This is a genomic window from Streptomyces glaucosporus, assembly GCF_039533345.1.
Taxonomy (GTDB): Bacteria; Actinomycetota; Actinomycetes; order Streptomycetales; family Streptomycetaceae; genus Streptomyces; species Streptomyces glaucosporus.
Map to the genome: position 1 here is coordinate 1 of NZ_BAAATJ010000020.1, position 112868 is coordinate 112868.

Below are 112868 nucleotides of genomic sequence, written 5' to 3' on the forward strand. Positions count from 1 at the left end.
CGCCGCCGCCCCGTGCGGCGGGGCGCCGGCGCGGCGGGCGCGGGACGGTGGCGCGGCCGAGCCGGTTCCTCGCCCGGGGCGTGTTCGCCGCGCAGCGCCGCCCGGCGGCGCCTCATGGAGTTCAGACGCGCAGCAGGGCCTTGATGGCGCGGCGTTCGTCCATGGCCCGGTAGGCCTCGGCGGCCCGGTCGAGGGGCAGGTCGAGGTCGAAGACCTTGCCGGGGTCGATGGTCCGGTTCCAGACCAGGCCGATCAGCCGCGGCAGGTACTGGCGTACCGGGGCGGGTCCGCCGTGGAGGTGGACGTGGGAGAAGAACAGCTCCTGGCCGTCCAGCGCGACGTCGTGGGAGACGCCGACGTAGCCGACGTGCCCGCCGGGGCGGGCGGAGCGGATGGGGGTGTGACCCGGATACGCGTCAAAGGGGCAATGAGTTGATCTTGAAGCCGTGAGCGTCCGGCCCGTCACCCGTTCGGCTCAACGTCGTCGGTGGTGATGTTGACCATCGTCTTGGGGCCTGGGGTGGGTTGTGACCTCGATCGAGCGGACCGCGTATCCGCGGTTCAAACGGCTGATCACCGCGCATGAGCTGCATCTGCTCTCGCCGGCTCGTGACGAGCTGAAGTGGGCGGCCGGGGCGACGGACGGGGATGAGCATCTGCCGGCCTTGTTGCTGACGCTGAAGTCGTATCAGCGCATGGGGTGCTTTTCGGTGCTGGAGGACGTGCCGGAGCAGGTGGTGGAGTTCGTGCGGCGGCAGGTGGAGCTGCCGGAGGGCACGCTGCCGGTGTACCGGGCGAAGCGGACCGCCAAGCACCACCGGGGCCTGGTCCGCAAGCGGGTCGGCGTGGCGTACGACCAGGGGGAGGCCCGGCGGATCGCCGAGGCGTCGATCCGCAGGGAGGCCGCGCCGGATCCCCACGACGCGGCGCGTGCGGAAAGCGCTCCTCGCGGCGTCCCGGCAGGCATGGGGCATCTCCGCCGGGTCGGACCGCTCGATGCCGGGCGCGGTGGGCAGTGCCCCGGCCTCCGGGCCGGCGGACCGCGGCGCCGGCTGGTACCTGCGGCGCTACCCCGGTGACCCGGTGGTGGGAACCGCCTTCCGCTCCGTACTGGGCCTCTGCGCACCCGTCACCAGCCTGTTCGCCCCCTCCGCGGCCCGTGCCGTCCTCCTCCGGCCGCCCATGCCGACGCCGGCCGAGCCGCCGACGTCACCGGAGGAACCCGGGGCCTGAGGAAGTGCGGCAGCTGATGGTCTGTCCGGCTGTCCGGCTGGGTGGGCGGTCGCAGCCTTCTGGGCCTGGCGGGGGACGGTCTGGGCTTGTCGAGGTGCCCGTGCACCGTGAAACGGGGCACGCCGAATCTGCCGGGGATCTGCTGGACGGTCTTCTCCCGCTCGTCGTCGTAGAGCCGCTGGACGAGCACGGGCTGGTCCGCGGTGAGCTCGGCCTGCGCCCGCCGTCTGTTCCGGCGGCGGATCCAACGCGTTCGGCGCGGGATTCCATCTCCACGCTCACGTCACTCCGCCCGGTGGGCAGAACCCACGCCGAACCCTACGGTTCACCCGGGGTCGCCCAGCTGATCAGAGAGGCTGGCGAGGCGCCGCGAGTACGTCCCTGAGCACCTTCTCGAGCGTGACGCGGGCCAGTTCGTGTCTCAGGGTCTCCTCGATGTCCTGGTAGATGCCCCGCATTGCCGGCTGGATGCCGTGCCCCACCACGCATCCCTGGTCCGGGGTGGTGCGGTGCATCGCGAACAGCGGGCCGGGTTCCACTGCCTCGTACACGTCGAGCAGGGTGATCGACCCCAGCTCGCGCGCCAGCGACCAGCCCGCGCCCGCGCCCCGCCGGGACTCCACGAGCCCGGCCCTGCGCAGCTCGCCGAGCAGCCGCCTGATCACCACGGGGTTGGTGTTCGCGCTGGCTGCGATCTTCTCGGAGGTGGCGACCTCGTGGCCCTGGCGCTGGTAGAGACCGATCCAGGCCAGCGCATGGGCGGCAATGGTCAGCCTGCTGTTGGCGCTCATGATCCCTCCTCCGGTCGCAACGCTCCATGTTACGACAGTGCAGTCGCAACAGTGAAGGTTGCGACAATCCGTCGTAACGGTTACCGTTACGACGGCCGGGAAGGGTCAATCAAAGACAAGCGCGGATCGTGAGCGTGTTGCGAACTCAAAGGAGAACAGGAATGGAAAGTAACGAAAAGACCGTTCGCGAGGCTTACCGGCTCGCGGAAGGGAACGTTCTCGACGGTGACGGTTTCCTGACCTTGTTCACCGAGGACGGGTCGTTCAACGACATGTCGACCTCGCAGAGTTTCCGCGGAGAGCAGATTCCTCAGGTGATCGCGGGCCTCGCCCGCTCGTTCCCCGATGTACACCGTGAGCTGCTCGAGGTACATGCGTTCGGTGATGTCGTCGCCGTCGAGTTGCGAATCCAGGGCACGCATCTCGGAGGGTTTCCGACTCCAGCCGGCGAAATCCCACCGACCGGGAACCGGATCGACGTGCCGGCGGCGGACCTCTGGTACCTCCGTGACGGAAAGATCGAAAGGTTCAATTGCTACAACTCGATGAGCGTGTGGCTTGATCAAATCGGGGTCCACCCTGACTTCAAGTCCGCAGTCGAAGCCACCGGGACAGCAGCCACGACGGCGTAACCCTGCCGGTCAGCGCCGAGTATGCGACAAGACACTCCCTTCTTCGGGCCGCATACCCGGCGCTGCTTCCTGAACAAAGTTGTTGTTCGCACCCAACCGCCGACACGACCCGGCACGGCAGGCCGACTCATCGAGTATCAGCAGCCCTGGCCGGCAGGCAGGGCAACGACCCACATCGAGTGACGTTCTCCGGGCCCGCCTCCACGGGACACACGGCTGCGACGAGACCCCACCCCAAAGATCACCGAGGTACGCGGGGCCGGACCGTCCTCCCCCATGCCGCCAAGCCCTGCGCATCCGACGCTGACCGTGGACGAGTTCCACGCGTGCGCGGACCGTGGAGGGCTCGGCCTGCCATGAGTCCGTGACGATCACGAGAACCGGCGCGGAGGCCGGCGTAAGAGACGGCACCACCCGCGCCCCTTGCTCCGCCCCTGGGCAGGACGACGACTCCCGGCTCGACGCCTTGCGGGCCACCCCACCGCCCACGGCCTGGTCCTGGAGATGCTCGCCGGGCCCCTGCCCGGCATCCACGGCCCCACCGGCCCCGGCAAGCTGCTGTTCGCATTCTTCGCGGCGATGGCGGAGACCGAACGGGGGAACATCCGGGAGTCGACGCTGGAGGGGCTCGACACCGCGGCCCGCAAGGGCAAGCACAGCGGCCGACCCCCGGTCATCACCGCCGACATGCTCCACACCGTGCACCGCCGCCGCGCGGGCGGGCGGCGAGTCCGCCGAGCAGATCCAGCCCGACCTGATCACCCCCACCGGCAAGCGCAAGGGACAGAACCCCTCCGTCGCCAGCATCCACCGGGCGCTCGCCGGACACGCCAAGCGCGAGGCGTACCCCGAAGCCGTCGAGGCCGCGCACGCCGACTTCGCCGCCCTGAAGGCCAGGGACGTTCCCGCCCCGCGTACGGCGGACCGGCCGGAGCCCACCCGGTACCTCGCGGTCCTCCAGTTCGAAGAGGGCGGCCCGGCCGTCACCGGCGAGTGGACCGACGACGCTCCCGCCCTGCGCACGTACCGCGGCTGGGCCGGGCTGTACGGCAGCCAGGACAGCGTGGTCATCCGCCTCATCGACCATCACCGGCATCACGTACCGGACCCACCGCTTCGCCACCGCGGCCCCGCCCTTCACATCGCGTAGTCGGCGGCACGCTAACGGGACTGTGCCCACCCAGGGGAGCAAAGGCCAAGAGCATCACCCTCGTACGAGGCTGTGGTCTCTCCGGGGCACTCAGGCTGCCCGTCAGGGCTTCAAGATCAACTCATTGCCCCTTTGACGCGTATCTGGGTCACACCCCGGATGGCCTGCCACATCGACTCCTGGGTGCCGACCGCCTCACTCACCGAGTGGGCGCCCAGCCCGTCCGTGAGTTCCCTGATCCGGGCCACGCCCTCGTCGCCGCGCTCGGTGACGATGCCGGTCGCCCCGTACTCCAGGGCGAGTTTCTGCCGCGGTTCGTGACGGCTCATGGCGGCTCATGGCGATGATCCGCTCCGCGCCGAGCTGTGCGGCCGCGAGCACGGCGAGCCGTCCACCCGGAGCGACGCCTTCCGCACCCGCTGGGGCGCCCATGACGTCCGCCACCACGGCACCGGCGTGAAGCGGTTCCACCACCCGGTGGTCGGCGACCTCACCCTCGCCTACGAGGGCCTGGAGATGGCCGCCGAACCGGGCCTGACCCTCACCGTCTGCACCGCCGAACCCGGCTCGCCCTCCGAGGAGGGGCTGCGCCCGCTCGCGTCCTGGGCCGCCGACCGGGGGATCGGCTCCCCGTCGCGGCCCCTCACGGCCGGCTGACGGCCCGCTCGCGCGGGCCGGGCCGGGCACCCGTACGATCACGGCGTGAATCTCGGCGACGGAGAGCCCGACGAGCCCGACGACAGGGAGTGCGCGCGCCGCTGGCTCGTCGCGCAGGGTGCGTGGCAGGACGCCGACGGGGTCTGGAGCGATCCGGACGTCCTCGGCCGGCGGCCGGACCAGCGCGTCTTCGCGCAGGCTTGGGCGGGCATCGCGATGGAGACGCCCGAGCTCGGCGACGCCGGGGCCATCCGTGTGGTCCTGGGCCTGATGGACCTGTTCGGCGAACCGTCGCTGACCGGGGAGTTCGCCGTGTTCGTCGACGCGTACGACGAGACCCGCGAGAGGCTCTGGGAGGCGTACCGGCCGCGGCTGGAGGCCGTCGGGGAGCCGGTGGGGGTGGTCGACTCGCTGCGGTACTGGTTCCTGGACGGCTTCCACGCCGGGGACGCCTTCCACGGCGTGCTGGGCAGGGACGTTCCCGGCCTGGTGGAGCGGCTCCGCCCCGGGGCGCCGGGGCGCGACCCGCTCCTGCGCCGGGCGCGCCGGGTCCTGGCCGTCTCCGGCCCGGTTCCGTGGGAGGCGAAGCGGGCGGCGTACGAGGCCGCGGCCGCCGTCCCGGACCTCCGCGACGTGCTGGAGTCGGACCCGGCCGCCGCCGGTCCGCGACGCCGCCCGGTGTGACCGGTCACACCGGGCGGACCCCCGGCCGGCCCCCGTCCGGAAGAGCCGGCTCGGCGCAGGAAGAAGGCCGCCTCCGGCGGTGACGGCACGGTGCCGTCACCGCCGGAGCGGCCGGGCGGTGGTGCGGCCGCCGGTCAGGCCGTCCGCTGCCGCCGGGCGGCCATCACCGCGTAGACGACGACCCCCGCGAACAGGAACAGCACGCCCTGGTACACCGCCGTGTACCCGGCGCCCGCGACCAGCCAGAGGGAGAAGGCCGCCGCGACGGCCGCGACCGCGGCGTCCCGTACCAGGCGCGCCCGGTCGACCTTCTCGCGCCGCCCCGACAGGAGGTGGAAGATCTGCGCGGCGGTGGCCAGCAGGTAGGGCACGGTCGCGGTGAACGTGGTGACCAGGACCAGGATCTCGAAGACCTTCGCCGAACCCGACGTGTAGTTGTAGACGGTGAGCAGCGAGGCGAGGACGACGGTGACGCCGACGCCGACGGTGGGGACGCCCCGCCGCCTGCGCGCGAAGGCGGCGGGGAACAGGCCGTCCCGCGCCGCGGCGTACGGGGTCTGCGCGCTCAGCAGCGTCCACCCGTTGAGGCAGCCGGTCATCGACACCAGCGCGGCGAGCGCGACGGCCCAGCCGCCCCAGCTGCCGCCGAACATGGCGTTCACGGCGTCGGAGAAGGGCGCGGTGGACTCCACCAGACGGTCGTGGGCGACCGTGCCGAAGACGGCCAGCGTGCCCAGCAGGTAGACGAGCGCCGCGCCGACGGTGCCGATGACGGTGGCGCGTCCCACGTTGCGCCGGGCGTCCCTGACCTCGCCCGCGCTGACGGCGGCGGATTCCACGCCCAGGTAGGAGAAGAGGAGGATGGCGGCGGAGGCGGACACCGCTCCGATCGCGCTGCCGCCGCCCGCCTGGAACGGGCCGAGGTTGTCCGGGTCGAAGAAGAACAGTCCGCCGACCGCGACGAGCAGCAGCGGCGCGAACTTCAGCACGGTGGAGACGAGCTGGACGGCGCCCACGTAGCGGGTGCCCGCGAAGTTGGCGAGCGCCGGCAGCCACTGCAGGACGAGCGCGGCCAGGCACGCGGTCCAGCGGTGGTCGCCGACCGGGATCAGCACGTCGAGGTAACCGACGGCGGCGACGGCGAGCGCCGCGTTCGACACCCAGGTGGTGATCCAGTACGCCCAGGCCGCGAGGAAGCCGGCGAAGTCGCCGAAGGCCTCGCGGGCGTAGACGTAGGGCCCGCCGGTGCTCGGGTTGCGTTCGGCGAGTCTGCCGAAGACCAGGGCGAGGGCGATGGCGCCGACGGTCAGGATGCCGAAGGCGACCAGGCTGATCGTGCCGTAGGGGGCGACGGAGGCCGGGAGCAGGAAGATGCCGCCGCCGATGATGTTGCCCATGACCAGGGCGGTGGCCACGGGCAGCCCGAAGCGGCGGGCGTGCCTGCCGTGGCTGCCGGTGGGGTCTTCGGCGGGTACGGGGGCGGTGGTGGGGGCCGCGGGGATCTCCTGCGGGGCCGGAGCCGACTGCGGGACGGTTCCGGTGACGTGCATGGGGTGGTGCGCCTCTCTTCGAACTGATGCCCGGGATCGCCGGGGCCGCGCCCATGGTCGGACATAACCCCACAGTCCTCCAAATGGCTCGTTTTTGTCTCGCACGGCCCGTCCGGTGCCGTAAAAAGTGAGCTGCCGCAGGACCGGAACCGTGAATCGTCCACCGGCGCCGGGGGGCGGGCCGCCGGACGGCGGGCGGGCCCGGCGGTTCGCTGAGGGGCAGGGGAACGCGGCACGGGGCGGAGGGGGGCCGCCGGGGATCGGTGGCCGGACCGTGTCCGGTACATGGCCACGGGACGCCGGTCCGTGACATCTTCGAGGGGCATGCCCGTACCGTTCGCGTCCCCGGCAGGTCATGACCACGACATCCGGCCCCTGGCAGGGGCACGACTTCGCAGTGCTGCTTCCCGTCCTGACCGCCGGCACGACGGCTGTACTGGGGCTCGGCGCGTACCTCTGCTCACGGTTCACGCGCCGGGCCCTCCGGCAGTACACCCCGCCCGCCGTGTGGCGGGACGCGTCCCTGGCGGCGTCCGCCGCGGCACTCGCCCTCTACCTGTGGGGGTGCCTCCACGTCCTGTTCCTCGAGGACCAGGAGCAGGCCCGCGCGTGCGAACGGGAACGCCCCGAAGGGACGCCGTCCCTGATGGGCCGCAGAGGCGACTTCGTTCCGCTGCGGCTCGTGTGCGAGGCGTCGGACGGCCGCGACTACTCCGTCGTCATCCCCGACTACGTCAACCCGTCCGTCGCCGTCCTGCTGCTGCTCGCCCTCGCCTGCGCCCTCACCTCCGCCGTCCTCCGCCGCAGGACGTGACGCGGCTCCGCCGTTCGCCCGCCCTCCCGGCGCCGTCCCGCACCACGGGATGTGAGACTGCAGGACATGCTCATACAGTCCCTCACCGCGATCGGCGTGCTCGCCGTGCTGACCATGGTGCCCGGGCCGGACATGGCCATCGTGACGAAGCGGGCGGTCTCCTCCGGGTGGCAGGACGGGCTGCGGACGGTCGGCGGCATCACCGGGGGGCTGCTCGTCTGGGGCGTTCTCACCGTCGCGGGCCTCGCCGCGCTCCTGGCCGCCTCCGCCGCCGCGTACACCGCGGTCAAGCTGGCGGGGGCCGTCTACCTGATCCTCCTCGGCGTCCAGGCACTGGTCCACAGCCGGCGAGGCGGGGCCCAGGACGTGGGCGCCCTCCCCGACGCCCCTGCCGGCAATCCCTGGCGGACCGGCCTGGTCGGCAACGTGCTCAACCCCAAGATCGCCGTCTTCTACACCGGCCTGCTGCCGACACTGGCCCCGTCCGGGCTCTCCCCCCACACCGGCATGGCACTGCTGGTCCTCGTCCACGCGGCGCTGACCGCCGTGTGGCTCGGCGGCTACGTGATGCTGCTGGCCAGGGCCCGCGCCTTCTTCCAGAGGCCCGCCGTGCGCCGGGCCATGGACCGCGTCACCGGCGTCGTCCTGATCGGGTTCGGTCTGAAGGTCGCCGCGGCACAGCCCTGAGCGCCGGCTCCGCCGATCACCCCGGCACGTCCGGCGGGCCGCGCGCCCGGGGGCGGGGACGGCACGGCCGCCGGCCGGTTTTCCGGAGGGATGTCGTCCGCGCCCGTGTCGCCATCAGAATGGCGTCGGGCCGCGCGTGGAGGTGGGGATGGCCGCATCGGACGCGGACGCCGTGACGCTGGTTCACCGCCGCAAGTCCCCCATGCCGGGCGTGCGCAAGACGCTCCGTGGTCTGACGCCCCTGGTCGTCGCGGTCGTCAGCCTGGTGGTCCTGTTGCGCGCCGACGGCGAAGGCCCGCTGCGGACCGTGGCCGGGGGGCTGCTGGCGGCATCCGGAGCGGTGCTGATCTGCTGGGGTGCGTGGTGGCTGGTCGACGGCATCACCGACCTGCTCGCCTGGCGAGTGCTTCAGCACGGGCCCCGGAACGCCATGCGGCTGAGCGCCTGGGGCGTCGAGTACGACCCGTCGTGGCGGGGCGGCGGGTTCCGGATGTCGGTGCCCTGGTCCGAGGTGACCGGCGCCGAGTTCCGCCCGGGACTGGGCTCGACCCCGATCTTCTGCGTCGCCGCGGACGGCCGGCATCCGGCCCCGCCGGACGGCGGCCCGCTGCGGCATCCGCGGCCCTCGCAGCCGAGCGACCGCGCCCTGGCACGGGCCGACGCGCAGGAGCCCGCCCCGGACACCGATCGCGCGATGCTGGCGAACGCCCACCTCTTCGGCACGCCGATGGTGGTCGACCTGAAGCTTTGCGAGGGCCTGGACGTCGACGAGCTCGACCGCCTGCTCCAGCGGTGGACGGACGGGCGCTGCCGCTGCCTGCCCCCGGACTGGGTCCGCCGGAAGTGGGCCCAGGGCACGGGGTGAGTCCGGCCCGCCGTACGCCACACCGGCGAAGCCGCCGTGGCCCTTCCCCCAGCCGTGCCGCGACCGCGGCCTCCGGACTGCTGCTCGGCTGGGCGACGTACAGCCCGCACGGCACGACACCCCTGCTGGAGCGGGCGGCCAACTCGTCGTCCACCTGGATCGTCTGGGCCGCCGCGGCCGGCGCGCTGATCCCCTCCCGGCCGCTCGCCGTCCGGAGCGGGGCTCTGATGATGCTCGCCACCTGCGGCGGCTGCTACGCGGCATCCGCGCTCGGGAACACCTTCGGCGCCGGGGGCTCGGGACCGCCGCCGTGTGGGTGGCGGCGGGGCCGGCCGGAGGGCCGCTGCTGGGATGGGCCGGACGGACGGTACGGCGCGGACGGGGGACGTCCGGGCGGTGGCCGGGGCCGTCATCGCGACGGTGGCGCCGGGAGAAGGGCTCCGGCTGGGCCTGGAACTCCGCCACTGGGGAGAGGCGACCGTCTTCCTGGCCGTCGGTGCGCTGCTCACCGCTCCCCTGACAGCCGGTCCGGCGCGCGCCCGGGCGCCCCGCCACTGGTTGTGCGCCGTACTCGCTCCCGTGGGCGGTCTCGCCTTCCGCCTCGTCGAACCGGCCGTCCTCGACGGCCTGCTCGGGTCGGCGTCGGTACAGCCCCGCCCACTTCCATGCGGCGGGACAGCAGGCATCCGGTCAGCGCGGCGGCGAGGCCGGCCAACCCGGCGACCGCGAAGCCGCCCGCCGGTACGGAGGCGTCGATCGCCACCCCGGCGAGCGGGGATCCGAGCGCGAATCCCGCGCTCTGCGCCGAGGACTGCAGACCTGTCGCCTCGCCCCGCACGCCGGCCGGCGCCAGTCGGCTCACCGCGTCGGCCACCGCGGAAAGGGTCGGCGCGGCGAGGAACCCGGTGCCGACAACGGCCACGCACAACCAGGGCCAGTCGTGGGCGAGCCCGGCGGGAATCGTCACGATCCCGAGCGAGCCGAGCAGCAGCCATGTGGGCAGCGGCCGGGACAGGGAGCCGTACACCAGCCCGCCGACGACGGAGGCCACGCCGAGCGCGACCACGACCAAGGCGGCCCAGGACACCTGGCCCGCCTCTTCGAGGGTGGCGACGATGGCGAGATCGACACCGCCGAGCAGCGTCGTGGTGCCGAACGCCATCGTCAGCACGGCGATCATGCCCACACCCAGCCACTCCCGGCGCGGGGGCCGTCCGGCCGCACCGGCGTCCGCCTCGTCCCCGGCACGCAGCGGCGGGTCGAGCAGGGCGATCCCGGTTCCACCGGCCACGATCGCGGCGCCGACCCCCCACACCACCACATCGGGGGACGCCGTCGCGGCGCACAGGATCACGATCGCCGGACCCGTCATGTACGACAGCTCGCCCTGCACCGACTCCAGCGCGAACGCGGCCCGGCGCTGTTCCGACGTCGTCATCGCGGCGATCGCCTGCCTGGTCACCGGCTGGGCCGGCACCATCAGCAGACCCGCCGCGAAGGCGGCGCCCACCAGGGCCCCGTACCGCAGGATCGGCACGCTCAGCCAGAACACGGCCTGCGCCACGACGGTCACCAGCAGCGCCGGGCGCAGGCCCCGTCGGTCGATCACGCTGCCGAGCAGCGGTCCGCCCAGTGCCGACCCGGCGGTGAGAGCCGCCGCGACACCGCCGGCCGCCGCGTAGTTCATGTCCAGGCCCAGCACGGCATACGTCATCAGTGCCATCACGTCGGCCGTGATCGCGGTACGGGCGAGAAAGGAGACGCCCAGCAGCGATGGCATCCCCGGGACGGCGAGCACCTGTCGGTATCCGGTCACTCACATGATGCTGGATCGTCCGCCGGGCCATAGGTAGTGGCCAATCCGCTGTCGCCGACATAATGAATCCTTATGGCCGGGGATCTCGAAATCGCCTTGCTGCGGTCCTTCGTCGCCATCGTGCGGGCGGGCAGCATCAGCCGTGCCGCGACCGCGCTCGGACATACCCAGCCCGCTCTCAGCCAGCAGGTGCGCAGGCTGGAGAGGGCCGTCGGCCGTCCACTGCTCCACCGGTCAGCATCCGGTGTCTCGCCGACCCGGGCGGGCGAGGAACTCCTGCCGTACGCCGAGCGCATCCTCTCGCTCTCCGCGCAGGCACTCGCCGAGACCGGGCGCACGCTCACCGGCCGCTGCGGTGTCGGGCTGCTCGAAGACCTCGCCGCGTCCCGGCTTCCGCAGGTCCTCGCCGACCTGGCCCGGCTGCACCCCGGCGCGGTCCTGGAGGTGCTCAGCCTGCCCGACGCCGCGATGCGGGAGGCCTACGACGCGGGCCGTGTCCACCTCGTGCTCAACGAGGTGCCGGCCGTGCCCGGACCGCCGCGCTGGACCGTACGCCGCCCGCTGGTCTGGGCGGTCGGCCAGGGCGTGGACGTGGCGGCCGATCCGCTGCCGGTGGTGCTGTTCTCCAACACGTGCTCCTGGCGTACGTCGGTGCTGGAAACCCTGGAACGCGCCGACCGGCCCTGGCGGGTGGTCTTCGAAAGCAACAGCCTGGCCGGTGTGCTCGCCGCGCTGCGGGCCGGGCTCGGCGTCGCGGCGCTCATGCCCGCGAACCTCGAACCGGCCATGGCCTGCCAGGCCGCGGACGCCCTCCCCGCCCTGCCGGACGTCGAGCTCGGCCTCGCACGGCACCCGCGGTCCGAGGGCGATCCGCTGGTCGACGCCGTCGAGACCGCGCTGCGGCGCACGGTGTGAGTGCCGCGGCCGGACCGGAGTGCGCCGGGGCGGGCCGACGCGGGCGGGCCTGCGCACGAAGCCCGGAGGTCAGGGGTCGCGGGGTCACCAGGCCGGACTCGTGGGCGAAGACCACGGGCTGGGCCCGGTCACGGGCACGGAGTTTGGTCACGGCCCGGTTGACGTGGGTCTTCGCGGTCAGCGGGCTGATCACCGTCCGGGCCGCGATCTCGTCGTCGGACAGGCCCCGTGCGACCGGGGCGACGGCCTCGCGCTCGCGGCCGGTCAGCTCCTCCAGCCCCGCGACGGCGCCGGCGGGGGGCGGCCTCCGCCACCGCGACGGCGCGGTGCCCCGCCCGTACGGCCGTGTGGACCGCGAACGGGTACGCGACGGCAGGCACGCCGGACCCGGCCGCCCGTTGCCCACCGCGCACAGCCCGGTGACGGCCAGAAGGGGAACCGGAGCCCGCCGTCCGGCTGCCAGCGCCGGGCCGCCGGACGCCAGCGGCGCGCAGCCGAGCAGATCGGGGCCCTCGGCGGAGCGCTGCCCGGACAGCCCGGTGACCAGCAGCGCCGCCGCCACGCCGACGGCGATCGCCCAGTCCCCGGCACCGGCACGAACGCCGAACCGTCCTTCGCCCATGCGCACCCCAGCCGGACGCCGACGCGGGCGGATCCCGCTCGTGGACGATCGGGCGGCCACCGCGTCCGCGGTACCTCCGCGGTTCCTGCCGCGTCCGCGGTAGCCGGACGCGGCGTGGGCGGCGGGCCGGATTCCCGCCGAGGCCGGGTGCCGGGGGAAGCGGCGTCCGGCCGCCGTGATGTCCGGCGAGGCCGTGGTGCGCGGCACCGAGGCCGTGCTGGCGGACGTACGCCGCTGCCGGCCGGCCGCCTTCCGGCACGCTCCGCGCCCGCGGCGTGGGGAGCGCGGAGCGTACCGCGCGGCGACGGGACCGCGCGCCGGGCGGCGCCGCCCTCTGCCGCTGCCGTGCCGCGATCCCGGCCGACTTCAATCCGCCCGGGCCGCCCGCCGCCGGGGCCCCCGCCCGGTCGTTCCGCGGTCGCCGCGCGGGTCAGCCCGCGGAGGCGGGGCCCGGCGGCAGGTGGACGGTCATGATCAGGTGGCAGGTCCCGGTGCCCGCACCGCGGTAGGTGTGGGAGGTGTCGCCGTCGAAGGTGGCGGTCTGGCCGGCTTCGACGGTGTGCTCGGCACCGTCGACGACCAGGGTCATCCGGCCGGAGGTGACGCTGACGGTCTCCACGACCCCGGCCTGGTGGGGGTGGCTGGGGTACTCCTCGCCCGGCTCCAGCCGCCAGCGCCAGACCTCGACGGGGGCCGGTCCCGAGGTCGTCAGCATGAGCCGGGCCTCGCTGCCCCGTTCTCCCGTCCACAGCGGGGCGACGGCGTCGGCGGCCACGACGCGGACGCGGCCCTCGGGCGGCCCCTGCATCAGGGCGGACACCGAGATGCCGAGGGTGTCGGCCAACCGGACCAGGGTGGCCAGGTTGGGGTTGCCCTGGGCTTTCTCCAGTCCCACCAGGGCACCCTTGCTGACTTGGGCGCGCCGGCTGAGTTCCTCCAGGGACAGGCCCGCGCGGGTGCGGGCCGCCCGGACGTTGTGCGCGACCGTCCGCAGGGCCGCGGCTGTCTCGGCCACCTGATCACCATCCTCACAGAAGGATCATTCGAATGCACCGTCCGGTCGTTTGATTGACGGCGTCCGGTCGTTCTGTTGTACGGTTTGGTCGTTCCACTGAATGCTAAGGGATCGTGCCGTGATCGCTCTGCTGCTGGCCCTGGGCAGCTCACTCGCCTACGGGTGCGCCGACTTCCTCGGCGGCCTCGGCGCCCGGCAGGCCCACGTCCTGCGGACCGTGATGGTCGCGGCTCCGGCCAGCCTCGCGGTCGAGCTGCTGCTGTGGCCGCTGCTCGGTGCCTCGTTCGGCGCCGGGGCCCTGGGCTGGGGTGCCGCCTCCGGAGTCGCCTCGGCCGCCGCGTTCGCCCTGCTCTACCGCACCCTGGCGATCGGTCCGATGAACGTGCTGTCGCCCGTGACCGCCCTGGTGTCCGCCGTACTGCCGGTGGGGGTGGGGCTGGTGCAGGGCGAGCACCTGGGTCCGGCCGGGCTGCTGGGCCTGCCGCTCGCGCTGGTGGCGGTGGTACTGGTCAGCGCCGGGCACGGCGCCGGGTCGGCGCGCCCCTCCCGTACCGCCCTGCTGTCGGCCTTCGGCGCGGGCGCCGCCATCGCCCTCCAGCTCGTCTTCCTCCACCAGGCGCCGTCCGACAGCGGGGTGGCCCCGCTGATCGTGGGCCGGGCGGTCTCCTCGGCCGTCACCCTGGCCGCGGCCGGGCTGATGCACCGCAGACTGGGACCGGAGCGGCCCGCGTACGCGGTGTCGGCCACCGCGGGCGTGCTGGACTCGGTGGCGAACCTGCTGTTCCTGCTCGCCGTCCGCAGCGGGGACCTCGCCGTCGTCGCCGTGATCACCGCCCTCTACCCGGCCGGCACGGTCCTGCTCGCCCGCGGCGTGCTCGCCGAACGCGTCCACCGCGGGCAGCTCGTCGGCCTGGGCACCGCCGCCGTCGCCGTCAGTCTCCTCGCCCTCGCCTGAACCGCAGCCCGACCCCACCGGAACGACCCGTCGGAACACCCGCCGGACCAACCACCGGAGCAAGGAGAGCAGCATGCTGGTCCACCCCTGGGACGCCGCTCTGGACGACGCCGAATGGCAGGCCTGGATCGCCGAAGGCCACGACTTCGGGCAGCTCTGCGTCAACGGCCTGCCCGGCCACCCGCCCACCGTCGTCCCCACCCACTTCGCCCGCGACGACCGCGACCTCCTGATCCACCTCGCCCGGCCCAACCCGGTGTGGGGGGCGATCGAGCACGACCCGAACGTCGTCCTCACCGTCATCGGCGACCACGCCTTCGTCCCCGGCCCCTGGCGCGCCCCGGCCGGCACCCCGCCCACCGACGGCGTGCCCACCAGCTACTACGCGGCGGTGCGGTTCACCTGCCGTGCCCACGTCGTCGACGATCCCGAGGCCAAGGCCGAACTCCTGCGCCGTCAACTCGCCCACTTCCAGCCCGCGGGCGATCATGCCCTCGTTGTCGTCGGCCGGCCCCCCTACGGCCGGATGCTGTCCGGCATCCGCGGCCTGCGCCTGGAAGTCGCCGGCGTGGTCGCCAAGTTCAAGTACGACGACCACAAGCCCGTCGAGCACCGCGCCGCCGTCGCCGACCGTCTCACCGCACGCGGCCAGGGTCTCGACGCGTCCGCCGCACGCCGGCAGCGGCAGCGCCTGGACCGCATCGGCCCCTGGAAGCCCTGACCCGCCCGCACGCGCCCCGCCCCCGCACCCGCCCACGCAGGAAACGGAATCCCGCCCATGACCGCCTTCCGCATCGCCCCCGCCGTCGCGGACGCCTTCCCCGGCACGCTCATCGCCCTCGTCACCGCCACCGGCCTGCGCGGCCACGAGGACTGGCCCGGCACCGCCGCCGCGCTGGAGGACCTGGAGCAGCGGCTCGCCGACGGCACCTGGCAGCCCGCCGACGAGACCGACCCGCGCATCGGGGCCTGGCATGCCGCCTACCGCTCCTTCGGCACCAATCCCCGGCGCGTCCGCCCCAGCGTCGACGCGCTCGGCCGCCGCCTCGCCAAGAAGGGCGCCCTGCCGCGCATCAACCCGGCCGTCGACTCCTACAACGCCGTCTCCGTCCGCCACGGCCTGCCCGCCGGAGCCTTCGACCTGGACCGCGTCACCGGCGACGTCGACATCCGCCACGCGGACGGCACCGAGACCTTCACCCCGCTCGGCGAACCCGGCACCACCGAGAACCCCAGGCCCGGCGAGGTCGTCTACGCGGACGCCGCCGGCGTCCTGACCCGCCACTGGAACCACCGCGACGCCCACCGCACCCGTGTCACCGAGGACTCCACCCGCGTCGCCTTCGTCCTCGAAACCCTCCGGGCCGCCCACGACGGCCCCCTCCTCAGGGCGGCGGCGGAGGAACTGCGGGGCCTGCTCGCCCCGCACGCCGAACGGACCGGCGTGCACTACCTCGGCCCGGAACACCCCCGGGCCTCCGTCTGAGGCCTCCGCATCCCTCCACCGGCTCGAACGAGCCGGCCGTCCGGATCGCGGGCCCAGGAGCCCGCGGACCGGACGTGCGCGGCGCGCCGCCGCTCGCACGGCTCCGGCGGGAGGGCCGCCCGCCCGGGGTGGGCGGCGAAAGCCAAGAGCGAAAAAGCGGAGACCGAAAAACAAAGGCAGGGAACTCACGCGTTCCCTGCCACTCTCAACGTATAGCGCACAGGGGGGCTTGCCACAAGCCCCGATCCGTGCCGGAGAATCGCCCGGCAAGCCAGAACTTGCTGAAATGGGGGATTCTCTTAATGCGCGTGGTTTTGTCGACTTACGGGTCGCGCGGGGACGTCGAACCGCTGGCGGGACTCGCGGTGCGGTTGCGGGAGCTCGGCGCGGAGGTACGGGTGTGCGCGCCGCCGGACGAGGAGTTCGCGGAGCTGCTGGCCGGTGCCGGCGCGTCGCCGGTGCCGGTCGGCCGGCCGGCGCGGGCGCTGACGACCGGGGCGCCGCCGCGGCCGGCGTCCCTGCCCCAGCGCTCGGCGGAACTGATCGCCGCCCAGTTCGACGCGGTGACCGCGGCGGCCGAGGGGTGCGACGTGCTGGTGGCGACCGGCATGATGCCGGCCGCGGCTGGTGCGCTGTCGGTGGCCGAGAAGCTGGGCATCCCCTCCGTATCCGTGACCTTCCAGCAGATCACCCTGCCGTCGCCGCACCGCCCGCCGCTGGCGTACCCGGGACGGCCGTTCCCGCCGGGAGAGACCGACAACCGGGTGCTGTGGGACCTGGACGCCCGGAGCATCCACGCGCTGTTCGGCGAGGCCCTCAACACCAACCGGGCGGCGGCCGGCCTGCCTCCGGTGGACGACGTCCGCGCCTACGTCATCGGCGACCGGCCGTGGCTGGCGACGGACCCGGTCCTGGACCCGTGGCAGGGGATGCCGGACCTCGGCGTCGTCCAGACCGGCGCGTGGATCCGGCCCGACGAGCGCCCCCTGCCGGACGAGCTGACGGCGTTCCTGGACGCCGGAGCGCCTCCGGTGTACGTGGGCTTCGGCAGCATGCCCCTGCGCGCCGCGACGGACGCCGCCCGGGTGGCCGTCGAGGCGGTCCGCGCACAGGGCCGCCGCGTGATCGTGGCCCGCGGCTGGGCCGACCTGGCCCCGATCGACGGCCGGGACGACTGCTTCGCCGTCGGTGAGGTCAACCAGCAGGCGCTGTTCGGCCGGGTGGCCGCCGTCGTGCACCACGGCGGCGCGGGCACCACGACGACGGCCGCCCGGGCCGGCGCACCCCAGGTGGTGGTCCCCCAGGCGGCGGACCAGCCGTACTGGGCGGGGCGGGTGGCCGAGCTGGGCATCGGCGCGGCGCACGACGGCCCGGTTCCGACCTTCGAGTCCCTGTCTGCCGCCCTCGAAACCGCCCTGCTCCCCGGGACCCGTGCCCGGGCGAGGGCCGTGGCCGGCGCGGTCCGCGCCGACGGGGCGGCGGTGGCCGCGAGGCTGCTGCTCGACACGGCCGGCCGGGAGAGGCCGCCCGTGCCCGCCTGAACCCGTACCGGATCGCCGAGCCGGGGCCCCCGCGTGTTTCCGCCGCGGCGGAAACACGCGGGACACTCCCGCGCCGACGCCGGGCGCTTCCGCGCGTCACACGCGAGGCGCGTGCCGGTCCGGGGCGGCTCTCGGCCGGTCGACGTCGCCGGCCTCGCGCACGCCCGGCTTGGGCAGGACGTCGAGGCACATGACGCTGGGGGCCCGGCTGAGCAGGACGAAGTGGCCGGCCGTCTGCCGGCGCCTCCGGAAGACCGACCACTTCCGGACCGGCGTGCCGTGGTCATCGCGGCAGGCGGTCTCGGCCGGGGACACGGTGACGCGGTATTCCCCCGTGCGGAAGCCGGACGCCACGGGCAGGCCCCAAGCCCCGTGGCGTCCGGCGCCAGTCGTCCGCCGGAGGCAGCCGACCACTCGAACCGGCTACTTGATGAGCACGCAGGTGCTGGGGTAGCCGACCTCGCACAGGAAGATGCGGACGTCGGCCACGTTGGAGCCGTTCCCCGTCGCGGAGATCTTGTGGTACTTGCCGTCGTTGACCCAGGAACTGCCGTTCCACTTGTTGTACTTGGTGTAGAGGCTCACAGAGGTTTTCTCAGTGAACCAGTTGAAACATTCGGCCCTGGAGACAGTATCCCCAACTGCACCCTCATCCCGCTAGGCACAAACTCCCATACTGGACTTCCCGTGAAGTATCGAGACGAGTCGACAGCATTTGATTCTCTCACGCTTTTGAGTGAGCCCCTGCAGCCGAATATGGGTAATATTCACCGGGCGACACGCCGGAGACCGGGGTTTGGAAGTGACTGAATACGTTGATCTTTCGGAATACTCTTACGGCAACTATCCGATTTCCATGTTGAATATTGGATGGCTTGGACTTGAATTGGGGATCCCTGCCGAAGAAGGAGGGGTGTCCGCAGAGGTTCTTGACGCTCTCAAGGTTGAGCTGAAAAAGCCTAGAAGTGTTTCCCCGGGCGTCCACGAGTGCGAATTCTGCAGCTCAGGCGAACCCATGCAAGGCAATGGTGAATTGCATATCTACTCCGCGGATGGAAAGGTTTACTCTGCCCCCACCATGATCGTTCACTATATCGAAGACCATGGATATGCTCCGCCCGTGCAGTTCGTTGAAGCCGTGAATCGCTCCACCCCTCTTCTGTGGGACTCGAGGGCAGAGGCCCTTCGAAAGATCCTAGTTGATGAAAACGATGATTTTGGATGGAAGGTGGACGCCCTCCTGGATGTAACTTTCTGGGATGATCCGCGTGTGGACGAATCGGTGGAGCAAGCTCTTGCGGATGGGGAACTTCTCTTGGTTGCAGAGTACGAGGTTGGCATGGCCCTTGCGGCTCTATGGGCTAGACGAGGTGCGATTGACTCGCACATTTACCGTAATTTCTCTTCCGAGATCAAGAATCACATAGATGATGAGTATGGCCGCATGCTTGAAAGGTTTCCTCGCTGATTTACTGATCGTTTCAGGGTGAGGTTCGCAGGCGGCGGAGGGGCTGAGGCTGTCGGCCGGCACCGCCCACGCCCACGTCACCACCGCCGTCCGGCACCTGGCGGACACAGCGCCGGGACCGCTGAAAACACTGCGGGAGACCGACCCCGACCACGCCCTGGTGGACGACACCCCCGCCGAGCGCGACCGGATCGGCGACGGACGGGCCGACTACTCCTCCAAGCACCAGCGGCACGGCGTGAACATGCAGGTCGCCACCGATCCCGCCGGAGAGATCCTCTGGCTGTCGCCGGCACTGCCGGGCCAAACCCACGACCTGACCTCCCCCGGCCTCCGGCCGGGCGGTGCCCCCGGCCCGCACCCACAAGATCATCCGAATCCGTGAACGCCAAGGAGTCCCGGTCCTCGCCGACATGGCCTACACCGGAGCCGGAGACCGGGTCACCACCGCCGAACGCCGCCCGCCCAACGGCGAACTCACCCTGGAACGGCAACGCTGAAAAGACTCAGTGCACTGCGTGGCCTTCGAGTGCCCGGCGACGGTGTTCGGAGGGCGTGAACCCGAAGGCGGCACGGAACACCTTGCTCGCGTGGGCCGGATCCGTCATGCCCCAGTGGGCGGCGACCTGATAGACGGGACGGGCGGCCGACGCGGGGTCGGAGAGGTCCTGACGGATCATGCGGAGCCTGAGGGCGCGGATCCGGTCGGCGACCGTGTGTTCCTCTTCCTCTGGCGAACCTTGTGAGAAACCTTGAGGGGCAGGTCACACCGGCGATTGCCGGGCGATGGGCTGCGCAGCCGTACCGGACCGGCGTCGCGAGGGCCACCTCGCCGGTGGGTGCGGCTCGGCACCGGCGGGGGCGGGACCGCGGCACCCCGCGGCGCGGACTCTCGGCGCCGAGGGTCCGCGCATGGTGTGGACGGGCGGCCCGCCCCCGCCGCGGGGTGCCGGTGGGCGGGCCGTTCCTCCGGATCAGTCCGACCGCCGGCGGGCCCGCCTCACCTCGCGGTCGATGGCCCAGGCGTCGGCGACCGGGCCGAGGTGGCCGAGCTTGTCGGGGTTGATGACCGAGCGGATGGTCCGGATCCGCCCGTCGAGCACGTCGAGAGCGAGGATGTGGAGGACCCTGCCGTCCCGGTCGCGGAAGATCGCGCCCGGCTGGCCGTTGATCTCGTGCGGCTCGAACGTCACACCGACCCCGGCCGTCCGGAGGAAGAAGGACGCCAGGAGCCGGGCCACCTTGTCGGCGCCGAAGACGGCCCTGGCCAGCTGCGGGGTCCTGCCGCCACCGTCCCCGACCACCGACGCGTCGGCGGCGAGCAGTTCCCGCAGGGCGTCGACGTCCCCCTCGCGGAGGGCGTCGAAGAACCGCTCCGCCAGCTCCTGCCGCTCCTGCCGGTCCGCTTCGAACCTCGGCCGTCCGGCCTCCATGTGCCGCCGCGCCCGCACCAGCAGTTGCCGGCACGCCGCCTCAGACCGCCCCACCGCCGCGGCGATCTCGCCGAACCCGAAGGCGAACACCTCCCGCAGTACGAACACCGCCCGCTCCGGCGGGCTGAGCCGCTCCAGGAGCAGCAGCGCCGCCATCGACACCGAGTCGGCCAGCTCCGCCGCCCGTGCCGGATCCTGGTACGGGTCGCTCAGCAGCGGCTCGGGGAGCCACGGGCCCACGTACTGCTCCCGCCGCACCCGTGCGGAGCGCAGCACGTCGATCGAGATCCGCGTCACCGCGGCCGACAGGAAGGCCTTGGTCGACGCGGGCCGGGTGGTCGAGCCGTCGAAGCGCAGCCATGTCTCCTGCACCGCGTCCTCGGCCTCCCCCACGCTGCCCAGGATCCGGTAGGCGATCGAGAACAGCAGGGGCCGCAGTTCCTCGAACTCCTCCGCCTTGCTCACGCCGACTCCTCTTCCCCTGCTGCCTTCCCCCGCCGTATTCGCCGGCGCGGGCGTCCTCCGGTGACCGTCCGGTCCGGGGGCGGGACGGGGCACCGCCCCGCCCCCGGGCCCGCCGCTCATGCCGCTCAGTGGAACTGCCCGGCCTTGTAGTCTCCGGCCGGCTGCCGGGCGATGACGTTCAGCCGGTTCACCGCGTTCATGAAGGAGACCAGGATCACCAGGGCGGTGAGCTGCTCCTCGTCGTAGTGCTCGGCGGCGTACGCCCACACCTCGTCGCCGACCCCGCCCGCCCCGTCGGCGACCCGGGTGCCTTCCTCGGCCAGCGCCAGCGCGGCGCGCTCGGCCTCGGTGAAGACCGTGGCCTCCCGCCACGCCGCGACCAGGTTGAGCCGCACCGGGGTCTCCCCGGCCGCGGCGGCCTCCTTGGTGTGCATGTCGACGCAGACGGCGCAGCCGTTGATCTGGCTCACGCGCAGCGCCACCAGCTCCTGGGTGGCGGTCGGCAGCGACGACTCCTTGAACGTCCTGCCCGCTGCCATGAGGTTCTTGAGGACCTTTCCGCCGATCGGGTCGGCGAAGTAGTTCAGTCTCGCGTCCACGGGATGCTCCTCCGTGCTCGTCTCGGTGGTCACACCCCCGAGACGAGGCAGCCCGTTCCCCTGTGACGCGAACGGATGTGACCTGCGTCTCCCCGCCGCCGGCTCACATCGGCCGCGAGACGGTTCCTCTCTCCCACCGCGGCCACCGGGGCGGTGGGGGCGGGATGCCGCACGCCGGCGGCCGATCCGCGTCCGGGCCCGCGTCCGGTCGGGTCACCTGCGGCCCCTGCCGGGCGGGGCGCCGGCGGCCGGGAGGAAGGCATCGGCCATGACGAAGCGCAGAGCCATGCGCCGGGTGGCCGCCATGGCGGCCACCGCTCTGGCGATCACCACCCTCACCACCGCCGTCCCCGCGACCGACGACGCCCGGAACGGCACCGCCGCCGGCGGAGTGACGGTCCGCACCGACACGGGTACGGTCCGCGGCGTCCGCTCGGGCGCGCACCGGATCTTCCTCGGCATCCCCTACGCCGGCCCTCCCACCGGCCGGCACCGCTGGGCGCCGCCCCGGCCGGTCCGCCCGTGGCGGGGAGTCAGGGACGCCACCCGGCCGGGTCCGCTGTGCCCGCAGGTGCCCTCGCAGTACGCGCGGATCTCCAGCACGAACGAGGACTGCCTGGTTCTGAACGTCACGACGCCGCCGGCCTCGGCCGCGCGGCGGGCGGCACCCGTGCTCGTGTGGTTCCACGGCGACGGAGCGGTGGGCGGCGGCTCCCTGTTCGACGGGCGTCGCCTGGCCGAGCGCGGCCTGGTCGTCGTCACGGTCAACTACCGCCTCGGCGTCTTCGGCGGTCTCGCGCTCCCGGGGCTGGAGGGATCGGGCACCTTCGCCCTCCAGGACCAGCGGGCGGCCCTGGAGTGGGTGCGGCGCAACGCCGCGGCGTTCGGCGGCGACCCGGGGAACGTCACCGTGGCCGGGGTGTCGTTCGGCGCGTCGGCCATCGCCGGGCATCTGACCTCCCCCGGTTCCAGGGGCCTGTTCCATCGGGCGATCATGGCGAGCAGTGAGGCCGTGATGGACATGCCCGCGGGCGCCATGGGGCCGGACGTGCCCGGATATCCCTGGTACGTGTGGCGGACCGGGCGCGAGATGGAGGCCATCACCGCCGAGATGACCTCGTCCCTGGGCTGCCGGCACGACGACTCCGCGCGCACCCTCGCCTGTCTGCGCGGCCTTCCCGTCAAGACGATCCTGCGGGTGCCGCACATCATGAACGCCTTCCAGGTGTTCAGGTACGGCAACAGCACTCTCCCCGAACTGCCCCCCGCGGCGCTGAGCGCGGGTCGCTTCCACCGCGTCCCCGTGCTGTCCGGCGCGACGCTCGACGAGCACCGCCTCTTCGTCGGCATGCTGTACGACGCGGTGGGCAAGCCCTTCACCGAGGCCGACTACGACCGGGCCCTGCGCACCGCGTTCGGCGACGACGCGGCGGCCGTGCGGGCCGAGTACCCGCCGGCCGGCTTCCCCTCCCCCGCGCTCGCCTGGGCGACCGTCGTCACCGACCGGATGTGGGCGCTCGGCACACATGCCCAGCACACCGTGCTGGCGCGGCACGTCCCCGTGTACGCCTACGAGTTCGCCGACCGCGACGCCCCCATGTACCTGCCGCTGCCGGGCCGCTTCGACTTCGGCGCGTACCACGCCGGCGACATCCCCTACCTGTTCGAGGACGAGGCGGCCGAGCCGCTGTTCACCCCCGCGCAGCGGCGTCTGTCGGCCACGATGACCGACTACTGGGCGGCCTTCGCCCGCACCGGCCGGCCCCGCGGCACCGGCCTGCCCCCCTGGCGTCCCCACCGTCCGGCCGCCGGCTCCCCGCCGTACACGCAGTCGCTGGCGCCGGACCGCATCGGGCCCGTCGACTACCACCGCACGCACAACCTCGGCTTCTGGGAGAGCCTCGGCGCCTTTGCCGACTGCGGGTGCGGGACTCCGTGAGCCGCCGCTCCCGGCGGGCGGGTTGCTCCCGCCCGCCGGATCGCCCGTTCGGCGGCACCACGGGGGGAGGAAGCATCCGGACCGGCCGGCGCCGTCAGTGCGGGCCGGTCCGGCGCACCTCGGCGGACGCCTTCCGCGCCGCCACCAGGACCGGGTCCCACAGCGGCGAGAACGGCGGCGCGTACCCCAGGTCCAGGGTCGTCATCCGCTCGACGGTCATCCCCGCGGACAGTGCGACCGCGGCCGTGTCCACCCGCTTGCCCGCTCCCTCGCGTCCGACGATCTGCACGCCCAGCAGGCGGCCGGTGCGGCGCTCGGCGAGCATCTTCACGCGCATCGGTGCGGCGCCCGGGTAGTAGCCGGCGCGGCTGGTCGACTCGACCGTCGCGGTCACGAACCGCAGTCCGATCGCCTCGGCCTCGTTCTCCAGCAGGCCGGTCCGGGCGATCTCGAGATCGCAGACCTTGCTGACCGCCGTGCCCACGACCCCCGGGAAAGTGGCGTAGCCGCCGCCGATGTTCGTGCCGATGACCTGGCCGTGCTTGTTCGCGTGCGTGCCCAGCGCCACATGCCGGGTACGGCCCGAGACGAGGTCGAGGACCTCGACGCAGTCGCCGCCCGCCCAGACGTTCTCCCGCCCCCGCACCCGCATCGCCAGGTCCGTCAGCAGGCCCCCGGACTCCCCCAGCGGCAGTCCCGCCTCGCCCGCGAGTCCGGTCTCGGGCCGTACCCCGAGTCCGAGGACCACGATGTCGGCCTCGTACTCGGCGTCCTCGGTGGCGACCGCCCGCGCCCGGCCGTCCTCACCGGTGCGGACGGCGGTGACGGTGGCGCCGGTGATCACGTCGATGCCCATGCCGCGCATCGCCTCGCGGACCAGCCGGCCCATGTCGGGGTCGAGCGTGGTCATCGGCTGCTCGGCCCTGTCCAGCACCGTCACCCGGTACCCGCGGCGGGTCAGCGCCTCGGCCATCTCCACTCCGATGTAGCCGGCGCCGACGACGACCGCGCGGCGCGGACCGTCCGCCGTGTCCGCCGCCTCGGCGGCCTCCAGGGCGTCCAGCAGCGCACGGCCGTCGTCCAGGCTCTGCACGCCGTGCACGCCCGGCGCATCGATGCCCGGCAGCGGGGGGCGCAGCGGGCGGGCGCCGGTGGCGATGACCAGGTGGTCGTATCCCAGCCATTTTTCGGAGGTTCCGCCGCGTTCGCGGACGCGGACCCGTCCGCCGTCCGGGTCCAGCTCGGTGACCTCGGTGTACAGCCGCAGGTCGATGTCCCGCTCGCGGTGCTCCCGGGGGGTCCGCGCGATCAGGTCGCCGGCGTCGGCCACGTCGCCGCCGACCCAGTACGGGATGCCGCACGCGGAGTAGGAGGAGTGGCCGCCCCGTTCGAGAGCGACGATCTCCAGTTCCCCGGGCCCCTTGAGTCGGCGCGCCCGCGAGGCGGCCGACATGCCCGCCGCGTTCGCCCCGATGACCACCATGCGCTGTGCGGTCGCCATGGCGTGTGCTCCTTTCCACCGTGCCGGCCTCTGCCCCCGTATGCCCGCACCGTGACGCCTCGACCGTCCGCGGGCCGCCGACGGCGCGGCCGGTCCCGCGCACCCCTCTCCCTTCCCCGGGCGTCGGACCAGCGCATCGAGAACCCCCGCGCACCACTCGTCCGACCGGTTCCCCGAGGGGGAACCATGAGCATCCGTCCCTCTTCCGGCGAGTTCGCCCACGCCCCGGACGCCGCGAACAACACGGCGGTCCCCGGCCGTCGACCGACCGGCCCCGCCGTGGGATGACGGTCCCCGGCGCGCGGTGCGCCCGTCCCGCGCCGCGCGCCTTCCGTCCCGGTCCCCCGAAGGTCCCCGCCGGGTGCGCGGGGTCGGCTCACGGCGCGTACGGGCGGCCGTGTCCGGGCCGGGGTGCCGCTGCCGGTGGCCGGTTCCGCCGCGGCCGTCGCCGACCATGGACGGCGACGGCTCACGGTGCCGTCGGTCACCGCACCGGGAAATCCGGTGGGTGTGACGGAGCCCTCTACCGAAGGAACGGCGTGAAGAAGCTCGTCGCCCGGCTCTGGCATCTCCTCCGGGGACCGCTGCAGTGGCGCATCCAGTGGCTTGCGCATGCGAAGTTCATGGTCGGCGTCACCGGCGTCGTGCGCGACGCGGACGGCAACGTCCTCCTCCTCAGGCACCGCCTGTGGCGGAAGGACCGCCCGTGGGGCCTCCCGACGGGGTACGCCGACAAGGGGGAGCCCTTCGAGGAGACGGTCGTCCGCGAGGTGCGCGAGGAGACCGGGCTCGACGTCCGCGTCGGTGAACTCGTCCGCCTCAGGAGCGGGTACCGGCTGCGGGTCGAGGTGGCCTACGAGGCCCGGCTCGTCGGCGGCACTCTCCGGATCGATCCCTTCGAGATCCTGGAGGCGAGGTGGTTCCGCCCGGACGACCTGCCCGAGGGGCTGCAGGAGTCCCACCGTCTCCTGATCGAACGCCGGCCGGACTGATCACCCGCCCCGTCGCTCCGGCCTCCACCGCTCCGGTCCCCGACGCCCCGGTCCCCGACGCCGGGCGGCCGGCGCGCCGCGGGCGGTCCGGCGTTCCACTCCCCGCCGCGGCCGCGGGTCCGGACACGGTGCCCCGCTCAGAGGACACCCCTTCGATGACCGAACGGACGGGTGGTTAACATATGAGCACCGCCTAGCTCGAAAGATGAACCTGTGACTACCACCGTGGACTCGTTCACCAGTTGGAAGAACCGCGAGGAGATCGCGGAGTCGATGATCCCGATCATCGGGAAGCTGCACCGGGAGCGGGACGTCACAGTCCTGCTCCACAGCCGCTCCCTGGTGAACAAGTCGGTCGTCAGCATCCTCAAGACCCACCGCTTCGCCCGGCAGATCGCCGGCGAGGAACTCTCGGTCACCGAGACGATGCCGTTCCTGCAGGCGCTCACCACGCTCGACCTGGGCCCGTCCCAGATCGACATCGGCATGCTCGCCGCGACGTACAAGGCCGACGACCGCGGGCTGACGGTGGAGGAGTTCACCGCCGAGGCCGTCGCCGGCGCCACCGGCGCGAACAAGATCGAGCGCCGCGAACCGCGCGACGTCGTCCTCTACGGGTTCGGCCGCATCGGCCGCCTCCTCGCCCGCCTGCTCATCGAGAAGACCGGCTCCGGCAACGGCCTGCGGCTGCGCGCCATCGTCGTCCGCAGGGCCGCCGGCCAGGACCTCGTCAAGCGTGCCTCGCTGCTGCGCCGCGACTCCATCCACGGCCAGTTCCAGGGCACGATCACCGTCGACGAGGCGAACAGCACGATCGTCGCCAACGGCAACGAGATCAGGGTGATCTACTCCGACGATCCGACGACGGTGGACTACACGGCGTACGGGATCAAGAACGCCATCCTCATCGACAACACCGGCAAGTGGCGCGACCGCGAGGGCCTGTCGAAGCACCTCCGCCCCGGCATCGACAAGGTCGTCCTGACCGCTCCGGGCAAGGGCGACGTCCCCAACATCGTCCACGGCGTCAACCACGAGACGATCAAGCCGGACGAGCGGATCCTGTCCTGCGCCTCCTGCACCACCAACGCCATCGTCCCGCCGCTGAAGGCGATGGCGGACGAGTACGGCGTCCTGCGCGGCCACGTGGAAACCGTCCACTCGTTCACCAACGACCAGAACCTGCTGGACAACTACCACAAGGCCGACCGTCGCGGGCGTTCCGCGCCGCTCAACATGGTCATCACCGAGACCGGTGCCGCGTCCGCCGTCGCCAAGGCACTGCCCGACCTCGACGCGAAGATCACCGGCAGCTCGATCCGCGTCCCGGTGCCGGACGTCTCGATCGCGATCCTCAACCTGCAGCTCGCCCGCGAGACCACCCGCGAGGAGGTCCTCGACTACCTCCGCAACGTGTCGCTGACCTCGCCGCTCAAGCGCCAGATCGACTTCATCAGCGCCCCCGACGCGGTTTCGAGCGACTTCATCGGCTCGCGCCACGCCTCGATCGTCGACGCCGGCGCCACCAAGGTCGAGGGCGACAACGCGATCCTCTACCTGTGGTACGACAACGAGTTCGGCTACTCCTGCCAGGTCATCCGCGTCGTCCAGTACGTCTCCGGGGTGGAGTACCCGACCTACCCGGCCCCGGCCGCCTGACGCCGGCGGGCCGCCACCGGCCGGCGGAAGACACCACAGGGACCTGACTCCAGGGGTGCTCGTCAGGTCCCTGTGGCGTATGTGCCCGCAGAAGGGGCGGACCCCGTGGGCGCCTCCGGGGCCGCCCCGCCGCGATGGCCGACGCCCCGCCCGGGCGTCCGTGTCCCGCCGGCGGCTCCGCACGGGACGCCGGAACGGCCGGAGCGATCCCCGGCGCGCGCTGTCTTGACGTGGCAAGGACAAAGCCAGAAGCATGGGAGCGCTCCCAAAATCCATCAGAAACCCACGTCGGTTTCCGCTCGTTTCCGGAGTCGCAGTGAGAAGAAGGAAAATCCCGACCGCCCTGTTAGCCGGGCTGGCCGCCCTCCTCGGCATGGGCGGCCCGAGCCCGGCCGCCCATGCCGAGGAGGGCGGGGCGCAGGCCACCGGCCTCCACATCAGCAACGGCCGGCTGCTCGAAGCCAACGGCAACGACTTCGTCATGCGCGGCGTCAACCACGCCCACACCTGGTACCCGGATGAGACGCAGTCGCTCGCCGACATCAAGGAACTGGGCGCCAACACCGTCCGGGTCGTCCTCTCCAACGGCCACCGCTGGACCGAGAACGGCCCGGAGGACGTGGCCGGCGTCATCGACCAGTGCAAGGAGAACCGGCTGATCTGCGTCCTGGAGGTGCACGACACCACCGGCTACGGCGAGGAGCCGGCGGCCTCCTCGCTGGACCAGGCGGCCGACTACTGGATCGGCCTGCGGGACGTGCTCGCCGGTGAAGAGGACTACGTCATCGTCAACATCGGCAACGAGCCCTGGGGGAACACCGACCCCGCGGGCTGGACCCAGCCCACCGTCGAGGCCGTGCGGAAGCTGCGCGACGCCGGGTTCCGGCACACCATCATGATCGACGCCCCCAACTGGGGCCAGGACTGGCAGGGCGTCATGCGCGCCGACGCGCGGACGGTCTACGAGGCCGACCCCACCGGCAACCTGATCTTCTCGATCCACATGTACAGCGTCTACAACACCGCCGAGAAGGTCGACGACTACCTCGACGCCTTCGTCGACGCCCGGCTGCCCATCGTCATCGGCGAGTTCGGCGGACCCGCCGACCAGTGGGGCGACCCCGACGAGGACGCCATGATGGCCGCCGCCGAGCGGCTCGACCTCGGCTACCTGGCATGGTCCTGGAGCGGCAACACCGACCCGGTCCTCGACCTGGCGATCGACTTCGACCCCAGCCGTCTCAGCTCCTGGGGCGAGCGCATCTTCCACGGCCCCGACGGCATCGCGCGGACCGCCCGCGAGGCCACCGTCTTCGGCGGCGGCACCGGCGGCACGCCGGGCACCTGCTCCGTCGGCTACAAGGTCGTGGGGGACTGGGGAAGCGGCTTCCAGGGCGAGATCGTCATCCGCAACACCGGCGCCTCCGCCATCGACGACTGGACCCTCGCCTTCGCCCTCGCCGACGGCCAGGTCATCAGGAACATGTGGGGCGGCACGCCCGCGCAGGACGGGGCATCGGTGCGCGTGACCCCGGCGTCCTACACGAAGAGCATTCCGGCGGGCGGCTCCGTCACCCTCGGCTTCCTCGCCGGCCGGGGCGGCTCGAACACCGCCCCGGCCTCCTTCACGCTCAGCGGCAGCGCCTGCTCCCTCGCCTGAGCCGGACGGCCCTCACCGGCGGGACGCTCCCGCACCCGCGGCCGGCCCGCCGGTGAGCGGCCGCCCGGTCCCCCTCGTGCGCGCACACGGTCACCGCGGACAGCCGGGCCGGACGGTCCGGCGGGGGCGGCCGGGCCGTCGGCGGACGATCCGGGCCGGGGTCCGGCGCCCCGGCGGTCGCCGGATCCCGCAGCCGGATCCCGCAGCCGGACGCCGGCGCCCGGCCCGCGGAACACGGCCCGCCATCGGCCCGCCGCGGCGAAAGCGGGCCCCCTCCGGGCCTCCGTGCGGGCGACGGAGCAACCGGTTTTTTCTCCCGTTAAGGGTTGATTTTTCTCCTCATCCGTGCCTAGCGTGATGTTCCGGACAGTATTCGAACTGAGGTTCGAACTGAGACTTCGGCCCAGTGGGTGCACGTCTCGCCGGGCGAGGACCGCGTCCCGCCGCCCCCGAGCCCACCCCGAACCGCCGTCGGATGCGCCAGAGGAGAATGGCGTGAACACCTTCACCTTCGCCCCCGCCACCAAGGAACAGGCCAAGGCCCGCATCGCGCTCACCGGGCCCACCGGCTCGGGGAAGACCTACACCGCGCTCGTCACGGGCACCGCGCTCGGCGAGCGGGTCGCCCTCGTCGACACCGAACACGGCAGCGCTTCCAAGTACGCCGACGAGTTCGCCTTCGACACCCTCCAGCTCACGTCCTTCGAGCCCACCGCGCTCATCGACGTGCTCGCCGTGGCCGCGCACGACGGCTACGACGTCATGATCGTCGACTCGCTCTCGCACTTCTGGTCCGGTGCGGGCGGCATGCTCGAACAGGTCGACAACGCCGCGAAGCGCTTCGGGGCGGGCAGCAGCTTCGCCGCCTGGAAGGAGGCCCGCCCCATGGAGCGGGCCATGATCGACGCCCTGCTCGCCTACCCCGGCCACCTCGTCATCACCATGCGCACCAAGACCGAGTACGTCGTGGAGACCGACGAACGCGGACGCAAGGTGCCCCGCAAGGTCGGCCTCAAGCCCGAGCAGCGGGAGGGCATCGAGTACGAGTTCGACATCGTCGGCGACCTCGACCACGAGAACACCCTGGTGATCTCCAAGTCCCGGGCGAAGTCGCTGTCCGGGCTCGTGATCCGCAAACCGGGCGTGGAGTTCGCCGGTTCCGTCCTGGACTGGCTCAACGCCGGCAAGCCCACCCGGAGCGCGTCCGACTACTTCACGGCCGCCACCGCTCCGGACATCACCTACGAGGACCTCCGCGACCTCTACGAGGAGGCGCGCCGGCACAACCTGCTCGCCGCCGCCGTCCTGGATCCCGCCGGAGGGGCGACCACCCTGGGCGAACTCATCGTGCGCCGCGGCACCGCGGCGAGGAAGGGGGCCGCCAAGGAGGTCGAGCGGGAGGACGCGGTCGCATGAACCTCAAGGAGCAGGCCACCAGGGTCGCCGTGCTCAGGGTGCTGCGGGACGCGGTGGAGGCCCAGTACCAGGCCACCCGCCGCGAGGTCCTCGACGGACTGCGCGCGGCCCGCGCCGAGTTCGCCCTCAAGTCGATCCGGGTGACCCTGCCGGACGGCACCCCGATCGCCACCATCACGCTCATCGACCCCAAGCCGGCGGTCGTGGTCGCCGACGAGCACGCCTTCACCGTCTGGGTCTCCGAGAACCACCCGGGTGAGGTGGAGACGCTCGTCCGGGTGCGCGCCAGCTGGCGAAAGCAGTTCATCGCCCGGCTCGCGGCCTGGCCGGAGCCGGTCACCGACCCGGACACCGGCGAGGTGATCCCGGGACTGGCCTCGGTTCCGGCGCCCGCGCCCCGTTCGTTCAGCCTCCGGCCGGTGCCCGGCGGAACCGAACAGGTCGCCCAGGCCTGGCGCACCGGCGAGATCGACCTGCCCCGGCTGCTCGCCCTCGACGGCGGCCGGACGTGACGGCCGCCGCCCCTCCCGCACGGCTCCCCGCGGCGAGCCCCACCGGGCCCGACCGATGGACGCCGAGCACGGTGGGCCCGACGGCCCCGGCTTCCGGCCGGTGACCGGAGAGCCCCGGAGAGCCCCGGAGAGCCCCGGGGAGCAGCGCCCCGGAGAGCCGGGCGGCCCTCCTTCCCGAACCGCGAACGACACACCACCAGCCACACCCGGTCCTCCCGGACCGGTCGGCCTTCCCAGGGGACCACCATGATCGGTGAGACCGTCATCACCGTCGTCGGCAACCTGACCGACGACCCGGAAATCCGCATCACCCCGTCCGGCGACGCGGTCACGCACTTCACCGTCGCCTCCACGCCCCGTGCCTTCGACCGGCAGAGCAACACCTGGAAGGACGCCGACACGCTGTTCCTGCGCTGCTCGACCTGGCGTCAGGAGGCGGAGCACGTCGCCGAATCCCTGGTACGCGGCACCCGCGTCATCGTCCAGGGGCGGCTGCGCCAGCGGACGTACGAGACCCGTGAGGGCGAGAAGCGCACCGTGGTCGAGTGCGAGGTCGACGAGATCGGCCCCTCGCTGCGGTTCGCCACCGCGAAGGTCACCAGGGCCTCGCGCACGAGCGCCCTCGTCGGCGACCGCTCCGGCGCCCGTCCGCCCGCCGACGACCCGTTCGCCCGGGGCGACGGCGAACGGCACGCCCACGCGGAGGGCGAGCTTCCCTTCTGACCGACGGGCCGCCGGCCGCGACGGCGCACCCCAACCCACCGAGGTGGACTCCCGTGAAGGAACAGGACCGCGAGAAGGCGCTCGACGCCGCGCTCGCACAGATCGAGAAGCGGTTCGGCAAGGGTTCCGCCATGCGTCTCGGTGACGACGTGCGGACCCCCATCGAGGTGATCCCGACCGGCTCCATCGCCCTCGATGTGGCGCTGGGCGTCGGCGGCCTCCCGCGCGGCCGGGTGGTGGAGGTCTACGGGCCGGAGTCCTCGGGCAAGACGACCCTGACCCTCCACGCGGTGGCCAACGCCCAGAAGATGGGCGGCACGGTGGCGTTCGTGGACGCCGAGCACGCGCTGGACCCGGAGTACGCCAAGAAGCTGGGCGTGGACGTGGACTCCCTGATCCTGTCGCAGCCGGACAACGGCGAGCAGGCGCTGGAGATCACCGACATGCTGATCCGCTCCGGCGCGCTGGACCTGATCGTGATCGACTCGGTGGCCGCCCTGGTGCCGCGGGCGGAGATCGAGGGTGAGATGGGCGACTCCCACGTCGGTCTCCAGGCCCGGCTGATGAGTCAGGCGCTGCGGAAGATCACCGGTGCGCTCAGCCAGTCCAAGACCACGACCATCTTCATCAACCAGCTCCGCGAGAAGATCGGAGCCGTGTTCGGCTACGGCCCTCCGGAGACCACCACCGGTGGCCGGGCGCTGAAGTTCTACGCCTCGGTGCGGCTGGACATCCGCCGCATCGAGACCCTCAAGGACGGCACCGAGGCGGTCGGCAACCGCACCCGCGTCAAGGTCGCCAAGAACAAGATCGCCCCGCCGTTCAAGCAGGCCGAGTTCGACATCCTCTACGGCGTGGGCATCAGCCGCGAGGGCGGGCTGATCGACATGGGCGTCCAGCACGGTCTCATCCGCAAGTCCGGCGCCTGGTACACCTACGAGGGCGACCAGCTCGGCCAGGGCAAGGAGAACGCCCGCGACTTCCTCCGCGACAACCCCGGCCTCGCCGACGAGATCGAGAAGAAGATCAAGGAGAAGCTGGGCATCGAGGTACGACCGGAAACGCGGCCGGCGGAGCCCGGCGCGGACGCCGTCCGGGCCCTCTCCAGCAGGTTCCGGCGGTGAGGCGTTCGCGGGTGGTCGATGGCGGCCGGCTTCCCGCGTGTGGCTCCGAGCGCTCCGGCTCCATAACTCCTGCTTCTGAGAGCCAGAAGATCCATCTCTTGGACTTCTGAACAGCGGGCGGCCAGGCTGGGGCGTGAAGGGCTTGAGACGAGGAGGAAGCCATGCCCGAGTACGAGAAGGCCATGCGGCCCGAGGACATCACCCGCCTGTTCGTCGAGCGGTCCAACGCCGGGGACGCGGCCGGGGTCGCCGCGCTCTACGAGGAGAACGCGGTGATGGCCTACCCGCCCGGTGAGCGGACCGTGGGCCGGGAAGCGATCCGCGCGCTGTGGGAGAAGGTGCTGGCCCACCGTCCCCGCTTCGAACCGGAGGAGCCGCTGCCCACGCTGATCAGCGGTGACATCGCCCTCACCTCGACCCCGCCGAGGGACGGGGCCGGGGCCCGCGCGCAGGTGGTCCGCCGCCAGCCCGACGGGAGCTGGCTGCGCCTGCTCGACCAGCCCGAGTTCGTCCCGCCTTCCCGCTGAACCCCGCGCGGCCGGCGGCCCGACCGGACCCCACCGCACGTCCGACCGTCGTCGGACGCCGCAGCTCCCGGCGGCCGGGAGCGGGACCTGCCCGCTCCCGGCCGCGGCCGGAGCCTCCGGCGCCTCATGCCCTGGCCCGGTACGCCCGCATCGCCGGCGGGTAGAAGGCCGCCGCTATCCCCGCCGCCCAGAGCAGCGACCACAGCAGCGGCCGGCCCACCTCCCCGCCCAGCAGCAGACCGCGGAACGCGTCCGACAGGTGGGTGACCGGGTTGACGTCCACCCATGCCTGGAGCCAGCCGGGCATGGTGTCGACGCGGACGAAGGCACTGCTGGTGAAGGTGATCGGGAAGATGAGGGTGAACCCGAACGCCTGGACCTTCTCCGCGTCGCCCGCGAGCATGCCGATCAGCACCGCGCACCAGGACACCGCCGCCGCGAACGCGATGAGCAGCAGTGCGGCCGCGAGGAGGCCGCCGAGGCCCCCGGTGATGCGGAAGCCCAGGGCCAGGCCGAGGGCGAGCATCAGGAGCATCGCCCACAGGTGTTTGGTCAGGTCGGCGGCGATCCGGCCGATCAGCGGGGCGGAACGGGCTATCGGCAGGCTGCGCAGCCGGTCGAAGACGCCCTTGGTGAGGTCGGTGTTGAGCGCCATCGCCGTGTAGGTGGTCATGAACAGGGTGTTCTGGACGATGATCCCCGGCAGCGCGTACTCCAGATAGGCACCGGGCGATCCCGCCATCTGGCCGCCGAGCACGTACGTGAAGAGGAACACGAACATGATCGGCGTGATGCTGTAGTCGACGAGTTCCAGCGGATTGTGCTTGATCGCGACGAGGCTTCGCCACGCCATGGTGGCGGTCTGCCGCAGTCCGGCCGCCGGGCGGACCCGGCCGCTCGTGGTGAGGGGGGCGTCTGCCGTCGTGGTCGTCATGGTGTGCTCACCGCCTTCTCGGTCTCGCCGCCGTCGGCTCCGGCGTCCGCTCCGGGCCGCTCTCCGTCCGGCCCGGTGCGGTGTCCTGTCAGGGCCAGGAAGACCTCGTCCAGTGAGGAGCGGCGCAGTGTCAGCTCACCGACCGGGATGCCGGATCCGTCCAGGCGGCGGACGACGGCGGGCATCAGTTCGGGGCCGTTGACCGGTGCCGTGATCACCTCGCCCTCGATCCGGGTCTGCGGTCCGGCGGTCTGCGCCACCAGGGTGTGCGCGGCCGCCAGGTCGCGCTCCCGCACCGGTCGCAGTTGAAGCACCTGTCCGCCCACCTGCGATTTCAGTGCGTCGGGCGTGCCCTCGGCGATGACCCGTCCCTTGTCGATCACCACGATCCGGTCGGCGAGCACATCCGCCTCGTTCAGGTACTGCGTGGTCAGCAGCGCGGTGACGCCCTCGGCCACCAAGCCGCGCAGCATGTCCCACAGCTCGCCCCGGCTGCGCGGGTCGAGCCCGGTCGTCGGCTCGTCGAGGAAGAGGATGCGGGGCCTGCCCACCAGGCTCGCCGCCAGGTCCAGCCTGCGCCGCATGCCGCCCGAGAACGTCTTCGCCGCGCGTCCCGCCGCGTCCGCCAGTCCGAACCGCGACAGCAGTTCGGCCGCCCGCGCCTTCGCCTCGCGCCTGGGTATTCCCAGGAGCCGTCCGATCAGCAGCAGGTTCTCCGTGCCGGTCAGGTTCTCGTCGACCGCCGCGTACTGGCCCGTCAGGCCGATGAGCGAGCGTACGACTCCGGCCTCGCGGACCACGTCGTGACCGGCGACTTCGGCCCGCCCGGCGTCCGGCCGGAGCAGTGTGGCGAAGATCCGCACGGCGGTGGTCTTGCCCGCCCCGTTGGGCCCGAGCAGGCCCAGCACCGTCCCGGTGCGGGCGGCCAGGTCCACCCCGTCCAGCGCCCGGGTCTCCTTGAACCGTTTGGCCAGGCCCTCCGCCTGGATCGCGTACGCGTACGTCATGGGACTTGCCCCCTCGCGTCGAGGTCGCGCTCGGCGGTCGCCCGGTTTTCCGGCCGGCGCCCGCTCTCCGAACAACTGTGACGCACGCCACTGACATTCCGTCCGGCCCGCCCGTCCGGCTCCGGGCCGTGACCCCCTCCGCCGCCCGGGAAGCGGGACGCGACCGTCGGACGGGCGAACAGGTGAACGGCCGAAAACAATTTTGCAGGGTGTGCATATTTGCATACCATGCAAGATGTGTTGGAGAAGAAGGCCGCGGAGAGTGGACTGCGGGAACGCAAGAAGCAGGCCACCCGCGCCGCCCTCGCCGAGGCGGCGGTACGGCTCGCCGCCGAGCACGGAGCGGAGAACGTCACCGTCGAAGCCATCAGCGAGGCGGCCGGCGTCTCCCCTCGGACGTTCTTCAACTACTTCGACTCCCGCGACGACGCCTTCGTCATGATCGACGCGGAGTCGGGCGCGCGGGTCCGGCGCGGTGTGCTCGAAGCTCCGGCCGACGCCTCCCCACTGGAGGCGCTGCGCGACGCCATGGCGGCGGAGCTGGCGGAGATCGAGCAGCGGCACGAGGTGTGGGACCTCCACGCCGGGGTGCTGCACAGATCCCCGCATCTGCTCACCCGCAGCCTCGCCGCCCACCTGGCCGACGAACTCGACCTGGCCGAAGCGCTCGCCGAGCGCATCGGCGCCGGCCCGCGCTCCCGCTGCGGCTGCCCGTCCCCGGCGCGCTCCGCGTCCGGGGACGGGCAGCCGAGGGCGGTGCCGGACCTGTACCCGCGCCTGCTGGCCGCCGTCGGCGGCGCCGCCGTCCGGGTCGCCGTCGAGTACTGGTGCGCCCGGCAGGACCGGCTCGCCTTCACCGCCGTCTTCCGGCAGGTGTTCGCGCACCTCGCCGCCGGACTGTCGGTGCCCCCCGAAGAGACCGGACGGCGCTGACCCCCTCGTCCCCGCCCGGCCCGGAGCGCCCCACACCCCCCACGCCTCCCCGTACGCGCCGCACCCCCGCACCGGCGCGTACCACCACACCACCCACCGAGCTCTGAAGAACCCGAGAAGGATGTTGTGACCACATCACAGGCGCCCGAGCAGGCGCCACCGACCGCCATGACCAACCGGCAGATCCTCCAGGCCATGTCCGGACTGATGGCCGGCATGTTCGTCGCCATCCTGGCAGGCACCGTGGTGGCCAACGCGCTGCCCCGGATCATCACCGACCTGGGGGCCAGCCAGTCCTCCTACACCTGGGTCGTCACCTCCGAACTGCTGGCCATGACGGCGACCGTGCCGCTGTGGGGCAAGCTGTCCGACCTCTACAACAAGAAGCTGCTGCTCCAGCTCTCCCTGGGCATGTTCGTGGTCGGCTCGCTGCTGGCCGGGTTCTCCCAGGGCGTCGAACTGCTGATCTTCAGCCGGGTGATCCAGGGCATCGGCGCGGGCGGTCTGACCGCCCTGGCGCAGGTCGTGATGGCCGCCGTCATCCCGCCCCGCAGACTGGGCAAGTACGCGGGCATCTTCGGCGCCGTCTTCGCCGTCGGCACCGTGGCCGGACCGCTGATCGGCGGTGTCCTGGTGGACACCTCCTGGCTCGGCTGGCGCTGGTGCTTCTTCATCGGCGTGCCGTTCGCGCTGCTGGCGATCGTGCTGCTGCAGCGCACCCTGAAGCTGCCCACCGTCCGCCGCGAGGCGAAGATCGACTACCTGGGCGCCTTCCTGATCGTCGCGGGCGTCTGCGCGCTGCTCATCTGGGTCTCGCTGGCCGGGAACGAGTTCGACTGGGCCTCCTGGCAGACCGCCGCCCTGGTCGCCGGTGGCGTGGCACTGCTGATCGCCGCGGTCTACGTCGAGTCGCGGGCCCCCGAACCGGTCATCCCGCTGGACATCTTCCGCAACCGCACCGTGACGCTGACCACCGTCGCCAGCCTGCTGGTCGGTGTGGCCATGTTCGGCGGCACCGTCTTCCTCTCCCAGTACTTCCAGATCTCCCTGGGCAAGTCCCCGACGATCGCCGGCCTGATGAGCCTGCCGATGATCCTGGGCCTGCTGGTCTCGTCCACGGTCGCCGGGCAGGTCATCAGCGCCACCGGCAAGTGGAAGGTGTACCTGGTGGTGGGCGGGGTCGTCATGACCGCCGGGCTCGGACTGCTCTCCACCATCGACGCCGGCACGGGCTTCGGCCTGCTCAGCGTCTACATGGCGGTGCTCGGCATCGGTGTCGGCCTGCTGATGCAGAATCTGGTGCTGGCCGCGCAGAACGACGTCCCCGCCGCCGAACTGGGCGCCGCGACCTCCGTCCTGTCCTTCTTCCGCAGCATGGGCGGCACGATCGGCACCAGCGTGCTCGGCGCGATCCTGGCCAACCGGGTCACGTCCGAGATGACCGAGGGCCTGCGGAAGGCGGGCGTCCCCGCCGGCGCGGACGAGGCCCCCGGCGGCGGAGAGGGCAGCGTCCCCGACATGACCGCCCTGCCGGCTCCGATGCGGGAGATCGTGGAGAACGCCTACGGGGTCGCCACCGCGGACCTGTTCCTCATCGCGACGCCCTTCGCGCTGCTCGCCCTGGTCGCCGTCGTGTTCATCAAGGAGAAGCCGCTGAAGACCACCAGCGGCATGGAGCGGCTCGCCGAGGAGGCCGGCGCCGCCGTCCCGGCCCCGGACACCCCCTCGGACACTCCCTCCGGCCCTGCCCCGGAGACCGGCAAGGACCCGGCCGCCCGGGTCGGCTGATCCGGCGCGTCACATGAGGCGGGCGCCTCCCGCTGGAGCGGGAGGCGCCCGCCTCGCCGTGTCCGTACCGGTCGGCCGGGGCCACGGTCCGTCCGGACGCGGGGGCGCGGGAGGGAAATCGGGGGCGGCGCGGGCCCCGGTGTCGGATTTCCGCGGTGCGAGGGCACCGGCCCGCCCGGACGACGGAGACCGCCCTCGTCCTCCGCCGGGTCAAAACCCTCACCCGCCGGCCCCGTTGGCCCTGGCCGGATGCCGACGTGTCCGGCTCCACCACCGAACCGGCGCGGCGGCTCGCCGGGTCGGCACCACGCCGGTGCCGGCGGCCGGGACAGCGCCGGCCGGGGGCGTCTCGCCCGGGTGTCACCCCCTCAGTCGGCGGCTGTGGAGGGGCGGCACGCGGGTGTCCGGGTTTGTGACCGCATACGGGACCTTGGGATCCTCTCCCAGTGCCGTGACCGGTACGGGCTTCGGGGCCCTGCCGCTTGATCCTTTAGGGTGATCGCGGGAACCCGCCCCAGCGCGCCCTCCCCCCACCACCAGGGGCGTCACACCGGCATCTGTTGCGACGGGACTCCCACGACCCCGGTGTCCGTCGGCCCGGGTCGGCACGAAAGCAACATATGAAAGGCTGAGCACCATGGGTTTTGCGCTGCTCAAGCGCATCCGCTCCAAGAACCGCGACTCCGGGGTGAGGCCCCCCACCTCGCTCCCCCCGGGAGCCGGTCTGATCAGCTGTGAGGTCGCGGATCCCGTCGGACTGCCGCTGGGAAACGCGGAGATCACCGTGCTGTCCGCCAGAACCGGTGAGCAGGTGATGAAGGCCATGACCGATCCGTACGGCCTGTTCTCCGCCGCCCTGCCCCCCGACCGGTACACCGTCCGGATGGTCGTGAACAGCCTGCTCCCGGCCCACCACACGGTGGACGTCGTCGCCGGGGAGCACGTCTCGATCGGGCGCGTGCAGCTCCAGCCGTCGCCGCACGTGCAGCTTCCCGCCCCGGGCACCTGGCTGTTCGACCCTCCGCACACCGCGATCCGCTTCATAGCCCGGCACGTGGGCATGGCGAACGTCCACGGCCGCTTCGAACGGTTCGACGGCGTCATCAACGTGGCGGACCGCATGGAGGACTCGCGCGTCGAGGTGACCATCGACGCCGCCAGCATCAACACGGGCAACAACACCCGCGACAACCACCTGCGTTCCGCCGACTTCCTCGACGTCGCCAACTACCCCTACATCCACTTCGCCAGCACCCGCTTCGCGCACCGCACCGGAGCGCAGTGGACGATCCACGGGTCGCTGACCATGCATGGAATCACCCGGTCCGTGTCCCTCGACACCGACTACCTCGGTGCCATCAACGGCGGTTACGGGACCGAACTGCGCTGCGCCGCCCTGGCCAGGACCGAGCTGCACCGGGAGGACTACACCCTCAACTGGCGCAGCATGCTGGCACGCGGCATCGCCGTCGTCGGTCCCACGGTCAAGCTGGAGCTCGACGTACAGGCGATGTTCCAGAGCCCCGACACCCCCACGCCCCCGCAGTAGGACGCCTCCGCGCCTCCGGGGAGGTCCCCGGCCCGGGGGCCGGGAAGCGTCGGCCCCGGCCGCACCGGCGGCCGGGGCCTTCCCGGGCACGCCCGCCGGGCGTGCCCCTACTCCCCGTCGAGGGCGGCGTCGGCGCCCTTGATGTGCCGGGCCGGATTGTGGCCCTCGTCCAGCAGTTCCAGCGCCCACAGCATCTCCTGGGTGCCTTCGTGCTTGACCATTCCCGGGCTGACGCCGAGACGGAAGGCGCCTGGTGCCGGCCTGCCGTCCCCGGTGCGGGGCAGGACGTCGAGCGGGCCGGGGCCGTCGGAGAAGTAGACGGCGCAGTCCGACAGCACCGCCACCGGGAGCAGCGCGTCCTCCGCGAGCATCAGGTGGCCGACCGGGTCCGGGGCGTGCTGGGCGGCCAGCGCGGTCTTGAGGATCTTGCGGTGCATGTTGACCCGGGCGGCGGAGACGACGGCGGCGCGGATGTCCGGGCGCCAGGTGGGACGCTCCAGCGCCGGCCACGGCTCCCCAGGCTTGTAGTGGGCGCCCTGGGGGCGTTCGCGGAGCTTGCCGATGCCGCCCTTGACCGTCGACTTGATCGCCGACAGCACCGCGGCCATGCCCGGGTCGGCCTGCTTGTGGTGCTCCATCGCCGCCAGGAACTCGGCCTCGTCCATGCCGCTCACCACTCCGAGGTCCGCCATCGTCGCCTTGTACGCCTCGGCCAGACGCCTGTACCAGGGGTCGAGGTACGGGCCGGACTCGGGGCGGAGCCACGCCTCGATCGGCCGGATGCTCACCGGGAGCCGGTAGGTGTCGACGAGCTCGGCCGCGTAGGCGACGGTCGGGGTGGCGTACCAGGCCGGTCCCTCGGGCCGGGCGCCGTGCGGGGTGAACGGCGACGGCAGGCGCGGGTCCAGCTCGATGCCGGACAGGTCCACCAGCCACGCCCCGGGCGTCTTCCTGTCGAACACGGGCCGCTCGACGTGGACGGGCGCCCCCAGGCCGACGGGCAGGCGGTTGGCGGCGGCGAGGAACGCGGTGTTCACGTCGATGCCCACCGCGTACCTCCTCGCGCACTCGGCGTCGGTGAGCAGCCGCGGATCCCGGATCCACTCGTACGCCTCCTCGTCCAGCACCTGGTCGGGGGTGCGCTGATGGCCGCGGGGGTGGAGGGCGGCGACGACGGGGTGCTCGTCCGGCGCCTCGGGCGGGGCGGGATCGACCGGGGCGGTCAGCGAGCCGGGCACCGGCCCGGAGGTCCATCCGCCCGTGGACTCGTCCCGCACCGCGCGGGTCGGCGGACGCAGCGCGGTCATCAGTTCCAGCCCGCACACGGCCGCCGAGCCGCGCGGGGTGATCACCCGCTCCGCGTAGGCGCCGAGGACGCGGGCGATCTCTGCCGGGTGCATCCGGTCGGTGGCGCCCCAGGCCCGGGAGTCCAGGGCGTCCCACGGCAGGACCGCCAGTTGCACGCACTGCCGGCGGCCCCCCGCGGCGGGGCGGTAGACGCGGGCCCACGGACCGAAGCCGCGCCTGGTGAGCTGCCACTTCGCCTTCGTGATCGCCTTGACCACCGGGTGGTTGTCCGGGAGCCGCAGCCCCCGCCGGTCCTCCAGCCGCTCGGGCAGCCCGAGCCGCCGCGCGGCCGACGCGGTGAGCACGACCAGGGGGTCGGCGTCCTTCCCCGAGGGGTGGAGCCGGGGTGCGCCCAGCCTCGCCTCCGCCAGGGTCCACTCCACCAGCTCCGGGACCGTGGTGGCGGGGCAGTGCAGCACCAGCCCGCCGACGCAGTACGCACTGCCGTCCCCGTCGACGACGGCCAGCGGCCCGTGGGAGAACCGGGGATCGGCGGACACCTCGGCGGGGGCGGCCATCCTCGGGGAGGCCGCCGAGGAACTCTTCCCCTTCGGAGGGGGGTTTTCCCTCGCCGGGCGGTGCGACGCGGAGGCCGTCCCGGGTGTGCGCGCCGGGCGCGTCCGGCCGGTGTCCTCCTCCGGGGGCCTCCGGGAGGCGGGAGCGGGTCCGGTCGTGTCGCCGGGGGCCGGGGGGTCCGGCGGCGCGGCGGCCGGCTCGGCGGTCCCGCCGACGGACGGCACCTCGGCCGTCTCGTCCGCCTCGTCCGTCCCGTTCCCCGCGGGGCCGGAGCCGTCCGGCTGCCGCTCCCGGCCGGGGGCGGGGTACTTCTCCGCCCATCCCTCCAGCAGCCGCAGATACGCCTGGCGGCGCGGCGGGCGCGGCTCGGACCGGCCGGCCTCCCAGTTCTTCACCGTCTGCGTCGTCGTCTGCAGGGTCTGCGCGAGCCTGGCCTGGGTGACGCCGGCCGCCTCGCGCAGCCGGGCGCGCTCCTCAGGCGGCGGCATCTCCGGCTCGCCCCGCAGCAGCGCGTCCACGGCCGCGAACAGCTCTTCCTGTGTGGGCATCGCTCACCTCCCCGGTTCTCATCGTATCCCGGATTTATCCATGAAATTATCCTCTTGATTACTGTTCCATTTACCCTCTCGGGGTCGGGCGGGGCGGAAACCGCGCATCCCCCGAACCGTCGGCGGGTGAACAGTGGCGAGGCGGCAGGTCGAACCGCGCCCCGGCACGGGCCGGAGCCGGGCGGCGGTTCCCGCGCTCCCACGACGGCGAGGCACCGCCCGGCGCAAGGCGCCGCGGGCCCCGTTGCCATGGCCGGGCCCGCGGCGCCTTGCGCCGGGCGGTTCCGTACCCGGTGGTGCGGCGCCGCAGGGCCCTGGCCGGTATTCCCGGACCGGCATTCCCGGAGGACCGCGGCAGCCAGAGGCGCGTTCTCGCGCAGCGGGTCCGGCACACAGGGATCGGTGAGAGCCGCGTACGCCGGGGCGGTGAGGGACCGTGCGGTGGCGGAGGAAAACCCGGACGCCACGGCCGAGCGGATCCCGGCCCGGTGGGCGAGGGCCGGCTGCGGGCCCTCGGCAGCGTCGGAGCGGTACCGGGGAAGGGCCGGGCAAGACGGGCACCGGGCCGCTCCGGCAGCGCCTCGCGCCGCCGGACGTGCCGGGCGGTGGCCGGCGGCCACCGCCTCGCCGCCTGGGGCCGTGCCGCCCGGTCCGTGCGCACCGGCCGGGTTGCTCGCCCTTCCGGGCCTTCCCCTCCTGCGCGCGGCCTCCGTGGAGTCCGGCCCGGGGCCGGCAGGCGGCGCTCCGCCCCCGGGCCACCGAGCGCCGCCGGGCAGTACGGCACCGGACGGGCGGGCACCGGACGGGCGACCGCGGTGGGCCGGTGCGTACGGGCAGTGGGCCCTCCTCTTCCCCTCTTCCTCGGGGCGGCCCTGTCGGCTTCGTCGGGTTCCTCGGGGCGGCCCTGCCGGCGGGGAGGAGGGGCCCGCGGGGCGGGGCCGGTCCCGGTGGACACGGCCCCGCCCGGTCCGGGGGTCAGCCCGCCCAGACCTCGGCTTCGTCGGCCGGGACGGTGGTGGCCAGACCGAGTTCCTTGCGGGCGGGGACCGTCTCGTTCGGGTCGAGGCCGGTGAAGGCGGGGTCGTAGGCGGTGTAGAACGCGTCGGCGTCGCCGGCGTCCGCGGCCTTCTTCCAGTGCTCGGCGGCCTTCTCCAACTGGGCGCGGAGCTTGCCCGTCTCCGCTCCCTCGATGTCCCGCAGGCCCTTCAGGTGCGCGTCGAGGGCGGTCGCGACGGCCTTGGCCTGCGCCTTGAAGCCGTCCAGGTCGTCCTCGACGTGCTCGGCCTCGGGCTGCTTCCCCCACAGGGCGTTGTAAACGGCGTTCGAGCCGTCCAGGTACGTCTTCTGCTCCGGCGTGAGGGACTTCGCGTCAGCCTTCAGCGAGCCGGTGAACGTGCCCGACTCCTTGGTGTAGGTGCAGCTCACGGCGCGGTCGCCCGTCGCCCAGCTCTCCTGGGTCGGGGTGTAGTAGAAGATGCCGACGCCCTCGGGGAGCGCCCAGGTGTCCGGGGCGAACTTGCCCGCCTCGACCGGGCACCGCTCGTCGGCGATCGCCCAGATCGCCTCCTCGCCGGGGAACTCCCCTCCCTTGTCGAGCTTGAACTCGCCGACGACCTGACCCTGGTGCGGCTCGTCGCACGGCACGACCTCGATGGCGAACGCCTCGCCCTCGGTCGCCTTGCCGTTGGGGTTGTAGCAGTCCCCCGGCTTGAGGGAGAACACCGAACGCTGGCGGGCCACCTTCTTCGCGCCCTCCTTGGCGTCGTCGATGAGTTCCCCGCATCCCGTCGCGCCGACCGCGAGCAGGGCGACAGCGGCGGATATGCCCCACAGGGGACGGGATGAGATGCGGGATGCCATGAGACACACGTCCTTTTACAAAAATCTTATGAATGGTGCGCGCAGCATATAGCCCACCTGCGACAAGGAGTCACTCAGGAGTCGCCCCCCGGGGTCGGGGCCGCCGGACGGCCGGCCCGGCGGGCGGACGGGCGGCGTCTCGTACGCCCGCCGGAGGCGACCTCGGCGGCGCACGGCGGCGCGCGCCCCGGCGCCGGCCCTCCGGGGGCCGATCCGCCGGCCGTGGCTCCCGGCGGCCTTCGCCACTCCCCCGCCGGGACGGGCGCGCGGGAGGGCCCGCTCCCGGAGGACACGGAGCGCGGTACCGGCCTTGAAGGACCTCCGCGGCGTCCCCTCCGTCCGGCGGCCCACGGGGTGCGGTCGGCCACCCGGCCGAGACAAGGAACGCTTTGCCGATCCTTTACGCACCTTTGCCCGATTTATTTTGTCTTCAGCAACCAACTAATTTATGGTTGCTTCATGCAACAAACGGGAGGCGCGGAGGCCGGACGCCGGTTCGAGGAACTGGCCCGGCAGCTCAGCTCCATAGGGGCCGTGAAGCGCGGCCTGGGACGCGCGCTCCCGCAGGACTGCCCGGCAGGCTCCGCCGCCGTGCTCGCCGCGCTCGGCCGCGAGGGCGAGATGCGGATGAGCCGGCTGGCCGAGCTGCTCGCCATCGACACGTCGGTCACCAGCCGGCACGTCGCCCACGTGGCGGAGCGGGGCTGGATCGAGAGGTCCCCCGACCCCGCGGACAAGCGCTCGCGGATCCTGCGGCTCACCCCCGCCGGCAGGCGGAAGCTGGCCGAACTCTCCGAGTGCTACGTCCGGACCCTCGCCGCATGTCTGGCCGACTGGTCGGACGACGAGGTCGACCGGCTCAACGCCATGCTCGCGCGGCTGCGCGACGGCTTCGGCGACTGCCGCACCGTGCCGCGGCCCCCGGACGCCGGGGATCCGCGGCACTGACCACCCGTACACCCGTGCAAGAGAAGGAAGTCCATGGCCACATCCACACCATCCGGTGTGCGGGGCAGCCGCCATGCCAGGCACGGAGCAGGCTCCAGGAGCGATGCCCCGATGTCGCACCGGCAGATCATGGAGGCGCTCTCCGGGCTGCTGCTCGGCATGTTCGCCTCCGTCATCGCGTCGACCATCGTCTCGAACGCGCTGCCCGAGATCATCGCGGACCTCGGCGGCGGGCAGAGCGCCTACACCTGGGTCGTGACCTCGTCGCTGCTGACGATGACGGCCTCGACCCCGCTGTGGGGCAAGCTCGCCGACCTGTTCAGCAAGAAGGCCCTGGTCCAGCTGGCCCTGGTCGTCTACATGGCGGGGTCGGTCGTGGCCGGCCTCTCCCAGAACCCGGGCACGCTGATCGCCGCACGCGCCGTGCAGGGCCTGGGAGCGGGCGGTCTGGCCGCGCTGTCCCAGATCATCATGGCCGCCATGATCTCCCCGCGTGAGCGGGGCCGGTACTCCGGCTACCTGGGCGCGACCTTCGCCGTCGCCACCGTCGGCGGACCCCTGCTCGGCGGCGTCATCACCGACACCTCCTGGCTCGGCTGGCGCTGGTGCCTCTACGTGGGCGTGCCGTTCGCGCTCGTCGCGCTCGTCGTCCTGCAGAAGACGCTGCACCTGCCGGTGACCAGGCGGAAGGTGAAGGTCGACTGGGCGGGCGCGTCCTTCATCACCGCGGCCGTCTGCCTGCTGCTGGTCTGGGTGACCTTCGCCGACGACAAGTACGCCTGGCTCTCCTGGCAGACCGGCGCCATGGTCGGCGGTTCGGTCGTCCTCGCCCTGGTCTTCCTGTTCACCGAGACGAGGGCGAGCGAGCCGATCATCCCGCTGCGGCTGTTCCGCAACCGCACGATCACCCTGGCGTCGCTCGCCTCCCTGCTCGTCGGCATCGCGATGTTCGCCGGCACCGTGTACTTCAGCCAGTACTTCCAGCTCGCCCGGGGCCAGTCGCCGACGATGTCCGGCGTCATGACGATCCCGATGATCGGCGGTCTGTTCGTCTCCTCCACCGTCTCCGGCCTGGTCATCACCAGGACCGGCAGGTGGAAGGCGTGGCTGGTCGCCGGCGGTGTGCTGGTGACCGCGGGCCTGGGTCTGCTCGGCACCATGCGATACGACACCCCGTACTGGCGCCTGGCCGTCTTCATGGCCGTCATGGGCCTGGGCATCGGCATGATGATGCAGAACCTGGTGCTGTCCACGCAGAACCAGGTGGAGCCGCAGGACCTCGGCGCGGCCAGCTCCGTGGTGACCTTCTTCCGGTCGCTCGGCGGCGCGGTGGGCGTCTCGGTCCTCGGGTCCGTGATGTCGTCCCGGATCAGCCACTACGCCGAGGACACCGTCTCCTCCCTGGACCCCGCGCAGCGGGCGGCGGCCGGCCGGGCCATGGGCAGCGGCGAGCTGCCCGACATGGACCTGCTGCCCCCGCCCGTCCGCACCTGGCTGGAGAGCGCCTACGGGCACGGAATCGCCGACGTCTTCCTGTACGTCACGCCGATCGCCTTCCTCGCCTTCCTGGTGACGCTGTTCATCAAGGAGGTCCCGCTGCGGACGTCGGGCGCCCTCGCGCAGGCCGCCGAGCAGCGGCCGGCCGTCGTCCCGGCCACGTCCAAGGCCCCGGCTGAGGAGGAGAAGGAGGCCGCCGCGACCGCGGAGACCGCCACGGCCGTCGAAACCGTGGAGGCGGTGGCCGCGGTGGGAACCGGGTTCCCGGAGGAGCTCGTCCCGAGCCGGAGCGCCTCCGCCTCCCCCACCGCCGTCGAGGAGGGCACCGAGGGCGCACAGCGGTCGGCCGTGACGGCCACCGTCGCGGCCGCGGGCGAAGGGGCGGGCGCGTCCTCCGGCGGGATCCCGGTGCGCGGCCACGTCCGCGGCGCCGAGAGCGCGCCCGTGCCGCGGGCGGCGGTGACGCTGATCTCCCTCACGGGACGCCAGCTCGGCCGCTCGGTCGCCCGGGGCGACGGCGCCTACGCCCTCGACGCCCCCGGCGCCGGCTCCTACGTGCTGATCGCCTCGGCCGACGGCTTCCAGCCGCAGGCCTCCACGATCGTCGTCGACGGCGAGCCCTTCACGTACGACATCCTGCTGAACGGCACGAGCGGGCTCAGCGGTGTGGTGCGGGCCGCCGGCAGCGGCGAGCCGGTCTCCGGCGCGATGGTCGTCGTGACCGACGTCCGCGGTGACGTCCTGGCCACGGGGCAGACCGACGAGCTGGGCGTCTTCTCCTTCGCCGAGCTGGTGCCCGGCCCGGTGACCCTCGCGGTCAACGCCGCCGAGCACCGTCCGGCGGCGCTCCCCGTCGAGGTCGGCGGCACCGGGGTGACCCGGGTCGAGGTCGAGCTGCGCGCCGGCGCGCAGGTGCAGGGCACCGTGCGGGCCGCGGGCGGACCGCTGAACGACGCCCGGGTCACGCTCGTGGACGCCGCGGGCAACGTGGTCGCCACCACGACGACCGGGGCCGACGGGGCGTACGCCTTCACCGACCTCGACAGCGGCGAGTACACGGTCATCGCCACCGGCTACCCCCCGGTGGCCACCGGGGTCCGCGTGAGCGGGCGCGGGGTCGAGGACCACGACATCGAGCTCGCCCATCCGGGCGAGTAGCCGGACTCCGGTCCGCGGGGCGGCGCCGTGAGCGGAAGGCGCTCCCCCGCGGCCGGACCGAGGCCCCCGGGGAGATCGCGGGAGGCAGGGGACGGCCCCTCGCGAGATCCCCGGGGGCCCTCTGCCCGGTGCGCCGGTCCGGCGCACCGGGCCGGGGCGGCCCGGCGCATGAACGGCCGCGCCCCCGGGGCGCGAGGAAAGATGGGGAACGGGATGGGACTCAACGCACGGATCCGCACGCGGGACGGCTGGGCCGTACCGCACGCGGTCGTCACGGTGACCGACATGACCGGCGCGCAGGTGGTGCGGGCCGGCGCGGACCAGGACGGGGTGGTGCGCGACGCGACGCCCCTGGCGCCCGGCCCGTACACGGTCATCGTCACCGCGCTCGGCTACGCGCCGACCGCGTCCACCGCGCTCGTCACGGCCAGGGGCCGCACCGAGGTCGGCACCGTGGTCCTCGCCCGCCGGGGCGGCGCCGAGCTGCCGCCCCCCGGCACCTGGACCATGGACCCCGCGCACTCCTCGGTCGGAGCGGTCGCCCAGCACCTGGGCATCTCCAGCGTGCACGGGCGGTTCACCGACTTCGCCGGGCGCGTCGAGGTCGCCGAGGACACCGGGAGGTCCGGTGTGGCCGCGGTCATCCGCGCGGCCTCGATCGACACGGGCAACGGCATGCGGGACAGGCACCTGCGGTCCGCGGACTTCCTGGACGTCGAGCGGTATCCGGAGATCACCTACCGCTCGACCGGGCTGAGCCCCGCCGGCCCGGACCGCTGGACGGTCCACGGCGCGCTGGGCATGCGCGGTGTCGTGCGCCCGGTCGACCTGGACCTGAACTACCTGGGCACCAGCCCCGACCCCTGGGGCGGGGTGCGGGCGGCCTTCCGGGCGACAGCGGAGCTGCGGCGCGAGGACTTCGCGATGAACTACAACCAGGTGGTGCAGGCGGGCATCGCGGCCATCGGCACGACGCTGCGGGTGGAGCTGGACATCCAGGCGGTGCGGGGGGAGCTCCCGCCGCAGGCGTAGCCGCCGCGGGGACGGCGGGATGCCCCCGGAGGCCGCCGCCGTCCGCCCACGGCCCGCGGTCCCGCCCCGTCCGGCTGCGGGCAGGTCTCCTCGGCCTTGACGGCCCCGAGCGTCACCGGCCGCCCGTCGGGCCTCGCTCCCCCGGCGTGGCTCCTGGCCGCAGACCTTCCGGTTGGACTCCACGAACACGATCCGGTCCCGGCCGGTGGCGTCCTCCACCAGGGGGGACGTGTCGGAGGGCAGGGCCCGGCGGGCGGCCTTCACCCCCTGCCGGCGAAGTCGGGCATCGTGCCCGTGGTGCCGGCCCTGGCGTCGCCGGCGCCCTGGCCCCCCGGCGGCGCACGGCGGCGGCCCCGGGACCGTCCCGCGGCCGGCGGACCGGCCTTCCCGGGTCAGGCCGGGGCGCGGTCGCCGCCCTCGTACGGGCGCCTGCCCCCGAACGCCGCCAGCGTCCGCTCCAGCAGCGGCATCGCCCTCACCACGCGCCGGGTGCGGATCAGCGCGTCCCAGACGGGTTCGAACTTCTTCCAGCCGCCCGCGTAGGCCAGGTGGCGGAGCCGCTCCCGCCGTCCCGGCTGGGACGCCGATCCCCGCCAGATGTTGGGCCAGCGGTAGAAGTCCCGGTAGGCGCGCCAGTACCCGTCCTCCAGCTGGCGGGCGGTCATCCCCTTGGGCCGGTAGACCACGTGCCGGGTGTCGTACAGGTCCCAGTCTCGGTGGAGGATCCTGCCCTCGGCCTCCAGCTGCCGCCACAGCCCGGTCGACGGGTACGGCGTCATGATGTGGAAGGTGGCCGTCTCGATGCCCTGCTCGACGGCCCACTCCACCGTCCGGTCGAAGACGTCCGGGCCGTCGTGGTCCAGCCCGAAGACGAAGCTCGCGTTCACCATCACACCGGCGTCGTGGAGGCGCCTGACCGCGGCCGCGTAGTCCCGGCCGATGTTCTGGTCCTTGCGGCGCTCGGCGAGGTTGGCGCCGTTGACCGTCTCGAACCCCACGAACAGGCTGCGCAGTCCCGCGTCCGCGGCGCGTTCGACCAGGCCCGGTTCCAGGACCGACTTCACCGTGCCCGCCGCCTGCCAGAGCCGTCCCATTCCGGCCATCCCGTCGAACAGCGCCTCGGCGAAGCGCCGGTTGCCCAGCAGGTGGTCGTCGAGGAAGTACAGGTGCCTGCCGGGCAGCCGCTCGATCTCCGCCAGGGCGTCGTCGACCGCCTGGGTGTAGAACGACTTCCCGCCCTCGAAGAAGGCGTCCTTGTAGCAGAAGTCGCAGTGGTGGGGGCAGCCGCGCGACACCACGATCGAGTTGGGCACCAGGTAGAGGTGGCGCTTGATCAGGTCCCGCCGCACCGGCGGCAGCCCGGTCAGCGTCCGCTGCCGGGAGTCGTAGCGCCGCGCCGGCACGCCGTCCCGGAAGTCCTTCAGGAACAGCGGCCAGGTGTCCTCGCCGGGGCCGGTGAAGACCGTGTCGGCGTGCGCCGCGGCCTCGTCCGGCAGCGATGTCACGTGCAGCCCGCCCATGGCCACGTGGGCGCCGCGGGCCCGGAAGTGGTCGGCTATCTCGTAGCCGCGCCGTGCGGAGGTGATGTACGGCTGGACGACCAGCAGGTCGGGGGTCGGCAGCGACTCGATGTCGATGCGCTCCACGTGCTCGTCGTACAGCAGCACCTCGTCGTCCGGGTCCAGGTGGCCGGCGAGGGTGGCCAGTCCCAGGGGCGGGAAGAGCGAGTACTTGATCGGCCGGAACAGCGGGCTGGTCGCCTCCGTCAGGGCCGGGAGGATCATCATCACACGCATGACCGCTCAGACTCCCCCGGGCCCGGCGGCAGTTCCGCCGGGCCCGTATCCGGCCGGTCCCGGCGCCGGGGCCGGCGTGGTGCACACTGCGGGGATGACCCTCCCCACCGTCGACGAGGCGCGAGCGCTCCACGAGAAGTACGCGCCCACCCCGGAGTCCCTGGAACTGGTGCGCACCCACTGCGAGATCGTGTCCCGGATCGCCCTGCGGCTCGCGGGCCGGGCCGGACTGCCCGTGGACACCCGGCTGGTGGAGACCGGGGCGCTGCTGCACGACATCGGCGTCCACCTCGTCGGCTCCGGCCCCTACATCCGGCACGGCGTCCTGGGGTACGGGCTGCTGCGTGCCGAGGGCCTGCCCGAGGCGGTGTGCCGTTTCGCCTCCCGCCACACCGGCGTCGGCCTGACCCGCGACGACATCCGCTCCCAGGGGCTGCCGCTGCCGCCCGGCGACTACCTCGCGGAGACCCCCGAGGAGCGGCTGGTGATGTACGCGGACAAGTTCCACTCCAAGACCAGCCCGCCGACGTTCCTCGACGCCGCCGCCTACAGCGCCGACGTGGCGCGCTTCGGGCAGGAGAAGGCCGCGGCGTTCGCCGGTCTGGTGGCGGAGTTCGGCGAGCCCGACCTCGAACCGCTCGTCGCCGAGTACGGCCACGCCCACCGCAGGGGCGTGCCCGCCGGGCGCCGCTGACGTCCCCCGCGCCGGGCGGCGCGCGGTCCGCGCCGGTCCCCGGACGGAGGCGTCGGCCGCGTACCGGCGGGGCAGTCTCACCGGGCGGCGGGCCGTCACGGCGGCACACGACCGTCGCCGGCGCGCCACCGGCAGGTCGCCCGGGCGTTCCCCCCGGTCCGCCGCGCCGCCGCACGCTTCGTCGTGCACGGGGTCGTACACGGGCCGTCGGGCCCCTCACGGAAGGTGGATCATGGTGCGCCGTCTCCTGTCCGGGCGTTCCGGACGTTCCCGCCGGTACGGGCTGCCGGCGGCCGTACTCGCCGCCGTCTGCCTGGCGTCGGCCGCCCCCTCCCCCGCCTCCGCCGCTCCGGCGCACTCCGCCGGCGGCGGGCACGGCCGCGGGCACCACCGCTTCGACCTCCAGGCCCACCGCGGCGGTCTCGGGCTCGTCGTGGAGAGCACGCTCGCCTCCTTCGCGAACGCGCTCGAGACCGGTGTCGGCACACTGGAGCTGGACGTGCAGATCACCAGGGACGGCCAGGCGGTCGTGACCCACGACCGGCGGGTCTCCGCCGCCAAGTGCCGCGACACCGGGCCGGTCCGGGAGGGGGATCCGCAGTACCCCTACGTGGGCGACTACGTCGTCGACCTCACCCTCGCACAGGTGCGGACGCTGGACTGCGGCTCCCTGACTCTTCCGCAGTATCCGGGCCAGCGCCCCAGTCCGGGGGCGCGGATGCCGCTGCTGTCGGAGGTCTTCGCCCTCGTGGACCGGTACAGGGCGCACAAGGTGACGCTGAACGTCGAGACCAAGGTCGAGGCCGCCGCGCCGCACGAGACCGCCCCGCGGGAGCGGTTCGTCCAGGTGGTGGCGCGCGAGGTGCGCAGGGCCCGCAAGCTGGACCGGGTCACCGTCCAGAGCTTCGACTGGGGCGCGCTGATGCGCATGCGGCAGGTCGAACCGCGGCTGCCGATCGTCGCCCTCACCAACGGGCAGCAGTTCCTCCAGGCGGGCATGCCCGGCAGGTCGCCGTGGCTGGGCGGTCTCGACATCGACGACTTCGGCGGCGACCTGATCGCCGCCGCCGACTCCTTCGGCGCGGACGCCGTCTCGCCCGTCCACGGGGACCCCCAGGGCGGCGCGGTGGGCGACCCGGACTACCGGCCGTACGTGACCCGGGCGATGGTGGCCAGGGCGCACGCCGCCGGCATGCGGGTGATCCCGTGGACGGTCAACGATCCGGCGACCATGCGCAAACTGATCGACGACGGGGTCGACGGCATCATCACCGACTACCCCGACCGGCTCCGCGCCGTGATGGCCGAGCGCGGCATGAGGCTGCCCAGGGCCTACCGGGCCCCCGGCAGGCCCTGACGCGGGCTGCCGGCGGGGGTTCCGCACGCCTGGCCGATCAGGTACCTACTAGGTACCATTCGGGGCATGCCGTCGTTGAACATCACCTTCACCGAGGAAGAGCTGGAGGCGGTCCGCGCCGCCGCGGCCGCCGAGGGCAAGTCGCTCAAGCAGTACGTGCACGACCTGCCGCTGCGCGAGAAGCAGCGCCTGCAGTTCGTCGGCTACGCGCTGGCCTGGGGCGACGACCACCGCAAGGAGTTCGACGAGGCGTTCCCCGACGAAGTGCCGCCCGCCCGCCGCCCCAGGGGAGCCGAAGCCGCCTGATGGCCCCGCTGTACATCGACGTCTCCTGGCTGCTGGACGTCCAGGAGGAGGCCGTGCCCGAGGACCTGTCGGTGGCCGACTACTCCGCGCTGGTCGCCGCCGTCGCCCGCCACAGGACCCGCATCCCCCACCCGGACGCCGCCGACCCCGATCCGGCCTGGCGGGCCGCCTCCCTGCTGCACACCCTGGTGCGCCTGGAGCCGCTGCCGTACCGCAACAGCCTGTACGCCTGCCAGGTCACCGCCGCCTACATGCACGCCTGCGGCGAGGGCATAGACCCCCCGTACGGGGCGCTGGTGGATCTGGTCCGCGACATCCGGGACCGCGGGGCCGGGGTCTACCAGGTCGCCGAGCGCATCCGCGCCTGGCGCATCTGATCCGGCCGGGGCCGATCGCGTAGAGTCGGCGGATGGCGAAGTACTTCGACGTGCACCCCGACAATCCCCAGCCGCGCACCATCGGCAGCGTGGTCGACAGCATTCGCTCCGGCGCTCTCGTCGCGTACCCGACGGACTCGTGTTTCGCCCTGGGCTGCCAGGTGGGCAACCGTGACGGCATGGCCCGGATCCGGTCGATCCGGAACCTCGACGACCGTCACCACTTCACCCTCGTGTGCCGGAACTTCGCGCAGCTGAGCCGGTTCGTGCGCCTCGACAACGACGTGTTCCGCGCGGTCAAGGCGGCGACGCCCGGAAGCTACACCTTCATCCTCCCCGCGACGAAGGAGGTGCCGCGCCAGCTGATGCATCCGAAGAAGAAGACGGTCGGGGTCCGGATCCCCGACCACGTCGTCACCCAGGCCCTGCTCGACGAACTCGGCGAGCCGCTGCTCTCCAGCACGCTGCTCCTCCCCGGCGAGGACGAGCCGATGACGCAGGGCTGGGAGATCAAGGAGCGGCTCGACCACGTGGTGGACGCCGTGGTGGACTCGGGCGACTGCGGTACGGAGCCGACCACGGTCGTCGACTTCTCCGGCGGCGACGTCGAGATCGTACGCCGGGGAGCGGGCGACACCTCGCGGTTCGAGTAGCCGCGCCGGCGCCGCGCTCCGGCCGCTTCCGGGGACCGCGTCCGGCGGGCGGACCGGAACGGGTCCGCCCGCCGGACGCCGGGGCGCCGGTCAGGCCGTGGTGCCGGTGACCGACGTCCCCGACTTGGTGACGTGGTAGGTCACCGTCGCCCCGCTCCAGTAGTGGAAGGTCAGCGTCACCCGGGCGCCGTCCCTGACCTCGGCGAAGAAGTCGGACGTCAGCCTGGTGACACCCGCGCTGTAGTCGGGTGCGAAGGCGCGGTCGAACTCCTTGTAGGACGTCCAGGAGTGCGGTCCCGCGTTCGTTCCGTCGGCGTACTTCGCCTCCATCGTGGCGAGCCTGTCACCGCGGAAGTCGGTGGGGACGGCGAAGGAGCCCGTCGTGCCGGTGGCGTTCCGCAGGATCGGCGTGTCGTGGGTGACCAGGTCGATCCGCCACGGGACACCGCGCGAGAACCGTGCGTACAGCACCGCGTTGGTGCCGTAGGCCCGCGACCCGCTCAGCCGGGTGAGCGCGGAGGCGGTGATGGTGAGCCGTTCGCCCTGGAGGGTGTAGTCCCTGCCGCGCACCAGGTCGGTGGAGCCGTGGCGCAGTCCGGCGAACGAGGTGCCGTTGAGGTTCAGGGTGATCGTCTTGTCGGTGACGGCCGCCGAGCGGGCGCTGAACACCTGGTCGGTCGAGGCCGTGCCCGAGCGGGTCGTCCAGCTGGACTTGATCTGCGCGAACAGCTCCGGGTCGTTCCACCGGAAACCGGTGCGGTGGAAGTGCTGGCCGTTGTCCCAGAGCATGGTGGTGATCTTCTTGGTGCGGGCGTAGTGGCCGAGGAACTCGAAGAACTTCAGCTTCTCGCCCTGCTGGACGGTGCCGGTGTGCCGGTCGAAGCCCAGCAGCCCGTACTCGCCGAGGATCACCGGGACGCCCTTGGCCACGAAGGTGTTGTGGACGCGGTCGAAGGCGTCGGTGAGGTCCTTCTGGGCGGTGGCGTCGAAGCGCGTTCCGCCCGCGACGTTCACGCTGAACGGCCAGTAGCCGTAGTAGTGCACCGTCGCGGCGAGGTTGGGGTCGTCGAGGGCGTCGAAGGTGGCGGTCAGCTCGTCCAGCCGTGCCTGGTCGGCCGAGGTGTGGAGGGTCGGCAGGACGAGCAGGCGGGTCGCGTTGTTGCCGCCCGAGCCGCGCACGATGCGGTGGAAGGAGGTGTTGAGCTCGTTCAGCAGTTCCGCGTTGTGCGCGTCACCGGAACCGCCGGTGAACTGCGGCTCGTTGACGCTCTCGAAGACCAGCCTGGACGAGTGGTTCCGGAACGCGGCGGCCAGTTGCTTCCAGGTGGCGTTGTAGCGGGAGAGCACGCCGGTGCGGTCGGCCGGCATGTTCGCGATCCACTGCCAGGAGTCGTGGTGGACGTTGATCATGACGTGGAAGCCGTCCGCCAGCGCCCAGCCGACCACTTCCCTGACCCGGTTCAGGTAGGCCGCGTCGATGGTGTGGTCCGGCGCCGGGCCCTGGTGCTGGCCCCAGGTCACGGGAATGCGGATGCTCTTGAACCCCTGCGCCCTGACCTTGTCGAGCAGTTCCTCGGTGATGCGCGGGTTGCCCCACGAGGTCTCGTCGCTGCCGGTGGCGTCGAGGGAGTTGCCGAGGTTCCATCCGGGCTGCATCGCGGCGACCTGCTCCATCGCGCCGCCCGTGGCCTGCCGGCCGTGCGCGGTGGGCGGTGCGGTGGTGCCGGCCGCCGCTCCGGTGCCGCCGGCGGCCAGCACGCCCAGTCCGGCGAGCAGTGCGACGATGCCGCTCGCCAGCGGACGGACCCACCCTCGCGTCGTTCTCGTGGTGTCGCGTAAACCGGGCATGGCGCTCCTCGTGGTTGCGTACTGCGGTGGGGGGAATGGGCGAGCGCGTCCGCGGCAGGCCGGGGCCGCGTGTCCGAGCGCTGCTTCGCCGCGATGTTGGCATTGGCGCACCGACGGCGCAAGGGCGTTGACGCAAAACCGGTAAACCCCGTCGCCTGCCGATAAGGACTTCAGGGGGGAAACCGAGACGTTCGACTGCGGTTTCGACCGCGGTGCGTCCGGCTCCCGGCGAATTGTCGAACGGAATTCGACGGCCGAGCCGCCGAGTTCGGTTCGCCGCGGTTGCCGGCCGCCGGCCGTGTTCCGCCGCCCACGGCCGCCGCCGCGGGCTCCGGGCCTCGGATTCGCCGTCCGGTTCCGGAGCGGGGTGCGGCGTGTGCGGGTGCGGAAGCGCCCGGAGGCCGGAGCCGGCGAGGCCTTGCCCGCCCGGGGGGTATTTCGTTCCGGGAGGATTTCGGATTTCCCCGTCCTCGGACGGCAGCGGCTTCCGCCGTTCCGCCACGGCCGGAACCGCTAATCGCCCCGGCCCGGGCCCGCCCGGTCCGTCCGGAAAACCTTTCCCCCTTCGGAACGCCGGGGGCGTCCGGCATCCGTCCTTTCGGCCGTGGCCGTCCGCACGGGGAATTCCGCGCCGCCGTCTCCCGGAGAACCCGACGCGGGGCGGCGGGTTCTCCGGGGGACGGAGGCGGGGGGCGCCCGCCGCGTGAGCGGACCGGGCGCCCCCCGCCTCCGTGCGTCGTGCGTGCGTCAGTCCACGATGACCGCGTTGCGCGGCGCCCCCGTCGGCAGGACGAGCGCACCGCCGAAGTTCTCCTCGACCTCCGCCTTCTCCGCCGCGTTCGGGTACGGGTTCTTGCAGGAGGTCCCGGCGGTGGAACCGGACATCAGGCTGGAGCAGGGGCCGGGCTTGCGGTCCGGCAGGCCCAGGATGTGGCCGAGTTCGTGCGAGGAGATCCGGACCGTGTCGTAGCCCTGGTTGACGGCCTGCCGGCCGATGTAGACGGTTCCGTTGCCCAGCGCGCCGGGGAGGGCGCGGGGCCAGCCGTTGTCGGCCAGGATCCGTATGTTGGCGCGCTGCCCGGCCGCGACCGGCCTCAGCTCGACGCCGTCGACGCTCTCGTTCCAGATCGCCGCGCCCCGGTTGACCGCGGTCTTGAACTCCGCGGCCCCGCTCGCGTCGTAGGTGAGTACGCGCGGCGCGAGAGCGCCGTCCGCGGTCGTGGAGGGGACGGCGGCGGCTTGGCCGCCGGCCAGGGCGAAGGCCACCGCGAGAGTGGCGGCGAGACCGCGTACGAGCGTGCGGACGTGCATGGTCGACCTCCTTGTGGGGGGAAGGTAGGCGTGAGCATGACACACTCCGGGTTCTCTGCCCACCGGGACCGGCCGGCAATCCGTCAACCGGCGCGGCCGCCGGTCCCCACCACCTCGTGCGGGTCTTCCGGGGACCGCGGACTCCGGTTACCCTCTGGACGCCCGATCGGAGGACCCTTCCCACCCCCACTCACAGGAAAGCGGTGTCCCGATGCCGGAAACCACCACCCCGGCGGAGCGCCGCCGGCGGTTCGACCGCTCCGCGCTGCGGGCGGACCTGCGCGCGGCGTTACCCGACGCCACCGCGGCACTGGCGGTCACCGCGGGGATCTTCGCGTGGCTGTACGCGCGCGTCTCCTCCGGAGAGTCCATGACGCTCCAGGTGATGCCGGACCTGGCCGACGCCGACCGGTACTGGATGTACTGGCTGTGCCAGGCGTTCGGCTGGTCGGGGCTGCTGTGGGCGTGGATCACCATCATGCTCGGCCTGGTCAGATCCGGCGCCCGTCCGGGACGGGTCGGGGTGCCGGCGGCACGGATCGAACGGTGGCACCGCACCACCGGCCTGACCACGATCGGGCTCATGACCGCGCACGCCGCCATGTTCTTCGCCGAACTGGTGCGCGGCAACGAGGACGGGCTGTCCTGGCCCGGACGGCTGGCCACCTCCTTCGCCGAGGTCTTCGTCCCCGGCTTCTACTCCTCCGGGACGGGCCGGATCGCCATCCTGATCGGCCTCCTCGCCCTCTACCTCGCGATCCCGCTCGGCCTCCTCTACTACCTGCGCCGGACCACCGGTCCGCGGATGTGGCGGGCCCTGCACCGCTTCGTGATCGTGGTCTACGTCCTGAGCGTGTGGCACACCCTGCTGTACGGCACGAACGTCTGGTACGACAGCGCCTTCCGCACCCTGGTGTGGCTGCTCCAGCTGCCGGTCGCGGTCCTGCTCCTGGTCCGCCTCCTGGCTCCCGCGCGCCCCGGCGGACGCCTGGGCCCGCGTGATGCCGCCCGGAGCCCCGGCCCGCTGTCGGCGGCGCGTCTGATCGGCCGGGTCGCCGCCGCGGCCACCGTCGTCGTCCTGCTCGTGGTCGTCGCCACCGGCCGGGACGGGGGCCGCACCCCCGGCGTCACCGGCGCCGGGCTGAACGTCGGTCAGGGGCAGGTGTGGGCGGGGCTGGCCGTGCTGCTCGTCGCCGTCGCGGTCGTCGCCCACCGGCTGCGGCCCGCCCGGCGGACCGTGACGGACCGGGCCGGTTCCCGGCGTGGCGGACCGCCGTTGGATTAAGGGCTCCGTCTGACGGGTTGCCGTACCATGCCGGCCCTGCGGAACGACGTCGTCAGACGGCCGAGGGCCGCGGACGCGGGCCCGCCGCCGGCCTTCCGGGCAGGGGTGCGGACATGTCCGTCCGGAGGCCGGCGGCGGGCTCATGGGCGGCTCAGTGGTCGGCGCAGCACGGCGTCGGGTCCGGGACCTCGAAGGGGACCAGTGTGCCGCCCGCGGCGGGCATCGCGGCCAGGACGAGTTCGCCGTCGCGCCACTGCGGCCGTACGTGACCGCGCGTCGAGATCCGCTGGTGCGGCGGCGGCGCACCGGGGGCGCCGAGCACGGTGACGCGGTCGATCGCGGAGCGCGACAGGAGGTCCGCGACCGTCAGCGTGCCGGTGAGCTCCCGGGCGCCGGGGTACAGGACCGCGCGGCCCGCCGCGTCCGGGGCTCCGGGACGGACCTCGTACCCCTCGGCCGTGAGCCGCTCCCGGACGGCGCGCAGCGCCGCCTCCGAGTCCGCCGCGAAGGACAGCGCGATGTGCGGCCGTTCGCCGTGGACCAGGTGGGTGCAGCCGAACACGTCCTCGGGGAGGGCGAGTCCGGCCGCCAGTTCCCAAAGCAGGCGGTCGGCCTCGCTCAGCGTCGTCACCGGTGTGCCGGCCCCGATCGCGTACTCGGGGCTCATGAGGGCAGGACCCACACGGGGTTGGAGTAGAACCACAGGTCGCGCCACGGGTCCGCGTCGCCGACGACGTCGATGGCGGGACCCGCCGGGTCCACGGCCGCGCCCATCAGGCCCGTGGCGGAGCGGTTCCCGTCCGTGCCGCGCAGGCGGACGTACAGCGGGCAGTCCACCGCGCCGAGTTCGTGGGTGATGCGGACGGTGCCGGCGGACCTGCCGACCTCGTACGACGCGGCGACCCTGGTGCCCGGGGCGGTGAAGGCGTCCCTGTCCGAGACCTCTCCCGTCACGTCCCCCTGGATGACGTCCACGCGTGCCAGCCGCGGCACGAACCCCGCCCAGTTGGGCTCTCCCGCGAGTGCGACGTCGACCGTCAGCGTCACCTTCGTCCCCCGCCTGACGTGGAGCGTGCCGCCGAGCGTGGCCCAGCGGCCGCCGCCGGAGAGGCGCACGTCGAGGCCGCCGACGAGTTGGCCGTGGTCGACCCAGACGCGTCCGGCGCGGATGCCGTCCATGACGGCGGCGTAGGAGAATCCGGCGGCGCCCACGTGGGTGCGGCTGTACTGGCCGGGCCAGTAGTCGCCCTCGGTGAGGTCGATCCCGCCGCCGTACACGGGGTCGGTGTGCCTGCCGTTGGCGAGGTAGTCACCGTCCGGGCCGCCGCGTACCGCCGTGTCCGCGTAGACGTGGTGCGAGTCGGAGTTGGCGGTGATCCACCACGGCTTGCCCTCGGCGAGGAGGCTGTCCCACAGGCCGCCGACGGTGGCGGTCATCCAGTCGAAGCCGCCCCAGGTGCGGTAGCTCTCCAGCGGGTACCCGGGGAAGGAGTTGGCGCCCGGGCTGCCGTCGTAGAGGCCGCGGGCGCGGCCCATGCCGGTGGACTTCTCGATCCCGGCGGCCTGGTGGCCGGGCGCGCCCTCCATGCCGACGGCGATGCGGCGGCCCGTGCCGGTGGTCGCGTCGCGCCAGTTGCGGATCTCGTGGGGCGAGTCGATGCCCTTGCGGGCGGGGTGGTTGGCGAGCATCAGGGCGTCCTCGACCTTGCGGCGGCGGACCTGCTCGGCGAGGAAGTTCAGGCCCGCGATGGCGAGGGCCTCGTTGGCGGGTGTGCTGTCCGTGGCCTTCCGCACTCCGCCGTCGTACGACGTCTCGAACTGCTTGAGGACGGCGACCTCGTTCCTGCCGGGGTGGACGAAGACGGTGCCGTGCTCGGCGGCCGGGATGTTCCACTCCAGGCCCTGGAAGACGAGGGTGTCCTTGTAGGCGGCCCGGGCCTCCCGGATGTCCGGGTTGACCTTCTCGACGCCGATCCTGGCGTGGGTCTCGTTGCCGTGGTCGGTGATGACCATCCAGTCGAGGCCGTGCCGGGCTCCCTGGCGGACCTGGTCGGCGACCCGGTACTTGCCGTCGTTGCTGTACTGGGTGTGGATGTGGTGGTCGCCGGCGAGCCAGAGGAAGCCCTTCCCCCGGGGGGCTTCGGGGGTGCGCGCGAAGGCCGTGGCCCCCTGCGCGAGGACGTTCCCCGCCGCCAGCCCCGCGCCGAGCAGTCCCGCGCGCCGCAGCATGGAGCGGCGCGACTGCTGGTCGGGGGTCAGGGCCTCGTCGGGTACGGAGGTGTCGAAGGCGGCGGGCAGCCCGGCGCCCTCGTGGCCGTGGTGATGGTGGTGGTGGCCGTGCCCCATGTCGTTCTCCTGAGTCCGGTGCCGCCGCTGCGGTCGCGTGAGGGGGAGACTCGCCCCGGAACGTGAACGCCGAACAACCGGAAGATGATCATCCTGAGGCCCTGTCACGGCGACTCGCCCCGCCCCTCCGGCGCTCCCGCGGCGGATGCGCCCGGCCGGAGCGGTGGCACCGCTCCGGCCGGGCGCGGGCGGCGGGTCAGGACAGGCGGCCGTCGTAGTCGGGGAGCTTGAACGTGCGCTCGGCGTGCCCGCCGACCAGGTCGGAGTCCCGGTTGCCGATGTTGGCGATGATCGTGTAGCCCTTGGCCTCGATCTCGGCGCGCTTGCCGGTCTTGTAGGCGCTGACCTCGTTGAAGAGGTCCGGCAGGTCCCGGACGTACAGGCCGGTGACGGGGTAGCCGACGGCCTTGAGGTTGGACTGCGTCAGACTGCCGATGATGCCCGGCCGCGCGGTGACGAAGAAGACGGCCACGCCCCGGCTCGCGGCGTAGCGGGCGAGTTCGAGCGAGGGCGCCACGGCCGGGGTGGGGTACTGGTACCAGGGGTGGAAGTCCGTCTCCAGGGCGGTGTTGTCGACGTCGAAGACGACGGCGAGTCTCTGTCCCGCCGCGCCCTCGGTGCGCTGCCGCACGTACGGCATCGCCTGGTCGATGACGGCCCGCACCTCGCGCTGCCAGGCGGCGTGGTCGATGTCGGCGGCCTGCGCCGCCGCCGGGGCGGTCCGGGCCCGGACCGCCGGAGCCGCGGAGCCCGCGGCGGGCGCCGCCACCGCGGAGCCGGCTCCCGCCACCGTCAGCCCCAGGGCCAGGGCGGCCGCCGCCGAGCCGATCCGGTACCGCACACCGCGTCCTGCCATGCCGGTCTCCTCCTGTAGAGGTCGCCGCGGCGGGCCGCCGCACCGCGCCCCGCCGCGTTCTTGGTCATGTCACGGTCATGATCGCGGCGGTGCGTGGCATGGGCGCGACGCGTGGATGACCCGGCAGTGGACGGTGGTTGTCGGATCGGCTCGGGCGCGTGCGGCACCGCGGGCGCAGCAGGCGCAGCGGCGCGGTGGCCCGGCGGTCACCGGCCGGCGGCGTAGTTCCGCAGCGCCCGCCGGCAGTCGCGCAGCAGCCGCTCGTCGGTGTCCACCCGGCAGCGCATCCGGCCGCCTCCCCCGGTGTTCCCGTGCCGCCGCGGGCTTGCCAGTTCCGCACGGAGCAGCGGTTCCCAGGTCTCGGCGCCGGCTCGTCCGAGGACGGCGAGGACGGCCGCCACGTCCGGACGGTTGGTGACGTCCCCCTCCCACACGCGCGCCGCGCACCGCAGTGTCTCCTCCGCGTCGCCGCCGACGCGCCACAGCGCCGTGAGGAGCGGACCCCCGGCCCATCCGCCGGCCGCTTCCCGGGACGCCGCGAGCTCCCTGATCCGGGGCAGCACCCCGGCGGCCGCACGTCCCAGGCGGGCCGCGACCGACAGGGCCTCGTGGCGCGGCAGCCACCGGTCCGATGCCAGACCGTCCGCCAGCGCGGCGAGCACCCCGGGGGTCGCCCCCTCGGCCGCGGCCACGACGGCGACGGCCCCGTACCGGCCGGCGGACGGCGCGTCGTCCACCAGCCGGCGGATCAGCGGTACGGCGGACAGCGCTTCGGCCGCCGCCTCCGGCCCCAGGGCCGCGACCGCGTCCAGGGCGGGTCCCAGCAGGCGCGGCCCCCGCTCCCCGGCGCCGCGCAGGACCCGCAGCAGCGGGGGGAGGCACTCCAGCGCGCCCGTGGCGGCCGCCGCACCGGCCAGGCGTTCCCAGGTCCACGGGTGTTCCCACGGGTCGCCGGCGTCCAGCCGCCGGCACAGCACCGGCACCAGGGGCGCGGAGGCGGGGCCCAGCCGTCCGACCCACTCCGGGAGTTCCTCCGGTACGCGGCCGTGACGCAGCGTCTCGCGCAGCGCCGGTACGGCCCGCGCGTCGCCCTGCGCCGCGAGCGCGCACACCGCCGCGCCCCAACTGGTCTCCGTCCACCGCGACTGGGGCGGGAAGCCGGGGCCGGACGCCACCCGCTCCGCCAGGTCCCCCACCGCCGGGCCGCCGATGGGATGGAGCCATATCAGCTCGGCGGCGGCCATGTGTCTCAGGCCGGGGTCCGCCTCGTGCAACCGCTCGCCCAGCAGCCTCACCGGCGTCTCGTGCGGTCCCCGCCATCCGGTCAGCAGCAGCCCGGCCATGTCGATCGCGGCCCTGCGCTGCTCCCGGTCGGGGCTGCGCAGCTGGTCCTCCAGGAGGGCGAAGCGCCCGGCGATCCGGTCGTCCAGCGCCCGGTGCAGGTCCTCCAGCAGCTCGGTCGCCCACCGCGACCGGGCCGGGGGACGATGGGCGCTCTCCAGGGCGCGCAGGTACGCGATCATCGTCGGCGTCCGCGGCGGGGCCTCGGCGGGTCGTTCCTCGCGGGGCGGGGTGCCGCGTGCCGTCCGCATCTCGTCCACCGCGATGCCGACCGTCCCCTCCGGAAGCCTGTGGGGCGCGCACCGGGCGAGCTGCACGAGCGCCGCCAGCCGTACGCCGGTCCCGTCCGGCTCCGCGCACCCGCGACCGCCGGTCAGCGCCTCCAGGGCGTCGCACGCCTCGTCCGCGCACTGCTCGTGCCGTCTGCCCAGCTCGCCCAGGGCGGCGACCAGGGACCGCAGCACGGCGCCGTCCCGCTCCACGGCCAGCCGGTGCCTCAGCAGGCGCAGCACTTCCCCCGGTTCGCCGTGCAACTGCACGAGGGCCCGCGGCAGCGCAGCGCGCAGCGCCGGGTCCGGATCGTCCACCAGGTCCAGCAGCAGACCGCCGCGCGCCCTGACCTCCCTCTCCGCGCTCGCGTACCAGGCGATCCACTTCTCGTGCTCCTCCCCGTACTCGTCCAGCGCCTCCAGTTCGTCCAGGTCGCGGCCGTCGCCGTCGATGCCGCACAGCAGCTCCACGAGGTCCGCCCGGCCCGGCAGGCCCTCCGTGCGGACCAGTTCGAACAGGAACGGGACGCACGCCACCGTGGAGTCGTAGACGTCCCCCTGGTGGTGCACCGCGCCGTACATCCCGTCGAGGGCGATCTCGCGCTCCGCCGCGTCCTCCGAGGCCAGCCCCCTGAGCAGCCGGGGCACATCCGACGCGTCCCCGTACGCGTGCACCATCGACGCCCAGTCGACCTCGTCGAGGCCCTTCAGCACATCACCCACCCCGTCCCGCACCCCTTCCGGCACATGCAAGGCCCCCGGAACCTCCGGCCGGCCCGGACGAGCGAAGACTGCCGCACACCTCTGACAGACTCCCCGCCGCGCCCCGGACGCCGGGCGCGCGGCGGGACGCGCAGGCACAGGTCCGGGCGGTCCGGCGGGTCGGCCGCACCTGGGAGGAGCGCCGCCGGGGGTGAGCGGTACGCCCGCGGGGGACGGCGTCGTCGATGCCGTCGCAGCCCACGACGGCGAGGCCGCCGGGGGACGGACCGGCGCGGAGCACCGCGTGCGGCGGTCCCCGGGGGCGTGGGGCCGGCCCGCCGCACGACGACGCCTCCCTCCTTCCCGCATCGGCACCCGCGAAAGGGGAACCTCACACCTGCCGGGCCGGCGTCCGTCCCCGGGGAGACCCTGTCGCGCGCCGGGCGGGAGCGGGTTCCCGCCCGGGTCCGCCGCCGGTCCCGGAGCACACCCTCCGTCCCCACGATCACGAGGAGTCGCCGGTGAGCGAGAAGACGACATGCGCGGTCATCGGCGGCGGCCCGGCCGGGATGGTGCTGGGCCTGCTGCTGGCCCGGGCCGGGGTGGAGGTCACCGTGCTGGAGAAGCACGCCGACTTCCTGCGGGACTTCCGCGGCGACACCGTGCACCCGTCCACGATGCGGCTGCTGGACGAGCTGGGGCTGTACGAGAGGTTCGCCGCCCTGCCCCACAGCAGGATCCGCCGCATCTCCTTCCCCCTGGGCGACGGGCGGTCGGTGACCCTGGCCGACTTCGGCCGCCTCCGCGGCCAGCCCCACCCGTACGTCGCGATGGTGCCGCAGTGGGACCTGCTGAACCTGCTCGCCGAGGCCGGGCGGGCCGAGCCGGCCTTCACCCTGCGCATGCGCCACGAGGTCACGGGGCTGCTGTACGACTCCGGCAGGGTCGCCGGTGTGCGCTACCGGGGCCCCGACGGGCCCGGCGAGCTCCGCGCCGACCTGACCGTGGCCTGCGACGGACGCCGGTCGACCGTCCGCGAACAGGCCGGCCTCGTGCCCCGCGAGTACCCGGTGAACCTCGACGTGTGGTGGTTCAGGATCCCCACCGCCGGTCCCGTCGAGCCCGCCCTGCTCCCCCGTTTCGGACGCGGCAGGGCGTTCGCGGCGATCCCCCGCGAGGGATACCTGCAGATCGCCTACCTCGGCCCCAAGGGCGCCGACGCCCGCCTGCGCCGGCGGGGGATCGAGGCGCTGCGCCGCGACGTCGCCGAGCTGATGCCCGAGCTGTCCGGCGCCGTCGGCGCCCTCGCCTCCATGGACGACGTCAAGCACCTGGACGTGCGGCTCGACCGGCTGCGCCGCTGGCACACCGACGGGCTGCTGTGCATCGGCGACGCCGCGCACGCCATGTCGCCGGTGGGCGGGGTGGGCATCAACCTGGCCGTCCAGGACGCCGTCGCGGCCGCCCGCCTGCTGGCCGCTCCCCTGCGCCGGGGCCGCGTCACCGGCCGGGACCTGGACGCCGTCCGGCGGCGCCGCCTGCTGCCCACCGCCGTCACCCAGGCCCTGCAGCGCCTGCTGCACCGCAGGCTGATCGGTCCCGTCCTGCAGGGCCGGAGCGCCGCCCCGCCCAAGGCCCTGCCGGCCCTCCTGAGGCGCCTGCCCGGGCTCTCCGCCGTGCCCGCCCGCCTCATCGGCGTCGGCGTCCTGCCCGAGCGCGCCCCCCGCTTCGCCCGGCGGGGCCGCACCGCCGCGTGAGCGGCCCGCCGGCCCCGCGCACCGTCCCCGGGAGGCATGGAGACCGCCCTTGCCCTACTGTTCTGGAAGAGGCCGGGAGGGCCCGCCGGCGGCGGCCTCCGTGCGCCCCGCGCGGGATGCCCTCCGGTCCCCCGGCGGCGTCCGCCGCACGCACGGTGCCGGCGCCGCCACGGTGCGGAGCGCCGGGGAACGACGGTCCCCGGGCCCGGCGCCGACGTCCACGCCCCGGACCCCCTCCCCGCACCCGGGGACCCGCCCCCTTGCCGGAGAACCCCATGGCAGACGCCCTCCGCGACGGAGGTCCCGAGCCCGGCGGGCGAATACCGGCCGGACCGCTGTACGTGCCCGTCCGGCCCGGTCCCCGCGGCTGTGTGGCCCGTCTCTTCCGCGCCCCCGGCGGGCACCGTACCGCCGTCGCCTTCACCACTCCCGCGCGGCTGGCCGCCGCCCTCGGCCGGGAGCACCGCTGGGTCAGGCTCTCGGCGTCCGCGCTGCGCTCCCTCACCGCGCCGCTGGGATGCACCTCCATCACCATCGACCCGTGGGCCGCCGAACCCGCCCGGCGGCGTCCCTCCCGTGAGCTCCCCGCGGGTTCCCGCGGGCGCGGCCGCACGGGGCGGAGGGGGCGGTACGCGGCACACGGCCGCGCGGAGTGGCGCACCGGCCCGGAGTAGGTCCGGGCCCGCGGGGAACCCCCGGAACCACGAGGGCGGTGCCCTCGCCGGGGGCTTCGGCCCCGGGCCCACCGGAGGAGTCCGAACATGATCTCCCAGACGTCCGGCGAACCGGCCGGCTTCGCGGAGCTGCGGCTGCGGGCCGAGCTGCTGCACGCGCTGTCCGGCCTGGGATACGAGGAGCCCACACCGATCCAGCGGGAGGCCATCCCTCCCCTGCTGGAGGGCCACGACCTGCTCGGCCAGGCCGCGACCGGCACGGGCAAGACCGCGGCCTTCGCCCTCCCCCTGCTGGAGCGCACACCGCCCGACGGCCGGGGGGCGCCGCCGGCCGGGCTGGTGCTCGTCCCCACCCGCGAGCTGGCCGTCCAGACCTCGGAGGCGATCCACCGCTACGGCCGGGAACTGGGCACCCGGGTCCTGCCCGTCTACGGCGGGCAGTCGGTGTCCCACCAGCTGCGGGCGCTGAGCCGGGGCGTCGACGTCGTCGTCGCCACTCCCGGGCGCGCGCTGGACCACATCGGCCGCGGCAGTCTGCGCCTGGACCGCCTGCGCACCGTGGTGCTGGACGAGGCGGACGAGATGCTGGACATGGGGTTCGCCGAGGACATCGAGGCGATCCTGGACGACACCCCCGAGGACCGGCAGACGGTGCTGTTCTCCGCGACGATGCCGCCGCGGATCGAGAAGATGGCCGGCCGCCACCTCCAGGATCCGGTCCGGATCCGCATCGAGCGGCCGGCTCCGGCCGCGGACGAGGCGCCGCTGGTGCGGCAGACCGCCTACGTCGTCCCCCGCGCCCACAAGCCCGCGGCGCTGGGGCGGGTCCTGGACATGGAGGCGCCCACCGCGGCGCTGGTGTTCTGCCGCACCCGCGACCAGGTCGACCAGCTCGCCGAGGCCCTCGGCTCCCGCGGCTACCGGGCCGAGCCCCTGCACGGCGGCATGAGCCAGGAGCAGCGCGACCGTGTGATGGGCCGGCTGCGCACCGGGACGGCCGACCTGCTGGTGGCCACCGACGTCGCCGCGCGCGGACTGGACATCGAGCACCTCAGCCACGTGGTGAACTACGACCTCCCCAGCGCGCCCGAGGCCTATGTGCACCGTGTGGGCCGCGTCGGCCGGGCCGGGCGCGAGGGGGTCGCGATCACCCTCGCCGAGCCCCGTGAGCACCGCATGCTCAAGACGATCGAGCGCGCCACCCGGCGGACCATCGGCGTGCAGGCGCTGCCGACCGTGGCCGACCTCAGGGCGCGCCGGATGGAACTCACCCGGGCCGCCCTGCGGGAGGCGCTGCTGGAGGACGGCCACGAGTCCTTCCGCGCGGTCGTCGAGCCCCTCACCGAGGAGTTCGACGTCATGGAGGTGGCCCTGGCCGCGGTCAAACTCGCCCACGAGGCCACCGGGGCGGACGGGTCGGAGGAGGAGGAGATCCCCCACGTCCCGTTCCGGCCGGAGAGGCGCGGGGGCGGCGACCGCGACGCCCGGCGCGAGAGGCCCCGTGCCGGGCGGGTCCCGGGGCGGGGGATGACGCGTCTGTTCATCGGGGCCGGCCGCGCCGCCGGCATCCGCCCCCAGGACCTGTTCGGCGCCGTGGTCGGGGAGTCCCGTCTCGAAGGCCGGGACATCGGCAGCATCGAGATCGCCGACCGGTTCTCCCTGGTGGAGGTCCCCGAAGCGGCCGCCGACGAGGTCGTCCGCGCGCTGCGGAGCGCCACCATCAAGGGCCGGAAGCCCACCGTCCGCAGGGAGCGCGGGGCCCCGCGGTAGGCACGCTCCCGGGGCGTCCGCCGGGGGCGCGGGGGCGCGGGGGTCATCGGACCCGCTCGCCGGGGTACACGCGGGACGACGTCCTGGCGAAGGGGGTTCTCCTGTGTCCGAGTCATCGATGCGGGCGGTGGGGTGGGCGCGGTCGATACCCGCCGCCAGCGAGGTCAGAGCGGCGCGGCAGTGGGCGCGCGAGCACCTGGACTCGCTCGGCTGGACGGCCACGGCTCCGGAGACGGTGGACGCGGTGCTGCTGACCGTGTCGGAGTTGGTGACCAACGCTCAGAAACACGCGCGCAGCAGCGCTCAGCTGGTGCTGGTGTGGGACAACCGGTGCCTCCACGTGTGCGTGCACGACTCCTCCACCAGCCTTCCCGCGCCCCGCTCCCCCAGCACCGAGCGCACCTCCGGGCGCGGCATGTTCCTGGTCGACGCGCTGGCCGACGAGTGGGAGGCCCATCCCTGCACCGACGGGAAGACCGTCATCGCCTGCTTCCGCCCGCCCGGCGGCACCGGTTCCGACGGCGGGTCCGGGGAAGGGACCGGCTGAGCGCACAGGGGGCGGCCGGGGCGGACCCGGGCGCGGCGGCGGGCGTCCGGTGCGGCGGGCCGGCGGCCGGGTTCACGCGGGGTGCTCCGCGGTGTCGTCCGGTCCGGCGGCCGTGTCCGCCAGCAGGGCGTTCACTCCCGTCAGGAAGCGCCGCACCGCCTCCTGCTCCTCGGGGCCGAACGTCCTCAGCAGTTCCACCGTTCCGTCGATCAGCGGTCCGAAGTGCGCCCAGCCGAGCCGCTTGGCGCCGTCCCCGACGGTGAGCAGGACGCGGCGCCGGTCACGGGCGTCGCGGACGCGTGCGATGTGGCCGCCGTGTTCGAGGCGGTCGATGAGGGCCGTGGTGCCGGCGGAGTTGAGGCCCAGCTGCGCGCCGAGCCATCCCGCCGTCGCGGGTGTGCCGGCGCGCTCCGCGTCGAGCAGGCAGATCAGCGCCCGCACATCGGTGGGGTGCATGCCGTTGCGGGCCGCGAACTCGCCCTGCCTGAGCCCGTAGGCGACGGTGACGGCCCGCAGCAGGTGGAAGATCTCCAGCTCGGCTGTCTCCTCCGCTTCCTCGCGCATCCGCGCACCTCCACGCTCCCGGGGTTTCACCGCGCCCGACATCCGAATAATATCTCGCCGAACGAGATTGTCGTTCAGCGAGCTTATTCCGTCGCCCGCCGTCCGCTTCCCGCGAGGACACCCATGACGATGCAGGCCTTCCACGCGGCGTACGACGCCGTGCTGGCCTCCCGCTGGCCCGCCGACACCGACCACACCACCGTCCCCACGCCCTACGGGCCGACCCGTGTCAACGGCTGCGGCCCCCGCCACGCCCCGCCCGTCGTCCTCCTGCCCGGCGGCGGCAGCGCCACCTCCACCGCCTGGTTCGCCACCGCGTCCGTGCTGGGCCGCACCCACCGCGTGCACGCCGTCGACCTCGCCGGAGCCCCGGGCCGCGGCGCCTCCCCCGGCGGGGCTCCGCCGGTCCGCACCGTCGCCGATCTCATGGCGTGGCTGGACGCCGTCCTCGACGCCCTGGACATCGACGACACCGCGCTGTGCGGCCATTCCTACGGAGGATGGATCAGCCTGCACTACGCCCTCCGCTCCCCCCGGCGGGTGCGCCGCCTCGTCCTGCTCGACCCGACGAACACGTTCGTCCCGTTCAGCCCCCGTTACCTGCTGCGCGCCCTTCCCCTGCTGCTGCGGCCCACCCCGGCCCGCAGCCGCTCCTTCCTGCGCTGGGAGACCGGCGGCGCACCGCTGGACGACTCCTGGCTCGCGCTGCAGGCCCACGGGGCCGGCCTGCCCGCCGCCAGACCCGTCACCGGCCCCCGGCCCGGCCCCGCGGAACTGCGCGCCCTCCGAACACCGACCCTGCTGCTGCTCGCCGGGCGGTCACGCGCCCACGACGTCCGCGCGGCGGCCGCCGCGGCCCGGCAGGTCCCCGCCATACGGACCGAGATCCTCCCCGACGCGACACACCACACCCTGCCGACGGCGTCCCCGCCCGGCACCGACGACCGCATCGCCGCCTTCCTGCGGCAGTGACCCGCCGCGGGCCGGTCGGCGCCCCGGCGCCCCACCGTCCCGGGCCGCGGGGGGCACGCGTTCACCGCCCGCTCCCCGCCACCCGTTACGGAGGCACCGCCGGGGGCGTTGTCCGGAGCGCCCGCCCGTCCGTCCGACCCGGAGGTCGCCCGTGTCCGACCACGCCCTGCCCGTACCCGTCACCGGCTCCCCGGACATGGTGGCCGCGGAGGAGACCGCCGCCGCCCGGGCGGCGATGGTCGCCCGCCTGGAGGCCGCCGGCGATCTCCGTCCCGGGCCGCTGCGCGACGCCCTGCTGGCGCTGCCCCGGGAGGTGCTGATGCCCCAGGCGTACGTGCGGCGCAGCGCGCCGGACGAGACTCCGCCCCGCTGGGACCTGCTGGACTGGTCGGCGGCCGAGGACCGGCGGGAACTGCTCGACGTGCTGTACGGCGGAGGAAGCGTCCCCATCCAGCACGACGGGGAACCGATCCTGGGCCGGGTGCGCGGATCCCGGCGCGGAGGCTCGATCACCTCGATGTCCAGCGTGATGGGCATGACGGCCGGGCTGCTGCACCGGTTGGACCTGCGGCCGGGGCAGCGGGTGCTGGACATCGGCACCGGCTCCGGGCTCACCGCCGCGATGGCGTGCCTGGTCTGCGGCGACGCGCGGGTGGTCACCGTCGACCGGGACCCGCACATCACCGCGGCCGCAAAGGCGCGCCTGTCCGCGCTGGGCTGCGCTCCCACCGTGGTGACCGGGGACGGCGAGGCGGGCTGGGCCGGTGCCGCGCCGTACGACCGGATCCTCGTCTCCTTCGCCGTTCCCCGCGTGCCCGCGGCGTGGGTGGAGCAGCTCGCGCCCGGCGGTCTGGCGCTGGCCACCGTCTCCACGCGCTCGCCGTCGTGGCCGGGCCTGGCCGTGGTCACCAGGACGCCGGACGGACTTCCGGAAGCCGAGCTGCGGGCGGTGGAGTTCGGGCACCGCGCCGGCCACGGGCTGGACCACCTCTCCCTCTCCCCGGCCTTCCGGGAGCGGATCGCCGCCGGGAACGGCAGCACGTCGCACAGCCGTCTGGCGCCCCCGCCGGACGCCGCGCGGGGCATGTGGCTGGCTCTGGACCATCTTCACCCCGGTCTCGTACGGCACTTCGGTGCGGAGCACCTGGTCGTCGGCGCGCCCGAGTGCGGTTCCTGGCTGACCGTCCGCCCCGGCGGAGAGGGCGTATGGACCGTCACGGCCTCCGGGCCCCGGGACATCTGGGACGAGATCCAGGACACCGCCGCCCGGTGGCGGGCCGCCGGGGAGCCCGGCGCCTACCGGCTCGAGTTCGGCCCGGGCGGGGAGCAGTGGGCGAGCGCCGGGCACGGCCGCGGCACGCTGTCCTGGCGGCTGCCCGGTCCGGGCGTCCAGGACGGAACGGTGCCGCGGTGAGCGCGCCGCGGCCGTGCCCGGCGGCGGGGCGGGACGGCGCGGGTCCCGGTTCCGCCTGTCGGGGCACAATGCCGCCGCTTCCGGCGCGCGGCCGGTAGGTTCCGCTTCCGCGGGCGGACGGGACGGCGGCACCGCGGGACGAGCGGTCCCCGGCGGGGCGGACCACCGGCCGCGCCACACCGCCGGACACCTCACGATCGGCCGGCCGTGCCGCGGGCGTCGCGTCCGCGGCGGGCCGGCCGGGAAACGGAGTACAGCGCATGGGGCCTTCACCCACCGGCCGGCTGTTCCGCACGGACACCGGTTTCGACCTCGTCCTCACCCGGACGTTCCCCGCGCCCGCCGAGGACGTGTGGGCCGACATCGCCGAACCCGACCGCACGGCGCGCTGGTTCGGGCCGTGGGAGGGGGACGCCGCGCCCGGGCGGACGGTCAGGGTGCGGATGGCGGCCGAGGACCGGGCCCCGTGGTCCGATCTGCGCATCGAGGCGTGCCAGCCGCCGCGGCGGCTGGCCGTGTCGATGACCGACGAGTCCGGGACCTGGCGGGTGGAGCTCCTGCTGTCCGGTGCCGGGGGCTCGACGGAGCTCCGGCTGGTGCACCACCTCGGCACCGCGGAGGGCATCGGGGAGATCGGGCCCGGCTGGGAGTACTACCTGGACAGGCTGGTGGCCGCGCGCGACGGCCTGCCCGAACCGGACTTCGCCGCGTACTTCCCCGCGATGCGGGCCCACTTCGAAGAGCTGTCCGCCCGGACCGGCGCCTGACCGCGCGGCGGGGACTCCCGCCGCGCGGACCCGGGTCCGGCCCGCCCGGAGACGAGGACATACCCCCATGACCACCGTGCGCGGAACGTCCGTGGACGTCCCCGTCCCGGACGGCGTCGCCGACGCCCACCTGGCCCGCCCCGACGACGGCGCGCCCCACCCCGCGGTCCTGTTCTACATGGACGCCTTCGGGCTGCGTCCCCGTCTGAGGGAGATGGCCGACCGCCTCGCCTCGGCCGGCTACACCGTGCTGGTTCCCAACGTCTTCCACCGCCACGGGCGGGCGCCGGTGGTCGACCTGCCCGACTTCATCGACGCGGACCGGCGCTCCGAGCTCTTCCGGCGCCTCGGGCCGATCATGCGGTCGCTGACGCCCGAGGCGGCGATGCGCGACGCCGGCGCATACCTGCGCTGGCTGGAGACCTGTCCCGCGGCCGCCGGCGGACCGGTGGGCATCACCGGCTACTGCATGGGGGCCGGGCTGGCGCTGCGCACCGCCGGCACCCACCCCGCACGGGTCGCCGCCGCGGCCGGGTTCCACGGCGGGCGGCTGGCCACCGACTCCCCCGACAGCCCGCATCTGCTCGCCGGCCGCATCACCGCGGAGCTGTACTTCGGCCACGCCGACCGGGACCCCTCGATGCCCGCCGGGCAGATCGCCCGTCTCGACGAGGCGCTCACCGCCGCCGGGGTCCGTCACCGCTCCGAGGTCTACGCCGGCGCATCGCACGGCTTCACCCAGGCCGACACCGCCGCGTACGACGCCGAGGCGGACGCCCGTCACTGGAGGGCGCTGCTGGACCTCCTCTCCCGCGCCCTCTGACCGGCCGTGGGAAGCGGGAGGCCCCGCGGGCACGGCATCCGCCGTGCCCGCGGGGCCTTGGGGACGTGTCCTCGGGGGGCGGCCGCGCGCCCCGGGGGACACGGGGCGTCAGGTGAGGGCGAGGAGGGTGGTGAGGACCCGGCCCAGTTCCGCCTCGGGGTCGGGAACCTCCTCGGCGGTGCGCCAGGCGACGAACCCGTCGGGGCGGACGAGGACGGCGCCTCGGGGGGTGATGCCGTGGCGCCGGGCCCAGTCGGCGTCCTCGGGGGCGAGGCCGGGGTCGGGGGCGAGGTCGGCGTCGGGCCCGGTGCCGACGCGGTAGGAGGCGAGGGGAACGGACAGCCGGTCGGCGATGCGGTGGGCCGCTTCGTGCCAGGCCGTGGTGGAGGCGTCGCTGAGGAGGACGGGGGTGCGCTCGTAGAGGTCGAGGGTGGAGACGCGCTCCCCGCCGCGCCGGAGCCAGAGGTGGGGGGCCCGGGTGCCGGGTTCGCCGGTCAGCCTGGGGACGCGGGGGAGGATGGGGGCGCCGGGGTCGGCGCCGATGACGGCGCCGCGGGTGTAGCGGTAGGCCAGGGCGGTGGCGAGGATGGCGGCGCCCGGACCGCCCGGGCCGCCGGCACCCCCCGGACCGCCCGGGCCGCCCGGGCCGCCGGGGCCGGGAACGGGTTCGGGCGTGTAGCCGGGGTGGTGGTGCTCGGCGGCGCGGTCCGAGGCGCGGGTGGCGGTGGCCTGGGCGATGGGACGGCGTTCGGCGTCGTAGGTGTCCAGGAGTCCTTCCCCGGCCCAGCCGTGGTGGACGGCGGCGAGTTTCCAGGCGAGGTTGTGGGCGTCCTGGATGCCGGTGTTGGCGCCGAAGGCCCCGGTGGGTGACATCTCGTGGGCGGAGTCGCCCGCCAGGTGGACGCGGCCCGAGCTGTACCGGAGGGCGACGCGCTCGGCGGCGTGCCAGGCGGCCCGTCCGGTGATCTCCACGTCGAGGCCGGGGTCGCCGATGGCGCGGCGGATGTGGTCGGAGCAGCGGGCGTCGGTGAAGTCCTCGAGGGTTTCGCCCTGTTCGGGGTGCCAGGGGGCGTGGAAGACCCAGTTCTCCTTGTTGTCGACCGGTAGCAGGGCCCCGTCGGCCTCGGGGTTGGTCAGGTAGCACATCAGGAAGCGGCGCTCCCCGACGACGTCCGCGAGGGCGCGGGACCGGAAGGTGACGCTGACGTTGTGGAACAGCTCGCCCGGCCCGCTGTGGCCGATGCCCAGCTGCTCGCGGACGGGGCTGCGGGGACCGTCGGCCGCTACGAGGTGGTCGGCGCGGATGGTGGTGTGCTCTCCGGTCTGCCGGTTCTTGACCACCGCGGTGACGCCGTCCGCGTCGGGGGTGAAGGAGATCATCTCGGTGGCGAAGCGCAGGTCGCCGCCGAGGGCGCGGGCGGACTCCAGCAGGACCGGTTCGAGGTCGTTCTGGCTGCACAGGCACCAGGAGCTGGGGCTGACGCGGGCCAGACGGCCGTCGGGGTCCATCTGCTGGAACAGCCACTCGCCCTCCTCGCCGGTCAGGGAGGGCGCCTGGAAGATGCCGTGGTTGCCGGCCAGGGTGGCGGCCGCCCGCCGGACGGCCGGTTCGATGCCGGCGGTGCGGAACAGCTCCATGGTGCGGACGTTGTTGCCCCGTCCGCGCGGGTGGGTGGAGGTGCCGGCGTGGCGTTCCACCAGGGTGTGCCGCACCCCCAGGCGTCCCAGGAACAACGAGGTGGACAGGCCCACCAGGGAACCGCCGACGATGAGGACCGGAACGGTCAGGTCGGCTTCGTTGTGCATCTCTCGCCTCCAGTGCGTCGCATCACCACCGGCGCCCTCAGACGCGGGCGCCGGTGGTGATGCATGCCACCGTGTCCGGTCGGCTTGCCCCCGCTTCACCCGATCGATTCCGCCGCGGGAGCCGTGTGCCGGGGCCGCGGGTCGTGTGCCCGAGGGGGGCGGGGGTCGCGCTGCCCGGCGTCCCGGCACGCCCGGGGCGGTTCGCCGGGCTCGCACGGCTGAAGGGCCGTCACGTCGCATGGGTGTGCGGCGGTGTGGCGGCGCCTCATCCGGCCGGTCCGCTCCGGGCGTGCCGGGAGGCGGGCCCGCCGTGCGCCTCCGGTGGTGCGCCTGCCGGGCCGTCACCTGATCGATCCGCAGGATTTGCGGGGCCGGTGGGCCCGCCAGACGATCAAGAACGTGGCGGGCGGCGCCGAGGCGAAGCGGCGCCGGTTTCCGTGTCCCTCCACGGTTTCCGTTTCCCCCTTTGGTGAAGGAGAGGTGTGCCGGATGACAGCCTCGGGCCGTGTGCCGCAGGTGTCGGGCGGTGTCTCCCAGTCGGCGTTCGACGGCTCCAGGCTCCGGGTGGTGCTGCTGCTGGAGGTGAAGGACGGGGCCCAGGAGGAGTTCCTCACCGCGTACGAGCGGATGTGCCACCGGGTGGCGTCCACTCCGGGGCACATCCGCGACCAGGTGTGCCAGTCGGTGGAGGACCCCGCCCAGTGGCTGATCACCAGCGAGTGGGAGAGCGCCCCGCCCTTCCTCTCGTGGGTGAACAGCGAGGAGCACCTGGAACTGGTCAAACCGCTGCGCGCCTGTGTCCGCAGTATGCGGTCGCTGCGGTTCGGCGTGGTGCGGGAGACCGGTTCCGGGCAGCTCCCGGCAGACCTGCCCCAGGTGTCGCCCCGCCGGGGCGACGGGGTGGTGCGCCACGCGGTGACCTACACCGTCGTCCCGGGCAGCGAGTCGAAGGTCGCCGAGATCCTGGCCGGCCACCCGCTGCCCGGGACGGAGGAGGGCGACCCGGTGCGGTTGTGCCGCACCGCGCTGCTCCTCCACGGCAACCGCGTCGTGCAGACCTTCGAGCTGCGGGAGCAGCGCGGTGACCTGCTGACCTCCCTGCTGCATCTGGCCGGCCTGCCCGAGGTGCGTGCCGTCGAGGAGCTGCTGGCCCCTCACCTGCAGCAGGAGCGGAACCTGGACGAGGTGTCCGCGGCGCGGGTGTTCTTCACCCGTGCCGCACTGCCGGCCGTGCACCACGTGGTCTCCTCCCGGCCCGCCTCGCCGCGGGTGCGGCGGTGCGCGCTGTCCTATCCGGTCGGGGCCGGCCGCGGCGAGGAGCTGGCGCGGCTGCTGGCCCGTCAGGACCAGGCCGCGGCCGCCGACCCGGACGGTCCCCTGCGCGCCGCCACCGTCTTCCACCGCGACGACCTCGTCGTCCGCCTGGTCGACGTCGACGGCGATCCGGAGGAGACGCCCGGAACGGTGCTGGGCCTGGCCGGGGACCGGGCCGCCGCCGAGGTCGCGCCCCTGCTCGACACCGGGGCCCCGGGCCTCGGCGAACCCCTGGCCGGCGACCGCGCGCTGCTGCGTCTCCTGGCGCACGCCGGGATGCGGACCCTCGCCGATCTCGCGGCGCCCGGCCTGTGACCGCCGGCGCCGCGGGGCGGCGCCGGCCGCACCGGGCCGGCTCCCGTCCGCCGGTGGCCGTCCGCTTCCCCTGCCGCCGGCTCCTCCCTCCCCCTTCCCTCCCTTCCCCTCTCTCTTGGAGTGATCGATCATGACCGAGCAGCGTCCGTGCATCGTGGACCTGGACCAGATTCCGCCCAACCGCCGGCGCGGTGGTGACCTGCGCGCCGTGCTCACCCCCACCACGGCGGGTGCGACCAGCGGTTTCATGGGGCTCGCCATCGTGGAGCCCGGGGACCGGATCGGAGAGCACTACCACCCCTACTCCGAGGAGTTCGTCTACGTCGTCCGCGGCGAACTGGAGGTCGACCTGGACGGGGAGCCGCACCCGCTCAAGGTCGACCAGGGGCTGATGATCCCCGCCTACGTGCGGCACCGGTTCCGCAACGTGGGCGACACCGAGGCCCGGCTGGTGTTCCACCTCGGTCCCCTGGCCCCCCGCCCCGAGCTCGGGCACGTCGACACCGAGGAGACCGTCCCGGCCGAACCGTCCGGGGTGGTGTCGTGACACGCCGTGTCGCCGTCACCGGCATCGGTGTGGTGGCCCCCGGCGGCATCGGCGCGAAGGCGTTCTGGGACCTGCTCTCCTCGGGGCGCACCGCGACGCGGCGCATCAGCCTCTTCAACCCGGAGGGGCTGCGCTCCCAGATCGCGGCCGAGTGCGACTTCGACCCCCTGGCCCACGGCCTGTCGCCGGAGCAGACCGAGAGCTGCGACCGGTACGTGCAGTTCGCGCTGGTCGCCGCCAACGAGGCGATCGCGGACTCGGGGCTGGACATGGCGCGGGAGGACCCGTGGCGGACGGGGGTGGTGCTGGGCACCGCGGTGGGCGGCACCACCCGTCTGGAGCACGACTACGTGCTGGTGAGCGAGCGCGGCGCGCGGTGGGACGTGGACCACCGCCGGGCGGGCCCGCACCTCCAGCGCGCCTTCTCCCCCAGCACGCTGGCCACCACCGTCGCCGAGGAGGTGGGCGCCTGCGGGCCGGTGCAGGCGGTCTCCACCGGCTGCACCTCCGGGCTGGACGCGGTCGGCTACGCCTACCACGCCATCGCCGAGGGCCGGGCCGACGTGTGCGTCGCCGGGGCCTCCGATTCGCCGATCTCGCCGATCTCCATGGCCTGCTTCGACGCGATCAAGGCGACCTCGCCCAACAACGACGACCCCGCCCACGCGTCCCGTCCCTTCGACGCCGACCGCGACGGGTTCGTCATGGGCGAGGGCGGCGCGGTCCTGGTCCTGGAGGAGGCCGAGCACGCCCGGGCCCGCGGGGCGCGCGTCTACTGCGAGATCGGCGGCTACGCCACCTTCGGCAACGCCTACCACATGACCGGCCTGACCAAGGAGGGCCTGGAGATGGCGCGTGCCATCGACAGCGCCCTGGACCAGGCCCGCCTGGACGGATCGGACATCGACTACGTCAACGCGCACGGTTCGGGCACCCGGCAGAACGACCGCCACGAGACCGCCGCGGTCAAGCGCTCGCTGGGCGCCCACGCCTACGACACGCCGATGAGCTCGATCAAGTCCATGGTCGGCCACTCCCTGGGGGCCATCGGCTCCATCGAGGTCGTCGCCTGTGTGCTGGCCATGGCCCACCAGGTCGTGCCGCCGACGGCGAACTACCAGACCCCCGACCCGGAGTGCGACCTGGACTACGTGCCCCGCCAGGCCCGTGAGCGCACCCTGCGCAACGTGCTGTCCGTGGGGAGCGGTTTCGGTGGTTTCCAGTCCGCCGTCGTCCTCACCCGAAACGATCGGAGGATGCGATGAGCTCACGGAACGCGCGGCGCGCGGTGGTCACCGGCATCGGCGTGGTGGCTCCGGGCGGGGTGGGGGCGGAGGCGTTCTGGAAGAACACTGCCGAGGGCGTCACGGCCGTGGACCGGATCACCCGGGAGGGCTGCACCCATCTGCCGCTCCAGGTGGCCGGGGAGGTCCGCGGCTTCGACCCGGCCCAGGTGGTCGAGGAGACCTACCTGGTGCAGACCGACCGGTTCACCCACTTCGCGATGGCCGCGGCCGCCTGGGCTCTGGAGGACGCCCGGCTCGGCCGCGCCGATCCCGAATCCCCATACAGCGTGGGGGTGGTCACCGCCGCCGGGTCCGGCGGCGGCGAGTTCGGCCAGCGCGAGCTGCAGAAGCTGTGGGGGCACGGATCCCGCCACGTCGGCCCGTACCAGTCGATCGCCTGGTTCTACGCGGCCAGCACCGGCCAGGTGTCCATCCGCGGCGGCTTCAAGGGGCCCTGCTCGGTGGTGGCCGGCGACGAGGCGGGCGGCCTGGACGCCCTGGCGCACGCCGCCCGCGCCGTCGCCCGCGGCACCGACACCCTGGTCGTCGGCGCGGCCGAGGCCCCTCTGGCCCCCTACTCGATGGTGTGCCAGCTCGGCTACCCCGAGCTGAGCACCGAGAGCGACCCCCGCCGCGCCTACCTGCCGTTCACCCCGGACGCCCGCGGGTTCGTGCCCGCCGAGGGCGGCGCCATGCTCGTGGTGGAGGAGGAGGAGACCGCCCGCCGCCGCGGCGCCGCACCGCGGGCCGTCGTCGCCGGGCACGCCGCCACCTTCACCGGGACCGGCCGCTGGGACCGCACCCGCCACGGACTGGCCCACGCCATCCGCGGCGCGCTGGCCGAGGCCGGCTGCGCTCCCGACGAGATCGACGTGGTGTTCGCCGACGCCCTCGGGCTGCCCGAGGCCGACCGGGCCGAGGCCGCCGCGATCGCCGACGCCCTGGGAGCCCACGCCGGCCGGGTGCCGGTCACCGCGCCCAAGGCCGGCATCGGCCGGGCCTACTGCGCCGCGCCCGTCCTGGACGCCGTCGCCGCGGTCCTGGCCATGGAGCACGGCCTCGTCCCGCCCACCCCCCACCTCACCGACCCCGGTTGCGGCCTGAACCTGGTCGCCGACCGGCCCCAGTCGGCGGACCTGCGTACCGCCCTCGTCCTCAGCCGCGGGCTGATGGGCACCAACGCCGCCCTCGTCCTGCGCCACGTCTCCCCGTCCTGACCGCTCCGCCGAAGCGAGCCGGAGCGAAGCCGAAACAAAGGAGTCGCATTCCCATGACCGAGCAGACCACCACTTCCCTCACCGGGCAGGTGAGCGTCGAGGAACTGGCCGCGCTGATGCGGCAGACCGCGGGCGTCGCCGTCGACCCCGGCGACCTGGCGGCGCGGGCCGACAGCGAGTTCGCGGCCTTCGACCTGGACTCCCTGGGCCTGCTGGGCATCGTCGGGGAGCTGGAGAAGCGCTACGGCCGCAACCTGCCGGAGAACGCCGAGCAGTGCAAGACCCCCCGGGAGTTCCTCGACTGCGTCAACACCTCTCTGACGGCGGGGGTGTGAGATGGCCGGGCACACCGAGAACGAGATCACCATCGCCGCGCCGATGGACCTGGTGTGGGAGATGACCAACGACGTCGAGAACTGGCCGAACCTGTTCAGCGAGTACGCCGCCGCCGAGATCCTCTCCCGCGAGGGCAACCGCGTCACCTTCCGCCTGACCATGCACCCCGACGAGAACGGCAAGGTGTGGAGCTGGGTCTCCGAGCGCGTCGCCGACCCCGAAACGCGCACCGTCAGGGCCCGCCGCGTCGAGACCGGCCCCTTCGCCCACATGGACATCCACTGGAGCTACACCGAGACCCCCTCCGGGGTGCGCATGCGGTGGGTCCAGGACTTCGCGATGAAGCCCGAGGCGCCGGTCGACGACGCGTGGATGACCGACAACATCAACCGCAACTCCCGTGTTCAGATGGCCCTCATCCGCGACCGGATCGAGCAGGCCGCGCGCGAACACCCCACCGCCGCCGCGACCGCGGCCGGCTGAGAGAGAGACCCCTCGTGCACCACGCCCTGATCGTCGCCCGGATGAATCCCGGGTCCGCCTCCGACATCGCCGAGATCTTCGCCGAGTCCGACCGGGGTGAGCTTCCCCGCCTCGTCGGTGTCACCCACCGCCGCCTGTTCCACTTCGGCGACGACCTCTACTTCCACCTCATCGCGAGCGAGCGGCCTCCCGGTCCCGCCATCGCCCGGGTGACCGACCATCCGGAGTTCCGGGCCGTCAGCGACCGGCTCTCCGCCCATGTCAGGGCCTACGACCCGGCGACCTGGCGCAGCCCCAAGGACGCCATGGCCCACTGCTTCTACAGCTGGGACAGCACCACCAGCGCCGTCCGGACGCCTGCCTGATCCGAAACGCCCGGAAGGAACGGGGAGGCGGCGGCGAGGGCCGTGTGCGGCGGCCCGCCGCCGCCTCCCCGAGGCGGTTCCCCGGAGCGGTTCCCCGGTCCCGGCCCCGGGCCCGGAGCGGTCAGAGCTCCGCGTCCGGGCAGGCACGCAGGCCTATGACGCGGTTGTCCCCGGTGCCGTGGCCGGGGAACGTCACCGTCTCCCCGGGCGCGGCGGTCCGGCACGGAACGTCCTGGCCGTCGGCGTACTCCACCGTTCCGTGCCACGGGGTGTCGCAGCCGTTGGCGACGAAGGTGTAGCGCCAGCCCGCGGAGACCTGGACGCAGGCCGGGACGGCCCCGCCTCCGTCGGAGGCCCCCGCGGCCCGGGCGGGCCCGCCGAGGACGGTGCCCGCGAGCAGCAGGGCGAGGGTCGTCGTACGGACGGTCGCGCGGGAAAGGCTCAGCGGAACGCGCATGGCGGCCACTCCTCCGTGGTCGGTTCGGTTTCGGCGACGAGCCTAGGGAGGGCCGGAACCACCATGGAAGATTTTTCGACTTCTTACGCAAGAGAGGCGCGCCCTCGTCTCGGACCCCGGCAGGAGTGCGAGACGAGGGCGCGGTCGCCTGTGAAGAGGCGATCACCTGCACTTTCGCCTTTCTTCGTCGGCTTCGGCGCTCTACTGGAACGCCCGGGCCGTCGCATGCCGGTGACGCCGCGCCCGCCGATCAACCAGGAAGGACCAGGGCGGAAGGGATCGGGAGACGTCGTTCGGCATCCTGTCTGAAAACAATTTCTGCATCTTGCGCAAGAAGCGGGCCGCCGAGGGCGCCCTCCGGCCCGCCCCTCAGCGGACGAGGGCCGGACGCTTGCCGTCGAACCGCCAGCCGGGCACCAGGTACCGCATGGCCGCCGCGTCGTCTCGGCCTCCGAGGCCGAGACTCCGGTACAGCTCGTGCGCCGCCTCCACCCGCTCCGGGTCCAGCTCGACGCCCAGGCCCGGCCGCCGCGGAACCTCCAGCACTCCGTCCCTGATGGTGAGGGGGTCGGTGGTCAGGCGCTGGCCGTCCTGCCAGATCCAGTGGGTGTCGATGGCGGTGATGTCCCCGGGGGCGGCCGCGGCGACGTGCGTGAACATGGCCAGGGACACGTCGAAGTGGTTGTTGGAGTGCGAGCCCCAGGTCAGCCCCCACGCGTCGCAGAGCTGGGCGACCCGGACCGACCCGTTCATCGTCCAGAAGTGGGGGTCGGCCAGGGGGATGTCGATCGCGTCGCCGCGGACGGCGTGCCCGAGCTGGCGCCAGTCGGTGGCGATCATGTTCGTCGCCGTGCGCAGCCCGGTCGCGCGGCGGAACTCCGCCATGGTCTCGCGGCCCGAGTAGCCGTTCTCCGCGCCGCAGGGGTCCTCGGCGTAGGCCAGGACGCCGCGCAGGGCGCGCCCCAGGGCGATCGCCTCCTCCAGCGGCCAGCAGCCGTTGGGGTCCAGGGTGATACGGGCGTCCGGGAAGCGCTCGGCCAGCGCCCGGACCGTCTCCGCCTCCTCGGCTCCCGGCAGGACGCCGCCCTTGAGCTTGAAGTCCCGGAACCCGTAGCGCCGCCGGGCCGCCTCGGCGAGCCGGACGACGGCCTCGGGGATGAGGGCCTCCTCGTTGCGCAGCCGGAACCAGTCGTCCTCCGCGTCGGGCTCCGCCCGGTAGGGCAGATCGGTGCGGTTGCGGTCGCCGATGTGGAAGAGGTAGCCGAGCACCGGGACGCGGTCGCGCTGCCGCCCCTCGCCGAGCAGGTCCGCCACGGGCACGCCCAGGTGCCGGCCCAGCAGGTCCAGCAGCGCCGACTCGACCGCGGTGACCGCGTGCACGGTGACGCGCAGGTCGAAGGTCTGGGCGCCCCGGCCGCCGGCGTCGCGGCCCGCGAAGCGCTCCCGCACGGACCGCAGCACGGCGTGGTGGTCCGCGACCGGCCGGCCCACGACCAGGTCCCTCGCCTCCTCCAGGGTGGAGCGGATGCCCTCGCCCCCCGGCACCTCCCCGACGCCGGTGCGCCCTTCCGAGTCGGTCAGGACGACGAGGTTGCGGGTGAAGTACGGGGCGTGGGCCCCGCTGAGGTTCAGCAGCATGCTGTCGTGGCCGGCGACGGGGACGACCCGCATCTCGGTCACGACCGGGCGGGAGGGAACCGGTGTCCGGTGGGGCATGGGCGGTCCTTCGGCAGGAGTGCGGTCGGGGTCCGCCGGCCGCGCCCGGCGGTCGCGGCGGCGCGGCGCGGCATACGCATTGTCGTCGCGCGCAGGCCCTGGCGACAGGGCGCCGCGAGACCTCCTGCGGTCGGACCGCGGGCCGTCCTTCGGGGCCCGGGAGGGACGGGCGCTCCCGTAGACTCGACGGCACGGCCGTCCCGCGAACCGCCCGGAGTCCCCCGTGCTGCACCACCCCGATCAAGCGGACGGGCTGTTCCCCGTGGACGACCTGCTGCCGCCCGCGCCGTCCGGAGCGGCCCGCCGCCCCGCCTCCGCGACCGCCTTCCGCGACTCCCCCGCGGCGGCCCGGATGCTCGACGTGCGGGAGATCCACGCCGAGCCGGAGGCCGCCGCCTCGGACCGCGGCCGGGAGATCATCGCCCGCTTCCCCCGCGCCCGGGTCACCGAGGTCGCCTCGCACTGGCGGATCCCGCAGCTCCACGGCGACGAGGGCAACGCCGCGCGCTGGGTCCGGGTCAAGACCGAGACGCTGGTCCTGGGCGTGAAGAAGACCCTCTCCCTGCGCCCCAACGGCCGCTCGGCCGACTGGATCGCACCGGGCCCCTCCAACGGCTGCGCCATGGCCTGCGCCTACTGCTACGTGCCCCGCCGCAAGGGCCACGCCAACCCCATCACCGTCTTCACCAACACCGGGGAGATCGTCGGCCGCCTCGCCCGGCACGTCGCGGCGCAGGGGCCCAAGCGCGCCCCCAACCAGTGCGATCCCGCCGCGTGGGTGTACGACATCGGGGAGAACGGCGACTGCTCGGTGGACGCCCTGGTCTGCGACAGCACCGCCGAACTGGTCGCCGCCTTCCGGCAGTGGCCGACGGCGAAGGCGTCCTTCGCGACGAAGTTCGTCAATCCCGACCTGCTGGCCTACGACCCGCGCGGCCGTACCAGGATCCGCTTCTCCCTGATGCCGGCCGCCGACTCCCGGCTGCTGGACATCCGCACCAGCCCGGTCGCCGAGCGGATCGCCGCCGCCGGCGACTTCGTGGAGGCCGGGTACGAGGTGCACTTCAACCTCTCGCCGGTGGTGGTGCGCCCGGGCTGGGAGGCCGCCTGGGCGGAACTGCTGCGGGAGCTCGACGACGTCCTGCCCGGGGCGGTGAAGGAGCAGGCGGCGGCCGAGGTGATCATGCTCACGCACAACCGCGACCTGCACGAGGTGAACCTGGAGTGGCACCCGCGCGCCGAGGAGGTGCTGTGGCGGCCTGATCTCCAGGAGGCCAAACGCTCGGAGAACGGGAGCTGGAACGTGCGCTACCGGGCCGGCGCCAAGCGGGCGGCCCTGGAGCGGCTGCGCGGGCTGGTCGCCGCCCACGCTCCCTGGCTGGAGATCCGCTACGCCTTCTGACCCCGCGGCGGCCCGGTCCGGAACGGAAGACCGTGCCGTGACGGCGCGGCGGGCGGCGCGGCGCCGGTCCCTGCCGCCGCCGTCGTCGCGTCCACCGCACCCCCGCGGAACGTCCGGGTTCCCCGCCGCCCCGCCGTGACCGCTCCCCGCGCGCGGGGAGCGCGCCGGGCGCAGGCCGGCGGCGCCTCCCGGTGCGAACGAGCGGTACGGACGTCCTGCCCGGTCCTCCTGCGAAAAGTTCAGGTCAGCGATGAAGGGCGGGGTTGCCCGACGCCCCCCTCCCCCCTTCAGAATGAAGCCGGTTGCCTACTCAGGGTGAGGGGGTGCGGGCTGTGTCGCGGTTCACCGCGGGGCTCAGGGTGTTGTGCGCGGCGCTCTGCGCGTTCGCCATGCTGGCCCTGGCCGTCGGCAACGCGAACGGCTCCCCGCCCGCCAAGCCGGCGGGCGCCCAGGCGCCCCAGGCCCCGTCCCCGTGGGAGACGGCGGGCAACCGCGTCTGCGAGGTCGAGGGAGCGGCACTCCCGCACGGCAGGAACCGCAGGTCCGACCGCTCCGTCTCCGGCGGGCCCCCTCCGGAGGCACGGGCGGTCCGCGCCGCGGACCGCCCGGTCGACGACACGGCCCCCGCCACGGCCCTCCTCGACCCCCCGCACCCCACCGCTCCGTCGAGATCCGGCGAGCTCTCCATACGCCTCCGGGTGTTCCGCTGCTGATGAGGTCCGTGCGCACCGGCACCACCGTCCGGTTCGCGCCGCGCCGTGCTTCGGCTCCCTTCGGAACCCCCCTCTTCCTGGAGGCGCTCTCGTGCAGAACTTCATCGACCATGCCCGCTCCCTCGGGGAGCGGATAGCCGCCGTGCCCGAGGATCGCGAGCGCTTCGGGCGGCTCGCGTCGGGCCAGTTTCCGCAGGCCCTGTTCATCACCTGCTCGGACTCGCGCGTCATTCCGTCCCTGATCACCGGCGCACGGCCGGGTGAGCTCTTCGAACTGCGCACGGCCGGCAACGCCGTGCCCCGCCACGGCGAGCAGCCGACCGGAGAGGCGGCGACCGTGGAGTACGCGGTCGGCGTGCTCGGCGTACCCGACATCATCGTCTGCGGCCACTCGCACTGCGGGGCCGTCGGCGCCCGTGTCCGGGGTGAGGATCTGGCCGCGGTACCGGCGGTCGCCGGCTGGCTTGGCCGCCAGCTCCCCGAGGAGCTGGGCGAACTGTCGGAGGAAGGCGGCGCCGAGCTGACGGCCGCGGTGCAGCGCAACGTGCGGGAGCAACTGGAGCGGTTGCGCGGCTATCCGTGCGTGGCCGAGCGGTTGGAGGCCGGACGGTTGCGCCTGCACGGCTGGTTCTACGCCGTGGACACCGGGCTGGTGCTCGCCCACCGGCCGTCCGTCGACGCCTTTCTTCCGCTGTGAGCGCCGCCGTGAGGGCCGCGCGGCCCGGCGAGGAAGGGTCCGGCGGCGAACGAATCGGAACCGGAGCGCCCGGCCGGGAGCGGGGACGGAGCCCGCTGCGGCACCTGCGGGCCGACTTCACCGCGTCGCTGGTCGTCTTCCTGGTGGCCGTGCCGCTGTGCGTGGGCGTGGCGGTGGCCTCCGGGGTCCCGGCGGAGCTGGGGCTGGTCACCGGCATCGTCGGCGGACTCGTCACCGGGCTGCTGCCGGGCAGCAGCCTGCAGGTCAGCGGGCCCGCCGCCGGTCTGACCGTGCTGGTGTACGAGGCGGTGCGGGAGTACGGGATCGGGACGCTGGGCGTCCTGGTCCTCGCCGCGGGCGTACTGCAACTGGCGATGGGCGCCCTCCGACTGGGGCGCTGGTTCCGGGCCATCTCGGTCGCCGTGGTGCAGGGCATGCTCGCGGGCATCGGTCTGGTGCTGATCGCCGGGCAGCTCTACTCCCTGGTCGACGCCGAGGCGCCGGCCGGCGGCCTGGCGAAGATCGGCGGGGTGCCGGGGCTGGTCGTCGACACGCTCGGGTCGGGCACCGCGCTGTCGGCCCTGGCCATCGGGGCCGGGACGGTCGTGGTGCTGGTGCTGTGGCCGCGCGTCCCGGTGGCGTCGCAGGTACTGCCGGCGCCGTTGGCGGCCGTGGCCCTGGCCACCGTCGCGACGGCGGTGTGGGACCCGCCGGTGGCGCGCGTCCGGGTGCAGGGCCTGCTGGACGTCGTCCGGCCGCCGGGTGGTGCGGAGTTCGCACGGCTGGCGGAGATCGGTGTCCTGGGCACGGTGGTGGCCTTCGCGCTGATCGCCTCGGCCGAGAGCCTGTTCAGCGCGGCGGCCGTGGACCGGATGCACGACGGTCCGCGCACCGACTACGACAAGGAGATGATCGCTCAGGGCGCGGGCAACACGGTGTGCGGCGTGCTGGGCGCGCTGCCGATGACCGCGGTGATCGTCCGCAGTTCGGCGAACGTGCGGGCCGGGGCGCGGACCAGGGCGTCCCGGGTTCTGCACGGGGTGTGGCTGCTGGTCTTCGCCGCGATGTTCCCGGCCGCGCTCGGCGTCATCCCGCTGGCGTCCCTGGCGGGCGTGCTGGTGCACGCCGGCTGGAAGCTGATCCCGGTGCGGGAGCTGCCGCCGCTGTGGCGCGAGCACCGGGGCGAGGCGGTGATCCTCGGCGTCACGGCGATCGCGATCGTGGTGACGAACATGTTCGAGGGCGTCCTGATCGGGCTGCTCATGGCGATCGCGAAGTCGGCGTGGGAGACCTCCCACGTCCACCTGGAGGTCTCCGACCCGACCCCGGAGGGCACGGGACCGATCCTGGTGCGGGTGCTGGGCAACGCGACCTTCCTGCGCCTGCCCAGGCTGCTGGACGAGCTGGAGGCCCTGCCGCGCGACCGGGCGATCGAGCTGGACCTGACGGGGCTCCGCCATCTGGACCATGCCTGCCGGACGGCTCTGACGGTATGGGCGGAACGGCACAACGCGGAGGGGGTCGAGCCCGTACGGGTGGCCACGTGACCGTCCCCGGCCCGGCACCGGGCGCACCAGCCGCCCGTGGTGCCGGGACCGGGCGCGGGGCGGACGCCCGGGAAGGCGTCCGCCCCGCGCCGGGGCGCGGTGGCGCGGTCCGGGTCAGCGGCGCCTGCTCCTCCGGCGCCTTCCGACCAGCACGACGAGCGCGACGACCGCCAGGGCCGCCAGCGGGCCGCGCCGGCGCCGGGCGGTCTCCGTGACCGCCGCCGCCTTCTCGTGGACCGCCTCCGGGGTCTTCTCCTGGAGCCTGCCCGTGGCCGTCGCCGCGGCCCGGGTGATCTGCTCCCTGGTCCGGGCGGCCTTCTCGACCACCGGTTCGGGGAGCTTCTCCTGGGCCAGCCGTCCGAGCCGGGCCGTCTTCTCCCGCACCGTCACCTTCGCCTGGGCGGCGGTGTCCTGCGCCTGGCTCCTGGCCGCGGCCGTCCTCTCCCGCAGCTGCGTCCTCACGTCCACCTTCCCCGCCAGGGCCTCCACCGTCCGGCCGAGTTGCTCGCGCGTGGCCTCGGCCTGCTCGCGCAGCTCCTCGGGAGTGGTGGTGGAGCCGTGTTCCTGCGGATTGTCGGTCATCGGTGTGCCCTTTCCTTGATCTCGGCCACATCGGCCTTGACGCTGTCGATCGCCCGCTCGGGTTTGGGCGGGGACGCCCGGCCGACCTGCTTCCTGCCGGCCGCGGCCAGGGCGGCGGCGACGGCCAGGAGCACGCAGCAGACGATCAGTGCGGACGCCCACACCGGAAGCACCAGGGCGAGCGCCGCGATCACGGTGGCGACCAGCGCCTGCAGCGCGAGGAAGGCCACCACCCCGGCGCCGCCGAAGAGTCCGCCGCCGATTCCGAAGCGCTTGCCCTTCCGGACCATCTCGGCCCGCGCGAGCTTCATCTCCTCGCGCACCAGTTGCGACAACTGCTGCGTGGCCTGGGAGACCAGTTCGCCCATCGAGTCGCCCCGCCCGTCGTGTCCCGGGCCGTTGTCGGCAACGCTCAACCCCGCTCACCTGCCTCTCGCTGTCCCGGGCAGCCCGTTGCCCGAGGTGGACGTACCTGATGTGCCGCCGGCTCCGCCGCGGCCGGGACGGAGTCCTCGCCGGGCGTGCCCGCGTCCCACAGCGTGCCGCCGTCCTTCGTCCCCGTCCGCCGGGCTCGCCGACATGCGGGTACCCAGCCCCCGTCCGGTCACCCCCGTGCGGGGGACGGGGGACGGCGTTCCGCTCATCCGAGGTGACGGCGGTCCTCCTCGGTCCACCGACGGGTGTCGCGGGGCTCGACGTACGGCTCCTCGGACGCGGGATGGCCGCCGGCGATGGCGCGCTGCCGCATCATCTCGGCGTCGAACTCCAGACCGAGCAGGATGGCCAGGTTGGTGATCCACAGCCACACCAGGAAGACCACGACGCCCGCGAGGGTGCCGTAGGTCTTGTTGTAGGAGCCGAAGTTGGCCACGTACACCGCGAAACCGGCGGAGGCCGCCAGCCACACGACCAGGGCCAGGAAGCTGCCCGGGGTGATCCACCGGAAACCGCGGCCCCTGGCGTTCGGCGCGGCCCAGTACAGGAGGGCGATCATCAGCGTGACCAGCAGGACGAGCACCGGCCACTTCACGACCGACCACACCGTCAGCGCCGTGTCCCCGATGCCCAGCGCGGTCCCGGCGTGCCGGGCGATGCCGCCGGTGAACACCACGATCAGCGCGCTCGCGCAGGCCATGAGCATCAGCGTCAGCGTCAGGGCCAGGCGCAGCGGCACGACCTTCCACACCGGCCGCCCCTCGGGCATGTCGTAGACGGCGTTGGAGGCGCGGATGAAGGCCGCCACGTATCCGGACGCCGACCACACGGCCGCCAGCAGACCGGCGACCGCCAGCACCGAACCGGTGCCGCCGTTGCCCTGCAACTGCCGCACCGCGTCCATGAGGATGTCGCGGACGGAGCCGGGGGCGAGCCGCCGCAGGTTGTCCAGGACCTGCTCGGTGGCCGACTCCCCCGCGACGCCCAGCAGGGAGACCAGCACCAGCAGCGCCGGGAAGAGCGACAGGGTGCCGTAGTAGGTCAGCGCCGCCGCCCGGTCGGTGAGCCGGTCGTCCCTGAACTCCCGCACGGTGCGCCTCAGTACGGCCCACCAGGACTTCCCCGGCAGCTCGCTCGGTTCGTCGGGGGCCCTGCGCTCCACCTCCGGGTCCGGTCCGACGCCGTCGTCCCGCCGGGGCGCGGAGTCGCCGGGGGCGCCGGGGGCCCCGTCGCCGTGCCGGTTTCCCTCGGCGGGGCGTCCGGTTCCGTCTCGGTGTCCTGGTTTCACCATCCGTGCCATACACCGGCGGATATCCCCCCGCACCGGGGGGAAACGGCCCGCTTCCGCCGTATGGGCACGTCACGGCCTTCCGGGAAGCCCTCCGGGGAGCGGGGGGAAAGCGGGGCCGCCCCCTGCGGACCGGTGGGTCCGCAGGGGGCGGCCGTGGTGGTGCGGGACGGGGAGTCGTCCCCGTGGAGGCGTCGTGCCGCCGGGGCTACGGCACGAGCCGCAGCATCCGGTTCGGGGAGCCGGTGCCGACGCCGGTCAGCGTGTTGGCGGTGGCCCCGCTCACCAGGGCGCTCGAGACCGCGGCCGGGGTGGCGCCGGGGTGGCCGGCCAGGTAGACGGCGGCCGCTCCGGCGACGTGCGGTGCGGCCATCGAGGTGCCGGAGATGGTGCTGGTGGCGGTGTCACTGGTCCGCCAGGCCGCCGTGATGGAGGAACCCGGGGCGAAGATGTCCAGCACCGAACCGTAGTTGGAGTAGCTGGCCCTGGCGTCCGTGCTGGTCGTGGCGCCCACGGTGATCGCGCTGGGGACGCGCGCCGGGGAGGACGAGGAGGCGTTGGTGGAGGAGTTGCCCGCCGCGACCGTGTAGGTCACGCCCGAGGCGATGGAGTTGGCGACCGCGTTGTCCAGCGCGGTGCTGATGCCGCCGCCCAGCGACATGTTGGCGACGGCGGGCTTGGTGGCGTTCTGGGTGACCCAGTTGACGCCCGCGATGACGCCCGCGGTGGTGCCGGAGCCGTTGTTGTTCAGTACGCGCACCGCCACGATCTTCGCCTTCTTCGCCACGCCGTACCTGGTGCCCGCGGCGGTGGAGGCGACGTGCGTCCCGTGGCCGTTGCCGTCCTGGGCGACGTTGTCGCCCTCCACGGCGTCGTAGCCGTTCACGGCCCGGCCGCCGAAGTCGCTGTGGCTGACGCGCACGCCCGTGTCGATGACGTAGATCGTCACACCGCTGCCCGCTGAGTCGGGGTAGGTGTAGGTGCCGTTGAGCGGGGTGTCGGCCTGGTCGATGCGGTCCAGGCCCCAGGGCGCGTTGGTCTGGGTGGCGTCCACGTGGACCTTCTGGTCCTGCTCGACGGAGGCGACCGCCGGGTCGGCGGCGAGCCTCTTCGCCTCGGCCTCGGTCAGCTCGGCGGCGTAGCCGTTGAGCACGGTGCCGAAGGTCCGCTTCACCTTGCCGCCGTACTCGGCGACGAGGTTTTTGCCCGCCCGGGACGTGGCCTTGAAGCCGGCGTCCTTCTTGAGCGTGACGATGTAGCTGCCCTTGACGGCGGTGGGGGATCCTGCGTACAGGACCCTTCCCTCGGCGGGGGTGGGGGCGGCCTGGGCCGGCAGGGCGGCGACCGTGCCGATCAGTGCGGTGGCGGCGGCCACCGAGACGGCGCCTGCGATACGGCCCTTGAGAGAACGCGTTCTTGCCATTACGAGGGATCCTCCTCATTGGCGGCGCGCCGGTCGAGCGCGCCCTGTGGGGGGTACGCGGGATCGCGTACGCGGCCGGGAGTCCGCGTTCCGGCTCCCGGTTGCTCAGAAGAGTGATCCGAATGCGCGTTCGTGGCAAGAGAGTTGACCGCTTGTCATGACAGTGACACAAGTTTTTAACCGAACGCGCGACGGATTGCCGCCGTCCGCCCCGAAGAACGCCATTCGGTTTCTTCCACCGGCTCGCACCGGTAACCGCCGTTCTCCTCCCTTCAGGGCGGACCGGGGTCACGGCGTCCCGGCCGGCCCCCGCCGGAGGGTCCGCGGCCCTCCGCGCCGGCCCGGAGCGGACCCCTGCCCCCGCCGGCCACGACAGCACCGAGCGGGCGGACCCGCCCCGGGCCGGGGCCGGTCCGCCCGCTCGGTGCGGGGGCGTGGCGTCAGTCGGTGGAGAGAGCCTCGAGCACGTCGCCCACCGCGCGGTCGGGCAGGGCACGGGCGACATCGGCCAGCGCCACGATGCCGATCAGTTCGTGCCCGTCGATGACCGGCAGGCGGCGGACCTTGTGGGAGCCCATCGTGCGCAGGATCTCGTCCGCGTCGTCGTCGGCCCCGATGGTGACCGCCTCGCCCTGGGCCAGGTCACCGGCCTTCACCTCGGCGGGGTCCTTGCCCGCGCCGAGCACCTTCACCACGACGTCCCGGTCGGTCAGCACGCCCCTGAGCCGGTCGTCGGCGCCGCAGACCGGCAGGGCGCCCACGCCGAGTTCGGCCATCCTGCGCGCCGCGTCCAGCACGCTCTCCTCCGCGCGCACGCACTCGGCGCCCTCCGTCATGATCTCGCGTGCCTTCGTCATGCACACCCTCCTCGACTCGACTTCCGTGGAACCTGGGGACGAGAAGGCGGATAACCCCGGGAACCCGCGCCAAACACGACAGACGAAGCACGGCGGACGAAGCGCGCGGACCCGGAGTCCAGGCATGGATCCGGCCCGGCGGCGCAGTCGTGAGACATGAGGTGTGTGATCTACCGCGAGCAAACGGGCGATTCGGAGCAGGTGGACTGCGCGCGGCCGGACGGCGGCTGCCGGGCCGTCCTGGACCGCCTGGCGGACCTGAAGCGTGGGGAGTTCGGGTGGATCCACCTGGACGGCCCGGACCAGGCCGAGTTGGAGGAGCTCTCCGGACACCTGGGGCTGCACCCGCTCGCGGTGGAGGACGCCGTCCAGGCCCACCAGCGGCCCAAGCGGGAGCGGTACGGGGACGTGCTGGCCGTGGCGCTGAGGACGCTGCTGTACATCGAGGACGGTTCGGAGGTGGAGACCGGCGAGGTGATGGTCTTCCTCGGTCCCCGCTTCGCGCTGACCGCCCGTCACGGCCCCGCCGATCCCGCGCCCGAGGCGGAACGCCGGCTGCGGACGGACCCGGGAACGCTGCGCTTCGGCCCGGCCGCCGTCCTCCACGCCGTGCTGGACGTGGTGGTCGACTCCTACAACGACGCGGCCGTGCAGGTCCGCGCCGACCTGACCGATCTGGAGCGGTGCGTCTTCTCCTCCGCCCGCGACGACGTCACCGAGGAGATCTACTCCCTCAAGCGGGAGGTCGTGGAGTTCCGCGACGCGATACAGCCCCTGGTGCCGGTGGTGCGGGAGTTCGCCGCCTCGCGCGACGGCTGGCCCGAGGGCGTGCTGCCCTACTTCCGCGACGTGGCCGACCACGCGCACCGCGCCGACACCGAGGTGCGCTCCCTGGACGAGCTGCTGAACTCGGTGCTCGACGCCCACCTGGCCCGGGTGGGCACCTGGCAGAACGACGACATGCGCCGCATCTCCGCCTGGGCCGCCATCCTCGCCATCCCCACCATGGTCGCCGGCGTGTACGGCATGAACTTCTCCCACATGCCGGAACTGAGCTGGACCTACGGTTATCCGCTCGCGATCGGGGCGATGGCCGTGGCGGCCGGCCTGCTGTACCGGGCCTTCCGCCGCAACGGCTGGCTCTGACCGCACCGGCGCCCGGCGCCCCGGCTCCCAACGGCACGGCACGGGCGCCGGTTTGGGACGCGCCCGCGCGGCAAGGCGGCACAGGGTGAGGACATTCGTCCGAAGGAAATTCCCATGGTCATCGCCATAGCCCTGTCGATACCCCTTCTGCTGCTCGGCGCCCTGCTGGCGCTGGGACGCTATGAGGAGCGCATGCTGGCCCGGCCGGCGCCGGCGCGCCACGCCCGCTCCCGGCGGCATCTCCGCGTCGTGGCCGGTTCCGGCTCCTCCTCCCCCGCCGCGGCGGCCGGCCCCGCGGGCCGGAGCGACGACCCCGCGGCCGGATCCGGCCGCGCGGCGTGAGCCGTCCGGAGCCCGGCCCCGCCCGGGTGTCCGCGGAGCGCCCCGTCCGGGCGGACGGGACAGCCGTCCGCCCGGCCCGGACGCTCCGCGGACGTGCGGCGTGGCCCAGACGCACCGGCCCCGCCCCGGGCTGACGCGCCCGGCCGGACCGGCCGGGCGCGTCAGCCCTCCGCCGAAGGCGCCGGGCTCCGCGGCCGGGCGCCGCTGAGCGGGGAGCCCCCGGAAGGGTCGTGCCACACCGGGGGCGCCAGACGGCCGAGGAGGTGACCGGCCGTCTCCGGCGCGGTGTCGCGCGGCGCTCCGACCGCGACGAGCGCCGCGCCGACCCTCGCCACCGCGTCCGCCGGGAGGCCGCCGTCACCGCCGCCGTCACCGTCGCCGTCGAGAGCGGGCAGCAGGAGCAGCAGACGGGCGTCCGGGTCGAGGACGCCGCCGGCCGCCGGGTCGGGCGCGTCGGCGATGCGCAGCAGCTCCCGCCAGGACAGGCCCGGCCCCCACCGGTCCTGGCCGAGGACGGCGAGGACCTCCGGCCGTCCCCGGCCGGGACGGACGAGCAGGAAGTCGACCCCGGGGTCGTCCGCCGTGTTCCGGTACACCACCACGGCGGCTCCCCCGCCGAAGGGCACCCGGAACACCGGGCTGGTCCGCTCGTCCAGGAGGAGCTCGGACATCGCGTCCACGTCGGCCCCGTCGTCCCCGAAGCACTCCGGCCCGGGCCCCGGGCCGTCCGGCGCCTGTCCGCACAGCCCCAGAAGGTGGTTGGTCCAGAATCCCGGCCGCGTCGGCAGCGGCTCCCCGGCGGCCTGCCGTCCCCCGCCGCACCCGTCGTGTCCCTCGATCAGCACCCCGCCAGACTGCCACCTCCTCCGGCCCGGGCACGACGTCCACCGCGCCCCGTCGCGCCCTCCGGGCCGGCCGGTCCGTTCGGGCGTTTATCCCCTGCCGGGCGGGAGACTCAGCAGGCACCATCAGGCCGAGCGTCCGGGAGGCGACGTCCGTGACGACACCACCTGGGGTCATGCGCCCATGACGACCATGGGCGTCCAGTCCGCGGCGGACGGTGAGCGGCCGTGATCACCGTCGGCGTGGAGGAGGAGTTCCTGCTCCTGGAGCCGGACACCGGGCTGCCGGTGCCGCGGGCGGAGAAGGTCCGCGCCATGGCCGGACTGCAGCCCGCCCTGAGCGCCGGCGAGGTCCAGCCCGAACTGCTCCAGGTCCAGGTGGAGATCGCCACTCCGGTCTGCCGGACGCTGGACGAGGTGGGCGGCCACCTGCTCCGGCTGCGCCACGCCCTCTCCTGCGCCGCCGAGGAGGCCGGCTGCCGGATCGCGGCCTGCGGCGCGGCGCCCTTCGCCCCCGCCGCCCCCTCGCCCGTCACGGACATCCCGCGCTACCGGGCGCTGCACGCCAGGGCCCTGCGGCTGGCGGACGAGCAGTTGATCAACGGTATGCACGTCCACGTGGCCGTCCCCGACCGCGCCGCCGGGGTGGCGGTGCTGAACCGGCTGCGGCCGTGGCTGCCCGTCCTGGTGGCGCTGTCGGCGAACTCCCCGCTGTGGGAGGGGACCGACACCGGCTTCGCGAGCTGGCGCACCCTGGTCTTCGGCCGGTGGCCGGTCAGCGGCCCCCCGCCCCTCTTCGCCGACGCCGCCGACTACGGCCGGCGCGCCCGGGGCCTGCTGGCCACCGGCGTCATCCGCGACCTGGGGCAGCTCTACTGGCAGGCGCGCCTGTCCGAGCGCTACCCGACCGTCGAGGTCCGCGCCATGGACGTGCAACTGCGCGCCGACGACGCGGTCATGCTCACCGGGATCGTCCGGGCCCTGGCGGTCACGGCCCTGCGCGAGGCCAAGGCCGGTCTTCCCGTGCCCGCGCCGCCTCCCGAGATCCTGGCCGCGGCCGGCTGGCACGCCGCCCGGAACGGCCTGGCCGACACGCTCCTCGACCCCCGCGACCACCGTCCCCGCGGGGCCGGCGACGTCGTCGGCGACCTGGCGGAGCACCTCATGCCCGTCCTGGAGGAGACCGGCGACGCCCGTGAGGTCCTCTCCCTGCTCCGCCGGCTGCTGCGGGAGGGCACCGCGGCCGACCGGCAGCGGCGCCTGCTGCCCCTGGGACCGCAGGCGCTGCTGCGCATGCTGACCGGGCAGACCACCGCGTCCTCCCCCTGACGCCGGCCGCACCGGGCCCCGGAGGCCCGGGGAGAGGAGGAAACGGAAACGGGACACCACCCCCTCGACGGACGGATCCGGACCGCGCGGGCCGCGGCCCCGGTGAGGCCGTGAGCGCTTCCGGCCCCGGAGCCGCGCCTCCCGTGGAGGGGGACGGCGGCGGTCCGCGCGGCGGATCAGTGGTCGTGGTGCCCGGAGCCGCCACCGTCCTCGGAGCGGTCGCCGTCCTTGGAGTGGCCGCCGCCCTCGGAGTGGCCGTGGTGCCCGCCCTCCGGGGGGCGGACGGACGCGCCCGGGACGGCGCCGGAGAACATCCCCGCCACGCCCTGCTGGACGCCCCGGGGCCACACGAGCACCTGGTAGCCGACGGCCACGATGTCCGGCACGGCCCAGGCGCTCAGCTCCGTCGCGCTCTCACCGGGCTTCAGTTCGCCCTCGAACCCGCCGTCGTCGGCGGCCTTCTGGGCCATGCCGCCCACCTTGACCCCCACCCACTGGAGCTCCACCTCGTCCAGGTCGACGGGGGCGTCCCCGGTGTTGGTCAGCTTCACCCGCAGCCCCAGCGGCTCGCCGCTCTCGCCCAGCAGCTTCTCGGTGGCCTCGGCCAGCCGCGCCTTGTCCACCACGCCGTCCTGGACGTCCGTCCGGTCCGCCTCGCGGAGCCGCCCCAGTACGGTGGCCGTCGCTTCGAGGCCGTCCGGCCAGGCGAAGGTCTTCCCGGTCGGCACCGGCTCGGGCCCGGCCGGGGCGGAGGACGCGGAGGCGGGCGGCGAGGCGGGGGACGCGGAGGCGGCCGGCGGGGCGGAGTCGTCCGCTCCGCAGCCGGCGAGGAATAAGGACGCCAGGGCCACCGCGAGCACGGTTCGGCGCATCGACACTCCAGCAAGGGGCCTCGGGGACAGGGCGGAGCCGACGCTAACGCCCGTCGGCGCCCGCCGTAAAGGTCATGGCGGCGCGCGGGAGGGCGGAGTGCCCGCGCCCACGGCTCCGGCGGCCCGGCGCAGAGGTCGCGTCCCCGTCCTCGCGGGGCCGCGCCGCGGGCCCGGAGCGGCCGGGCGCCGCGCGGTCAGGCGGGGCCGCGGTCCGCCAGCCGTGTGCCGCCGTCGGCGAGCCGGACGGGCAGTCCGGTGCGGGAGGAGATCCCCGCCGCGATCCCGGTCAGGGCGCTGCGCAGTCCGTCGCGGAGACCGGCCCGCCGGGCCAGGGGGTCGTCCGCCGGACCGCGGAGGACGTCGTCGAGCAGCAGGGCGTCGCCCCCTCCGTGACCGCCCGCGCCCTGCTCGACGGGGATCTCCTCGGGTTCCTTCCAGTGCTCCTGGAGGGTCAGCCGCTCGTAGGCGCCGGCCTCCGGCGAACCGGCCGCGGCCGTGGGGTCGACGGCGGCGCGCGGCGGGGTCCACGCCCGCTCGCACACCTCCAGCTCCAGCCGGCCGCGGGTGCCGTTGAACGCCACCCGGTAGCCCTCGCGGGGCGAGTGGGCGGTGAGGGAGTACGTCAGCACCGACCGGTCTGCGTGGCGGACCAGCACCGACATGGTGTCGTCGATGGTGACGCCCTCCGTGAAGACGTCCCGGTCGCGCAGGTAGCCGTCCTCGTGCTCGGCGTCCAGGTACAGCCGCTTCAGGCGGGGGTCGGCGGCGAGGTCGAGCAGGAAGGGGTCGCCGCCCAGTCCGGGGGCGCCGTGGGCGCGGGGTGGTCGGGGCGCGCCGGCCCGGGCGGCGCCGGCGCCCGCGTCGCCGTAGAAGCGCAGGTCGGTCTGGGCGAAGACCAGCTCGGGGTGGGTGCCCAGCCACCAGTTGACCAGGTCGAAGTGGTGGGCCGACTTGTGGACGAGCAGACCGCCCGAGCACTCGCGCCGGCGGTGCCAGCGGCGGAAGTAGTCGGCGCCGTGGACGGTGTCCAGGGTCCACTCGAAGTGGACGGAGGTCACCTCGCCGATCCGGCCCGCCGCCAGAATCCCGCGGACCGCCGAATTCCGGGGAGAGTAACGGTAGTTGAACGTCACGGTGAGCCTGGCGTCGCCGCGTTCGGCCGCGGCGGCGATCCGGGCGCAACCCTGGGCGTCGATGGCAAGCGGTTTCTCGACCACCACGTCCACTCCTGCCTCCAGGGCCGCGCACACGTAGCGGGCGTGGAACGCGTCCGGGGTGGTGACGACCAGCACGTCGGCGCCGGCCAGCACGGCGTCGAGGTCGTCGGGGTGGTGGCAGGGCACCGGGCTCCGGCCGGCGGCGACGACCAGCTCGTTGTAGAAGTCCATGCGGGTGCGGTTGGTGTCGCAGAAGGCGACGATCCGGCCCGCGTCGCTCCAGTCGCCCAGCAGAGCGTCGACGTAGAGCTGTGCGCGGTGCCCCAGCCCGACGACGGCGTAACGGCGTGTCACTGCCTCTGCCTCCCGAACGGCACGGGGCGCGCGGCGCCGGACTGCAACCGCTTGCTACACCCCTGAGGCAGGGTCACCCACCTGGTGGCGTCCGTCAAGGCCGCGCCCCGGCGCGAACCGGCGGCCGTCCCCGCGGGGCGCCCCCGGCGGGAGCGCCCCGCCGCCCGCGGACGTCACGGGCGGGGGCCGACCACCCCCTCGGCCCCGGTCACCCGGATGGCCAGCGCCGGACACGAGTCCGCGGCGTCGAGCACCCGCTCCTCCGGTTCCGTCTCGGCGCGGACGACCTCGGCTGCCGTCCCCTCCAGGGCGAACAGGTCGGGTGCGAGAGCGGCGCACATGCCGGAGCCGATGCACGCCCCCTGGTCGACCTCGATGTGCCAGCTCATGGTCACCATCCGATCGGCATGGTCCGCGGTCCGCGGACCAGCATCTGGGTCTTCCATTCCACGTCCCCCGCCAGGTGCAGGCCCGGCAGGCGGAAGAGCAGGACGCGCAGCGCCTCCTGCAGTTCCGCGCGGGCCAGTTGGGCGCCCAGGCAGTGGTGCACACCGTGCCCGAAGCCGATGTGCTGCCGCGGGCGGCCGAACCGCAGTTCGTCGGGCGCCTCGAAGTGCGTCGCGTCCCGGTTGGCCGCGCCGATCGCGACCATGACCGGCTCCCCGGCGCGCACCAGCGCGTCCCCGACCCGCACGTCCTCGGTGGCGTACCGGGCCAGGAAGCCTCCCGAGCCCAGCGGCACGAACCGCATGAGCTCCTCCACCGCCTCGGGGATCATCTCCTCCCGCTCCCGCAGCTCGGCCAGCTTCTCCGGGTGGCCCAGCAGGACGAGGACGAAGTTCGGGATCTGGCTGGCGGTGGTCTCGTGCCCCGCCACCAGGACGGCCGCGCACAGGTCGACCAGCTCCGTCTCACTGAGCCGGTCCTGTTCGTCGCGCGCCGCGATGAGGGCGCTCATCAGGTCGTCCTGCGGCCGGGCGCGGTGCAGCTCCACCAAGTGGCCCAGGTAGGCGCGCAGTTCGCCGAAGCTGGCCTGGAACTCCTCGGCGGTCAGCCCGCCGGTGGACAGCAGGTCGTCGCTCCACCGGCGGAAGCGCGGCCGGTCGGTCGCGGGCACTCCCAGCAGTTCGCAGATCACCGCGACCGGCAGCGGCAGCGCGAAGTCCTCGACCAGGTCCGCCGGCGGGCCCGCCGCGACCATGTCGTCCACCAGGTTCTCGGCGAACTCGCGGATGCGCGGGCGCAGTTCCTCCACCCGGCGGGCGGTGAACGCCTTGGCCACCAGCGTGCGCAGCCGCGTGTGCTCGGGCGGGTCCATCGACAGGATGCCGTTGGCGATGTGCGCCTCCCTCAGCCGCGGCGCGTCCCGCGTCACCCCCTCCGCCGTGGAGAACCGGCGGTCCCCCAGCACCGTCCTCGCCTGGTCGTACCGCGTGGCCAGCCAGGCGGGCTCACCGAACGGCAACTGCACCCGGATCATGCCGGGTTGCGCCTGCGCGGCACGGTAGGCGTCGTCCAGTTCGAGGCCCTCGGAGCGGTTGAAGGGATAGGGAACAGCCGTACGGTCCACCGGGACACCTCCACGGGAGTAATCGGCTCCTCACGATCGGTGAGCGTAGGGCCGTTCCCGGTCCCCCTCAAGAGGGCCTGCCCCTCGCCCCGGCCTGGCGGCGCGGCCGGGCGAGGGGCCGCCGTCACGTTCCGTCCGCTCCGGCGGCGCAGGAGGGATGACCCCAGCCGTCGGGGTTCTTCGCGATCGTCTCGCCCTTCGCGTACGGCCGACCGCAGCGGCACCGGCCGGGGAACCTGGCCTTGACCGTGCCGCCCGGGGAGCGCGCGGGCCTCGGGCGCCGCGCCGCCGGGCCTCTGGCGGGGGGCTTCTTCCCGGTCGCCGGTTCGGGGGGCGGCAGCACCGACCCCAGGGCGGAGCCGGCCGGCTCCTGGGTCCGGGCCGTGTGGCTCGCGGCGCGGTCGGCGGCGTCGTTGAGGACGTCGCCGCCCACCCGGTGGGCCGGGGTGTGGACGAACTCCACCCTCCGGCCGGCCAGCAGGCCGTCGATGCGCATCACCAGGGCCTGGTTGGCCACCGGTGTGCCGGCGGCGGTCTTCCAGCCCTTCCGGCGCCAGCCCGGCAGCCAGGTGGTGACCGCCTTCATCGCGTACTGGGAGTCCATCCTGATCTCCGCCGGCACGGCCGGGTCGAGCGCCTCCAGCAGTCTCTCCAGCGCGGTCAGCTCCGCGACGTTGTTGGTCGCCCGCCCCAGCGGGCCGGCCTCCCAGCGTTCCACCCCGCCGTCCGCACCGGCGATGACCCACGCCCAGGCCGCGGGCCCGGGATTTCCCTTCGACGCGCCGTCACAGGCGGCGATGATCCGTTCCACCACCCTCCGATCCTGCCACCTCCCCGCGGGTGCTCCCGCCGTCGGCGGGGTCCGGGAGCCGCTTCCGGGGGGTCGGGAAGAAGCCGCGCCCGGTGATCGTTGACCATGGAAACCCCGGAAACGGCAACCGACGACGTAAGGATCGCCATCCTGTGAGCAAGGTTCCCTTCATCACCCTCAACAACGGCGTCTCCATGCCCCAGCTCGGCTTCGGTGTCTGGCAGGTGCCGGACGACGAGGCGGAGAAGGCGGTCGGCACGGCCCTGGAGGCCGGCTACCGCTCCATCGACACCGCGGCGGTCTACGAGAACGAGGCGGGCACCGGACGGGCCATCGCCGCGTCCGGGATCGCCCGCGACGAACTCTTCGTCACCACGAAGCTGTGGAACGGCGACCAGGGCCACGACGCGACGCTGCGCGCCTTCGACGCCTCGCTGGAGAGGCTGGGCCTGGACTACGTCGACCTCTACCTGATCCACTGGCCGGTGCCGGAGAAGGACGCCTACGTCGACTCCTACAAGGCCTTCGAGCGGATCCTCGCCGACGGCCGGGCCAAGGCGATCGGCGTCTCCAACTTCCTCCCCGAGCACCTGGAGCGGCTCATCGGCGAGACCTCGGTCGTGCCGGCGGTCAACCAGATCGAGCTCCACCCCTGGCTCCAGCAGGCCGAGTCGCGCGCCTTCCACGCCCAGCACGGCATCGCCACCGAGGCGTGGTCGCCGCTGGGCCAGGGCAAGGGCCTGCTGGAGGTCCCGGCGGTCGCCGAGGTCGCCCGGAAGCACGGCCGCACCCCGGCCCAGGTGGTGCTGCGCTGGCACCTCCAGCTCGGGAACGTGGTGATCCCCAAGTCCGTCACCCCCTCCCGCATCGAGGAGAACATCGCCGTCTTCGACTTCGAGCTGGACGACGAGGATCTGGCCGCCTTCGCCGCCCTGGACGAGGGACGGCGTCTGGGCCCCGACCCCGCCGTCTTCAACCTGGCCTGACCGACAGCGGGTCGCACGGGGCTGTACGGGGGCGGCGGCCGGCGGGCAACTGCCGCCGCCCCTGGCGGATTTGTGACGCGGCTCACTCCCGGCTCAAAAAATCGTCCGCATGGCCGCCGCGAGCCGGGGTAGGCGCGAAGCCATCGGCCCGTGAAGGACAGGGACGGGACCGACGTTCGAGGAGGGGAGAGGCATGACGGCGACGACGGTGACGACGGTTCCGCAGACGAACGACGACGACCACGCCATCGCCCGGCTGCCGGAGATCGCCGATCCGCTGAAGGTGGCGCCCAAGGACGCCCGGGAGCTTTCGAAGCTCTTCTTCGAGCGACTGGCGGTCCTGGAGGAGGGCACGCACGAGTACCAGTACGCGCGCAACACCCTCATAGAGATGAACATGTCCCTCGTCCGCTACGCCGCGAGCCGGTTCCGCAACCGCGGCGACGGCGAGATGGAGGACATCGTCCAGGTCGGCATGATCGGTCTGATCAAGGCGATCGACCGGTTCGAGCTGTCGCGCGAGGTGGAGTTCACCACCTTCGCCGTCCCGTACATCGTCGGTGAGATCAAGCGGTTCTTCCGCGACACCTCCTGGGCCGTCCACGTGCCGCGCCGCCTGCAGGAGGCCCGCGTCGAACTCGCCCGGGCCACCGAGGAACTCCGCAGCCGCCTGGGCAGGTCGCCGAAGGTGAGCGAGCTGGCCGCCCTGATGGACCTCAGCGAGGAGGAGGTCATCGAGATCCGCCTGGCCTCCAACGCCTACAGCTCCTCCTCCCTGGACGCGGCCATCAACGGCGGCGAGGAGGGCGAGACGGCCCTGGCCGACTTCATCGGCGCCGAGGACGCCGCCATGGAACTGGTGGAGGACTTCCACGCGCTGGCTCCGCTGATAGCCGAACTCGACGAACGCGACCGGAAGATCATCCACATGCGTTTCGTGGAGGAGCTCACCCAGGCACAGATCGGCGAACGTCTCGGCTGCTCCCAGATGCACGTGTCGCGCCTTCTGGCGCGCACCCTGAAGCGTCTGCGCGAGGGCATGCTCGCCACCAACTGAGACCGCCGGCTCCACCGCCGAAGGCTCCCGGGCCGGTCCGCCCCTTCAAGGGGCGGACCGGCCCGTCGCCGTGCGGGTTCCGGGACTCGGGCGGCCGTCAGGGAACCGTCTCCAGCGCACCGCACTCGTCGGCGAACAGCGCGGCCACGCGCCGCAGGGAGTGCGGCGGCCGGTGGAGGACCACCCGCCGTCCCCTCGTCCGCTCGGCGGCGGCCACCGCGGCCAGCGCCGCGACGGACGCGGTGTCCACGAAGTCGGTGCCGGACAGGTCCAGGTGCACCACCGGGCCGGGCAGCCGGACGAGCGCGTCCAGCACGCCCCGCAGCACGGCGCGGGTGTCGGCGTCCGCGCCGCCGCGCAGCCGGAAACCCGTCCGGTCCTCCAGGGGCGTGGCCCCCAGCGGCGGACGCGGCCACTCCCCCGCCGCCACGGGGACGGCCCGCCCGTCCGGTACGAGGCGCCGGGTGTGGGCGGCGGTCAGCAGCGCCGTGACGTCCCCGGGGACCGCCTCGCGGTCGTACAGGCACAGCGCGGTCAGCGGCAGCCGGGTGAAGACCTCCTCGTTCAGCCGCAGTTCGTACTCCAGGAGGCGTTCCGCCCCCGGGATCCCCCGCGCGCACCAGGACATCTCGCCGACCGCCCACACTCCCGTGTATCCGGCTCCGTGCGCCGTGGCGCAGACCCGGTCCCAGGCCGCCACCATCCGGTCCGGGTCGAACGGGAGCCGCCGCAGGTACGAGTCCCCGGACCGCCGTACGACCAGCCGGCCGCGGTCCACCGCCGCCGCCGCGTCGACTCCGGCGCGGCCGAGCCGCTCCACCACCGTCTCCGGAGCGGCGGTGTCCGCGAAGTACACCACCCGCCGGCCGCCGGCCAGCCCGTTCCGGACGAACACCGCCGCACTGCGGGCCCATTCGTCCTCACCGGAGTAGGCGCAGCACAGATGCCCCGTCCCGCCGGAAGGCCGGTGGTCCTGTGCGAACCCGGCTGACGCCATGCGTTCCACTCCGAGCCATTCGGTTCTCGAGCTGTGGAAGCCTCCTGGAGCGCCCACCGTACAGTCCGGTCGGAATCGGCGGCACCGTGCCGCCGGTCCCCCGGCGGGCGGTCAGCCCCCCGCCAGCGCGTCGGCCACCGTGGCGTGGAGGGGCAGGACGTCCACCAGGCGGGTGAGTTCCATGACCCGCCTGACCTCGGGCTGGAGACCGGCGAGCGCGAAGCGCAGCCCCTCCTCGGAACGGCGCCGGAAGACCTCCACGAAGGCGCCCAGCGCGCTGGAGTCGCAGAAGGCCACGTGGGACATGTCGAGGACGACCAGGGGCACCTGCTGGAGCTCCGCCGACAGCAGGTGCCCCAGCAGTTGCGGCGTGGTGTGGTAGTCGATGGAGCCCTCGACGGTGACGACGGCGTGCCCCGGGCCCTCGCGGGAGGTGAGCGCCAGGGTGGGGCCGCTGGGCAGGGGGCTCGGGTCGGCCGGCTCGGCGCCGGTCGGTTCGGGCGGGGTTGTTCGGTTCATATCCGGATGTCCGTTCTCCGTTCGAGGGGGGCTGCGGCGGACCGTCCGCCTGCTTCCGGGGCGGGCGGCCCGGCGGTACCGGTCATACCGTGACCTCCGCCCACACCACCTTGCCGCCTTCGATGCGGCGGGTCCCCCAGCGCGTCGCGATGGCGTCGATCAGGAAGATCCCCCGGTGGCCGAAGTCCTGGGGGGCGGACCTCATCAGCCGGGGCTCCTCGGTGCTGCTGTCGGTGACCTCCAGCATGATCCTGTCCTCGGCGCGCCGCAGTTCCATGCGCAGCGGTGTCCTGGCGTGGCGGACGGCGTTGGCCACCAGTTCGTCGGCGATGAGCATCATGTCGGTCGCCAGGCGGTCGAGTCCCCACGTGTGCATGGTGTCGGAGACCACCCGGCGCGCGTCCGGGACCGCCTCGGACACCGGGGGGTACTCGCGGACGACCGCGGCCCCGTCCCGCTCCGCCGTGGCGGGGCGGTGGACGTAGAGCATGGCGATGTCGTCGTCGTGCCGGCCGCCGGACGTGAGGACGTCCAGCCAGGAGTCGCAGTCGGCCTCGATCTCGCCGGCCGACTCGGCCAGGAGCTCCCGGAGCCGCCCCAGCCCCTCGTCCAGGGAACGCCCCCGGCGTTCGACGAGGCCGTCGGTGTACAGGAGCAGCCGGGCGCCCGGCGGGAAGGGGGCCTCCTGCTCCGGGTAGCCGCGCCTGCCGACGCCCAGCGGCGGGCCGATTCCCTCGTCCAGGAAACGCACCCGGCCGTACGGGTCGCGCAGCGCCGGCGGCAGATGGCCGGCGACGGCCGCGCGCAGCCGGCCCCGGTCCGCGTCCAGCGTCGCGTAGACGCAGGTGGTGAGGCGGCCGGGGGCGATGTCGTCCACCAGGACGCTGAGCTTCTCCAGCACCTCGGCCGGGGAGAGCCCGAGCAGCGCGTAGGCGCGGCAGGCGGTGCGGATCTGCCCCATGACGGCGGCGGCCCGCACTCCCTTGCCCATGACGTCCCCCACGACCAGGGCCGCCCTCCCGTCGGGGAGGGGGATGAGGTCGACCCAGTCGCCGCCGGCCTCCGTGCCGCGGGCGGCGGGCAGGTAGCGCCAGGTGCTCACGATGCCGTCGACCCGGGGCAGGGCCGGCAGCAGGTGGCGCTGGAGTTCCGTCGCGGTGTCGCGCTCCCGCCGGTACATCCGCGCGTTCTGCAGTGCCACGGCGGTCTGCGCGGCCATGCCGGTGGCCAGCCGCTCGTGCCGTTCGGTGAACCTGCCGGGCTCGGGGTGGCCGAAGAAGAAGCCGCCCAGCACCTCGCCGCGGGAGACCACGGGCACGGCGAGGTAGCTGCGGACGGGCAGGTGTCCCTCCGGCATGCCGTGGTGGGGCGCGTTGTGGCCGTACCGGGGGTCGGTGGTGATGTCGTCGGAGCGGAGGACGCCCAGGCCGCGGAAGGTGGTCTCGAACACCCGGGTGTTGCGGGGCATGGGGAACCGGTCGAAGGCGGACCGGTCCACGCCGGAGATCACGTACAGCAGGTAGGACTCGCCCGTCTCGCCCAGGACGTTGTAGAAGAAGGCCCCGAAGGCCGCCCCGGTCAGGCGGGTGGCGGCGTCGGACGCGTGCTGCACCAGGGCGTCGAGGTCCAGTTCCGCGGCCAGGGTGTTCCCGACCTCCTGCAGGGTCTCGACGATCGCCGCCTCCGCCCGCAGCTCCTCCTCGCGCCGCCGCAGTTCCCGCTGCGACCGGCGCAGCTCCCGTGCGGTGGCGCTCAGCTCCGCGACCAGCGTCTCCAGGTGGGCCGCCTGCTGCTGGACGGACTCCTCCAGGGCTCCCAGCAGGGCCTCCGCGGCGGCGGCGCGCTCGTGCACGGTCTGCTCCGCGGATCCGGTCGGCGGCGAGGCGCCGCTGAACGGCAGCAGGGCCGTCCGGACGCTGACGGCGACCGTGCGGAACAGCTCGGCGGTCTGCGCGGGCAGCGGGACGCGGGAGAAGAGGACGACGGCGAACAGCTCCCCGTCCGGCAGCGGCCCGCCGAACGCCAGGGCGGAGCGGATGCCGTACTCCTCGGCGAACTCCTCGCCCCACAGTTCTCGTGTGTGCCGGCCGTCGCCGACGAGGAGGACCTCGAAACGGGCCGGGGGCGGCGGCACGCCGTCGGCCTGGTCCGCCGAGACCGTTCCGATGCGGTCCACGAGCCGGGAGAGCAGCGGGACCTGCCGGGCGGCGTCCTCGGAGGGCACGGGCACGGCGAAGCGCTCGGCGCCGGTGGCGGGATCCGCCCACCGGGGGTACGAGCCCCGGGAGGCGACCAGCGTGAGGCAGCGCGCGCTCGGCGGAGGGGCGCCGGCGGACGTCCGGGTCCGGGCCGCCGCGCGGTCATCGGGCGGAAGGGCGCTCCAGCGCCGGGTCACGAACAGCCTCACCAGGGGGCAGGCGCGGCGGCCCTCCGCGTCGGCCATGCCGCGGTACAGGAAATCGGTGACGGCTTCCGCCGCCGTGGCGAGCGATGTGGCTCCGGAGGGGGCTCTCCGGAGTTCCGCGCCGCAGCGCACCATCTCGCTGAGGCTGAATGCCGACAGGTCGAACCGGACGTCCTCCATCGTGTCACTTCCTGGCAAGCGATCATGGCCGAGAACCGCGGGTCTCAGAGACTATCCCCGTTCGGTGCAGGCCCGTGGACCGGGTTCTGTGTACCCGGTGCTTCCGTCTTCAGCCCTCGTTCGGACGGTTCGGCCGGGGCCCCGGGGAGGCCGCGGGCGGAGTCCGGCCCGCGGAGACGGCCGTGACCGCCGGCGGGCCGGCCTCCGGGTCATCCGGCCGCCGGGGCACGGGAGTTCAGCGAGTCCAGCCGCCGCTGGGCGACGGGGACGTGACGCGGATCGAGCGCGGGGAGCTGTCTGAGCAGTGCGATCAGGTCCGGTCCCAGTTCCCTGGCGGTGTCGGGGTCGGTGACGTGCTGCCAGCAGTAGTGGGCCCCCTGGGCGGCGGCGAGCACCTCGGGGGCGTCGGGTGCCTGCAGGGCGATGCGGGAGCGGGTGGCGGCGATCCACAGCCGGGTGGCCAGCGGGTAGTTCTCGGCGATCCGTGCCAGGTCGGCGCGGATCTCGGCCCAGTGGGTGGCCTCCGCGGAGTTCGGGCCGTAGCGGCGCATCGCGTGCTGCTCCCACGCGGCCGCCATCGCGGCGGCCTCGTTGTGCCGTCCGGCCTGTGCGGCCTCCCAGATGACCGGGCGCGGATCGGCCTCCGGGGCGGGCGACTGCTGCGGCACGGCGGGAAGCTGCGCGGACGGCGCCGTTCGCGTCGCCGGTGCCGCCGGGGCCGGGGCGGTGCCGGGCCGGTCGTCGCGGGCGGGCCGCGGGGGCCCGTCGGGCCGCTGGTGCGCGGACGGAGGGCTCACCTGCCGCTGCCGGACCTGGGCGAGGAGGCGCTGGATGTCGGTCCGGGGCCCGGCGGGCTCGGACGCCGCGGTGAGTTGTCCGGACCGCGGTATGACCAGGGTCCCCGGCGGCAGGCCGGCGGCGGCCGCGGCCTCCGCGTGCAGCCGGGCGTTGCCGGGCCGGGCGGGTTGCCGGTGCAGCAGCTCGACCAGGTGCCGGGTGTAGGGGCTGACCCCGTCGGCGCCGGAGAGGCCGGGGGGCAGGACGACCCCGCACAGCGGCAGGTCCTCGTCGAGGGCGCCGGGCCGCTCCTGGAGCTGGGCCCAGGCGTGCCTGTCGGCGGCGAGGTCGACGAACACCACGGTGGTTCCGGACGGGCGGGGGCGCAGTTCCGTGCGGAGCCACGACCACGGCAGCGCGGTGTAGCGGACGGCTCCGGCGGTGGTGCCGGTGAGAGCCAGGTGCAGTTCGCCCCGGCGGCGGTCGGCCGTCAGGCGTCCCGAGAGGTACAGCAGCACCGGTCCGGAGGCCGCGACGGCGGCGCGCAGCCGCAGCAGGACCGAGTTGGGGTCGTGGACGCCGTCGAGGTGGACCACGTCGGTGGGGGCGGAACTGCCCAGCAGCACCGGGGTGGGCACGGTGGTAAGAGCCGCGAGGTTCGCGCTGGGGGTGATCCGCGGGCGCCGCCGGTGGGTGGCGCGGTCGCCGGCGATCAGGAGGACGTGCCCACGCTGCTGGTACTGCTGTGCCTGTGTCTCCGCACCATCGACATGCATGAACGCACCGTACGCCACGGAGCGTCAGGCAGCGTACCGGGTGCGGGACATCCGGCCGCGCTCCGGTCCTCCCGGCCGTACCGCCTCAGGCGCCCGGGCCGTCCGGGCCGTCCGGGCCGTCCGGGCCCAGCCAGGTCAGGGCGAGGACGGCCAGATCGTCGCGGAGCCGCTCGCCCCACCAGGCGTGGGCGTCCTCCATCATGGCCGCGACGACGCGGTCGGCGGGACGTCCGGTGCCGGGCGGCAGCGGGATCCCGGAGACGAAGGCGGCGAGGTCCTCGGGCTCCCTCAGGTTCTTCGCGCCGGCTCCCTCCGTGAAACCGTCGGTGTAGAGGACCAGGGTTCCGCCGGGAGGCAGGTCGAACTCCGTCACCGGATGACTGGGATCCTCCAGGACGCCCAGGAGCGGGCCGTGGACCTCCAGCGGCGAGGTGGCGCCGTCGGCGCGGCGCAGCAGGGGCGCGGGGTGCCCGGCGGAGGCCAGGCGGACGCGGACGGAGGCGCCGGAGGGCTCCAGGACGGCGTAGGTCAGGGTGCAGAAGGGGGTGTTCTGGCGGCGCAGGGCGTGGTTGACGAGGCCGAGGACGTGCCCGGGGTCGGGGGTGTGCTGGGCCGCGGCCCACAGGGTGTGGCGGACCAGGCCGGTGATGGCGGCGGCGCTCGGCCCCTTGCCGCAGACGTCGCCCAGGACGAGGACGTGGCGGCCGTCGGGGACGGTGAAGGCGTCGTAGAAGTCGCCGCCGATGTGCAGGCTGTTGCCGAAGGGGTGGTAGCGGGCGGCGAGGTCGAAACCGGGCAGGTCGGGGAGGCGGGGCGGGAGCAGCGGGCGTTCCAGTGCCTGGGTGGCGGCGCGCAGGCGGTGCAGCAGGCGGTCCTGCTGGATGCCGACGGCCATCTGGTCGGCGATGCTCTCCAGGACGGACAGCGCCGCCCCGGACAGCGCCAGGCGGGTGGTGAGCGCCAGGACGCCCATCAGCTCGCCTCCCGAGGTCAGCGGATAGCCGGCGAAGGACGCCCGGGACGCGGCGCGGTGGTCCCCGGGGGGCGCGGCGTCCAGGTGCGGCCGGCCCTCGGCGAGGATCCGGCCGACCAGTTCCCGCTCCCGGTCCGGATGGACGCCGGCGCCGTCCTCCTCGTCGTCCCCGGCACAGGACACGTGCTCGGGCTCGCCGGACGGGCTCACCGTCCAGACGCAGACGCGGGCGGCGCCCAGGCGGTCCACGGTGGCGCCGACGCAGCGGTCCAGCCGTTCGGGGAGCGGCCCGGCGGCCGTCATCGCCGCGGCCACCTCCGCGCTGAGCAGGGCGTGGCCGGTGCGCTCGGCGAGCTTCCGCTGTGCGTGGAGGCGGTCGGTGACGTCCTCGGCGAGGACCAGGATCCGCCGGCGGCCTTCGAGGTCCAGGACCTGCTGGGGGGCGATGCGCAGGGCCTGCCCGGCGCCGTCGGGCCCGACGCGCTCGAAGACCAGGTCGGGGCCGGGCGGGACGCGCCCGGCGGACGCGGCCAGGTGCCGCCGCAGCGCGGCACGGTCGTCCGGGGGGAACAGGTCGGCCAGCGGCCGGTGGAACGATTCGGGGTCGGTCAGCCCCAGGACGTCGGCCGCCCGGCGGTTCCAGGCGATCACCGATTCGTCCTCGTCCAGCATGAGGGCGCCGATCGGCGCCTGGGCGAGGAACTCCCCCAGCAGGCGCTCCCCCCGCTCCCGGCCGGCTCCCGCGCCCGGGGCCAGCCGCCGCTGGGCGGCGGCCAGCGCGGCGGCCTGGGCGCGGTGGCCGGCCATCTCCTCCAGGAGTTCGCGGACCTCCTCCGGCAGCCGGCCGGCTCCGTCCGCCGGCACCCTGCGCACCAGTTCGGCGGAGAAGAGCACGGGCAGCATGGCCAGCCTGCTCTCGGTGGCGGGGTCGGCCATCACGACCACCCCCAGGTCCGCGGGGTGGGGGCGCACGGCGTGGACCAGGCCGACCGGCGCCGACAGCCGCGGGCCGACGACCACCACCGTGGGGCGGCGTCCGCCGGGCTCGCCGTCGGTGCGCGCCAGCACCTCCCCGGCCGTGACCGCGGCCAGGTCGGCCGTGGAGCCGAGCGCGTCCTCCAGGGCGTCCGCGGTCTCGGACGCGACCTCCACCAGCAGGATCCGGGCTCTCGTGTCGGTCATGGTCAGTCCGCCAGCAGGGGTTCGTCCAGCAGGGCCCGTCCGGTCCACACCCGCAGCAGGTCGGTGACCGGGGACATCACGTGGGCGGCGCGGGCGTCCCGCAGCATCCGGTGCAGGGGGGACCGCTCGCCGTAGCCCACGCCGCCCACCAGGCTCAGGGCGTCGTTGACGGTCCGCTCCGCCGCGTCGGCCACCTCGGCCTTGGCCGAGGCCAGTGCCGGCAGGGCCTCCGGACCGCCCACCTCCGCCTCGGCGGCCGCGTGGTAGATCAGCCTCCGGGTGCGCTCCACCCGGGCCCACATCGTGCCCAGCCGGTGCTGCACGACCTGCCGGCCGGCCGCGCTCCGGCCGGCGCGGGCCCGACGGCGCCGCAGCAGGTGGGCGCGGGCCTCCTCCAGGGCGGCGGCGGCGACCCCCAGGTAGGTGCCGGCCATGGCCATCAGGAAGTAGGGGGCGATGACGTTGAACACGTACCAGATCTCGTCGCCCTCCTCCCCCAGCAGGCACCAGTCCGGAATCTCCACCCCGGGCAGCTCCATGCCGCGCGAGGCGTTGCCGCGCATGCCGAACCCCTCCCACTCGGGGCCCCACGCCAGCCCCGGCGCACCGGCGTCGACCACCGTGCAGGAGAACTGGCCGGGAGGCTTCCCCGGGCCGGTCGCGACGGTGGAGACCACGTAGGAGTCCGCGTGCCCGGCGTTGGTGACGAAGCTCTTGGCGCCGGTCAGCCGCAGCCGGTCCGGCCCGCTGCGCTCCATGCGGGTCTGCGGCAGCCAGAACTCGCCGCCCGTCATCGGCTCCGACAGGGCCAGGGTCGTCAGGTGCTCCCCGGCCGCGATCGGCTCCAGGTAGCGCTCGCCCTGCCTCTCCCCGGCCTTCGCGGCGATCACCGCCGAGCCGACCAGGTGCATCCCGAAGCAGATCGACGTCGACGCGCACGCCCGTCCCGTCGCCTCGCCGACCTGGGCCACCGCCAGCAGTCCGTGCCCCATTCCGCCGAAGCGCTCGGGCACCACCAGCCCGCCCAGCCGGGTCCGCAGGGCCGCCATGCCCTTGTCCGGCCACCGCCGCTCGGCATCCACGGCCTCCGCCTCGGGGGCCAGCACGCCTTCGGCGATCTCCCGCGCCACGGCCACGGCCCTGCCCAGTTCCATCCGCTCCACCGCTGTACTCCGCTCCTTCGCCGAACCGGTCGAGGGAACCGGCGGACACCACGGCCGGCCCGTTCACCGACCGACGACGATCACGCAGCCTACTCCCGGGGCCCGCCTACCCCGTCGGCCCGTCGGCAGCCCCCGCGGCCCCTCCCGCGGGCTTCCGCGCGGGGCCGGGGTCCCCGCCCGGGATCCGCACGTCGTTCGGACGCGAACGGCCCCCTCCGGGGCGGTGCGCGCGGTTGGATGGCCGTATGACCGAAGCATCCGAACACCCCCGGGGACCGGAGCCGTCGCGGGAGGGCCGGGGCGCCCCCTCCCGCCGGCCGGACGGCGGGGGTTTCGACCCCGCCGTCGAGGAGATGTTCCGCGCCAACCGGGCCAACTGGGACGCGCGCGTCCCGGTCCATGTCGCCAGCCGGTTCTACGGCGTCGGCGAGGCCGCGGACCCCGCCTCGCTGGCCGACCGCTGGTTCGCCCCGTACGAGTGGGAGGACCTCGGCGACCCGGCCGGGCTCGACGTCCTGCACCTGCAGTGCCACCTGGGGACCGAGACCCTCGCCTTCGCCGCGCGCGGGGCGCGCACCACCGGCCTGGACCTGTCCGGCGCCTCCGTCGCCGCGGCCCGGGACCTGGCCGCCCGCTCGGGGCTGGACGCCGAGTACGTCCGGGGCAACGTCTACGACGCCGCCGAGGTCCTGGGAGGGCGCCGCTTCGACCTCGTCTACACCGGCAAGGGCGCCCTGTGCTACCTGCCCGACCTGCACCGCTGGGCGCGGACCGTCGCCGGGCTGCTGCGCCCCGGGGGCCGGCTGTACGTCGTGGAGTTCCATCCCCTCCTGGTGGCGCTCGGCCCCACCCCGGACGAGGACGAGGGGTCCGGGCTGCTGCTCCGCCACGACTACCTGGGGGGCCGCGGGGCCGTCCACCACGAGGCGGCGCACACCTACACCGACGGGCCGCCGATCGAGGGGGCCGCCGACAGCTACGAGTGGCCGCACGGTCTCGGCGAGGTGGTCGACGCGCTCGCCGGGGCCGGACTGGTGATCACCCGGCTCCGGGAGAGCGACGAACTGCCGTGGCCGCGCTGGCCCCGGATGGTCCGCACGGAGTCGGGCTGGTGGCGGCTGCCGGACTCCGAACCCCGGATTCCGCTGCTGTTCGCGCTGCTCGCGGCCCGCCCCTGAGCCGCCGCCCGGGGATTCCCGGGCGGCGTCCGCGCCCGGCCGGGCCCCGGCGCCGCGACTCCGCCCGCGCGGCGCCGATGCCGGCGGCCACCACCAGGGCGGTGCCGGCGGTCTGGAGCGCGGTGGGGACCTGGGCGATGAGGAGCACGCCGGCCAGCAGGCTCACGGCCGGTTCGAGGCCGGCCAGTGTGCCGTAGGCGGTCTTCCCGATCCGCTGGAGAGCCCTCATCTCCAGCAGGAACGGCACCAGCGGCATGAGCAGCGCGATGCCGGCCGCGGCGGCCGCCGTCTGCCAGGTGAGGGCGGTCAGGGCGCCGGGGGCCCCGAACGGCGCGGCGGCCAGGGCGGCGACCGTGAGCGACACCGCCAGGGCGTGGGGGGCGGAGAACCGGCTGCCGACGTGCGCGGTGCCGACGACGTAGAGCGCCCAGCACGCCGCGGAGCCCAGCCCGAAGAGGACGCCGGCCGGGTCCGCGGCGCCGCTCCAGGG

Annotated in this window: 98 protein-coding genes and 9 pseudogenes (1 of these 107 running past the window's edge); 61 read left to right on the top strand and 46 right to left on the bottom strand. The window is 73.9% G+C overall.

Annotated elements, in window-relative coordinates:
- Positions 1-121: 121 nt before the first annotated feature.
- Positions 122-394: pseudogene (locus ABD358_RS19865) on the bottom strand (IMP dehydrogenase); the annotation flags it as partial.
- A gap of 133 nt (positions 395-527) precedes the next feature.
- Here ABD358_RS19865 and ABD358_RS19870 point away from each other — a divergent pair.
- Both ABD358_RS19870 and ABD358_RS19875 read left to right on the top strand, forming a co-directional pair.
- Positions 528-845, top strand: a pseudogene (locus ABD358_RS19870) (DUF4158 domain-containing protein); the annotation flags it as partial.
- A gap of 55 nt (positions 846-900) precedes the next feature.
- Positions 901-1233: pseudogene (locus tag ABD358_RS19875) on the top strand (monooxygenase); the annotation flags it as partial.
- A gap of 347 nt (positions 1234-1580) precedes the next feature.
- Here the strand turns inward: ABD358_RS19875 and ABD358_RS19880 are convergent.
- Positions 1581-2024, bottom strand: a complete 444-nt coding sequence (locus ABD358_RS19880; RefSeq protein WP_344632431.1) for an Rrf2 family transcriptional regulator — start codon at positions 2022-2024, stop codon at positions 1581-1583.
- Positions 2025-2185: 161 nt separating this feature from the next.
- On the opposite strand from ABD358_RS19880, the gene ABD358_RS19885 reads away from it, so the two are divergent.
- Entirely contained in the window at positions 2186-2656 is a 471-nt protein-coding gene (locus ABD358_RS19885; protein ID WP_344632432.1) for a nuclear transport factor 2 family protein, read from the top strand.
- 1305 nt (positions 2657-3961) lie between these two features.
- Here ABD358_RS19885 and ABD358_RS19890 read toward each other — a convergent pair.
- Positions 3962-4199: pseudogene (locus ABD358_RS19890) on the bottom strand (zinc-binding dehydrogenase); the annotation flags it as partial.
- On the opposite strand from ABD358_RS19890, the pseudogene ABD358_RS19895 reads away from it, so the two are divergent.
- Positions 4188-4463 (top strand): annotated as a pseudogene (locus tag ABD358_RS19895) (MmyB family transcriptional regulator); the annotation flags it as partial. The pseudogenes ABD358_RS19890 and ABD358_RS19895 sit on opposite strands and share 12 nt — an antisense overlap.
- A 45-nt stretch (positions 4464-4508) precedes the next feature.
- Positions 4509-5147: a hypothetical protein gene (locus ABD358_RS19900; RefSeq protein WP_344632433.1), complete on the top strand. Its 639-nt coding sequence runs from the start codon at positions 4509-4511 to the stop codon at positions 5145-5147.
- Between the two features lie 134 nt (positions 5148-5281).
- Here the strand turns inward: ABD358_RS19900 and ABD358_RS19905 are convergent, their stop codons facing one another.
- Positions 5282-6697: an amino acid permease gene (locus ABD358_RS19905; protein ID WP_344632434.1), complete on the bottom strand. Its 1416-nt coding sequence runs from the start codon at positions 6695-6697 to the stop codon at positions 5282-5284.
- A 355-nt stretch (positions 6698-7052) separates the two neighbouring features.
- On the opposite strand from ABD358_RS19905, the gene ABD358_RS19910 reads away from it, so the two are divergent.
- The 3 genes from ABD358_RS19910 to ABD358_RS19920 all read left to right on the top strand — a co-directional run bounded on the left by ABD358_RS19910 (position 7053) and on the right by ABD358_RS19920 (position 9063).
- Positions 7053-7511, top strand: coding sequence for a hypothetical protein (locus tag ABD358_RS19910; RefSeq protein ID WP_344632435.1), 459 nt, complete (start codon positions 7053-7055; stop codon positions 7509-7511).
- Between the two features lie 66 nt (positions 7512-7577).
- Positions 7578-8198 carry a LysE family translocator gene (locus ABD358_RS19915; RefSeq protein ID WP_344632436.1) on the top strand — a complete coding sequence of 207 codons (621 nt, stop codon included), beginning with the start codon at positions 7578-7580 and terminating at the stop codon, positions 8196-8198.
- Between the two features lie 148 nt (positions 8199-8346).
- Complete coding sequence (locus ABD358_RS19920) at positions 8347-9063, top strand: hypothetical protein (RefSeq protein ID WP_344632437.1); 717 nt, start codon at positions 8347-8349, stop codon at positions 9061-9063.
- Between the two features lie 505 nt (positions 9064-9568).
- Here the strand turns inward: ABD358_RS19920 and ABD358_RS19925 are convergent.
- Positions 9569-10879, bottom strand: a complete 1311-nt coding sequence (locus ABD358_RS19925) for an MFS transporter (RefSeq protein ID WP_344632438.1) — start codon at positions 10877-10879, stop codon at positions 9569-9571.
- 72 nt (positions 10880-10951) lie between these two features.
- Here ABD358_RS19925 and ABD358_RS19930 point away from each other — a divergent pair, with 72 nt between their 5' ends.
- Positions 10952-11794, top strand: a complete 843-nt coding sequence (locus ABD358_RS19930) for a LysR family transcriptional regulator (RefSeq protein WP_344632439.1) — start codon at positions 10952-10954, stop codon at positions 11792-11794.
- A 76-nt stretch (positions 11795-11870) separates the two neighbouring features.
- Here the strand turns inward: ABD358_RS19930 and ABD358_RS19935 are convergent.
- Together ABD358_RS19935 and ABD358_RS19940 are read right to left on the bottom strand one after the other, a co-directional pair.
- Positions 11871-12089: pseudogene (locus ABD358_RS19935) on the bottom strand (response regulator transcription factor); the annotation flags it as partial.
- Positions 12090-12846: 757 nt separating this feature from the next.
- Positions 12847-13431 carry a helix-turn-helix domain-containing protein gene (locus ABD358_RS19940; protein WP_344632440.1) on the bottom strand — a complete coding sequence of 195 codons (585 nt, stop codon included), beginning with the start codon at positions 13429-13431 and terminating at the stop codon, positions 12847-12849.
- Between the two features lie 118 nt (positions 13432-13549).
- Between ABD358_RS19940 and ABD358_RS19945 the strand changes: the two genes are divergently transcribed.
- The 4 genes from ABD358_RS19945 to ABD358_RS19960 all read left to right on the top strand — a co-directional run bounded on the left by ABD358_RS19945 (position 13550) and on the right by ABD358_RS19960 (position 17413).
- A complete protein-coding gene (locus tag ABD358_RS19945; RefSeq protein ID WP_344632441.1) occupies positions 13550-14386 on the top strand; it encodes an EamA family transporter in 837 nt (278 codons plus the stop codon).
- Between the two features lie 73 nt (positions 14387-14459).
- Positions 14460-15107 (top strand): FMN-binding negative transcriptional regulator, encoded by a 648-nt coding sequence (locus tag ABD358_RS19950; RefSeq protein WP_344632442.1) that lies wholly within the window; start codon positions 14460-14462, stop codon positions 15105-15107.
- Positions 15108-15164: 57 nt separating this feature from the next.
- Positions 15165-15872, top strand: coding sequence for a B3/B4 domain-containing protein (locus tag ABD358_RS19955; protein ID WP_344632443.1), 708 nt, complete (start codon positions 15165-15167; stop codon positions 15870-15872).
- Between the two features lie 302 nt (positions 15873-16174).
- Positions 16175-17413, top strand: a complete 1239-nt coding sequence (locus ABD358_RS19960) for a glycosyltransferase (RefSeq protein ID WP_344632444.1) — start codon at positions 16175-16177, stop codon at positions 17411-17413.
- A 96-nt stretch (positions 17414-17509) separates the two neighbouring features.
- On the opposite strand, the gene ABD358_RS19965 is transcribed toward ABD358_RS19960, so the two are convergent.
- Positions 17510-17728, bottom strand: coding sequence for a hypothetical protein (locus ABD358_RS19965; protein ID WP_344632445.1), 219 nt, complete (start codon positions 17726-17728; stop codon positions 17510-17512).
- 108 nt (positions 17729-17836) lie between these two features.
- The gene (locus ABD358_RS19970) at positions 17837-17998 is read right to left on the bottom strand and encodes a hypothetical protein (protein ID WP_344632446.1); all 162 of its coding nucleotides are present in this window, start codon (positions 17996-17998) and stop codon (positions 17837-17839) included.
- Positions 17999-18215: 217 nt separating this feature from the next.
- On the opposite strand from ABD358_RS19970, the gene ABD358_RS19975 reads away from it, so the two are divergent.
- Entirely contained in the window at positions 18216-18881 is a 666-nt protein-coding gene (locus ABD358_RS19975; protein ID WP_344632447.1) for a DUF7919 family protein, read from the top strand.
- A gap of 25 nt (positions 18882-18906) precedes the next feature.
- A pseudogene (locus tag ABD358_RS19980) lies at positions 18907-19363 on the top strand (transposase family protein); the annotation flags it as partial.
- Positions 19364-19387: 24 nt separating this feature from the next.
- On the opposite strand, the pseudogene ABD358_RS19985 reads toward ABD358_RS19980, so the two are convergent.
- From ABD358_RS19985 to ABD358_RS19995, 3 genes and pseudogenes are all read right to left on the bottom strand, one after another.
- A pseudogene (locus ABD358_RS19985) lies at positions 19388-19597 on the bottom strand (helix-turn-helix domain-containing protein); the annotation flags it as partial.
- 258 nt (positions 19598-19855) lie between these two features.
- Positions 19856-20779 carry an RNA polymerase sigma-70 factor gene (locus tag ABD358_RS19990; protein ID WP_344632448.1) on the bottom strand — a complete coding sequence of 308 codons (924 nt, stop codon included), beginning with the start codon at positions 20777-20779 and terminating at the stop codon, positions 19856-19858.
- A 125-nt stretch (positions 20780-20904) separates the two neighbouring features.
- Positions 20905-21378 (bottom strand): carboxymuconolactone decarboxylase family protein, encoded by a 474-nt coding sequence (locus tag ABD358_RS19995; RefSeq protein ID WP_344632449.1) that lies wholly within the window; start codon positions 21376-21378, stop codon positions 20905-20907.
- 268 nt (positions 21379-21646) lie between these two features.
- Here ABD358_RS19995 and ABD358_RS20000 point away from each other — a divergent pair, with 268 nt between their 5' ends.
- Positions 21647-23317 carry a carboxylesterase/lipase family protein gene (locus ABD358_RS20000; RefSeq protein ID WP_344632450.1) on the top strand — a complete coding sequence of 557 codons (1671 nt, stop codon included), beginning with the start codon at positions 21647-21649 and terminating at the stop codon, positions 23315-23317.
- A gap of 94 nt (positions 23318-23411) precedes the next feature.
- Here ABD358_RS20000 and ABD358_RS20005 read toward each other — a convergent pair whose 3' ends face one another.
- Positions 23412-24818 carry an FAD-dependent oxidoreductase gene (locus tag ABD358_RS20005; protein ID WP_344632451.1) on the bottom strand — a complete coding sequence of 469 codons (1407 nt, stop codon included), beginning with the start codon at positions 24816-24818 and terminating at the stop codon, positions 23412-23414.
- Positions 24819-25357: 539 nt separating this feature from the next.
- Between ABD358_RS20005 and ABD358_RS20010 the strand changes: the two genes are divergently transcribed.
- The 8 genes from ABD358_RS20010 to ABD358_RS20045 all read left to right on the top strand — a co-directional run bounded on the left by ABD358_RS20010 (position 25358) and on the right by ABD358_RS20045 (position 33431).
- On the top strand, positions 25358-25810 hold the full coding sequence (locus tag ABD358_RS20010; RefSeq protein ID WP_344632452.1) for an NUDIX domain-containing protein: 453 nt from the start codon (positions 25358-25360) through the stop codon (positions 25808-25810).
- 213 nt (positions 25811-26023) lie between these two features.
- A complete protein-coding gene (locus ABD358_RS20015; protein ID WP_344632453.1) occupies positions 26024-27469 on the top strand; it encodes a glyceraldehyde-3-phosphate dehydrogenase in 1446 nt (481 codons plus the stop codon).
- A gap of 373 nt (positions 27470-27842) precedes the next feature.
- A complete protein-coding gene (locus tag ABD358_RS20020; protein ID WP_344632534.1) occupies positions 27843-29129 on the top strand; it encodes a cellulase family glycosylhydrolase in 1287 nt (428 codons plus the stop codon).
- 495 nt (positions 29130-29624) lie between these two features.
- The gene (locus tag ABD358_RS20025) at positions 29625-30545 is read left to right on the top strand and encodes an ATP-binding protein (RefSeq protein ID WP_344632454.1); all 921 of its coding nucleotides are present in this window, start codon (positions 29625-29627) and stop codon (positions 30543-30545) included.
- Positions 30542-31057 carry a hypothetical protein gene (locus ABD358_RS20030; protein ID WP_344632455.1) on the top strand — a complete coding sequence of 172 codons (516 nt, stop codon included), beginning with the start codon at positions 30542-30544 and terminating at the stop codon, positions 31055-31057. Before ABD358_RS20025 ends, ABD358_RS20030 begins: the two co-directional genes overlap by 4 nt.
- Positions 31058-31303: 246 nt before the next feature.
- Positions 31304-31780, top strand: coding sequence for a single-stranded DNA-binding protein (locus ABD358_RS20035; protein ID WP_344632456.1), 477 nt, complete (start codon positions 31304-31306; stop codon positions 31778-31780).
- A 53-nt stretch (positions 31781-31833) separates the two neighbouring features.
- Entirely contained in the window at positions 31834-32904 is a 1071-nt protein-coding gene (gene recA / locus ABD358_RS20040) for a recombinase RecA (RefSeq protein WP_344632457.1), read from the top strand.
- A 161-nt stretch (positions 32905-33065) separates the two neighbouring features.
- Positions 33066-33431 carry a YybH family protein gene (locus ABD358_RS20045; protein ID WP_344632458.1) on the top strand — a complete coding sequence of 122 codons (366 nt, stop codon included), beginning with the start codon at positions 33066-33068 and terminating at the stop codon, positions 33429-33431.
- Between the two features lie 124 nt (positions 33432-33555).
- On the opposite strand, the gene ABD358_RS20050 is transcribed toward ABD358_RS20045, so the two are convergent.
- Both ABD358_RS20050 and ABD358_RS20055 read right to left on the bottom strand, forming a co-directional pair.
- Complete coding sequence (locus tag ABD358_RS20050) at positions 33556-34365, bottom strand: ABC transporter permease (RefSeq protein WP_344632459.1); 810 nt, start codon at positions 34363-34365, stop codon at positions 33556-33558.
- Positions 34362-35372, bottom strand: coding sequence for an ATP-binding cassette domain-containing protein (locus ABD358_RS20055; protein ID WP_344632460.1), 1011 nt, complete (start codon positions 35370-35372; stop codon positions 34362-34364). Before ABD358_RS20055 ends, ABD358_RS20050 begins: the two co-directional genes overlap by 4 nt.
- Positions 35373-35600: 228 nt before the next feature.
- Here ABD358_RS20055 and ABD358_RS20060 point away from each other — a divergent pair, with 228 nt between their 5' ends.
- From ABD358_RS20060 to ABD358_RS20070, 3 genes are all read left to right on the top strand, one after another.
- Positions 35601-36305, top strand: a complete 705-nt coding sequence (locus ABD358_RS20060; protein WP_344632461.1) for a TetR/AcrR family transcriptional regulator — start codon at positions 35601-35603, stop codon at positions 36303-36305.
- Between the two features lie 168 nt (positions 36306-36473).
- Entirely contained in the window at positions 36474-38093 is a 1620-nt protein-coding gene (locus ABD358_RS20065) for an MDR family MFS transporter (RefSeq protein WP_486388653.1), read from the top strand.
- Positions 38094-38730: 637 nt separating this feature from the next.
- Positions 38731-39642, top strand: coding sequence for a YceI family protein (locus tag ABD358_RS20070; protein WP_344632463.1), 912 nt, complete (start codon positions 38731-38733; stop codon positions 39640-39642).
- Between the two features lie 107 nt (positions 39643-39749).
- Here the strand turns inward: ABD358_RS20070 and tap are convergent, their stop codons facing one another.
- Entirely contained in the window at positions 39750-42053 is a 2304-nt protein-coding gene (gene tap / locus ABD358_RS20075; protein ID WP_344632464.1) for a telomere-associated protein Tap, read from the bottom strand.
- A gap of 975 nt (positions 42054-43028) precedes the next feature.
- Positions 43029-43913: a septum formation family protein gene (locus tag ABD358_RS20080; RefSeq protein WP_344632465.1), complete on the bottom strand. Its 885-nt coding sequence runs from the start codon at positions 43911-43913 to the stop codon at positions 43029-43031.
- A gap of 459 nt (positions 43914-44372) precedes the next feature.
- Here ABD358_RS20080 and ABD358_RS20085 point away from each other — a divergent pair, with 459 nt between their 5' ends.
- From ABD358_RS20085 to ABD358_RS20095, 3 genes are all read left to right on the top strand, one after another.
- Positions 44373-44861: a MarR family winged helix-turn-helix transcriptional regulator gene (locus ABD358_RS20085; RefSeq protein WP_344632466.1), complete on the top strand. Its 489-nt coding sequence runs from the start codon at positions 44373-44375 to the stop codon at positions 44859-44861.
- A gap of 111 nt (positions 44862-44972) precedes the next feature.
- Positions 44973-47516, top strand: coding sequence for an MFS transporter (locus ABD358_RS20090; RefSeq protein ID WP_486388652.1), 2544 nt, complete (start codon positions 44973-44975; stop codon positions 47514-47516).
- A 213-nt stretch (positions 47517-47729) separates the two neighbouring features.
- Complete coding sequence (locus ABD358_RS20095; protein ID WP_344632468.1) at positions 47730-48548, top strand: YceI family protein; 819 nt, start codon at positions 47730-47732, stop codon at positions 48546-48548.
- Positions 48549-48940: 392 nt separating this feature from the next.
- Here ABD358_RS20095 and ABD358_RS20100 read toward each other — a convergent pair whose 3' ends face one another.
- Complete coding sequence (locus ABD358_RS20100; RefSeq protein WP_344632469.1) at positions 48941-50344, bottom strand: B12-binding domain-containing radical SAM protein; 1404 nt, start codon at positions 50342-50344, stop codon at positions 48941-48943.
- 94 nt (positions 50345-50438) lie between these two features.
- Between ABD358_RS20100 and ABD358_RS20105 the strand changes: the two genes are divergently transcribed.
- The 5 genes from ABD358_RS20105 to ABD358_RS20125 all read left to right on the top strand — a co-directional run bounded on the left by ABD358_RS20105 (position 50439) and on the right by ABD358_RS20125 (position 53731).
- Positions 50439-51038, top strand: a complete 600-nt coding sequence (locus ABD358_RS20105) for an HD domain-containing protein (protein WP_344632470.1) — start codon at positions 50439-50441, stop codon at positions 51036-51038.
- A 232-nt stretch (positions 51039-51270) separates the two neighbouring features.
- Positions 51271-52395, top strand: coding sequence for a glycerophosphodiester phosphodiesterase (locus ABD358_RS20110; protein ID WP_344632471.1), 1125 nt, complete (start codon positions 51271-51273; stop codon positions 52393-52395).
- A 66-nt stretch (positions 52396-52461) separates the two neighbouring features.
- The gene (locus ABD358_RS20115; RefSeq protein WP_344632472.1) at positions 52462-52701 is read left to right on the top strand and encodes a hypothetical protein; all 240 of its coding nucleotides are present in this window, start codon (positions 52462-52464) and stop codon (positions 52699-52701) included.
- Positions 52701-53078, top strand: coding sequence for a toxin Doc (locus ABD358_RS20120; protein ID WP_344632473.1), 378 nt, complete (start codon positions 52701-52703; stop codon positions 53076-53078). Before ABD358_RS20115 ends, ABD358_RS20120 begins: the two co-directional genes overlap by 1 nt.
- Before the next feature lie 32 nt (positions 53079-53110).
- Positions 53111-53731 carry an L-threonylcarbamoyladenylate synthase gene (locus ABD358_RS20125; protein ID WP_344632474.1) on the top strand — a complete coding sequence of 207 codons (621 nt, stop codon included), beginning with the start codon at positions 53111-53113 and terminating at the stop codon, positions 53729-53731.
- 90 nt (positions 53732-53821) lie between these two features.
- Here ABD358_RS20125 and ABD358_RS20130 read toward each other — a convergent pair whose 3' ends face one another.
- A complete protein-coding gene (locus tag ABD358_RS20130) occupies positions 53822-55579 on the bottom strand; it encodes a cellulase family glycosylhydrolase (RefSeq protein WP_344632475.1) in 1758 nt (585 codons plus the stop codon).
- Between the two features lie 747 nt (positions 55580-56326).
- Positions 56327-56890, bottom strand: a complete 564-nt coding sequence (locus ABD358_RS20135) for a snapalysin family zinc-dependent metalloprotease (RefSeq protein WP_344632476.1) — start codon at positions 56888-56890, stop codon at positions 56327-56329.
- Between the two features lie 211 nt (positions 56891-57101).
- Here ABD358_RS20135 and ABD358_RS20140 point away from each other — a divergent pair, with 211 nt between their 5' ends.
- Entirely contained in the window at positions 57102-58175 is a 1074-nt protein-coding gene (locus ABD358_RS20140) for a ferric reductase-like transmembrane domain-containing protein (RefSeq protein WP_344632477.1), read from the top strand.
- 151 nt (positions 58176-58326) lie between these two features.
- On the opposite strand, the gene ABD358_RS20145 is transcribed toward ABD358_RS20140, so the two are convergent.
- From ABD358_RS20145 to ABD358_RS20160, 4 genes are all read right to left on the bottom strand, one after another.
- Positions 58327-58842, bottom strand: coding sequence for a hypothetical protein (locus tag ABD358_RS20145; RefSeq protein ID WP_344632478.1), 516 nt, complete (start codon positions 58840-58842; stop codon positions 58327-58329).
- Positions 58839-60521, bottom strand: coding sequence for a PHP domain-containing protein (locus ABD358_RS20150; RefSeq protein WP_344632479.1), 1683 nt, complete (start codon positions 60519-60521; stop codon positions 58839-58841). The genes ABD358_RS20145 and ABD358_RS20150 overlap by 4 nt, the downstream gene beginning before the upstream one ends.
- A gap of 196 nt (positions 60522-60717) precedes the next feature.
- Complete coding sequence (locus tag ABD358_RS20155) at positions 60718-61377, bottom strand: HAD family acid phosphatase (protein ID WP_344632480.1); 660 nt, start codon at positions 61375-61377, stop codon at positions 60718-60720.
- A gap of 206 nt (positions 61378-61583) precedes the next feature.
- Positions 61584-63710, bottom strand: a complete 2127-nt coding sequence (locus ABD358_RS20160) for a PBS lyase (RefSeq protein WP_344632481.1) — start codon at positions 63708-63710, stop codon at positions 61584-61586.
- Positions 63711-63934: 224 nt separating this feature from the next.
- Here ABD358_RS20160 and ABD358_RS20165 point away from each other — a divergent pair, with 224 nt between their 5' ends.
- The 4 genes from ABD358_RS20165 to ABD358_RS20180 all read left to right on the top strand — a co-directional run bounded on the left by ABD358_RS20165 (position 63935) and on the right by ABD358_RS20180 (position 68437).
- Positions 63935-65446, top strand: coding sequence for an FAD-dependent oxidoreductase (locus ABD358_RS20165; protein ID WP_344632482.1), 1512 nt, complete (start codon positions 63935-63937; stop codon positions 65444-65446).
- Positions 65447-65721: 275 nt separating this feature from the next.
- Positions 65722-66120, top strand: coding sequence for an SAV_915 family protein (locus tag ABD358_RS20170; RefSeq protein ID WP_344632483.1), 399 nt, complete (start codon positions 65722-65724; stop codon positions 66118-66120).
- An 87-nt stretch (positions 66121-66207) separates the two neighbouring features.
- Positions 66208-67890: a DEAD/DEAH box helicase gene (locus tag ABD358_RS20175; protein ID WP_344632484.1), complete on the top strand. Its 1683-nt coding sequence runs from the start codon at positions 66208-66210 to the stop codon at positions 67888-67890.
- A 103-nt stretch (positions 67891-67993) separates the two neighbouring features.
- Positions 67994-68437 carry an ATP-binding protein gene (locus ABD358_RS20180; protein WP_344632485.1) on the top strand — a complete coding sequence of 148 codons (444 nt, stop codon included), beginning with the start codon at positions 67994-67996 and terminating at the stop codon, positions 68435-68437.
- Between the two features lie 72 nt (positions 68438-68509).
- Here the strand turns inward: ABD358_RS20180 and ABD358_RS20185 are convergent, their stop codons facing one another.
- Entirely contained in the window at positions 68510-69001 is a 492-nt protein-coding gene (locus ABD358_RS20185; RefSeq protein ID WP_344632486.1) for a MarR family transcriptional regulator, read from the bottom strand.
- Positions 69002-69124: 123 nt separating this feature from the next.
- Between ABD358_RS20185 and ABD358_RS20190 the strand changes: the two genes are divergently transcribed.
- From ABD358_RS20190 to ABD358_RS20205, 4 genes are all read left to right on the top strand, one after another.
- Positions 69125-69973, top strand: coding sequence for an alpha/beta fold hydrolase (locus tag ABD358_RS20190; protein WP_344632487.1), 849 nt, complete (start codon positions 69125-69127; stop codon positions 69971-69973).
- 151 nt (positions 69974-70124) lie between these two features.
- Entirely contained in the window at positions 70125-71387 is a 1263-nt protein-coding gene (locus ABD358_RS20195) for a methyltransferase domain-containing protein (protein ID WP_344632488.1), read from the top strand.
- Positions 71388-71647: 260 nt separating this feature from the next.
- Entirely contained in the window at positions 71648-72154 is a 507-nt protein-coding gene (locus tag ABD358_RS20200) for an SRPBCC family protein (RefSeq protein WP_344632489.1), read from the top strand.
- A gap of 67 nt (positions 72155-72221) precedes the next feature.
- Positions 72222-72977: a dienelactone hydrolase family protein gene (locus tag ABD358_RS20205; RefSeq protein ID WP_344632490.1), complete on the top strand. Its 756-nt coding sequence runs from the start codon at positions 72222-72224 to the stop codon at positions 72975-72977.
- Positions 72978-73085: 108 nt separating this feature from the next.
- Here the strand turns inward: ABD358_RS20205 and ABD358_RS20210 are convergent, their stop codons facing one another.
- Positions 73086-74783 carry an FAD-dependent oxidoreductase gene (locus tag ABD358_RS20210; RefSeq protein ID WP_344632491.1) on the bottom strand — a complete coding sequence of 566 codons (1698 nt, stop codon included), beginning with the start codon at positions 74781-74783 and terminating at the stop codon, positions 73086-73088.
- 489 nt (positions 74784-75272) lie between these two features.
- Here ABD358_RS20210 and ABD358_RS20215 point away from each other — a divergent pair, with 489 nt between their 5' ends.
- The 7 genes from ABD358_RS20215 (at position 75273) to ABD358_RS20245 (ending at position 80646) form a co-directional block, all read left to right on the top strand.
- A complete protein-coding gene (locus ABD358_RS20215; RefSeq protein ID WP_344632492.1) occupies positions 75273-76412 on the top strand; it encodes a SchA/CurD-like domain-containing protein in 1140 nt (379 codons plus the stop codon).
- 130 nt (positions 76413-76542) lie between these two features.
- A complete protein-coding gene (locus ABD358_RS20220) occupies positions 76543-76959 on the top strand; it encodes a cupin domain-containing protein (RefSeq protein ID WP_344632493.1) in 417 nt (138 codons plus the stop codon).
- On the top strand, positions 76956-78224 hold the full coding sequence (locus tag ABD358_RS20225; RefSeq protein WP_344632494.1) for a beta-ketoacyl-[acyl-carrier-protein] synthase family protein: 1269 nt from the start codon (positions 76956-76958) through the stop codon (positions 78222-78224). The genes ABD358_RS20220 and ABD358_RS20225 overlap by 4 nt, the downstream gene beginning before the upstream one ends.
- Entirely contained in the window at positions 78221-79462 is a 1242-nt protein-coding gene (locus ABD358_RS20230; protein WP_344632495.1) for a beta-ketoacyl synthase N-terminal-like domain-containing protein, read from the top strand. Before ABD358_RS20225 ends, ABD358_RS20230 begins: the two co-directional genes overlap by 4 nt.
- A 53-nt stretch (positions 79463-79515) precedes the next feature.
- Positions 79516-79797 (top strand): acyl carrier protein, encoded by a 282-nt coding sequence (locus ABD358_RS20235; protein WP_344632496.1) that lies wholly within the window; start codon positions 79516-79518, stop codon positions 79795-79797.
- A 1-nt stretch (position 79798) separates the two neighbouring features.
- The gene (locus ABD358_RS20240) at positions 79799-80281 is read left to right on the top strand and encodes an SRPBCC family protein (protein ID WP_344632497.1); all 483 of its coding nucleotides are present in this window, start codon (positions 79799-79801) and stop codon (positions 80279-80281) included.
- 14 nt (positions 80282-80295) lie between these two features.
- Positions 80296-80646 (top strand): TcmI family type II polyketide cyclase, encoded by a 351-nt coding sequence (locus tag ABD358_RS20245; protein ID WP_344632498.1) that lies wholly within the window; start codon positions 80296-80298, stop codon positions 80644-80646.
- 121 nt (positions 80647-80767) lie between these two features.
- On the opposite strand, the gene ABD358_RS20250 is transcribed toward ABD358_RS20245, so the two are convergent.
- Both ABD358_RS20250 and gudD read right to left on the bottom strand, forming a co-directional pair.
- Positions 80768-81103, bottom strand: a complete 336-nt coding sequence (locus tag ABD358_RS20250; RefSeq protein WP_344632499.1) for an alpha-amylase — start codon at positions 81101-81103, stop codon at positions 80768-80770.
- A gap of 369 nt (positions 81104-81472) precedes the next feature.
- Entirely contained in the window at positions 81473-82819 is a 1347-nt protein-coding gene (gudD, locus tag ABD358_RS20255) for a glucarate dehydratase (protein WP_344632500.1), read from the bottom strand.
- A 223-nt stretch (positions 82820-83042) separates the two neighbouring features.
- Between gudD and ABD358_RS20260 the strand changes: the two genes are divergently transcribed.
- The 4 genes from ABD358_RS20260 (at position 83043) to ABD358_RS20275 (ending at position 87178) form a co-directional block, all read left to right on the top strand.
- Positions 83043-84221, top strand: a complete 1179-nt coding sequence (locus tag ABD358_RS20260) for a spore photoproduct lyase family protein (protein ID WP_425576377.1) — start codon at positions 83043-83045, stop codon at positions 84219-84221.
- Positions 84222-84553: 332 nt separating this feature from the next.
- The gene (locus tag ABD358_RS20265; protein WP_344632501.1) at positions 84554-84934 is read left to right on the top strand and encodes a hypothetical protein; all 381 of its coding nucleotides are present in this window, start codon (positions 84554-84556) and stop codon (positions 84932-84934) included.
- 91 nt (positions 84935-85025) lie between these two features.
- On the top strand, positions 85026-85631 hold the full coding sequence (locus ABD358_RS20270; RefSeq protein ID WP_344632502.1) for a carbonic anhydrase: 606 nt from the start codon (positions 85026-85028) through the stop codon (positions 85629-85631).
- 53 nt (positions 85632-85684) lie between these two features.
- A complete protein-coding gene (locus ABD358_RS20275) occupies positions 85685-87178 on the top strand; it encodes a SulP family inorganic anion transporter (protein WP_425576378.1) in 1494 nt (497 codons plus the stop codon).
- Positions 87179-87292: 114 nt separating this feature from the next.
- Here ABD358_RS20275 and ABD358_RS20280 read toward each other — a convergent pair whose 3' ends face one another.
- The 5 genes from ABD358_RS20280 to ABD358_RS20300 all read right to left on the bottom strand — a co-directional run bounded on the left by ABD358_RS20280 (position 87293) and on the right by ABD358_RS20300 (position 91763).
- Positions 87293-87760, bottom strand: coding sequence for a DUF3618 domain-containing protein (locus tag ABD358_RS20280; protein ID WP_344632503.1), 468 nt, complete (start codon positions 87758-87760; stop codon positions 87293-87295).
- On the bottom strand, positions 87757-88128 hold the full coding sequence (locus tag ABD358_RS20285) for a phage holin family protein (RefSeq protein ID WP_344632537.1): 372 nt from the start codon (positions 88126-88128) through the stop codon (positions 87757-87759). Before ABD358_RS20285 ends, ABD358_RS20280 begins: the two co-directional genes overlap by 4 nt.
- Positions 88129-88400: 272 nt before the next feature.
- Positions 88401-89495 (bottom strand): YihY/virulence factor BrkB family protein, encoded by a 1095-nt coding sequence (locus ABD358_RS20290; protein WP_344632504.1) that lies wholly within the window; start codon positions 89493-89495, stop codon positions 88401-88403.
- A 196-nt stretch (positions 89496-89691) separates the two neighbouring features.
- Positions 89692-90906: a S8 family peptidase gene (locus ABD358_RS20295; RefSeq protein ID WP_344632505.1), complete on the bottom strand. Its 1215-nt coding sequence runs from the start codon at positions 90904-90906 to the stop codon at positions 89692-89694.
- 440 nt (positions 90907-91346) lie between these two features.
- The gene (locus tag ABD358_RS20300) at positions 91347-91763 is read right to left on the bottom strand and encodes a CBS domain-containing protein (RefSeq protein ID WP_344632506.1); all 417 of its coding nucleotides are present in this window, start codon (positions 91761-91763) and stop codon (positions 91347-91349) included.
- A 156-nt stretch (positions 91764-91919) separates the two neighbouring features.
- On the opposite strand from ABD358_RS20300, the gene ABD358_RS20305 reads away from it, so the two are divergent.
- Together ABD358_RS20305 and ABD358_RS20310 are read left to right on the top strand one after the other, a co-directional pair.
- Positions 91920-92909 carry a magnesium and cobalt transport protein CorA gene (locus ABD358_RS20305; protein WP_344632507.1) on the top strand — a complete coding sequence of 330 codons (990 nt, stop codon included), beginning with the start codon at positions 91920-91922 and terminating at the stop codon, positions 92907-92909.
- Positions 92910-93023: 114 nt separating this feature from the next.
- Positions 93024-93251, top strand: a complete 228-nt coding sequence (locus tag ABD358_RS20310) for a hypothetical protein (protein ID WP_344632508.1) — start codon at positions 93024-93026, stop codon at positions 93249-93251.
- 161 nt (positions 93252-93412) lie between these two features.
- On the opposite strand, the gene ABD358_RS20315 is transcribed toward ABD358_RS20310, so the two are convergent.
- A complete protein-coding gene (locus ABD358_RS20315) occupies positions 93413-94096 on the bottom strand; it encodes a hypothetical protein (RefSeq protein ID WP_344632509.1) in 684 nt (227 codons plus the stop codon).
- A 225-nt stretch (positions 94097-94321) separates the two neighbouring features.
- On the opposite strand from ABD358_RS20315, the gene ABD358_RS20320 reads away from it, so the two are divergent.
- Entirely contained in the window at positions 94322-95422 is a 1101-nt protein-coding gene (locus ABD358_RS20320) for a carboxylate-amine ligase (protein WP_344632510.1), read from the top strand.
- 176 nt (positions 95423-95598) lie between these two features.
- Here ABD358_RS20320 and ABD358_RS20325 read toward each other — a convergent pair whose 3' ends face one another.
- The 5 genes from ABD358_RS20325 to ABD358_RS20345 all read right to left on the bottom strand — a co-directional run bounded on the left by ABD358_RS20325 (position 95599) and on the right by ABD358_RS20345 (position 100189).
- The gene (locus ABD358_RS20325) at positions 95599-96294 is read right to left on the bottom strand and encodes a hypothetical protein (protein WP_344632511.1); all 696 of its coding nucleotides are present in this window, start codon (positions 96292-96294) and stop codon (positions 95599-95601) included.
- 194 nt (positions 96295-96488) lie between these two features.
- Positions 96489-97805, bottom strand: a complete 1317-nt coding sequence (locus tag ABD358_RS20330; protein ID WP_344632512.1) for a Gfo/Idh/MocA family protein — start codon at positions 97803-97805, stop codon at positions 96489-96491.
- 173 nt (positions 97806-97978) lie between these two features.
- Positions 97979-98194, bottom strand: coding sequence for a ferredoxin (locus tag ABD358_RS20335; protein WP_344632513.1), 216 nt, complete (start codon positions 98192-98194; stop codon positions 97979-97981).
- 2 nt (positions 98195-98196) lie between these two features.
- A complete protein-coding gene (locus ABD358_RS20340; RefSeq protein ID WP_344632514.1) occupies positions 98197-99375 on the bottom strand; it encodes a cytochrome P450 in 1179 nt (392 codons plus the stop codon).
- A gap of 124 nt (positions 99376-99499) precedes the next feature.
- On the bottom strand, positions 99500-100189 hold the full coding sequence (locus ABD358_RS20345; protein ID WP_344632515.1) for a ribonuclease H family protein: 690 nt from the start codon (positions 100187-100189) through the stop codon (positions 99500-99502).
- A 149-nt stretch (positions 100190-100338) separates the two neighbouring features.
- Here ABD358_RS20345 and ABD358_RS20350 point away from each other — a divergent pair, with 149 nt between their 5' ends.
- Together ABD358_RS20350 and ABD358_RS20355 are read left to right on the top strand one after the other, a co-directional pair.
- Positions 100339-101172, top strand: a complete 834-nt coding sequence (locus tag ABD358_RS20350; protein ID WP_344632516.1) for an aldo/keto reductase — start codon at positions 100339-100341, stop codon at positions 101170-101172.
- Between the two features lie 193 nt (positions 101173-101365).
- Positions 101366-102229: an RNA polymerase sigma factor SigF gene (locus tag ABD358_RS20355; protein ID WP_344632517.1), complete on the top strand. Its 864-nt coding sequence runs from the start codon at positions 101366-101368 to the stop codon at positions 102227-102229.
- 97 nt (positions 102230-102326) lie between these two features.
- Here ABD358_RS20355 and ABD358_RS20360 read toward each other — a convergent pair whose 3' ends face one another.
- From ABD358_RS20360 to ABD358_RS20385, 6 genes are all read right to left on the bottom strand, one after another.
- Positions 102327-103226 (bottom strand): MEDS domain-containing protein, encoded by a 900-nt coding sequence (locus ABD358_RS20360; protein ID WP_344632518.1) that lies wholly within the window; start codon positions 103224-103226, stop codon positions 102327-102329.
- Between the two features lie 111 nt (positions 103227-103337).
- Positions 103338-103745 (bottom strand): STAS domain-containing protein, encoded by a 408-nt coding sequence (locus ABD358_RS20365; protein WP_344632519.1) that lies wholly within the window; start codon positions 103743-103745, stop codon positions 103338-103340.
- 82 nt (positions 103746-103827) lie between these two features.
- Complete coding sequence (locus ABD358_RS20370; protein ID WP_344632520.1) at positions 103828-106329, bottom strand: ATP-binding SpoIIE family protein phosphatase; 2502 nt, start codon at positions 106327-106329, stop codon at positions 103828-103830.
- Between the two features lie 209 nt (positions 106330-106538).
- Complete coding sequence (locus ABD358_RS20375) at positions 106539-107882, bottom strand: hypothetical protein (RefSeq protein ID WP_344632521.1); 1344 nt, start codon at positions 107880-107882, stop codon at positions 106539-106541.
- 85 nt (positions 107883-107967) lie between these two features.
- Positions 107968-110037, bottom strand: coding sequence for a SpoIIE family protein phosphatase (locus ABD358_RS20380; protein WP_344632522.1), 2070 nt, complete (start codon positions 110035-110037; stop codon positions 107968-107970).
- Positions 110038-110039: 2 nt separating this feature from the next.
- On the bottom strand, positions 110040-111191 hold the full coding sequence (locus tag ABD358_RS20385; protein ID WP_344632538.1) for an acyl-CoA dehydrogenase family protein: 1152 nt from the start codon (positions 111189-111191) through the stop codon (positions 110040-110042).
- A gap of 362 nt (positions 111192-111553) precedes the next feature.
- Between ABD358_RS20385 and ABD358_RS20390 the strand changes: the two genes are divergently transcribed.
- On the top strand, positions 111554-112378 hold the full coding sequence (locus ABD358_RS20390; RefSeq protein ID WP_344632539.1) for a class I SAM-dependent methyltransferase: 825 nt from the start codon (positions 111554-111556) through the stop codon (positions 112376-112378).
- A gap of 94 nt (positions 112379-112472) precedes the next feature.
- On the opposite strand, the pseudogene ABD358_RS20395 reads toward ABD358_RS20390, so the two are convergent.
- Positions 112473-112868, bottom strand: a pseudogene (locus tag ABD358_RS20395) (EamA family transporter); its annotated part runs 507 nt beyond the window's last position; the annotation flags it as partial.

Bases quoted from the DNA above. Each gene is read 5' to 3' on its own strand.
- ABD358_RS20050 (WP_344632459.1), bottom strand. From the start codon at position 34,365: ATGACGACCACGACGGCAGACGCCCCCCTCACCACGAGCGGCCGGGTC.
- ABD358_RS20300 (WP_344632506.1), bottom strand. From the start codon at position 91,763: ATGACGAAGGCACGCGAGATCATGACGGAGGGCGCCGAGTGCGTGCGC.
- ABD358_RS20325 (WP_344632511.1), bottom strand. From the start codon at position 96,294: ATGCGCCGAACCGTGCTCGCGGTGGCCCTGGCGTCCTTATTCCTCGCC.
- ABD358_RS20365 (WP_344632519.1), bottom strand. From the start codon at position 103,745: ATGAACCGAACAACCCCGCCCGAACCGACCGGCGCCGAGCCGGCCGAC.
- ABD358_RS19885 (WP_344632432.1), top strand. From the start codon at position 2,186: ATGGAAAGTAACGAAAAGACCGTTCGCGAGGCTTACCGGCTCGCGGAA.
- ABD358_RS20200 (WP_344632489.1), top strand. From the start codon at position 71,648: ATGGGGCCTTCACCCACCGGCCGGCTGTTCCGCACGGACACCGGTTTC.
- ABD358_RS19915 (WP_344632436.1), top strand. From the start codon at position 7,578: ATGCTCATACAGTCCCTCACCGCGATCGGCGTGCTCGCCGTGCTGACC.
- ABD358_RS19905 (WP_344632434.1), bottom strand. From the start codon at position 6,697: ATGCACGTCACCGGAACCGTCCCGCAGTCGGCTCCGGCCCCGCAGGAG.
- ABD358_RS20135 (WP_344632476.1), bottom strand. From the start codon at position 56,890: ATGCACGTCCGCACGCTCGTACGCGGTCTCGCCGCCACTCTCGCGGTG.
- ABD358_RS20030 (WP_344632455.1), top strand. From the start codon at position 30,542: ATGAACCTCAAGGAGCAGGCCACCAGGGTCGCCGTGCTCAGGGTGCTG.
- ABD358_RS19910 (WP_344632435.1), top strand. From the start codon at position 7,053: ATGACCACGACATCCGGCCCCTGGCAGGGGCACGACTTCGCAGTGCTG.
- ABD358_RS20105 (WP_344632470.1), top strand. From the start codon at position 50,439: ATGACCCTCCCCACCGTCGACGAGGCGCGAGCGCTCCACGAGAAGTAC.
- ABD358_RS20220 (WP_344632493.1), top strand. From the start codon at position 76,543: ATGACCGAGCAGCGTCCGTGCATCGTGGACCTGGACCAGATTCCGCCC.
- ABD358_RS20115 (WP_344632472.1), top strand. From the start codon at position 52,462: ATGCCGTCGTTGAACATCACCTTCACCGAGGAAGAGCTGGAGGCGGTC.
- ABD358_RS20095 (WP_344632468.1), top strand. From the start codon at position 47,730: ATGGGACTCAACGCACGGATCCGCACGCGGGACGGCTGGGCCGTACCG.
- ABD358_RS20005 (WP_344632451.1), bottom strand. From the start codon at position 24,818: ATGGCGACCGCACAGCGCATGGTGGTCATCGGGGCGAACGCGGCGGGC.
- ABD358_RS20385 (WP_344632538.1), bottom strand. From the start codon at position 111,191: ATGGAACTGGGCAGGGCCGTGGCCGTGGCGCGGGAGATCGCCGAAGGC.
- ABD358_RS19955 (WP_344632443.1), top strand. From the start codon at position 15,165: ATGACCGCCTTCCGCATCGCCCCCGCCGTCGCGGACGCCTTCCCCGGC.
- ABD358_RS20080 (WP_344632465.1), bottom strand. From the start codon at position 43,913: ATGGCATCCCGCATCTCATCCCGTCCCCTGTGGGGCATATCCGCCGCT.
- ABD358_RS19950 (WP_344632442.1), top strand. From the start codon at position 14,460: ATGCTGGTCCACCCCTGGGACGCCGCTCTGGACGACGCCGAATGGCAG.
- ABD358_RS20230 (WP_344632495.1), top strand. From the start codon at position 78,221: ATGAGCTCACGGAACGCGCGGCGCGCGGTGGTCACCGGCATCGGCGTG.
- ABD358_RS19880 (WP_344632431.1), bottom strand. From the start codon at position 2,024: ATGAGCGCCAACAGCAGGCTGACCATTGCCGCCCATGCGCTGGCCTGG.
- ABD358_RS20145 (WP_344632478.1), bottom strand. From the start codon at position 58,842: ATGAGCCCCGAGTACGCGATCGGGGCCGGCACACCGGTGACGACGCTG.
- ABD358_RS20210 (WP_344632491.1), bottom strand. From the start codon at position 74,783: ATGCACAACGAAGCCGACCTGACCGTTCCGGTCCTCATCGTCGGCGGT.
- ABD358_RS20240 (WP_344632497.1), top strand. From the start codon at position 79,799: ATGGCCGGGCACACCGAGAACGAGATCACCATCGCCGCGCCGATGGAC.
- ABD358_RS20170 (WP_344632483.1), top strand. From the start codon at position 65,722: ATGGCAGACGCCCTCCGCGACGGAGGTCCCGAGCCCGGCGGGCGAATA.
- ABD358_RS20380 (WP_344632522.1), bottom strand. From the start codon at position 110,037: ATGACCGACACGAGAGCCCGGATCCTGCTGGTGGAGGTCGCGTCCGAG.
- ABD358_RS19930 (WP_344632439.1), top strand. From the start codon at position 10,952: ATGGCCGGGGATCTCGAAATCGCCTTGCTGCGGTCCTTCGTCGCCATC.
- ABD358_RS20000 (WP_344632450.1), top strand. From the start codon at position 21,647: ATGACGAAGCGCAGAGCCATGCGCCGGGTGGCCGCCATGGCGGCCACC.
- ABD358_RS20045 (WP_344632458.1), top strand. From the start codon at position 33,066: ATGCCCGAGTACGAGAAGGCCATGCGGCCCGAGGACATCACCCGCCTG.
- ABD358_RS20355 (WP_344632517.1), top strand. From the start codon at position 101,366: ATGACGGCGACGACGGTGACGACGGTTCCGCAGACGAACGACGACGAC.
- gudD (WP_344632500.1), bottom strand. From the start codon at position 82,819: ATGCCCCACCGGACACCGGTTCCCTCCCGCCCGGTCGTGACCGAGATG.
- ABD358_RS20285 (WP_344632537.1), bottom strand. From the start codon at position 88,128: ATGGGCGAACTGGTCTCCCAGGCCACGCAGCAGTTGTCGCAACTGGTG.
- ABD358_RS20125 (WP_344632474.1), top strand. From the start codon at position 53,111: ATGGCGAAGTACTTCGACGTGCACCCCGACAATCCCCAGCCGCGCACC.
- ABD358_RS20090 (WP_486388652.1), top strand. From the start codon at position 44,973: ATGTCGCACCGGCAGATCATGGAGGCGCTCTCCGGGCTGCTGCTCGGC.
- ABD358_RS20140 (WP_344632477.1), top strand. From the start codon at position 57,102: ATGCCGGAAACCACCACCCCGGCGGAGCGCCGCCGGCGGTTCGACCGC.
- ABD358_RS20060 (WP_344632461.1), top strand. From the start codon at position 35,601: ATGCAAGATGTGTTGGAGAAGAAGGCCGCGGAGAGTGGACTGCGGGAA.
- ABD358_RS20375 (WP_344632521.1), bottom strand. From the start codon at position 107,882: ATGCATGTCGATGGTGCGGAGACACAGGCACAGCAGTACCAGCAGCGT.
- ABD358_RS20215 (WP_344632492.1), top strand. From the start codon at position 75,273: ATGACAGCCTCGGGCCGTGTGCCGCAGGTGTCGGGCGGTGTCTCCCAG.
- ABD358_RS20310 (WP_344632508.1), top strand. From the start codon at position 93,024: ATGGTCATCGCCATAGCCCTGTCGATACCCCTTCTGCTGCTCGGCGCC.
- ABD358_RS20370 (WP_344632520.1), bottom strand. From the start codon at position 106,329: ATGGAGGACGTCCGGTTCGACCTGTCGGCATTCAGCCTCAGCGAGATG.
- ABD358_RS20020 (WP_344632534.1), top strand. From the start codon at position 27,843: ATGGGCGGCCCGAGCCCGGCCGCCCATGCCGAGGAGGGCGGGGCGCAG.
- ABD358_RS20175 (WP_344632484.1), top strand. From the start codon at position 66,208: ATGATCTCCCAGACGTCCGGCGAACCGGCCGGCTTCGCGGAGCTGCGG.
- tap (WP_344632464.1), bottom strand. From the start codon at position 42,053: ATGCCCACACAGGAAGAGCTGTTCGCGGCCGTGGACGCGCTGCTGCGG.
- ABD358_RS20335 (WP_344632513.1), bottom strand. From the start codon at position 98,194: ATGAGCTGGCACATCGAGGTCGACCAGGGGGCGTGCATCGGCTCCGGC.
- ABD358_RS20305 (WP_344632507.1), top strand. From the start codon at position 91,920: ATGAGGTGTGTGATCTACCGCGAGCAAACGGGCGATTCGGAGCAGGTG.
- ABD358_RS20290 (WP_344632504.1), bottom strand. From the start codon at position 89,495: ATGGCACGGATGGTGAAACCAGGACACCGAGACGGAACCGGACGCCCC.
- ABD358_RS19960 (WP_344632444.1), top strand. From the start codon at position 16,175: ATGCGCGTGGTTTTGTCGACTTACGGGTCGCGCGGGGACGTCGAACCG.
- ABD358_RS20120 (WP_344632473.1), top strand. From the start codon at position 52,701: ATGGCCCCGCTGTACATCGACGTCTCCTGGCTGCTGGACGTCCAGGAG.
- ABD358_RS20205 (WP_344632490.1), top strand. From the start codon at position 72,222: ATGACCACCGTGCGCGGAACGTCCGTGGACGTCCCCGTCCCGGACGGC.
- ABD358_RS20185 (WP_344632486.1), bottom strand. From the start codon at position 69,001: ATGCGCGAGGAAGCGGAGGAGACAGCCGAGCTGGAGATCTTCCACCTG.
- ABD358_RS20190 (WP_344632487.1), top strand. From the start codon at position 69,125: ATGACGATGCAGGCCTTCCACGCGGCGTACGACGCCGTGCTGGCCTCC.
- ABD358_RS20155 (WP_344632480.1), bottom strand. From the start codon at position 61,377: ATGGCAGGACGCGGTGTGCGGTACCGGATCGGCTCGGCGGCGGCCGCC.
- ABD358_RS20055 (WP_344632460.1), bottom strand. From the start codon at position 35,372: ATGACGTACGCGTACGCGATCCAGGCGGAGGGCCTGGCCAAACGGTTC.
- ABD358_RS20165 (WP_344632482.1), top strand. From the start codon at position 63,935: ATGCCGTCGCAGCCCACGACGGCGAGGCCGCCGGGGGACGGACCGGCG.
- ABD358_RS20280 (WP_344632503.1), bottom strand. From the start codon at position 87,760: ATGACCGACAATCCGCAGGAACACGGCTCCACCACCACTCCCGAGGAG.
- ABD358_RS20065 (WP_486388653.1), top strand. From the start codon at position 36,474: ATGACCAACCGGCAGATCCTCCAGGCCATGTCCGGACTGATGGCCGGC.
- ABD358_RS20085 (WP_344632466.1), top strand. From the start codon at position 44,373: ATGCAACAAACGGGAGGCGCGGAGGCCGGACGCCGGTTCGAGGAACTG.
- ABD358_RS20110 (WP_344632471.1), top strand. From the start codon at position 51,271: ATGGTGCGCCGTCTCCTGTCCGGGCGTTCCGGACGTTCCCGCCGGTAC.
- ABD358_RS20235 (WP_344632496.1), top strand. From the start codon at position 79,516: ATGACCGAGCAGACCACCACTTCCCTCACCGGGCAGGTGAGCGTCGAG.
- ABD358_RS20250 (WP_344632499.1), bottom strand. From the start codon at position 81,103: ATGCGCGTTCCGCTGAGCCTTTCCCGCGCGACCGTCCGTACGACGACC.
- ABD358_RS20100 (WP_344632469.1), bottom strand. From the start codon at position 50,344: ATGCGTGTGATGATGATCCTCCCGGCCCTGACGGAGGCGACCAGCCCG.
- ABD358_RS20295 (WP_344632505.1), bottom strand. From the start codon at position 90,906: ATGGCAAGAACGCGTTCTCTCAAGGGCCGTATCGCAGGCGCCGTCTCG.
- ABD358_RS20130 (WP_344632475.1), bottom strand. From the start codon at position 55,579: ATGCCCGGTTTACGCGACACCACGAGAACGACGCGAGGGTGGGTCCGT.
- ABD358_RS20360 (WP_344632518.1), bottom strand. From the start codon at position 103,226: ATGGCGTCAGCCGGGTTCGCACAGGACCACCGGCCTTCCGGCGGGACG.
- ABD358_RS20390 (WP_344632539.1), top strand. From the start codon at position 111,554: ATGTTCCGCGCCAACCGGGCCAACTGGGACGCGCGCGTCCCGGTCCAT.
- ABD358_RS20035 (WP_344632456.1), top strand. From the start codon at position 31,304: ATGATCGGTGAGACCGTCATCACCGTCGTCGGCAACCTGACCGACGAC.
- ABD358_RS20150 (WP_344632479.1), bottom strand. From the start codon at position 60,521: ATGGGGCACGGCCACCACCACCATCACCACGGCCACGAGGGCGCCGGG.
- ABD358_RS19920 (WP_344632437.1), top strand. From the start codon at position 8,347: ATGGCCGCATCGGACGCGGACGCCGTGACGCTGGTTCACCGCCGCAAG.
- ABD358_RS20070 (WP_344632463.1), top strand. From the start codon at position 38,731: ATGGGTTTTGCGCTGCTCAAGCGCATCCGCTCCAAGAACCGCGACTCC.